Consider the following 115,343-nt stretch of genomic DNA (forward strand, 5'->3'; position numbering starts at 1 on the left):
TCCGAGGGTGTTGTCCTATAGACAACCAGTACGTTAGTCCATAAAGGCTTGAACGTTGCGTCCCAGAGGCGTACCTTCGCCCGCTTTTCTTGCCACAGTACCCCTGGAGAGCGCCATGTCCGCTGATCTCGAGCATATCCGTCAAATCATGCGCGAGGCTGACTGCCTGTACACCGAAGCACAAGTCGAAGAGGCTATCGCCAAGGTCGGCGCGCACATCACCCGTGAAATGGCTGAAACCAACCCGGTGGTGTTCTGTGTGATGAACGGTGGTCTTATTTTCGCCGGCAAATTGCTGACGCATCTGCAATTCCCGCTGGAAGCGTCCTACCTGCACGCCACGCGCTATCGTAATGAAACCAGTGGCGGCGACCTGTTCTGGAAAGCCAAGCCGGAAGTGTCGTTCATCGACCGCGACGTCTTGATCATCGACGACATCCTCGACGAAGGTCACACCCTGGGCGCGATTGTCGACTTCTGCAAACACGCCGGCGCGCGCAACGTGCACACCGCCGTGCTGATCGACAAAGACCACGACCGCAAGGCCCGCCCGGACCTGAAGGCCAATTACGTCGGCCTGCCGTGCATCGACCGCTACATCTTCGGTTACGGCATGGATTACAAAGGCTACTGGCGCAATGCCAATGGCATCTTTGCTGTGAAGGGGATGTAAGTCGTGGCGCGTTTTCTTGATCAGTCGCTGTTTGCCGAATTGGCCGAGAAAGCCGCCGCCAACCCCCGTGGCCGGCAGAACGTCAACTTCCACCAGATGGAAGAGCCGTGCCATCGCATGGCTGTCGGTTTGCAGCCACACACCTATGTGCAGCCCCATCGTCATCTCACCGCTGACAAGGCCGAGACCCTGCTGGTACTCAAGGGGCGCCTGGGTATTTTGATTTTCAGCGAGTCTGGCGCGGTTCTGGAGCGGCGCATCTTGCAGGCCGGTGGCGATTGCCAGGGCGTTGATCTGTCGCCAGGGGTTTTCCACGGTCTGGTGGTGCTTGAGCCAGACACGGTGATGTTCGAGTGCAAGGCAGGCCCTTATCGCCCGGTGGGCGAGGGCGAACTGGCGACCTGGGCACCCCGGGAAGGCGAAGCCGGCATGGCTGAGTATCATCGCTGGATGCTTGCCCAGTTCGATTGAACCTGGCAGCGGAAAAAAGGTGGGTGGGGTTTGTGTGGGAGCGGGCTTGCCCGCGATAGCGGAGTGGCAGGTTAGATATGTTCGACTGACCCACCGCCATCGCGGGCAAGCCCGCTCCCACATTAGAGCTTCGTGGCTTCCGAACCTTGTGTCCCGCAGGTAGACTTCTACCCCCGTGTACATGTCTGCAGGCTGGAGTCGGCAATGCGTAAAGATAAGAAACAAGTGATTGGTGACGAGATCGGCGACGATCAGATCAAGCTGTTCCTGGATTTTGAACCGGTCGACGCCACTTCACCGTCCCTGCACAAGCTGATCAAAGCCTATCGCGGCCTGCGCATCGACGATTTCGAGCGGTTCCTGAGCTTTTTCAAGGAAGCCGGGCTGGACCTCGACGGCAAGGACGAGCATGGCCAGACCTTCGTCGATCTGATCAAGGACCAGCGCAACGCGGACGAGTACATCGAGCTGATCAAAATCGCTCGCGGCTGAATAGCCAGGACATAAAAAAACGCCCCGTTCTCAGCACGAGAGCGGGGCGATCGTTCCCACGCTCTGCGTGGGAATGCATCCGGTGACGCTACGCGTCACGACCTCAAGCGTAGCTTTCGGCCTCGCTATCTTGCTCAACCAACTCCAGGCTGATGTTGTTCTGCACGCTGATCTTGCGATACAGCTCGGCATCGGTTTCCAGGACTTTTTCCCGGGCCGGGAAAATTTCCTGCAACTTGGCCGCCCACTCGCCGGCCGCCTGGGCCGGGAAGCAGCGTTCGATCAGTTCCAGCATGATCGAAACAGTCACCGAAGCCCCTGGGGACGCACCTAGTAGTGCCGCCAGCGAACCGTCTTTGGCCGCGACCAACTCGGTACCGAACTGCAGCACGCCGCCTTTCTTCGGGTCTTTCTTGATGATCTGCACCCGTTGACCAGCCACTTCCAGGCGCCAGTCCTCGGCTTTGGCTTCGGGATAGAAGCGGCGCAGGGATTCCAGGCGCTGCTCCATGGACTGCATCACTTCGCTGACCAGGTACTTGGTCAGGTCCATGTTGTCTCGGGCCACGGCCAGCATCGGGCCGATATTGCCGAGGCGAATCGACATGGGCAGGTCAAGGAACGAGCCGAACTTGAGGAACTTGGTGGTGAAGCCAGCGTATGGCCCGAACAGCAGGGATTTCTTGCCATCCACCACGCGGGTGTCCAGGTGCGGCACCGACATCGGCGGCGAACCCACGGCGGCCTGGCTGTAGACCTTGGCCTGGTGCAGCTTGACCACTTCCGGGTTGTCGCAACGCAGCCACTGGCCGCTGACCGGGAAGCCGCCGAAACCTTTGCTTTCTTCAATACCCGAGGCTTGCAGCAGCGGCAGGGCCGCGCCGCCGGCGCCGAGGAACACGAACTTGGCGTCGACATTGCGCGTGTTGCCGCTGTTGACGTCCTTGATGCTCACGGTCCAGCCGGCGCCATTGCGCTTGAGGCCGGTAACGCGCTTGCTGTACTTGACGTGGGCATCTGCCGAGCTGCTCAGGTGCGCGAGCAATTGGTTGGTCAGGGCGCCGAAGTTGACGTCGGTACCGTTCATTACGCGGGTCGCGGCGATTTTCTCGTCGGCCGGGCGGCCCGGCATCATCAGCGGCATCCACTCGGCCATTTCTGCACGGTCTTCGGTGTAGTGCATGTCCGAGAACGCGTGGTGCTGGCTGAGGGTTTCAAAGCGTTTCTTGAGGAACGACACGCCTTTTTCGCCCTGCACGAAGCTCAGGTGCGGCACTGGGCTGATAAAGGACTTGGACGAGCCAAAGGTGCCTTTTTTGGTCAGATACGCCCAGAACTGCTTCGACACTTCAAACTGGGTGTTGATGTGCACGGCTTTCTTGATGTCGATGGAGCCGTCACCCGCCTGCGGGGTGTAGTTCAGCTCGCACAGCCCGGCGTGACCGGTACCGGCATTGTTCCACGGGTTGGAACTCTCCGCGGCACCCGAATCCATCAGCTCAACGACTTCCAGCTTGAGGCCGGGGTCGAGCTCCTTGAGCAGTACGGCGAGGGTGGCACTCATGATGCCCGCACCTACCAGTACTACGTCGACTGCTTCGTTATGCGCCATTTAACGCGTCTCCAAAATCTGCAGCACCAAATTGACGGCATGGCTGCCAGGAGTGACGGGGCGGTTCACGTAATGCCCCAGGTTACCCATGGCCAGGATCGCCATGTCCGATTCTTCGCAATTTTTTTGCAACTTCAGCGGACGCTGCCGACCAGGCCTTATCTGCATATGAACGCATTTAAGGGCCCCTGTGGCAATTCGACTTATGGTCAAGTACGTCCGATCGTGCAACCAAATCCGTAGCGGACAGGCTTCAAGCTCCGGTTTTTGAGGAGTACTCGGTCCTGTGTGGTTGGGCAGTGCCAGACGTTGATGGTGCTTGTACAAACGCAAAACTATTCATTTGCTCGCCACACTCTTGTGAAGTTGTGAAAACCCGTTTTTTTCACGCTCTTTTGAAGACGTGAACCTCAAAAAAGGGCTGCCCCAGCCTGGCACCTGGCCCGAAATCACTGCCGACACGCGGCATAACGGGCAAACAACTCAAGTGGCCGAGCGCAATGGCAGCTCTGGCAGATTCGGTAAAGGCGCAGGTTTGCAGACAAAACAGCCAGCTCGCCAGCTTCACTCGATCTGTGTGGGCGGCTCTCTGTGGGCGGTGCGGGGGAGCTAATACCGGAGCATTAGCGATGCTGCGAGGCCCGATCAGGAGACGTCCTTATAATCGGGGGGAGATTGTAGCGAAGAACTGCAGGGAAATGGACGTGTTTTATGACTTTTATTAGCGCTTCGGTCAGGCGGTCAACGGCAGGCGGTGTGATGACCGTGCGCGGCGCGGGCTGATGCGGGCGCGGGCGGGCAGTGGCTGGTGCATCCAGCTCAAGCGGATCTCCTCGACTTCGACCCAGCCTTCACCCACCGGTGGCTGGCTGCAGTGCTTGAATGCCTGGCAACGACCTTGCGCGTCGAGCAGGGCAAAGTGTCGAAAGGCGGGCTTGCGTGCGAATAAGCGCCAGAGAAAGTCGAACATGGTGGGCCTCCTGATAATGGGGCCAAGCATGCCAGCCCAGCATGACATATCGGTGACACTGAACCGCCGCCGGCGGGCCTGTGTCTGAGGTTGTAACTGACGCTAGTTCCCGGCAGCGGCGCACCGCTATACTGCTCGGCTGTCGGTACCTGATTTCTGGAGAGAAAAGCATGTTGCAACGCCTGTTGTTCGGTTTGATCACTGTGACCAGCTTGACCCTGGTTGGCTGCGCCCACAGCCCGCAGCAACTCAGCCCGCAACCCAAGCTCACCACCCAGCTGGCGCCTGTAGGCCATGGCCAGCCGGTCTCGGTGCGGGTGGTTGACGGTCGTCCGTCGCCGACCCTGGGCACCCGCGGTGGCCTGTACCCGGAAACCAGCGCCATCACGGTGACCGGCGCCGACGTGCTGCCCAAGCTGCAAGCCCAGGCCGAAGCGGCTGTGCGCCTGCTGGGCTTCACCCCGACCAGCAACTCGCCTGGCGCGCCGCAACTGACCGTGACCCTGGCCGAGCTGAAGTATCAGTCGCCCAAGGAAGGCCTGTACGTGACCGAAGCCACCATCGGTGCGACCTTCCGCTCTGATGTGTCGGCCGGCAACCGTCGCTACAGTGGCCGTTACGGTGCGTCCCTGGACCAGCGCTTCGGCATGGCGCCGAACCAGGAAACCAACACCAAGCTGGTCAGCGACGTGTTGAGTGACGCCCTGACGCGTCTGTTCAAGGATCCAAGCATCGGCCAGATCCTCAGCTCGCAATAATCAGCTGTAAAAAAGCCGGGCCCCGTCACGGGCCCGGCTTTTTTGTGTCTGCGCTCTTCATGCCGCCGTTTCGACATAAAAGTCCAGCACACTCACGCCTGTCAGCAGGTCCATCTCCGGCAGGTCGGCATGTTGGTGCCCGCCGAGGGCGCAATACACCAGCCAGTGCCGGTCCTGGACATTGAACGCCAGGCCGCCGACCAGCGCCTCTTGCTCATCGCTGGGGGCGATCAGATACAGCCGATCCTGGTTCTGCGCGTGCAACATGACAAGCTCCCTTGTGTGCGAAGGGCAACAGAGTGGCTTGTTAAGGTGACGTTCAGGTGACGCTGTAAATTACTCGATACATTAGTCGTCAATGGGGGAGGGAGCTGTGATGCGCAGGAGGGCGCAGTTCGTTCAGGTTTGTATCTGGATGGATACCCGGTCACTGTTACACCGAGGTTTTTGATGTCGCTGCCGGCATTACTGCTAAATACCGCTGCATTGTTGATTGCCTGCCCCGGCGCCGGGCTGCTGTTTGTGACCCGCCTGCGGGAGCAGCGGGCGATGGCCCAACTTGCCGCGCAAAGTGAAGAGCGGGCGATCGACCAGCCGATGCTGTTTCTGGATGTGCGTACCGAGCGCAGTCATCGCCTGGGCTACCGCCTCGGGTTTGCCTGTATCGGGCTGGCGTTAGTGACCTCCTGGCTCAGCACTCAATTGTAAAAATACCCCAAAACCACTGTGGGAGCGGGCTTGCTCGCGATAGCGGTGTGTCAGTCAAATAGTTATCAACTGACCCACCACTATCGCGGGCAAGCCCGCTCCCACATTGTGTTGTGTGTTGTTCACGCTATTGGGTTACAGGACAATCCCTGCTTTAACCCGATACTGATTACGCACCGGCATCGCATATTGCAGCACCAGATACGGTCGGTGCTCCGCCGGGCAGGCATTCAAGCGTCGCTCCCACTCTGCTTTCGCCTTGGCCAACTCGTCCGCCGGGAACACCTCGGCAGCAGTCGGCACCTGCAATTGCGGGTCGGCGTCGCTCCATTGTGCGTAGGCCAGGTAATGCACGGGAAATAACCGGTAGCCCCCCAGAATCTGTCGGTCCATCTCGATGGCCAACTGTTTGGTGTCTTCAAAACGCTCGACAATCGGCGGCGCGAAGTTGACGTGGACCCGGCCCTTGTAGCCCGTGATGCCCAGGGCAATGCTCACGTCATCTTCACCTGGCGCTTTGGCGTAGGTGCCGGTGGTGGCGCGGATATACAGTTCGCGCGCCTTGGCCGCGTCGCACGGGTCGTATTCGTAGCTGATGGACACCGGCGTCAGGTTCAGCGACAGGATGACGTCAGCAAACGGCTCATCCTTGCGGCTCATATGGAACATCTTGAGGATCGCCGATTCAGTGCGATCATCCCCATCCTTGGCGCGGCCTTCGGCCTGGGCAATCCAGATCGACTGGCAGTCGTTGCGGATCGAATGGTTGATGTAGGCCGACAGCAGTTGGTACGCCGCCATCTTCTCGCGTCGCCCGGTAATGGAACGATGTACGATAAAACTCTTGTTCAGGCGCATCAGATCGCTGACGAACGGCTTCTGCAGCAGGTTGTCACCGATGGCAATGCGTGGTGTTGGCAGGCCGGCGTGGTACACCGCATAGTTGACGAAGGCCGGGTCCATCACGATATCGCGGTGGTTGGCCAGGAAAACATAGGCCGTACCGGACTTGAGCTGTTCGACCCCGGTGTAGGTGACGCCGTCGGTCGCCCGGTCGATGGTGTGGTCGACGTAAAACTCGACTTTGTCCTGCAAGGTGGCGACGGTGGTCACACCGGCGAACTCACGGCGCAGCTTCTGGGCGATCAGCGGCTTGAGCAGCCAGCCGAAGGCACCGGCAAAGCGCGGGAAGCGAAAGTGGGTCAGGATGTCCAGAAAGGCCTTGTCACTGAACAGCCGGGCCAGTACTGCCGGGACTTCGCTGTCGTTGTAAGGTCGGATGGTATCGAATTCGCCCATCATGCTCTCTTGTTAGAAACGGCTAGGGTAAGTAAAGGTTTGGATCGATAAGTGACAGGGCAGGTCTGAACAAATGGCATCAAACGAAAAAGCCCTGCAAATAGACCGGCGATTATACGCACAAGTCACCTGGGAGAGACCGCGATGCTAGAACCTGCGCTGTACGATTGTCCTTATTGTGGTGAAGAGGTCGAGACATCTGTGGATTTGTCCGGCGGTGACCAGAACTATATAGAGGACTGCCAGGTGTGCTGTCGGCCGATCAATTTCTACCTGCAGGTCCACGGCGAGGAATGGATGCTCGAAGTGCGCAGCGAGAATGAATAAGGGGGGGCGGCCATGCAACGAATCTACGAACCGGAAAACCTGATGGAGGGCGAGTTGCTGCAGCAAATGCTCGCCAGCGAAGGTATCGACGCCCATCTGGTGGGGCGCCATCTGCTGGGTGGTACGGGTGAACTGCCGATCTTCGGCCTGTTGGGCCTGGAAGTGGAGAACGACCAGGCTGGCGAAGCCCGCGAGTTGATTACCGCCTATATCGGCGCCCAACCGCTACCCGGCGATGAACCCGACAGCTACCCCGACGTGCTGGTCTGTTAGGCTGTCGTTCGGTTTACCCAAGAGTCGTGTTGCCCAATGTGTGGACGTTATGCCCTGTTTCGCTGGAACCCCGCCTTCGCTGCCTTGCCGGGGTTCCCGGCGGATCAACAGGCCCAGTGGAATATTTCTCCTAATGATTCGGTGCTGATCCAGCGCGCTACCGACGGCCAGCGCACCCTGGCGCGGGCCCGCTGGGGGCTGACACCACCCTGGTTGACTGACCTGTCCCGCACCCCGGCCCATGCCCGCGCTGAAACCCTGGCCGAACAACCGATGTTTCGCGAGGCCTTTCGCCTGCGCCGTTGCCTGCTGCCAGCCAATGGCTTTTATGAATGGCGTGGCACCCAGCGCAAGCGGCCGTACTGGCTCACGCCGGGGGAGGGCTCGACGCTGTTCTTTGCGGCGATCTGGGAGGCTTATCCGGTGCAGGAGCAGGTGTGGTTGAGCGCGGCAGTGGTGACCCAGGCCGCGCAGAGCCAGCGCCGGCCGCTGATTCTGGATGCGGCGGGGCAGGAAGCCTGGCTCGACCCCGAGACGCCGTTGCATGTGTTGCAGGGGTTGCTGGCCGGTGAGCCGGCGGCGTTGCGTGAGCGGGTGCTGGCTAACATGGTCAATGATCCGAAGCTCAATGGGCCGGAGTGTTTGACCCCGGGTTGAGGGTGGGGGCTGTGTGGGGGATTCGCTGGCGTCATCGCAGGCAAGCCAGCTCCCACATTTTGATGTGTGAATACCTTCAAATGTGGGCGCTGGCTTGCCTGCGATACGGCCCTGAAGGCCACTGAAACCTTTATACCTTGAACTGATTGATCAGCCGCCGCTGCTGCTCCGCCAACTGGGTCAGCCCCGCACTGGCAGCACTGGACTCATCGGCACCGCCCGCCACCTCATTGGCCACCTGGCCGATATTGATCACATTGCGGTTGATGTCCTCGGCCACCGCACTCTGTTCCTCTGCCGCACTGGCAATCTGCGTGTTCATGTCATTGATCACCGACACGGCCTGGGTGATGGTCTCCAGGGCCTGGGCCGCCTTGGCCGCGTGCTGCACGCTTTCATCGGTACGCTGCTGGCTGTCTTCCATGACCCGTACCACGTCCCGCGTGCCTTGCTGCAATTGCTGGATCATGGCCTGGATTTCTTCGGTGGCCTTCTGGGTTTTCTGCGCCAGGTTGCGCACCTCGTCGGCCACTACCGCAAAGCCCCGGCCCTGTTCGCCCGCGCGCGCGGCTTCGATGGCGGCGTTGAGGGCCAGCAGGTTGGTCTGCTCGGCAATGCCGCGGATGGCAATCAGGATGGCATTGATGTTCTCGCTGTCCTTGGCCAGGGTCTGGACCACGCCCACTGCCTTGCCGATCTCCAGGGCCAGGGCGCCGATGGACGTGGAGGTGTCGCGCACAATCTGCATGCCCTGGCTCGCAGCCTGATCGGCATGGGTGGCGGCTTGTGCGGCCTGGGTGGCATTGCGGGCCACGTCCTGGGCGGTGGCGGTCATCTCGTGCACGGCGGTGGCGACCTGGTCGATCTCGACCATTTGTTTGTGCACCCCGAGGTTGGTGCGGATGGCGATGTCGGCGGTGTGTTCCGACGAATCGCTGACTTTCTGCACCGAACTGACCACCTGGGTAATCATGCCCTGCAGCTTGATCAGGAATGTATTGAAGCCGGCGGCAATCGCGCCCAGTTCGTCGGCGCGGTCACTGGTCAAGCGGCGTGTCAGATCGCCTTCGCCCTGGGCGATGTCATTGAGCATCGCCACCATCTGCTTGAGCGGCCGGGCAATGCCATGCCCCACCAGCCAGATCACCAGCAGGCCAATGCCGGCAATCACCAGACCAACCATGGTCATGCCGAAGATATCGGTTTTGCGCTGGGCGTCCAGGTCGCCCTGCAGCGCTTGCAAGTCGGCCATCACCGTGCCCAACGGCAGTTGCAGCATCAAGGTCCAGCGCGCATCGGTCTGGCCGATGTTGAAGGGCAGGAACAACTCGATCAGCCCCTGGGCCTGGTCGACGTCGTAGCGGACTTCGCCGACGTTCGGTTGGTTGAGGTGATCGAGGGTATTTTTGTCGAACAGGTCGCTGGCTTTTTCTCCCAGCTTGCTGGCGTCCTTGGTATAGGCGACCAGGCGGCCGTTGTTGGAAATCAGTGCCATTTCGCCGGCACCGTTGTAAAGCTTCTGGTCGGCAGCGGTCAGCATTTCCTGGATGAAGTTAACCGACAGATCGGCGCCGACGATGCCCTGGAACTTTGCGTCGATCATGATCGGCTCGATAAACGAGGCCAGCATCACCGTGGTATTGCCTACGCGATAGGGCGCGGGGTCGATGACACAAGGTTTTTGGGTTTCCTTGGAGCAGAGGTAGTACTCACTGGCGCGGATGCCGGTGGAGAGAATTTTCTGGTCGGTCAGGTCGGCGAGTTTTTCCAGGCCCAGGCTGCCGTCCTGGTTGCGGAACCACCAGGGCATAAAGCGCCCGTTTGTGGGCTCTATGCCAACCACGGCGGTGTTCAGGTAGTTGGCATCGTTGTGGTCGATGGCATTGGGTTCCCAGGCGATATAGGAGCCGAGTACTTTCGGGTTGCGCACCACGGTTTCGTGCAGCAGGTTGATCAGTTGTTCGCGGCTGACCTGCAATGGGGCGCCGCCGTTTGCGTCTTTCATGCCCATCAGTGCGTTGGTGGTGGCCAGGCCTTTGGCGGTCACCAGTGGCGCTTCCAGTTCGCGCTGGATCAGTGTGGCTTGGGTGTGGGCGAGTGCCGTGAGCCGTTGCTCGATGATCTGCTCGAATTGCGCCTGGGTGCGTGCCTGCACCATGTCCTGGGTCCGTGCACCGGCGAACAGCGCGTACAGCACCAGGGCCGCCACGACGCTCAGCACAATGGCCCCGGCCAATGCCGCAACAGAAAACTGAATCGACTTGAATTTCATGAAGGCTCCGGGCGCAGGGGGGGCAGGGTCTGTTTTTTTATATCGGCCATAGGCGCGACAGACATGAGGTGCTGCCCTGCAAAAGAATCAGGCGTGTCGTTTATAGAATGGTGATGGGCGTGGGGGGTGTCTGAAATCAGCGGTTAAGCGTCAGGTGTATCTGGCGCAGATACAAGGGAGGGCCTAGGATATGCGCCATAATTTCAGGGAGAAGGCGCATGAAAAAATATTTGGCGGTAACGGCATTGAGCGCAGCCTTGCTGCTCGCCGGTTGCCAGTCGGTCAACACCACCAGTGGCGGCGCCGTGGGTGTGGAGCGCAAGCAGTACATGTTCAGCATGCTGTCGAGCCAGGAAGTCGACCAGATGTACGCGCAGTCGTACCAGCAGACCCTCGGCGAAGCCAGTGGCAAGGGCCTGCTGGACAAGACCAGCACCAACGCCAAGCGCGTGCAGGCAATCGCCCAGCGCCTGATCGCCCAGGCTCCCACCTTCCGTCCGGATGCGGCGCAGTGGAAGTGGGAAGTGAACCTGATCAAAAGCGACGAGATGAACGCCAACTGCGGGCCTGGCGGCAAGATTTTTGTCTACAGCGGGCTGATCGACACGCTCAAGTTGACCGATGACGAGCTGGCGGCGGTCATGGGCCATGAAATTGCCCACGCCCTGCGTGAACATGGCCGCGAAGCCATGTCCAAGGCCTACGGCATCGAGATGGCCAAGCAGGGCGCCGGCGCATTGTTGGGCCTGGGCCAGGACAGCATGGCGCTGGCCGATACCGTAGCCAACTACGGCATGACCTTGCCCAACAGCCGCAGCAACGAGAACGAAGCCGACCTGATCGGCCTGGAACTCTCGGCCCGCGCCGGTTACAACCCGAACGCGGCCATCACGCTCTGGAACAAAATGGCCAAGGCCTCCGAAGGCGCACCGCCTGAGTTCATGAGCACCCACCCGGCCTCCAGCAGCCGGATCGCCTCGTTGCAGGCGGCGATTCCCAAGGTGATGCCGTTGTACCAGCAGGCCAAGAAGTCCTGATAATCCAGGCCTTGTGAAGGTCCAAAGGTGGGAGCGGGCTTGCTCGCGTTAGCGGTGGTTCAGTTAATTAATCCGTGACTGATACAGCGCTATCGCAGGCAAGCCAGCTCCCACATTTGCAAAGGGTTACAACCAGCCGCTGCTTTGCATGGCCTTGTACACCGCCACCAGCGCCAGGATAAAGAACGCCGAGGCTGCCAGGCGCCGAATCAGGGTCAGCGGTAGTTTTTCCGCGGCGAAATTCCCCGCCAGAACCACCGGCACGTTGGCAATCAGCATGCCCAGGGTGGTACCGATAATCACCAGCCACAACTCCGGGTATTGCGCCGCCAGCATCACCGTGGCGATCTGCGTCTTGTCACCGATTTCTGCGATGAAGAACGCAATCAGCGTGGTCAGGAACGGCCCGAACTTGCGTGAAGTACTGGCCTCGTCATCGTCGAGCTTGTCCGGCACCAGGGTCCACAGGGCCGTGGCGCAGAAGCTCGCAGCGAGTATCCAGTGCAACACCGCATCCGAGAAGAAACTGCCGAACCAGGCACCCACGGCACCGGCGGCGGCGTGGTTGGCCAGGGTCGCGGCGATGATGCCGGCGATGATCGGCCAGGGTTTGCGAAAGCGTGCGGCGAGGATGAGCGCGAGCAATTGCGTCTTGTCGCCGATTTCGGCCAAGGCAACGATTGCGGTAGGAACGAGAAGTGAATCCAGCATCAGGTAGGTTTCCAGGGGCGGGTCGACACGGCTATGACACGTACAGCCTTCCCGCCCCGGGTAAGGTGTGCGTGTCATAGGTCTTGTCAAACCCCGGTCCGTCTGTGCGGACTCCTGGGTCGCATACGCCATGGTCTGCTGACCAAGTATGTTGACGTATGCCGGACGAGCATGTTGCTCGTGGGAGACTACTCCCCTAGGACGGAGCGGATTCTGCCTTGGCAAAATCCATTCGGCAAGCGTTCTTTTTCAAACGCCCGTCAGCCGCGCTTGGCACGGTAGATGCGAAAACCCTGGCCCTCGGCCTTGACTGCGCACACGCCCAGATGCTCTTCGATCAGTGGTTGGTACTTCAGGAAGCTGTTGGCAACTAGCCGAAGTTCGCCGCCGTTTTTCAGATGTTGGCGTGCTTTTCGCAGCAGGTTTTCCGTAGCGAAATAATCCGTATGCACCCCGACATGGAACGGCGGGTTGCTCAGAATCGCATCCAGGCCCATGGGCGCGGCGTCGATGCCATCACCGGTCAGCACTTCGCCTTCCAGGCCATTGGCCTCCAGGGTCAGGCGACTGCTGGCGGTGGCGAAGGCGTCCACGTCGAGCAGCGTCACGGTGTTGTGCGGATAGCGCCGCTTGACCGCCGCACCGAGCACGCCGGCGCCACAGCCGAAGTCCAGCAGATGACCGCTGGGCAGTTTGTCCAGGTGTTCGAGCAAAAGCGCGGTGCCGCGATCCAGGCGGCCATGGCTGAACACGCCGGGCAAGCTGACGACCTTGAGCGGCCCGTCGGTCAGTGGCACTTCAAAGACCTCGGCCAGGCTCGCCAGGTCGGGGGCTGCCGGGGCGTCGGCCACGGTGGCCAGCCACAGCTGGCAGTGCCGCGCATTGTCGAGCTTGCGTGGCTTGCCGAAGGCGTTCAGTTGTTTGGCGGCGCTTTCGATGCCGCCGCGTTTTTCGCCCACCAGGTACAACTCGGCGCCCGGCAGCCGTGCCGCCACAGCCTTGAGGATGTAGTCGGCGAGGTCCTTGGACTTGGGCAGGAACACCACGGCTGTGTCGAAGGCACGCTGCGGTACATTCACCCCGAAATGGCTGCGTTCGGCAAACCGGGCATCCAGCGCCGCCTGATCGCCCGCATGCCAGCACCAGCCATGGGCATTGGGCAGGCGGCCCAGCAGGTCGTCGGCGGGAAGGCCGGCCAGTAACACATTGCCTTGAAAAAGTTCGGCCTGACGAAGCAGTACTTCACTGCGCGGATCCATGGTCTGCTCCCTGAAAAAGGAGCGCAGTTTATCAACTGACGACGCGCTGCGGTGCTCCGCTGAAAAAGCCCCGGGCGTTTTCGGTCAATTGGCCGACGATCCGTTGCCGCGCTTCGCGACTGCCCCACGCACTGTGTGGGGTGATGATCAGCCGTGGGATGTCGCTCGCCAGCAGCGGGTTGCCGGTGGTCGGCGGTTCGACGCTCAGCACATCGGTGGCCGCGCCCCCCAGATGACCGCCACGCAGGGCGTCTGCCAAGGCATGTTCATCAATCAGGCCACCGCGTGCGGTGTTGACCACGAACGCGCCCGGCTTGAGCAGCGCCAGTTCGCGGGCGCCGATAAAGTGCCGCGTATGTTCGTTGAGCGGGCAATGCAGGGTCAGGGCGTCGATCTGCGGCAGCAGTTCGTCCAGTGGCACCCGATCTGCGCGGGGCGGGCGACCGGGAATGGCGCCCAGCACTACGCGCATGCCAAAGGCTTCGGCCAGACGCGCGACGGCGCCGCCCAGTTCGCCATGGCCCAGCAAACCCAGGGTTTTGCCTTCCAGCTCGACAATCGGGTAGTCCAGCAGGCAGAACTGCTTGGCTTGCTGCCACAGCCCGGCATCGACGTCTTTTTGATAGTCCTTCAGGCGCGTGGCAAGGTTGAGCAGCAGCATGATCGTGTGTTGCGCCACTGACGGCGTGCCGTAACCCTGGCAGTTACTCACGGTAATGCCCTGGGCGCGGGCGGCGGCCAGGTCGACGTTGTTGGTGCCGGTGGCGGCGATCAGGATCAGTTTCAGGTCAGGGCAGGCGGCCATCGTCTGGGCGTTGATCAGGATCTTGTTACTGATCGCTACCTGGGCGCCTTGCAGGCGCTCGACCACTTGATCGGCCGAGGTCTGTTCGCACAACTGCAAGTCGCTGAAGGTCTCCCGCAACCCGCTGAGGTCAAGGTCCCCCTGGTCCAGGGAAGGGTGATCAAGGAAGACGGCGCGGCGATTGTTCGTCATCAACTGTACCTTTTGCGACAGGGTTCGAAGGCGTAATCTGCCGAGCCTACCAGATGAAATAATCAGTTACTTCTTGGAGTGTGCATGTACCTCACCGAGTTTTTGACCGTGGCGTTGATTCACCTGCTGGCCGTGGCCAGCCCCGGGCCGGACTTTGCCGTGGTGGTACGCGAGAGCGTGACCCATGGCCGGCGTGCCGGCACTTGGACGGCGTTGGGCGTCGGTTCGGCGATTTTCCTTCACGTTGGCTACTCGTTGCTCGGTATCGGTTTGATCGTGTCCCAGCCCATCGTGCTGTTCAACGCCTTGAAATGGGCGGCGGCGGCCTACCTGTTGTATATCGGCTTCAAAGCCCTGCGGGCGCAGCCGGCCAAGCCTGCCAGTGAAGAAGACTTGCACCGCGAAGTGGGCGAGCGCAGTGCCCGCGGCGCCTTTACCTCGGGCTTTGTGACCAATGGCCTGAACCCCAAGGCCACGCTGTTTTTCCTGTCGCTGTTCACCGTGGTGATCAACCCCCACACGCCGCTGGCCATCCAGGCCGGTTATGGCCTGTACCTGGCCGTGGCTACCGCCCTGTGGTTCTGCATGGTGGCCATGTTGTTCAGCCAACAGCGCGTGCGCGCCGGGTTTGCGCGCATGGGCCATTGGTTTGATCGGAGCATGGGTGCGGTGCTGATTGCCATTGGTGTGAAAGTGGCCCTCACCGAGCGCTAAAGGCGCCGCTGGCTGAATGAATGCTGGCGCAAAGCTAGCATTCATCCGGCTCTGCAAATCATTCCTTCGGCTGATTTGGCCGGCGTGCAAGGTCTCTACAGTGCAAATCCTTTAGCCAAGACCGTGCAGTCATAAAAAGGGATTCGTATGTTGCAGACTCGTGTTATCCCGCCCGCCGAAGGCGCCTACCAATACCCGTTGTTGATCAAGCGCCTGTTGATGTCGGGTGCGCGCTACGAGAAAACCCGGGAAATCGTCTACCGCGACAAGCTGCGCTACACCTACCCCACCCTGATCGAACGCGTCGCCCGCCTGGCCAATGTGCTGACCGCAGCCGGGGTCAAGGCCGGTGATACCGTGGCCGTGATGGACTGGGACAGCCACCGTTACCTGGAATGCATGTTCGCCATTCCGATGATTGGTGCGGTGATTCACACCATCAACGTGCGCCTGTCGCCAGAGCAGATCCTCTACACGATGAACCACGCCGAGGACCGCTTTGTGCTGGTCAACAGCGAGTTCGTCGGCCTGTACCAGGCCATTGCCGGCCAATTGACCACCGTCGACAAGACCCTGCTGTTGACCGATGGCGACGAAAAAACCGCTGATCTGCCCAACCTGGTAGGCGAGTACGAAACGCTATTGGCCGCTGCCAGCACGCACTACACCTTCGAGGACTTCGACGAGCATTCGGTGGCCACCACCTTCTACACCACCGGTACCACCGGTAACCCCAAGGGTGTGTATTTCACCCACCGCCAACTGGTGCTGCACACCATCGGCGTGGCGACCATCATGGGCAGCGTCGACAGCGTGCGCCTGCTGGGCACCAACGATGTGTACATGCCCATCACGCCGATGTTCCACGTCCACGCCTGGGGCTTGCCGTATGTGGCGACCATGCTCGGTCTCAAGCAGGTCTACCCCGGCCGCTACGACCCGGAATACCTGGTGGAGTTGTGGCGTAAAGAGAAGGTCACGTTCTCCCACTGTGTGCCGACCATCCTGCAGATGCTGCTCAACGCCAAGGCCGCCCAGGGCGTGGATTTTGGCGGGTGGAAAATCGTGATTGGCGGCAGCGCCCTCAACCGCTCGCTGTATGAAGCAGCCAAGGCCCGTGGCATCCAGCTGACAGCGGCCTATGGGATGTCCGAGACCGGCCCGCTGGTGTCCTGTGCCCACCTCAACGAAGAACTGATGGCCGGCAGCGAAGACGAGCGCACCACCTACCGGATCAAGGCCGGTGTGCCGGGGCCGTTGGTGGAAGCCGCGATCATCGACGGGGACGGCAACTTCCTCCCGGCCGATGGCGAGTCCCAGGGCGAACTGGTGCTGCGCGCGCCATGGCTCAGCGAGGGGTATTTCAACGAGCCGCAGAAGGGCGCCGAACTCTGGGAAGGCGGCTGGATGCACACCGGCGACGTGGCCACCCTCGATGCCTTCGGTGTGATCGACATTCGCGACCGTATCAAGGACGTGATCAAGACCGGCGGCGAGTGGATTTCATCCCTGGCCCTTGAAGACTTGGTCAGCCGTCATCCGGCGGTACGCGAAGTAGCGGTGGTCGGGATTGCCGACCCGCAGTGGGGCGAGCGTCCGTTTGCCCTGTTGGTGGTCCGTGAAGGCCACGGGATTGGCGCCCGCGAACTCAAGGAACACCTCAAGCCGTATGTCGAGCAGGGCCACCTGAGCAAGTGGGCAATTCCAAGTCAGATTGCCATTGTTACGGAAATTCCCAAGACCAGCGTCGGTAAGCTGGACAAGAAACGTATCCGTATCGACATCATTGAATGGCAGGCCAATAACAGCACCTTCCTGTCCACGCTCTGACCCCTCGTGCCGTGCCCGTTCGGGCACGGCAATGCTCTATTACAAGCCTTCGCCTTGTCATTTGCCGAATTTCAGCCATCCTCTTTTGCGTCAGCCCTCGCTGACATGGCGAAAGGGCTGTCGCAGACGGGTTGGTGATGCAAATCACACTTTAGAGGGATCAAGCGATACCCCCTGCTGGCTATAGTCCCTCCCAGAGTTTTTCAAGGATGCGGCGCTGCGGTCCTGGGTGGTCCGGTGGCTGTCTGGCATTGGAATCGTTGTATTCCGGCCGTTACAAGCGTGTTTGAAAAGGCTCACTGCCATAACAATAAAATGCACATGGAGTAGCGTCGATGACCTCAGTAAATCAGTTCTGGCGCCGGGCGAGATTACCCCTGGCGGTCAGTCTTGCCTCGACCCTCGCCGGGCCCGCATTCGGCGTCAGTTTCAACATTGGTGAGGTCGAAGGCAGCTTCGACTCGTCCCTGTCGGTGGGGGCCAGCTGGAGCACGGCCAAGCCCGATCGCGACCTGATTGGTGTCAACAACGGTGGCAAGGGGCTGTCGCAAACCTCCGATGACGGTCACTTGAACTTCAAGCGTGGGGAGACGTTCTCGAAGATCTTCAAGGGCATCCATGACCTGGAACTGAAATACGGCGACACCGGCGTATTCGTGCGTGGCAAATACTGGTACGACTTCGAACTCAAGGATGAAGGCCGCGAGTTCAAGGACATCAGCGACCACAATCGCAAAGAGGGGGCCAAGTCTTCCGGCGGGCAGATTCTCGATGCGTTCATCTACCACAACTACTCCATTGCCGATGCGCCGGGTTCGGTGCGTTTTGGTAAGCAAGTAGTGAGCTGGGGTGAAAGTACTTTCATTGGCGGTGGTATCAACTCCGTCAACCCGATCGACGTGTCTGCGTTCCGTCGTCCGGGTGCCGAGATCAAGGAAGGCCTGATCCCGGTCAACATGTTCTACGTGTCGCAATCCTTGACCGATAACCTGTCGGCAGAAGCGTTCTACCAGTTGGAGTGGGATCAGACGATCACCGACAACTGCGGGACATTCTTCTCGCAGCCTGATGTGATTGCTGACGGCTGCAGCGATAACTTGCGCTTGCTCAGCAAGCGTTCAGTGATCGCGGCGGGCGGTGGTTTACCATTGATGAACGCGTTTGGCGTGAACATCAATGAGGAGGGTGTGCTGGTCAAGCGTGGCCCTGATCGCGACGCACGCGATAGCGGTCAGTTTGGCGTGGCGATGCACTACAACTTTGAGCCGTTGGACACTGAGTTCGGCGCTTATTTCATGAACTATCACAGCCGTGCGCCGATTTTCAGCGCCAGGGGCGCCTCCGCTGCGACCTACGCAGCAGCTAACGCATTGACGTTTACACCCGGCGCCAGCCAGTTGCGTCCTCTCATTGTGGCCGGTAACTCTAGCTACTTTGTCGAGTACCCGGAGGATATTCGGCTGTATGGCTTGAGCTTCTCCACCACGCTGGCGACAGGGACCGCATGGAGTGGTGAATTGAGCTATCGGCCGAATGCGCCAGTGCAACTCAATACCACCGATATTTTGTATGCGGGCGTAACGCCGCTGTTGGGCCTGGGGGCGGCTTCGCCACTTAAAGGCTCTGCTGACCAGGATCTGAACGGCTACCGGCGTAAGGAAGTTACCCAGTTCCAGACGACGTTTACGCACTTCTTCGATCAAGTGATGGGAGCAAGTCGCTTGACGTTGGTCGGTGAAGTGGGCGTGACCCACGTTGGTGGCCTGGAAAGCAGTAACAAAGCACGTTACGGGCGTGATCCGGTGTATGGCCCTGGGCGAGGCGCTCTTTGTGCAACGCTTAACGGCGGCACAATTGCCGGTGCCGGACCTGGCACCGATGCCAGCAACCTTACTGCCAATTGCAACAATGATGGCTTCACTACCGCCACTTCCTGGGGCTACCGTGGCCGGGCAATCTGGGAGTACCCGGATGTCTTCGCCGGCGTGAACCTCAAGCCTAACGTGGCGTGGTCCCATGATGTGAACGGTTACTCGCCAGGTCCTGGCGGCAACTTCGAAGAAGGTCGCAAAGCGGTGAGCCTGGGGCTGGACGCGGAATACCAGAACACCTACACGGCGAGCCTGGCCTACACCAACTTCTTTGGTGGCGACTACAACACCTCGGTTGACCGCGATTTCGTGGCCCTGAGTTTCGGCGCGAACTTCTAAGCACACTGCATTTCAGGAAGACCAGAACATGAAAATAACCAAAAGTCTGTTGCACGTGGGTGTGCTGGGACTGTCGATCATGGCCAGCAGCGTCATGGCGGCGGTCTCGGCGGATGAAGCCGCCAAGCTGGGCACCACGTTGACTCCGATGGGCGCGGAAATGGCCGGCAACGCTGCCGGCACCATTCCGGCCTGGAAAGCCCTGCCAACCAACGCCGGTGCTGTGGATGCCAAGGGCTTCCTGGCCAACCCGTATGCCAGCGAGCAGCCGCAGTTCACCATCACCGCGCAGAACGTCGAGCAGTACAAAGACAAGCTGGCGCCGGGGCAGTACGCGATGTTCAAGCGCTACCCTGAAACCTTCAAGATGCCGGTGTACACCACCCATCGCGGTGCCACCGTGCCGGCGCAAGTGTTCGCCTCCATCAAGAAAAACGCCACCAGCACCAACCTGGTAGGCGGTGGTAACGGCCTGGAAAACTTCGAAACCGCGATTCCGTTCCCAATCCCGAAAAGCGGGGTCGAGGTGATCTGGAACCACATCACCCGCTATCGCGGCGGCAGCGTGACACGCCTGGTGACCCAGGCCACGCCACAGGCCAACGGCTCGTACAGCCTGGTGTACTTCCAGGACCAGTTCGTGTTCCGCGACAAGATGAAGGATTACGATCCGGCAAATCCGGGCAATATCCTGTTCTACTTCAAGCAGAAAGTGACTGCACCTGCGCGTCTGGCCGGTGGTGTGTTGCTGGTGCACGAGACCCTGGACCAGGTAAAGGAACCGCGCGCCGCGTGGGTCTACAACGCCGGCCAGCGCCGTGTGCGCCGTGCGCCGCAAGTGTCCTATGACGGGCCGGGGACTGCCGCCGATGGCCTGCGGACTTCCGACAACCTCGACATGTACAACGGCGCCCCGGATCGCTACGACTGGAAGCTGGAAGGCAAGAAGGAAATGTACATCGCCTCCAACAGCTACAAGCTCGACGATCCGAAGCTCAAGTACGCCGACATCATCAAGGCCGGCCACATCAACCAGGACCTGGCGCGTTATGAACTGCGCCGCGTCTGGCACGTGGTCGCCACCTTGAAGGAAGGCCAGCGCCATATCTATGCCAAGCGTGACTTCTACATCGACGAAGACACCTGGCAAGCAGCGGTGATCGACCATTACGACGGTCGTGGCCAACTGTGGCGCGTAGCCGAAGCCCATGGCGAGAACTACTACGACAAGCAAGTGCCGTGGTACGCCCTCGAAACCCTCTACGACCTGCAGTCCGGCCGCTACCTGGCCCTGGGCATGAAGAACGAAGAGAAACAGGCCTATGACTTCGGCTTCACTGCCACCACCAGCGACTTCACCCCGGCGGCTTTGCGTCAGGATGGTGTTCGCTAAACAGCGCTAGACAAGTCCGCACCAGTGGGGGTGGGCTTGTGTGGGGGCGGGCAAGTCCGCTCCCACACAAGCCCATCCCCACATTTGTTTTGGGCATCCGGAAAATAGTTGGTTATTTCTTGTTGTAGTCTTTTTCAGACAAATGTTGCAAAGATCTACAAAGCGACGGCTTTTAACGCTAGTCTGCGGACATCTGCAATGCCGACCACAGCCTACTACAAGAGCCCGGCGATGACTGATCTGTCCCCAATCCAAGGGCCTGCCAGTGCGATAATCCCCACGCTGGAAGGGCGCTTCTACCGACCCCCGCTGCCCGATGGCTATGTGCTGCGCCCGCGTTTGTGCGAGCGCTTGAGCGCCGGCCTGGACGGGCGTCTATTACTGGTCAGCGCGCCGGCCGGGTTTGGCAAGAGCTCGCTGGCGGTGGAGTTCTGCCAAAGCCTGCCTGATCACTGGCAAAGCCTGTGGCTGGGTCTCAGTTCGCGGGACAGTGATCCGGGCCGCTTCCTTGAGCGCCTGCTGGAAGGTTTGCAGCAGTATTTCCCGCAAGTCGGCGCCCAGGCCCTGGGTTTGTTGAAAATGCGCCAGCGCCATCAGCCGTTTGCCTTTGAAGAGTGGCTCGATGGCCTGCTCGACGAATTGACCGTCCATCTGTCCACACGCACCCCGTTATTACTGGTACTGGATGACTACCACCTGGCCCAGGGCCCGGTGCTGGATCGTTGCCTGCAATTTTTTCTCAACCATTTGCCCGATGGCCTGTTGGTGCTGGTCACCAGCCGCCAGCGTCCCGACTGGCATTTGGCACGGTTGCGTTTGTCACGGCATCTGCTGGAGTTGCATGAACAGGACCTGCGCCTGACCAACGACGAATCCCTGGCTTTGCTCGACCGGCATAGCAGTTCATTGCGCGGTGAAGCCCTGGACAACCTGATCCGTCGCAGCGAAGGCTGGGTGGCCGGCCTGCGCTTCTGGTTGCTGGCGGCCGCCGAAGCCGGCAACGAGGCCGACTTGCCCCAAGGCCTGCATGGTGGGGAAGGGCTGATCCGTGACTATCTGCTGGAAGAGGTGATCGACTGCCTGCCGCCGGAAGTCCAGGCCTTCCTTTACGACACGGCCTCCCAGGAGCGTTTTTGCAGCGAGTTGTGCGATGCCGTGCGCGAGGCCCATGACAGCGCGGAAATCCTGCGCTACCTGCAAGCCCATCAGGTGTTCCTGGTGCCGCTGGACGAGCAGGGCCACTGGTACCGTTATCACCACCTGTTTTCCGATCTGCTGCGCACCCGGCGTTCGCCAAATGCGATGTTGCCGGCCGCCAGCCTGCACCTGCGCGCCTGCCGCTGGTTCAACGCCCAGGGCTTGCTCGATGAGGCCGTGGAGCAGGCCCTGCGTGCCGGGCATCCGGATGTGGCGGCGAATCTGGTGCAGAACCTGTCCGAAGAACAACTGTTGGCCGAGCAGAACGTCGGCATGCTCCTGCGCTGGAAGATGGACTTGCCCGACAGCCTGTTGATCAGCACGCCGCGCTTGATCGTGCTCTATAGCTGGGCGCTGGGGCTGGCCTGCCAGTTGGATGCGGCGGAAGAATTGTCCAGCCATCTCAGCCGCTTCCTGCCGGCACCGTCGGCCACTGCGCAGAAGTCGATGCTCGCCCAGTGGCTGGCCCTCAGCGGCATCATCGCCCGTGGGCGTGGCGACCGGGAACTGACCCACTTGTATTGCACAGAAGCCCTGGAAAGCTTGCCGCACAAGCGTTACGGCCAGCGCTTGATGTGCCTGTCGACCTTGTCGAACCTGGCCATCGTCGACGCCGACCTGTGGCGTGCGCGGGGCTTGAATCGAGAATCCCTGGAACTGGCGCAACGCGTCGGCAACCCGCTGTTCGAGGCCCTGGCCCATTACGACCGGGCACGGGTGCTGCAGGCGCGTGGGGAAATCCTGCGCTCCCTGGACGAGGTGCGCGAGGGCCTGCAACGCTTGCAGGGCCTGGCATCCCAGCGCCTGTATGCGGTGCGCGCACGCCTGTCGTTGTATGAAGGTTTCCTGCTGCTGATGCGTTGCCAGCCGGAGGCCGGCCTGTTGCGTTTGCGTACAGGGCTTGCCGAAGCCCGCGCCTGCCGGGATATCAGCGTATTGATCGGCCACTGTGTCATCGCCAACCTTGAGGGGCGCCGTGGCGACTTTCCCAAGGCCTTTGCCGAGCTGGCCGAGGCCGAGCGGTTGATGCATATCTGGGACGTGCCGCCGATCTACTACCTGGCCATGATCACCCTGATCAAATGCGAGCTGTGGCTGGCCCAGGGCCGTACCGACCTGGCCGATGCCTGGCTGGTGCGCCTGGGGCAAACCTATAACGGCGAGCAGGCCGCCGCCGCCCCGGAGTTTCATCCGCACCTGGCGCAACATATCGAACTGCAACAGGCGGCCCTGGACGCCATTCGCGGCCAGTGTGAAAGCGCCCGGCGGCGACTCGATGGGCTGGCGCGACAAGCCGAAGGCAAAGGCCAGCAGATGATTGCGGTGATGGCCCTGAACCAGCACGTGCTGTTGTTGCTGGATGACGGTCAGGCAGTGTCAGCCCGGCCGCTGTTTGCCCGGGCCTTGCAAATGGCTGGCGGTGGCGCGTTGCAACCCTTCCAGCGCCTGCTGGAACGTTATCCCGACTGGGTACGCGAGCAACTGGGTCAGGCGCCGAACGATTTGATGCGGCAAAGCCTCTGGGCCCTGCTGCCGGCGGTTGCCCCGCGCGAGCCGGTCGAAACCAGCCATTCCAGCGAAACCTTGAGCGCCCGTGAGCTGGCAGTGCTGCAGTTGATCGCCCAAGGGTGCTCCAACCAGGAAATCAGCAACCAGTTGTTTATCTCGCTGCACACCGTCAAGACCCACGCCAGTCATATCAACAGCAAACTGGGGGTCGAGCGCCGCACCCAGGCAGTCGCGCGGGCGCAGGAGATGGGGTTATTGGGGTAAGGGGGAGACTTGCGCCGCAAAAGCCGGATAATGGCGGCCAATTCGTTTGCTCCGCTATTCTGGTAATCCCGCATGGAAATCAAGGTCAATTTTCTCGACAATCTCCGGCTTGAAGCCAAGTTCGATGACTTCACCGTGGTGGCCGACCAGCCGATTCGCTACAAGGGCGATGGCTCGGCCCCCGGTCCGTTCGACTACTTCCTGGCTTCGTCGGCGTTGTGTGCGGCTTACTTTGTGAAGTTGTACTGCAGCACGCGCAATATCCCCACGGACAATATCCGCCTGTCGCAGAACAATATTGTCGACCCGGAAAACCGCTACAACCAGATTTTCAAGATTCAGGTCGAGTTGCCGGCGGATATTTCCGACAAGGATCGTCAGGGCATCCTGCGCTCCATTGACCGCTGCACGGTAAAGAAAGTGGTACAGGCCGGGCCCGAGTTTGTTATCGAAGAGGTGGAAAACCTCGACGCCGACGCCCAGGCGTTGCTGATGCCGGCGGCTGCGGCAGACGCGGGCACCTTCATCGCGGGCAAGGACCTGCCGCTGGAGCAGACCATCGCCAACATGTCGGCCATTCTCGCGGGCCTGGGCATGAAGATTGAAATCGCCTCGTGGCGCAATATCGTGCCCAATGTCTGGTCGTTGCATATCCGCGATGCCCATTCGCCGATGTGCTTTACCAACGGCAAGGGCGCGACCAAGGAAGGCGCACTGGCGTCGGCCCTGGGCGAGTTTATCGAGCGCCTGAACTGCAACTTCTTCTACAACGACCAGTTCTGGGGCGAAGAAATCGCCAACGCGGCGTTTGTGCATTACCCGGAGGAGCGCTGGTTCAAGCCCGGCCGTAAAGACGCGCTGCCGACGGAAATCCTCGACGAGTACTGCCTGAAGATCTACAACCGCGATGGCGAGTTGCGCGGCTCACACCTGATCGATACCAACTCCGGCAATGAAGAGCGTGGCATCGTCTCACTGCCGTTTGTGCGTCAGTCTGACGGCGAGGTGGTGTATTTCCCCTCCAACCTCATCGAGAACCTCTACCTGAGCAACGGCATGAGTGCCGGTAACACCTTGGCTGAGGCCCAGGTGCAGTGCCTGTCGGAGATTTTCGAGCGTGCGGTGAAGCGCGAAATCATTGAAGGTGAATTCGCCTTGCCGGATGTCCCGGCCGAAGTGCTGGCCAAATACCCAAGCATCCTCGCCGGTATCCAGGCCCTGGAAGAGCAGGGTTTCCCGGTGCTAGTCAAGGATGCATCCCTGGGCGGCGAGTTCCCGGTGATGTGCGTGACCCTGATGAACCCGCGCACCGGCGGCGTATTTGCCTCGTTTGGCGCCCACCCAAGCCTGGAAGTGGCGCTGGAGCGCAGCCTTACCGAGTTGCTTCAGGGCCGTAGCTTCGAAGGCCTGAACGACTTGCCGCAGCCGACCTTTGAAGGGCATGCGGTGACCGAGCCGAACAACTTTGTCGAGCACTTCATCGACTCCAGCGGCGTGGTGTCGTGGCGCTTCTTCAGTGCCAAGTCCGATTACGCGTTCGTGGAGTGGGACTTTTCCGGCCAGGGTGAGGATTCCAACGCCGAAGAGGCCGCGACTTTGTTCGGCATTCTCGAAGGCATGGGCAAGCAGGTCTACATGGCGGTGTACGAGCATATCGGCGCCAAGGCCTGCCGCATCCTGGTGCCGGACTATTCGGAAATCTATCCGGTTGACGACCTGATCTGGGATAACACCAACAAGGCGCTGTTCTTCCGCGCCGATATCCTCAACTTGCACAGCCTGGATGAAGACGGCCTGCAAGCGCTGGTCGAGCGCCTGGTGGAAAGTGAACTGGATGACTACACCGATATCACCACCCTGATCGGCATTGAATTTGACGACAACACGGCCTGGGGCCAGTTGACGATCCTTGAGTTGAAGCTGCTGATCTATCTCGCCTTGCAGCAGTATGAAGAGGCGAAGGAAGCGGTGGAGATGTTCCTGCAATACAACGACAACACCGTCGAACGCGGCCTGTTCTACCAGGCAGTGAATGCGGTGCTGGAGATGCAGTTGGACGAGGATTTGGAGCTGGAAGACTACGAGGCCAACTTCCGCCGGATGTTTGGCAACGAGCGCATGGACGCCGCCATCGGTTCGGTGGAGGGCAGCGTGCGGTTCCATGGTTTGACCCCGACCAGCATGAAGCTCGAAGGCCTGGATCGACACCTGCGGCTGATCGACAGCTACAAAAAACTGCACGCCGCACGGGCCAACAGCTAGAAGGGAGTCCTTATGCACGCCACAACCCCCCGACTGATCCGCGAAACCTTCCCCGTCGGCCCGTTGCAGTGCAACTGCACAATCATCGGCGACCCGGTCAGCAAGAAGGCCATCGTGGTCGATCCAGGTGGCAACCATGAGCTGATCCTGGCGCGGCTCGATGCGCTGGGCCTGAAGGTGGTGAGCATCATCCACACCCATGCGCACCTGGACCACTTCCTGGCTTCCGGCCAGTTGAAAGAGAAGACCGGCGCCACGCTGCACCTGCACAAGGAAGATCAGTTCCTGTGGGATAACCTGGAAATGCAGTGCCAGATGTTCGGTGTGCCCTACACCCCGGTGCCGTCACCGGATCGCTGGTTGGCCGATGATGAAGAGCTGGCCTGTGGCTGCGGGGTGGCCCTGCATACCCCTGGGCATACGCCGGGGTCGATGAGTTTCTGGTTTGCCGATGCCAAGTTGCTGATCGCCGGGGATACCTTGTTCCGGCGTGGGGTAGGGCGCACGGATTTGTGGGGTGGCGACCAGGCGACCATCGTGCGCTCGATCCAGCAGCGTCTGTACACCCTGGACGAAGAGGCGACCGTGGTGACAGGGCATGGCCCGGATACGCGCCTGGGGGATGAAATGCGCGAAAATCCGTTTGTCAGGGCCTGACAGGGCGAGGCTCTGCTAGGGTTGAGGTGAGCGTGCCGGTGTTTATCTTTTGTCACAGGTGCGCGGCGGAGCACGGAATTTTTGCCGTTTGTCGCGTTCCAAACTCGGCACAGGTCCATTGCCAATGTCCTCTGCATCACAGAATGCAAAAGTAGGAGCTTCCCTCATGTTCACTTCGCGTCGTCTGCTTGTTGTTGCTACCGCGGTAGCCCTATTGTCGGGCTGTGCTTCCCCTAACCCTTACGATGGCAGCCAGGGACAGGCGGACAACGGTTCACAAGGCATGAGCAAAACCGCCAAGTACGGCGGCCTCGGCGCGCTGGCGGGGGCCTTGGCCGGTGCAGCCATTGACCACAACAACCGTGGCAAGGGCGCGCTGATCGGCGCTGCCGTGGCCGGTATCGGCGCTGCCGGTTACGGCTATTACGCTGACCAGCAGGAAAAGAAACTGCGGGAAAGCATGGCCAACACCGGCGTCGAGGTGCAGCGCCAGGGTGACCAGATCAAGTTGATCATGCCGGGTAACATCACGTTTGCCACCAACTCCGATGCTATCGCCAGCAGCTTCTACACCCCCTTGAACAACCTGGCCGGGTCGCTCAAGCAGTTCAACCAGAACACCATCCAGATTGTCGGCTATACCGACAGCACCGGCAGCCGCCAGCTCAACATGGACCTGTCCCAGCGGCGTGCGCAAAGCGTGGCCAACTACCTGACCTCCCAAGGTGTGAGCCCGACCAACCTGACCACCCGTGGTGCCGGCCCGGATAACCCGATTGCCAGCAACGCTGATGTCAACGGTCGTGCGCAGAACCGTCGTGTCGAGGTTAACCTCGGCCCGATCCCGGGTCAGCAGTACGGCCAGCCTGCGCAGCAACAGCAGCAGAACAACCAGTTCCAGGGCAATCCGTACCAGCAGTACCAGTAACCGCCAGCCAATAAAAAGGGCGCCGTGCAGTCAATGCACGGCGCCCTTTTTTGTGGCTGGCGATTACATCAGTCGATGTATTCGAACAGCTTCACAATTTTCTGTACCCCGGACACACCCTGTACCAGGTTGGTGGCGCGGGTGGCTTCCTGCTGGGTCAGCAGGCCCATCAGGTAGACGATGCCGTTGTCAGTCACCACCTTGATCCGCGAGCCGGGGATCGCGCTGTCGGTGAGCATCTGCGCCTTGATCTTGGTGGTCAGCACAGCATCATTGCTGATTGCCAGCAGGGTGATGGGTTGTGCGACCTGCAATTCGTTATGGACTTTCTTGACCCGTTGCACGGTCGAAGCGGCTTGTTCGGCCTGGGTCTTGAGGTCGGCGCGCGGGGTTTGCCCGGCGAGGAGCACGATGCCGTTGAAGCTGGTCACGACGATGCGCGATGCGCCGTTGCCCAGGTCGGTGGCGGCCTTGGCGACGTTGACGCCGACCTTGGTCTCGATCAGCGAGTCATCGATCTTGCTGCCAAAGGTGCGCGTGCCGCGGTCGTCCTGGATAGGGGAGTCGCGGGTCGCGGTGATGGCCGAGGTGCAGCCGCTGATAGCGAGGCACAGCGTGATGGCCATAAGGCTGAGGCGGTTAACGGTCATTCTTCACTCCCGAACAGTTGGCTGTCGATCAGATCGCACAGGCAGTGGATCGTCAGCAGATGGACTTCCTGAATACGTGCAGTGACATGGGCCGGGACGCGGATCTCCACGTCTTCGGGCAGCAGCAGTGAGGCCATGCCGCCACCGTCGCGCCCGGTCAATGCTACGACAATCATTTCGCGATCATGTGCGGCCTGGATCGCTTGAATAATGTTTGCCGAGTTGCCGCTGGTGGAAATCGCCAGCAGCACATCGCCCGGTTGGCCGAGGGCACGGATTTGTTTGGAAAAGATTTCGTTGTAGCTGTAGTCGTTGGCGATCGAGGTAATCGTCGACGAATCGGTGGTCAAGGCGATAGCCGGCAGGCTCGGCCGCTCGCGCTCAAAGCGGTTGAGCAGCTCGGAGGAAAAGTGCTGGGCGTCGCCGGCCGAACCGCCGTTGCCGCACGAAAGCATTTTGCCTTCGTTGAGCAGGGCGTTGACCATGACCTGGCTGGCTTGCTCGATGTGCGGTGCAAGTACGTCCATCGCCTGTTGCTTGGTATCGATACTGGCCTGGAAAAGCTGGCGAATTCGGGATTGCATGTCCATCTGTGTGACCTTAAGTAGCGCGGCTGTATGGCACACGAATGTGCAGCCCGCAAAGCAAAGAGCAAAAGTGTGCGGTGAAGATGTCCGATCTGTGCCGGTGGCGCTCAGCCGTCGAAGGCGTTGCGCAGCCAGTTCAGACCAGCGGTTCCGTGGGGGCTGCTTTCTACGGCAACCACATCGAAACGGCAGGGGGAGTCGGCCCAGCGATGTTCACTGAGCAGGAAAAACTGCGCGGCGAGTATCAGCTTTTGACGTTTGCGCTCGTCGATACTGGCGAGCGCACCACCCCATTGTGCGTATTTTCTGTAGCGGACTTCGACAAATACTACTGTATCGCCGTCAAGCATGACCAGATCAAGCTCGCCGCGTTTACACAACCAGTTCTGCGCCAGCAGGCGCAGACCTTGTCGCTGCAAGTGTTCAAGTGCTTGTTGTTCGGCATCCTTGCCGGTTTCTACGCTGGAGCGTGGGGGCATCAGCGCGGGGTATCGGGCAAGCGTTCGATCTGACCACTGACAAACTTGGCCCACGGCATCTGGCGTTCGATCCGTTGGCTCGGGCTCATGCCCAGGTTGCCGGAAAGGCCGTCGATGCGCGTGTCGGGCAGCGCCTTGAGTTGACCCAGGCGTGGCGCCAGGCGGTAGGCGTCCACACCCATCGCATAGAGGCGGCCCAAGCTGCCATTGGCTTGTGGCCATTGTGTAGCAACCTGATTGCGCAGCGGGTCGGTGGTGTTGAGCAGCCACGGCGTTTCGCAGAACATAATGCCGTTCATGTCGTTGTACTGGTTCTTGTCGCCACTGGCACTGAACACGTGGGAAGTGGCATATACCGGCACATCGCCCGCGTATTGGAAGTTCAGCGTCGGCTTGATCTGTTGAGCCTGCTGCGGCGTCACGGCGAGGAAGATGAACTCGATATCCTGGCGACGCGATGGCTGTGCCGCGATGTCAGTGCCGACTGTGCTTTGCAGGCTCTTGGCGCGGCCTTCGCTCTGGCGCAGCTTGAACAGATCGGCGATCTGCTGGGCCAGGGCCACAGGCTGGTCGACATGTTCGACACCGATCAGGGTGCCGCCGTTGGCTTCCCAGTCCTGGCGGAAGGCCTTGAGTACACGGTCGCCCCACTCGCCTTTCGGCACCATGGCGGCTGCGCGGTGCAGGCCGTCGGCGCGGGCACGGCGCGACACTTCACGGGCTTCGTCCTCGGCAGCCAGGCCGAACTGGAACAGTTGCGCAGGGGCTTGGTCGCCCTCGCTGTAGTTCAGGGCCAGGGTGGTGATGGGCAGTTGCGGGCGGGCGCTGAGTTGTTTGACCAGCGGCTTTTCCAGCGGGCCGATCACCAGTTGCACGCCATCAGCCTGGGCTTTTTTGTAGAACTCATCGATGGAGCTGACGCGCGAGCTGTCATAGAACTCGATGACAGGTGGCTTCTGCCCGGCCTGTTGCGCCTGGTAGTGCGCGGCCATGAAGCCTTCGCGCAGGGCCTTGGCTACGCTGGCCAGCGGGCCTTGCTGCGGCAACAGCAGGGCGATTTTATTCAGCGGTTGGCTGGCCAGTTCCTTGAGCTTGGTCAGCGGCGTCGGCAGTTGCCCCGCAGCCGGGTGCGCAGGGTTCTGCACGCGCCAGGTATCGATGGCGGCTTGCTGCTGCTCCAGGGTGCCGGCGTTTTTCACGGCCTGGGCCAGGCTGATCCAGCCGTCGAGGACCGGATTGCCGCTGGCCTGCAACTGCTCGCCAGGTACGGCGGCAATCAGGCTCCAGATGGCTTCGTGGTTGCTGGCGGCAGCATCGCCTGTCAGCAACGGAGCCATGGCCACGCGTTCGCGGGCGGCGGCCAGGGTCTGACCGTCGGCTTCATAGGCGCGGGCATGCACGCTGCCAGTGCGGATTTGTTGTTCCGGCGGCAACTCCTTGAGGTTTTGCAAGCTCGGATGGCTCAGCGCGGTCAACGCAGCCTTGGGCTGGTTGCGGCCCATGGCCAGTTCTGCCGTCAAGGTGCTGGCAAAGACCTGGGCGGCCGGCTTGAGGCTGTCCAGCGGCACTTGCGCGAGGATCTGCGCGGAGCGCCCAGGATTGTTCTGGTGGAAGGCCATGTCCGCCGCGCTCAGGCGCAGCAGTGCAGCTTTTTCTGGAGTCTTGGCCGAAGTCGCCTGTTCGAGCAGTTGCTCGATGGTGGCATCCGGGGTCCGTGGGAGTTCGCCAAGGCTTGACGAGGGCGAGCTTGCGCAAGCCGCCAACAGGGCAGCCAGGCAAAGGGCAGAGAACAGCCGCAGGCAAGCGATCATGTAAGTGTTCCTGATACCGATCAAATTAGCGTGGAATTGTACCCAAGCACTGGCCCGGGCGCGATGTTAGTGGCGTGAAACCGTCTATTTAGATCGTTTAAATGTTGCAGGGCGTCAGTAACCGCCGCAAACAGACCCGATGGACACGACCCCCTTGGCGCATTTTCTTGACGTCTACGCGCTACAATATGGCTTTTGCCAATCTTTGAGGTGTGCGCTTTGACTGCTCCAGGTCCTTTGAATTCCACTGCTGGCTCGCTTTTTGTGGTGGCGACGCCCATTGGCAACCTGGACGACATCAGCGCGCGGGCGCTGAAAGTGTTGCGCGAAGCCAAGTTGATTGCGGCGGAAGACACCCGGCACTCGCTGCGCCTGATGCAGCACTTTGGTATCACCACGCCCCTGGCGGCCTGTCATGAGCATAATGAGCGTGACGAGGGCAGTCGTTTTATTACCCGTCTGCTTGCGGGCGATGACGTGGCGTTGATTTCCGATGCCGGTACGCCATTGATCTCCGACCCCGGTTACCACCTGGTCCGTCAGGCGCGGGCGGCGGGCATCAATGTAGTTCCGGTTCCCGGGGCGTGTGCGTTGATTGCCGCCTTGTCGGCGGCGGGCTTGCCGTCCGACCGCTTTATCTTCGAAGGTTTCCTGCCGGCCAAGGCCGTGGGGCGCCGGGCGCGCCTGGAACTGTTAAAGGAAGAGCCGCGCACCCTGATTTTCTACGAGGCGCCGCACCGTATCCTCGAGTGCCTGCAAGATATGGAGCTGGTTTTCGGTGGCGAACGTCTGGCCTTGCTGGCACGGGAGCTGACCAAGACTTTTGAAACCCTCAAGGGCCTGCCGCTGGAAGAGCTGCGCGCGTTTGTCGAGGGTGACAGCAATCAGCAGCGTGGCGAATGCGTCGTGCTGGTCGCGGGCTGGGCCGCGCCAGAGACTGAAGATGCCGTGGGCAGCGAAGCCATGCGCGTGCTGGACCTGCTGCTCAAGGAAATGCCACTCAAGCGAGCCGCAGCCCTGGCCGCCGAAATCACCGGTGTGCGCAAGAACGTGCTGTATCAGGCCGCGCTTGATAAGCAAAAGAGCGAATAGTTCCAGGGTTTAACGTGCACGGCGTCGGAACGTGATGGCAATGCTGTCTTTTAATACTTGTTCTAAGGCCGCCGTGCCGTTAACCTTCGCGGCGGAGAGTCGATTGGACAGTCGCTGCCCTCTATGAAAATTAGGGGGGGGAGGAAAGTCCGGGCTCCATAGGGCGAAGTGCCAGGTAATGCCTGGGGGGCGTGAGCCTACGGAAAGTGCCACAGAAAATAACCGCCTAAGCACTTCGGTGCCGGTAAGGGTGAAAAGGTGCGGTAAGAGCGCACCGCGCGACTGGCAACAGTTCGTGGCTAGGTAAACCCCACTTGGAGCAAGACCAAATAGGGTTCCAAGGCGTGGCCCGCGCTGGAACCGGGTAGGTTGCTAAAGATGTCCAGTGATGGCCATCGTAGACGAATGACTGTTCAAGACAGAACCCGGCTTATAGATCGACTCTCCACCTTTTTCCTTCTGCACGAGTCTCGGGCAGAAACCAGGTAGTAACGCAAGAATCCCTCCCTGCCAAATCATTGGCAGATGCGTCTTCGTAATACCGAAAAAATCTTACTCTTAATAAATTACTTTAAGTTCAAGCTCTAGCTCTTTGAGCTATTTGCGTTTGTTGAGTCAAAAACATCGCCGAACTCTCGTTTCTCCTCCTTTTACGCTCCTAAATCTCCGTTCTGTAAGGCTTTTCCTTTAATCCGCGCCTTGACGGTGTGGTGGGCGCATTCCTATAGTGTGCGCAAGTGGCGGAAAGTGGCACAAAGTGGGTTTTTTGAACGTAAAACGCTAAAATTTGGAGAAACGCACCTGTGTTTCGCGGAGCTAACGCTATCAGTCTCGATGCAAAAGGCCGTCTCGCCATGCCGAGCCGGTATCGTGACGAGCTCATTTCGCGAAGTTCCGGGCAGTTAATCATCACGATTGATGCCGTTGATCCTTGTTTGTGCGTTTACCCCCTCGATGAGTGGGAGTTGATTGAAACCAAGTTGCGCGCTCTGCCTTCGTTGCGTGAAGAAAACCGCCGTTTGCAACGCCTGCTGATTGGTAATGCCGTCGACCTCGAACTCGATGGCAGTGGTCGTTTCCTGGTTCCACCGCGTCTGCGCGAATACGCCAAGCTTGATAAGCGCGCGATGCTGGTAGGCCAACTGAACAAGTTCCAATTGTGGGACGAAGATGCCTGGGATGCTGTGTCTGCAGCTGACCTGGCTGCTATTCAACAACCGGGCGCCATGCCTGATGAACTGCGTGATTTGATCCTGTGACTATTGATAGCGGCTTTAACCACATCACCGTGCTGCTTGACGAAGCCGTCGAGGCTCTCGCCGTGCGCCCTGATGGCTGCTATCTGGATGGCACGTTCGGGCGCGGCGGGCATAGCCGTTTGATCCTCAGCCAGCTCGGCCCGGAGGGCAAACTCCTCGGATTCGACAAGGATCCCCAGGCGATTGCCACCGGGCAAGCGCTAGCGGCCGAAGACGGCCGCTTTGTCGTTGTGCAGCGCAGCTTTGCCGAGCTGGGCGCGGAAGTCGCCGAGCGGGGCATGGCGGGCAAGGTGGCCGGGGTTTTGCTGGACCTGGGCGTGTCGTCGCCGCAGTTGGACGACCCTGAGCGCGGTTTCAGTTTCATGAATGATGGTCCGCTGGACATGCGCATGGACCCGAGCCGTGGCATCAGCGCCGCGCAGTTCATCGCCACCGCGCCCCACGAAGAAATCACCCGCGTATTCAAGGAATACGGCGAAGAGCGTTTCGCCGGCCGCATGGCCCGTGCCGTGGTCGAGCGCCGGGAAATCCAGCCGTTCGAGCGCACCGCCGACCTGGCCGAAGTACTGAAAGTCGCCAACCCGGCATGGGAAAAGGGCAAGAACCCGGCGACCCGTGCATTCCAGGGCCTGCGCATTCACGTTAACAACGAACTGGGCGACCTGGAGGCTGGCCTTGAGGCTGCCCTGGAGTCCCTGGAAGTGGGCGGTCGCCTGGTGGTGATCAGCTTCCACTCCCTGGAAGATCGCATCGTCAAATTGTTCATGCGTCGCCTGGTCAAGGGCGAAACCGACAACCTGCCGCGCAACCTGCCGGTACGTTTCGAAGCCTTTGTGCCGAAAATCAAAATTCATGGCAAAGCGCAGTTCGCTTCCGAAGCCGAACTCAAGGCCAACCCACGTGCTCGCAGCGCCGTCATGCGTGTTGCGGAGAAGTTGCGGTGAGCAAGCTTTTCGCCAAGCCCCTGCCGGGCGGCAGCTTCTTTATGATGCTGCTGTACGTCGGCGTACTGGTGTCTGCAATTGCGGTGTCCTACAGCGCCCACTGGAACCGTCAACTGCTCAATAGCCTGTACGGCGAATTGAGTGTGCGCGACAAGGCCCAGGCGGAGTGGGGCCGGCTGATTCTTGAACAAAGCACCTGGACGGCCCATAGCCGCATCGAAGTGCTGGCCTCCGAACAGCTGAAGATGCACATTCCTGGCGCGGCGGAAGTCCGCATGGTGGCGCCATGATGAAACTCGAAGGCGCACTCTACCCGTGGCGCTTCCGCGTCGTGCTGGGCTTGCTCGCGTTGATGGTGGGCGCGATTGCCTGGCGCATCGTCGACCTGCAAGTGGTGGATCGCGACTTCCTGATCGGCCAGGGCGATGCCCGCAGCCTGCGTCATATCCCGATTCCTGCGCACCGCGGGCTGATCACCGACCGTAACGGTGAACCCCTGGCTGTCAGTACCCCGGTGACCACGCTGTGGGCCAACGCCAAGGAACTGCAAGCGGTCAAGGACAAATGGACCGAGCTGGCCCACGCCCTCGGCCAGGATCCCAAGGCCCTTAAAGAGCGTCTTGAAGCCCAGGCCAACAAAGAATTCATCTATCTGGTTCGCGGCCTGACCCCGGAACAGGGCCAAGGCGTGCTCGACCTGAAAATCCCCGGTGTCTACGGCATCGAGGAATTCCGGCGTTTCTACCCGGCCGGCGAGACCACTGCCCACATGGTCGGCTTCACCGACATTGATGACCATGGCCGCGAAGGGGTGGAACTGGCCTACGACGAGTGGCTGGCCGGGGTTCCCGGCAAGCGGCAGGTCATCAAGGATCGGCGCGGCAGACTGATCAAGGATGTCCAAGTCACCAAAAACGCCAAGGCCGGTAAGCCCTTGGCGTTGTCGATTGACTTGCGCCTGCAGTACCTGGCCAACCGCGAGCTGCGCAACGCGATCATCGAGAACGGCGCAAAAGCCGGCAGCCTGGTGATCATGGACGTGAAGACCGGCGAGATCCTCGCCATGGTCAACCAGCCGACCTACAACCCGAACAACCGTCGCAACCTGCAACCGGCGATGATGCGCAACCGCGCGATGATCGACGTGTTCGAGCCGGGTTCGACCATGAAAGCCATCTCCATGAGTGCGGCCCTGGAATCCGGGCGCTGGAAGCCGACCGACAAAGTCGAGGTCTATCCGGGCACCCTGCAACTGGGCAAGTACACCATTCGCGACGTGTCCCGCAGCGAAGGCCCGGTGCTGGACCTGACCGGCATCCTGATCAACTCCAGTAACGTCGGCATGAGTAAAGTCGCCTTCGATATCGGCGGCGAAAACATCTACCACCTGGCGCAGAGGATCGGCCTGGGCCAGCCTACCGGCCTGGACTTCCCGGGCGAGCGCGTCGGCAACCTGCCCAACTACCGTGAGTGGCGCAAGGCCGAGACCGCGACCCTGTCCTATGGCTATGGCCTGTCGGTGACCGCGATCCAGCTGGCCCACGCCTTTTCCGTGCTGGCCAACAATGGCCGCATGACGCCGTTGAGCCTGATCCACCTGGACGAAGCGCCGAAATCCGAACAGGTCATCCCGGAAAACGTCGCCAAGACCATGCAGACCATGCTGCAACAAGTGATCGAGGCACCACGCGGCGTGTTCCGTGCCCAGGTCCCGGCCTATCACGTGGCCGGCAAGTCCGGTACCGCACGGAAGACGTCGGTGGGCACCAAAGGCTATGCCGAAAACTCCTACCGCTCGCTGTTCGCTGGCTTCGGCCCGATGAGCGATCCGCGTTACGCCATCGTCGTGGTCATTGATGAACCGAGCAAGGCCGGCTACTTCGGTGGCCTGGTCTCGGCACCCGTATTCAGCAAAGTCATGTCCGGCACCCTGCGTTTGATGAACATCACGCCGGACAACCTGCCGCCGACCCAACAAGCCAACGCCGGACCACCGGCCGCTGCTGTAAAAGCCAATGGAGGGCGCGGCTGATGTCTCTTAGCCTGAACAAGATTTTCGCCCACGCTGGCCGCGATCTGTTGATTCGCGAACTGAGTCTGGACAGCCGTAACGTACGTGCTGGCGACCTGTTCCTGGCTGTGCCAGGCGGCAAGTTCGACGGTCGTGCCCATATCGCCGACGCCCTGCAGCGCGGCGCGGCGGCGGTGGCCTACGAAGTCGAAGGTGCCACTGTATTACCGATTACCGATGTGCCGTTGATTCCGGTCAAGGGCCTGGCGGCGCAGTTGTCGGATATCGCCGGGCGTTTTTATGGCGACCCGAGCCGCCAGCTCAACCTGATTGGCGTCACCGGCACCAACGGCAAGACCAGTGTCACCCAGTTGGTGGCCCAGGCGCTGGACCTGCTGGGCCAGCACTGCGGCATCGTTGGCACCCTGGGCACCGGTTTCTATGGCGCGCTGCAAAGCGGCCTGCATACCACGCCGAACCCGATTGCCGTGCAGGCGACCCTGGCCGACTTGAAAAAGGCCGGGGCCAAGGCCGTGGCCATGGAAGTGTCGTCCCATGGCCTGGATCAGGGCCGGGTCACCGCCCTGGCATTCGACGTGGCAGTGATGACCAACCTGTCCCGTGACCACCTGGACTACCACGGCAGCATGGAGGCGTATGCCGCCGCCAAGGCCAAGCTGTTCGGCTGGACCGATCTGAAGTGCCGCGTCGTGAACCTCGATGATGCATTCGGGCGCCAACTGGCCGCAGAAAAAAGCGAAGCACGCCTGATCAGCTACAGCCTGGAAGACTCCAGCGCCTACCTGTATTGCCGCGAAGCCCAGTTCAATGACGAAGGTGTACTCGCGACGCTGGTCACGCCCCAGGGCGAGCACCACTTGCGCAGTGCCTTGCTCGGTCGCTTTAACCTGAGCAACGTCCTCGCGGCCATCGGCGCCTTGCTGGGCCTGGATTACGCCCTGGACGAAATCCTGCGTGTATTGCCCAGGCTTGAAGGCCCGGCCGGGCGTATGCAGCGCCTGGGTGGCGGGACGCAGCCGCTGGTGGTGGTCGATTATGCCCACACCCCGGATGCCCTGGAAAAAGTTCTCGAAGCCCTGCGCCCTCACGCCAAGGGCAAGTTGCTGTGCCTGTTCGGCTGCGGCGGCGACCGCGATCGCGGCAAACGCCCGCTGATGGCCGAGATCGTCGAGCGCCTGGCCGATGGTGTACTGGTGACTGACGACAACCCGCGTAGCGAAGCGCCAAGCCAGATTTTCGATGATATCCGCGCAGGCTTCCAGGACGCCTCTCGGGTGAGCTTCGTCGCCGGTCGCGGCGCAGCCATTGCCCAATTGATCGCCAGCGCCAGCGCTGACGATGTGGTGGTTCTGGCCGGTAAAGGCCATGAGGACTACCAGGAAATCAACGGCGAACGCCATGCCTTCTCCGATCTGGTCGAGGCCGATCGCGCCTTGACCGCGTGGGAGGTGGCCCATGCTTAAGGCCATGCAGTTCAGCGAACTGACCCAGGCCTTGTCGGCCCGTGTGTTGTCGAGCGATTGCAGCTTCGACGGCGTCAGTATCGACAGTCGCAACATCAAGCCGGGGCAACTGTTTGTCGCCCTGGCCGGCCCGCGCTTCGACGGGCATGACTATTTGAATGAGGTGGCCGCCAAAGGCGCGGTCGGTGCCTTGGTGCAGCGTGAAGTCACTGACTCGACACTGCCGCAGTTGCTGGTGGCCGACACCCGTCTGGCCCTGGGTCAATTGGGCGCGCTGAACCGCGCGGCGTTCACCAATCCGGTGGCGGCGATCACCGGCTCCAGTGGCAAAACCACGGTCAAGGAACTGCTTGCCGGTATCCTGCGCACGCGCGGGCCAGTGCTGGCGACCCGTGGCAACCTGAACAACGATTTCGGCGCACCGCTGACCCTGCTTGAACTGGCGCCGGAACACACCGCCGCCGTGATCGAGCTGGGCGCGTCGCGCATTGGCGAAATTGCCTACACCGTGGCCATGACCCGGCCGCACGTCGCCATTATCAATAACGCGGGCACTGCCCACGTTGGCGAGTTTGGTGGCCCCGAGAAGATCGTCCAGGCCAAGGGTGAAATCCTTGAGGGGCTGGACGCTTCCGGTACCTCAGTCCTGAACCTCGATGACAAGGCCTTCGAAACCTGGCGTGTACGTGCCGCCGGGCGCAAGGTCTTGAGCTTCGCCGTGCACAACGCCGCGGCGGACTTCCATGCCTCGAACATCACGCTCGATGCCCGTGGCTGCCCGGCTTTCACCCTGCACAGTCCGCAAGGTGATGAGCACGTGCAACTGAACCTGCTGGGCAACCACAACGTTGCCAACGCCCTGGCCGCCGCCGCCGCTGCCTACGCCCTGGGCGTGTCGCTGTTCGGCATTGCCACCGGCCTGGGCGCAGTGCAACCGGTCAAGGGTCGCACCGTGGCGCAACTGGCGAGCAACGGTATGCGCGTGATTGATGACACTTACAACGCCAACCAATCCTCGATCTGCGCGGCCATTGACCTGCTCAAAGGCTTTGACGGTCGCAAGGTGCTGGTGCTGGGTGATATCGCCGAACTGGGCGACTGGGCCGAACAGTCCCACCGCGAAGTGGGTGCCTACGCCAGTGGCAAAGTCGACGCCTTCTATGCCGTCGGCCCGAACATGGCCCACGCCGCCGCCGCGTTTGGTTTGGGCGCGCGGCACTTCGCGAGCCAGGCCGAGTTGATCCAGGCGCTGGGCGTAGCCGAACAAGACAAACACACAACCATTTTGATCAAGGGATCGCGCAGCGCGGTGATGGAAAACGTCGTCGCGGCCTTGTGTGGCTCAAGTACGGAGAAACATTAATGCTGCTGCTGCTGGCTGAGTATCTGCAACAGTTCCACAAAGGCTTCGCGGTCTTTCAGTACCTGACCCTGCGCGGGATCCTGGGTGTGCTGACCGCGCTGTGTTTGTCGCTGTTTCTGGGGCCATGGATGATCCGTACTCTGCAAAACCTGCAGATCGGCCAGTCCGTGCGCAATGACGGCCCGCAGTCGCACTTGTCCAAGTCCGGCACACCGACCATGGGCGGCGCGTTGATCCTGTCGTCCATCGGCATCAGCACCTTGCTCTGGGCCGACCTGGCCAACCGCTATGTCTGGGTGGTGTTGCTGGTGACCCTGCTGTTCGGCGCCATCGGCTGGGTCGATGACTACCGCAAGGTAATCGAGAAGAATTCCAAGGGGCTGCCAAGCCGCTGGAAGTACTTCTGGCAATCAGTGTTCGGCCTGGGCGCGGCGATCTTCCTTTATATGACTGCGCCGAGCGCGGTGGAAACCACGCTGATTTTCCCGATGCTCAAGGATGCCAGCATCCCGTTGGGCATTGGCTTCGTGGTGTTGACCTATTTCGTGATTGTCGGCTCCAGCAACGCGGTCAACCTGACCGATGGCCTCGACGGCCTGGCGATCATGCCGACGGTGATGGTGGGCGGCGCCCTGGGCATCTTCTGCTACCTGTCGGGTAACGTGAAATTCGCTGAATACCTGCTGATCCCGTATGTACCGGGCGCGGGTGAATTGATTGTGTTCTGCGGCGCGCTGATCGGTGCCGGACTGGGCTTCCTGTGGTTCAACACCTATCCGGCCCAAGTGTTCATGGGCGACGTCGGCGCCCTGGCGCTGGGCGCGGCCCTGGGCACCATTGCCGTGATCGTGCGCCAGGAAATCGTCCTGTTCATCATGGGCGGCGTGTTCGTGATGGAGACCCTGTCGGTGGTGATCCAGGTTGCGTCCTTCAAGTTGACCGGTCGCCGCGTGTTTCGCATGGCGCCGATTCATCACCACTTTGAACTCAAGGGCTGGCCGGAGCCACGGGTGATTGTCCGTTTCTGGATCATCACCGTGATTCTTGTGCTGGTTGGCCTTGCCACCCTGAAACTGAGGTAGAAACGAGTGTCCCTGATCGCTTCAGACCACTTCCGCATCGTTGTCGGCCTCGGCAAGAGCGGCATGTCCCTGGTTCGCTTCCTGGCGAACCGGGGCAAGTCGTTTGCCGTGGCCGATACGCGGGAAAATCCACCGGAGCTGGTCACGCTGCGCCGTGACTACCCGCACGTGGAAGTGCGTTGTGGCGAGTTGGATGTCGAGTTTCTGTGCCGTGCCGACGAGCTCTATGTGAGCCCCGGCCTGGCCCTGGCGACTCCGGCCCTGCAAGCGGCGGCGGCGCGTGGCGTGAAGTTGTCCGGCGATATCGAGCTGTTTGCGCGTAACGCCAAGGCGCCCATCGTTGCGATCAGCGGTTCCAACGCCAAGAGCACCGTCACCACCCTGGTCGGCGAAATGGCGGCTGCGGCCGGCAAGCGCGTGGCCGTGGGCGGTAACCTCGGTACGCCGGCGCTGGATTTGCTCAGCGACGATATCGAGCTGTATGTCATGGAGCTGTCGAGCTTCCAGCTGGAGACCACCGATCAACTCGGCGCTGAAGTGGCCACTGTGTTGAACGTCAGCGAAGACCATATGGACCGCTACAGCGGCCTGCCGGCTTATCACCTGGCCAAGCACCGGATCTTCCGTGGTGCGCGGCAAGTGGTGGTCAATCGCCAGGATGCCCTGAGCCGTCCGCTGATGGGTGAGGGCCTGCCATGCTGGACCTTCGGCCTGAGCAAACCCGATTTCAAGGCCTTTGGTATCCGTGAAGAGAATGGCGAGAAATACCTGGCCTTCGAATTCCAGAACCTGATGCCGGTTCGTGAACTGAAAATCCGTGGCGCCCACAACCAGTCCAATGCCCTGGCGGCCCTGGCGTTGGGGCATGCGGTCGGCTTGCCGTTCGACGCGATGCTGTCGAGCCTGCGCACCTTTGCCGGCCTGGAGCACCGCTGCCAGTGGGTGCGCGACCTGGATGGCGTGAGCTACTACAACGATTCCAAGGCCACCAATGTCGGCGCCGCGCTGGCCGCCATCGAAGGCCTGGGAGCCGATATCGACGGCAAACTCCTGCTGATCGCCGGTGGCGATGGCAAGGGTGCCGACTTCAAGGACCTCAAGGGCCCGGTGGCTGCTCATTGCCGTGCCGTGGTGCTGATGGGCCGTGACAGCGACTTGATCGCCGCCGCCCTGGGCAACGCGGTGCCGCAAGTGCGTGCCACCTCCCTGGACGATGCCATCGCTCAATGCCGCGCCCTGGCCCAGCCCGGCGATGCCGTGCTGCTGTCGCCGGCGTGCGCCAGTTTCGACATGTTCAAGAACTACGAAGAGCGCGGCCAGTTGTTCGCCCGTGCCGTGGAGGGCTTGGCATGAGTCTGGACCTGAAGAACATTATCAAGCCGTACCCGTCGCCGATCATTACCGGGCGCGGGATCGACCTCGACTTCCCGATGCTCGCCGGTTGCCTGGCGCTGCTGGGCCTGGGCCTGGTGATGATCACCTCGGCCTCCTCGGAAGTGGCTGCCGTACAGTCGGGTAACACCCTGTACCACATGATCCGCCACCTGATTTACCTGGTGATCGGCCTCGGTGCGTGCATCGTCACTATGATGATTCCTATCGCCACCTGGCAGCGCCTGGGTTGGCTGATGCTGCTCGGTGCCTTCGGCCTGCTGGTGATGGTAATCGTCCCCGGCATCGGCCGTGAGGTGAACGGTTCGATGCGCTGGATTGGCTTCGGTGCTTTCAACGTGCAGCCTTCGGAGATCGCCAAGGTGTTCGTGGTGATTTACCTCGCGGGCTACCTGGTGCGTCGTCAGAAAGAAGTGCGGGAAAGTTGGATGGGCTTCTTCAAGCCATTCATCGTGCTGCTGCCCATGGCCGGTCTGTTGCTGATGGAGCCGGACTTCGGCGCCACCGTGGTGATGATGGGCGCCGCCGCTGCGATGCTGTTCCTCGGCGGGGTGGGCTTGTTCCGCTTTGCCCTGATGGTTGGGCTCGCCGTGGCGGCCGTGACGATCCTGGTGCAGGCGCAACCCTATCGGATGGCGCGCCTGATCACCTTTACCGACCCCTGGTCCGACCAGTTCGGCTCCGGCTACCAACTGACCCAGGCGCTGATCGCCTTCGGTCGCGGCGAGTGGCTGGGCGTGGGCCTGGGCAACAGCGTGCAGAAGCAGTTCTACCTGCCGGAAGCCCATACCGACTTCGTGTTCTCGGTACTCGCCGAAGAGCTGGGCGTGGTCGGCTCCCTGGCCACCGTCGGGCTGTTCGTGTTCGTCTGCGTGCGGGCCATGTACATCGGCTTGTGGGCCGAAAAAGCCAAACAATTCTTTGCCGCCTATGTGGCTTACGGCCTGGCCTTCCTGTGGATCGGCCAGTTCCTGATCAACATCGGTGTGAACGTCGGCCTGCTGCCGACCAAGGGCCTGACCCTGCCGTTCCTCAGTTATGGCGGCAGCTCGTTGGTGATCTGCTGTGCCTGTCTCGGCTTGTTGCTGCGTATCGAGTGGGAGAGTCGAACCCATTTGGGCAGCGAAGAGATGGAATTCAGCGAGAGCGATTTTGCCGAGGAGCCGACCCATGGGCGCTAACGTGCTGATCATGGCGGGCGGCACCGGCGGCCACGTGTTCCCGGCGCTGGCCTGTGCCCGTGAGTTCCAGGCCCGCGGCTACACCGTGCATTGGCTGGGTACGCCCCGTGGCATCGAAAATGAATTGGTTCCGGCGGCCGGCTTGCCCCTGCACCTGATCAACGTCAGCGGCCTGCGCGGCAAAAGCAAATTGTCCCTGCTCAAGGCGCCGTTCGTGTTGCTAAAGGCGGTGTGGCAGGCGCGCAAGGTTATCCGTGAGTTGAAGCCGGTGTGTGTGCTGGGCTTTGGTGGCTATGTCACCGGTCCTGGCGGTGTGGCCGCGCGATTGGCCGGTGTGCCGGTGATCGTCCACGAGCAAAACGCTGTGGCCGGTACTGCCAACCGCCTGTTGGCGCCATTGGCGGCGCGGGTCTGCGAGGCATTCCCGAATACGTTTGCAGCCATGGACAAGCGCCGCACCACCGGTAACCCGGTGCGTACCGAACTGTTTATGGACATTGCCCGTCAGGCCCTGACCGGGCGCAAGGCGCACCTGCTGATCCTCGGCGGAAGCCTGGGCGCCGAACCGCTGAACAAGCTGCTGCCGGAGGCGCTGGCGCAACTGCCTGTGGAACTGCGTCCCGAGATTTTCCATCAGGCAGGCAAGAACCACGATGAAGTGACTGCCGCCCGCTATCGCGAGGCCGGTGTCGAGGCGACTGTAGAGCCTTTTATCAAAGACATGGCCCATGCCTATGGCTGGGCCGACCTGGTGGTCTGTCGCGCAGGTGCGTTGACCGTCAGTGAACTGGCTGCTGCCGGTCTGCCGTCCTTGCTGGTGCCTTTGCCCCATGCGATCGACGATCACCAGACCCGCAACGCCGAATATTTGGCCGGGGAGGGCGCTGCCTTCCTGCTGCCGCAAAGAACGACTGGCGCCGCCGATCTGGCCGCATGCCTGACTGAGGTTTTGATGCAACCCGAACGACTGAACAGCATGGCGAGCACCGCAAGCCGCCTGGCCAAACCCGACGCCACCCGTAGCGTGGTCGATATCTGCCTGGAGGTGGCCCATGGTTGAGAATCAAAAAGCCATGCCGCAACCGGAAATGCGCCGCATCCGTCGCATCCACTTCGTCGGTATCGGCGGCGTGGGCATGTGCGGGATCGCCGAAGTGTTGCTGAACCTGGGTTACCAGGTCTCCGGCTCCGACCTCAAGACCTCGCCGGTCACCGAGCGCCTGGAATCGTTTGGCGCGCAAATCTTTATCGGTCACCGTGCCGAGAACGCCGCGCAGGCCGATGTACTGGTGGTCTCCAGTGCCGTGAACACCTCCAACCCGGAAGTGGCCACCGCCCTTGAGCGCCGTATTCCCGTGGTGCCCCGCGCCGAGATGCTGGCCGAGCTGATGCGTTACCGCCATGGCATCGCCGTCGCCGGTACCCACGGCAAGACCACCACCACCAGCCTGATCGCCTCGGTATTTGCCGCCGGCGGCCTGGACCCGACCTTCGTGATCGGTGGCCGGCTGAATGCAGCAGGTACCAATGCACAACTGGGTACCAGCCGTTATCTGATTGCCGAAGCCGATGAAAGCGATGCCAGCTTCCTGCACCTGCAGCCGCTGGTGGCCGTGGTCACCAACATCGACGCCGACCATATGGCGACCTACGACGGCGACTTCAACAAGTTGAAGAAAACCTTCGTCGAGTTCCTGCATAACCTGCCGTTCTACGGTTTGGCTGTGGTGTGCCTGGACGATCCGGTAGTGCGCGAAATCCTGCCGCTGGTCAAGCGTCCGACCGTGACCTATGGCTTCAGCGAAGACGCCGACGTGCGTGCGATCAATGTACGTCAGCAAGGCATGCAGACCTTCTTTACCGTGTTGCGCCCTGATCGCGAGCCGCTGGACGTCTCGGTGAACATGCCGGGCAACCACAATGTGCTCAATTCCCTGGCGACCATCTGCATCGCCACCGATGAGGGCGTCAGCGATGAAGCCATCGTCGAAGGCCTGTCGGGTTTTGCCGGTGTGGGCCGGCGCTTCCAGGTCTACGGCCACCTGCCGGTAGACGGCGGCGACGTGATGCTGGTGGATGACTACGGTCACCACCCGACCGAAGTCGCGGCCGTGATCAAGGCCGTGCGTGGTGGCTGGCCGGAGCGTCGCCTGGTGATGGTCTACCAGCCGCACCGCTACAGCCGCACCCGTGACCTGTACGACGATTTCGTAAATGTATTGGCCGATGCCAACGTGCTGCTGTTGATGGAAGTCTACCCGGCCGGTGAAGAACCGATCCCCGGCGCCGACAGCCGCAAGCTGTGCAACAGCATCCGTCAGCGCGGGCAACTGGACCCGATCTATATCGAGCGTGGTGTGGACCTGGCGCCGATCGTCAAGCCGCTGCTGCGTGCCGGCGACATCCTGCTGTGCCAGGGTGCCGGTGATATCGGCGGCCTTGCCCCTAAATTGCTCGCGAGCCCGCTGTTTGCTGCCGCGCCTGCCCAGGGGAAGTCGAAATGACCACCAACTACGGCTCCCTGTTCTCCACCATCGCGCCTGCCGACTTCGGCCGCGTGGCGGTACTGTTCGGCGGCAAGAGCGCTGAGCGCGAAGTGTCGCTCAAGTCCGGCAATGCTGTGCTCCAAGCGCTGCAAAGTGCCGGTGTGAACGCCTTTGGTATCGACGTGGGCGATGACTTCCTCGCTCGCCTGCAGGCCGAGAAGATCGACCGCGCCTTCATCATTCTTCACGGCCGTGGCGGTGAAGACGGCAGCATGCAGGGCCTGCTGGAGTGCGCCGGGATCCCTTACACCGGCAGCGGCATCCTTGCCTCGGCACTGGCCATGGACAAGTTGCGCACCAAGCAGGTGTGGCACAGCCTGGGCATTCCGACGCCGCGTCACAGCGTTTTGTGCAGCGAAGACGATTGTATTTCTGCGGCCAAGGAACTGGGCCTGCCTTTGATCGTCAAACCAGCCCATGAAGGCTCCAGTATCGGCATGGCCAAAGTGAACTCGGCCGCCGAATTGATCGACGCATGGAAAGCGGCAAGTACCTACGATTCGCAAGTGTTGGTGGAACAGTGGATCTCCGGTCCCGAATTCACCATCGCGACCCTCCGTGACCAGGTATTGCCGCCTATCGCGCTGGGCACCCCCCATACCTTTTACGACTACGACGCCAAGTACCTGGCCTCCGATACCCAGTACCGGATCCCATGCGGCCTCGATGCAACCAAAGAGCAGGAATTGATGGACCTCACGGCGAAAGCCTGTGAGGCGTTGGGTATCGCCGGTTGGGCGCGGGCAGACGTGATGCAGGATGACCAGGGGAACTTCTGGTTCCTTGAAGTCAACACCGCACCGGGCATGACCGACCACAGCCTGGTGCCCATGGCTGCACGCGCAGCCGGCCTGGACTTCCAGCAGTTGGTGCTGGCGATCCTGGCCGCCAGTTATGTGGCCGGTAATGTGGCCGGTAATGAAGAGGCACGAGGTTAAGACCATGCAAGGCGCATCGCTTCGCCATCAGCCACCCGCTCCCGGCCGCAAGCCGGTGCCGCGTGGTGCCAGTCGAATGGTGGCTAAAGAGCCGATGTCGGCGCGCCTGCCGAAAGCCAACTTTGGTTTTCTCAAGGCCCTGTTCTGGCCGGTGCTGTTGGTGGCGTTGGGCTTTGGCACCTATGAAGGTGCGCAGCGCCTGTTGCCGTATGCCGACCGCCCGATCACCAAGATCAGCGTGCAGGGCGACTTGAGCTACATCAGCCAGCAAGCGGTGCAGCAGCGGATCGCGCCTTTTGTCGCGGCGAGCTTCTTCACCATCGACCTGGCAGGCATGCGTGCCGAACTGGAGCAGATGCCGTGGATTGCCCACGCCGAAGTACGGCGCGTGTGGCCGGATCAAGTGACGATCCGCCTGGAAGAACAACTGCCCGTGGCCCGTTGGGGTGACGAAGCGCTGTTGAACAACCAGGGCCAGGCATTCAACCCGCGTGAGCTGGCCAACTACGAGCATTTGCCGCAGTTGTTCGGGCCGCAACGGGCGCAACAACAAGTGATGCAGCAGTACCAGGCGTTGAGCCAGATGCTGCGGCCACTGGGCTTCTCCATTGCGCGCCTGGAATTGCGCGAGCGGGGCAGCTGGTTCCTGACCACCGGGGCAGGCAGTTCCGGCCCGGGCATCGAGTTGTTGCTGGGACGCGACCACTTGGTGGAGAAGATGCGCCGCTTTATCGCCATCTACGACAAAACCCTGAAAGAACAGATTACGAACATCGCGAGCATCGACCTGCGTTACGCCAACGGCCTGGCCGTTAGCTGGCGCGAACCGGCTGCGCCCACGGCAGCGCAACCCGCTGTCGCGAAGAATTAAGAAGAGGCAGGACCCATGGCAAACGTGCAAAGCGGCAAAATGATCGTCGGTCTCGATATCGGCACCTCCAAGGTGGTGGCGCTGGTAGGCGAGGTCGCGGACGACGGCACGCTGGAAATCGTCGGAATCGGCACGCATCCGTCCCGGGGCCTGAAGAAGGGCGTGGTGGTCAACATCGAATCCACCGTGCAGTCGATCCAGCGCGCTATCGAAGAAGCGCAACTGATGGCGGGCTGCCGGATTCACTCGGCATTCGTCGGCGTGGCGGGCAATCACATCCGCAGCCTGAACTCCCACGGCATCGTGGCGATCCGCGACCGTGAAGTCAGCTCGGCCGACCTTGAGCGCGTCCTCGACGCTGCCCAGGCCGTGGCGATCCCGGCTGACCAGCGTGTGCTGCACACCCTGCCGCAGGACTACGTGATTGATAACCAGGAAGGCGTACGTGAGCCCCTGGGCATGTCGGGCGTCCGCCTGGAAGCCAAGGTCCACGTGGTGACCTGCGCCGTGAATGCCGCACAGAACATTGAAAAATGCGTGCGTCGTTGCGGCCTGGAAATCGACGACATCATTCTTGAGCAGTTGGCCTCGGCCTACTCGGTCCTGACCGACGACGAAAAAGAACTGGGCGTATGCCTGGTGGACATCGGCGGCGGCACCACCGATATCGCGATCTTTACCGAAGGTGCGATCCGTCACACCGCGGTGATCCCGATTGCCGGCGACCAGGTGACCAACGACATTGCAATGGCCCTGCGGACACCGACCCAGTACGCCGAAGAAATCAAGATCCGCTACGCCTGCGCCCTGGCCAAGCTGGCCGGTGCCGGCGAGACCATCAAGGTACCGAGCGTGGGCGACCGTCCACCGCGTGAACTGTCGCGTCAGGCCCTGGCCGAAGTGGTCGAGCCGCGCTACGACGAACTGTTCACCCTGATCCAGGCTGAACTGCGTCGCAGCGGCTACGAAGATTTGATCCCGGCCGGCATCGTGCTGACCGGTGGCACCTCGAAGATGGAAGGCGCGGTCGAACTGGCCGAGGAAATCTTCCACATGCCGGTCCGCCTGGGCGTGCCCCATGGCGTCAAGGGCCTGGGCGACGTGGTGCGCAACCCGATTTATTCCACCGGTGTGGGCTTGCTGTTGTACGGCCTGCAAAAGCAGACCGACGGCATTTCCCTGTCGGGCATTGGCAGCCGCGAAAGCTATAGCAGTGACGAGCCCAAAGCGCCGTTGCTGGAGCGCCTGCAGGCTTGGGTGAAAGGCAATTTCTAAAGATTTACCGCAACACCGTTTCAAAGTAGTAGGCGAAAAAACTAGAGAAATGAAAGGAGAGGGAAAATGTTCGAACTCGTAGACAACATCCCCGCAAGCCCGGTTATTAAAGTAATCGGTGTCGGCGGTGGCGGCGGCAACGCTGTCAATCATATGGTCAAGAGCAACATTGAAGGCGTTGAATTCATCTGCGCCAACACTGATGCCCAGGCGCTGAAGAGCATCGGCGCGCGGACCATCCTGCAATTGGGCACAGCCGTGACCAAGGGCCTGGGCGCTGGCGCCAATCCGGAAGTCGGCCGTCAAGCCGCCCTGGAAGACCGCGAGCGTATTGCCGAAGTGCTGCAAGGCACCAACATGGTGTTCATCACCACTGGCATGGGCGGCGGTACCGGTACCGGTGCGGCGCCAATCATTGCTGAAGTAGCCAAGGAAATGGGGATCCTGACGGTCGCTGTCGTGACCCGTCCGTTCCCGTTCGAAGGCCGCAAGCGCATGCAGATCGCCGACGAAGGTATCCGTCTGCTGTCTGAAAGCGTTGACTCGTTGATCACCATCCCCAACGAGAAACTGCTGACCATCCTCGGTAAAGACGCCAGCCTGCTGTCGGCTTTCGCCAAGGCCGATGACGTACTGGCCGGTGCCGTTCGCGGTATCTCCGACATCATCAAGCGTCCGGGCATGATCAACGTCGACTTTGCCGACGTACGCACGGTCATGAGCGAAATGGGCATGGCAATGATGGGCACTGGCTGCGCCAGCGGTCCTAACCGTGCACGTGAAGCGACCGAAGCGGCCATCCGCAACCCGTTGCTCGAAGACGTGAACCTGCAAGGTGCACGCGGCATCCTGGTGAACATCACCGCCGGTCCTGACCTGTCCCTGGGTGAGTACTCCGACGTGGGTAGCATCATCGAAGCCTTCGCTTCCGAGCACGCGATGGTCAAGGTCGGTACCGTTATCGATCCAGATATGCGCGACGAGCTGCATGTGACCGTGGTTGCCACGGGTCTGGGCGCTAAAATCGAGAAACCGGTGAAGGTTATCGACAATACCGTGCACACCAGCCAGGCCTCGGCCGCCGCTCCAGCACCTGCTCGTCAGGAACTGCCGTCGGTGAACTACCGTGATCTGGATCGTCCGACCGTGATGCGCAACCAGGCCCAGGCTGGTGCTGCGGCGTCCCGTAGCCCGAATCCGCAAGATGATCTGGACTATCTGGACATCCCGGCTTTCCTGCGTCGTCAGGCCGATTAATGGAATGTATCAGGGCTATGAAGGTGATTGGTGTTCAGCAAAGGTCTGGTCTGCTATTATCGCCAGCCTTTGTTGATACCAGTTCGCAATTTGCGCTGAAGCGGTCCAAGCCATGATTAAACAACGCACCCTGAAGAATATTATCCGTGCCACAGGTGTAGGTCTGCACTCCGGGGAGAAGGTATACCTGACTCTCAAGCCCGCACCTGTCGACACCGGCATCGTGTTTGTTCGTGCCGACCTGGACCCTGTGGTGCAGATTCCTGCTCGCGCGGAAAACGTTGGCGAAACCACCATGTCGACCACATTGGTCAACGGTGACGTCAAAGTGGACACGGTGGAGCACTTGCTCTCGGCCATGGCTGGCCTGGGCATCGATAACGCCTACGTCGAGCTCTCCGCGTCTGAAGTCCCGATCATGGATGGTAGCGCTGGACCTTTCGTATTCCTGATTCAATCTGCCGGCCTGGAAGAACAGGACGCAGCCAAGAAGTTCATTCGCATTCTGCGGGAAGTGACAGTAGAAGACGGCGACAAGCGCGCCACCTTCGTCCCGTTCGAAGGCTTTAAAGTGAGCTTTGAGATCGATTTCGATCACCCGGTATTCCGTGACCGCACCCAAAGTGCAAGCGTGGATTTTTCCAGCACTTCGTTCGTAAAAGAAGTCAGCCGCGCCCGTACCTTTGGTTTCATGAGTGACATCGAGTACCTGCGCAAGCACAACCTCGCACTCGGCGGCAGCGTTGAAAACGCCATCGTGGTCGACGCGGATGGTGTACTGAACGAAGACGGCCTTCGCTATGAAGACGAATTCGTGAAGCACAAGATCCTCGATGCAATTGGTGACCTCTACCTGCTGGGCAATAGCCTGATAGGCGAGTTCAAAGGCTTCAAGTCGGGCCATGCACTGAACAACCAGCTCCTGCGCAAGTTGATTGAGCAGAAAGATGCTTGGGAAGTCGTGACCTTCGAAGATGCCAGCACCGCACCGATCTCTTACATGCGTCCCGTTGCGGCGGTGTAAGTAACAACTCTCTTTCTTTAGTTTTTAAAGGCTGCCTTCGGGTGGCCTTTTTTTATGGCGGCGGTTTGTGGCTCCGCCAATGTTCAATCAAGGCGCGAGGCAGATCTGTGGTGACAAGCTCCCTCGCCACAATAGGTACGCAACCACTACCTCAACAGGGCCGCATCGACGACGCGGTTACGCCCGCTATTTTTCGCCTCATACAACGCCCGGTCAGCACTGAGCAGCAACTCCTCCAATGACGCGCTGCTGCGTTTGTCCCAGGTGCTCAGGCCGATACTCACCGTAATAGGCTCGCTATCACCCGCAACCGGCGGCAAGTGCTGGATCCCCTGGCGGATATGCTCGGCAATCGTCCTGGCACCGTTGGCATCGGTATGCGGCAGGATCACCGCAAACTCTTCGCCGCCGTAACGTGCCGCCATATCGGCTGGGCGGCGGATTTGGCGGCCGATCACCTGCGCCACGCTGCGCAAGGCTTCATCCCCCCCCTGATGGCCATGGCGGTCGTTGAAGGCCTTGAAGTGGTCGACGTCGATCATCAGCACAGACAAGGGCTCGGTCGAGCGGCGGGCGCGCTCCCATTCCAGAGCCAAGCGCTGGTCGAGGGTCCGGCGGTTGGCCAGGCCGGTCAGGGCGTCCGTGGCTGCCAGTTCTGACAGCACCTTCTCGGCGCGATATCGGCGCCGCAGTTCCAGGCGCAACATCCAGCTCAGCCACAGCAGGCCCACACACAACACCCCGGTGGCCCCTGCCGTCAGCCACGCGGCGCGCTGCCAGGCGGCGAACACATCGTCGCTGGCCAACGCCACCACCACGATCAATGGCAACCGCCCCACATTGGTAAAGGTATACAGCCGTGGCGTACCGCTGATCGCAGAGATGGCCCGGAAGCTGCCGCTGCCTTCTTGCAGCATGCGTTTGAAGTTGGGGCGTGAACTCAGGTCCTTGTCGATCATGTCCCGTTCGAGCAGGGGTTGTTGGGCCAGCAGGATGCCCTGATTATTAAGCAGGTTGATGGTGTTACCGTTGCCGATGGTCAGGCTGCTGAACAGTTGGTCGAAATACGCCAGGCGCATGGTCGCCACGGCCACCCCGGCAAACTCGCCGTCGGGCCCGGTCACGCGGCGGCTGAAGGCGATACGCCAGACCTGCTCGCACTGACAATGGATCTTGAACGGGCGGCTGATAAACAGTCCGGCCTCGGGGTTCTGTTGATGGACCTGGAAGTAGTCGCGGTTGGCGAAGTTACGTCGGGTTGGGGTCAGCGTCGACGAGTCGGCAAGCACCGCGCCCTGGGCGTCCAGCAGCAGGACTTCACCTTTATAGGGGGCTGCGGTGGACTGGTCGAATTGCAGTTGATGCCGCACATCCGCCGGCAGTCCCGACAAGTCCTTGCCGGCCGCCTCAATCAGGCCGTGCAGTGCCAAGTCATAGAGCTCGACGTTGCGCAGCACATCGGCATTGATCAGTTGGGTGATATTGCTGGTAGACCGTTGGGCGGTCTGCAGCGTGCTGGCATGTTCGCGGATCAGCAGCACGGCGACGATGATCAGGATCAGGGTGACGGTGAGGCCACTGCCCAGAATCAGCAAAAGCTCCGGGCGTGCAGGCAGGTTAAGGGCGCGGCGTTGACTCATCGGACGGACTTCGGCGGTGACGATGAGGCAGTTTAGTTCCGCGCGCCTGAAATTAGCTCATCGGCAAAAAAGATAATTGGCCGTCAGAACACATTGATCGGGTAGTCGACGATCACCCGGTACTCATCCACATCGCGGTCCACCGCCGAGTAGCCATTGCTGCCCCGGTTGGTCGCCCATTGCAGGCGCACCGCCAGGTCCTTGGCCTTGCCGCCCTGCACCACGTACTTGAGGTCGATATCCCGCTCCCAGTGCTTGGCGTTCTTGCCGTCGGCGCTGTACCAGGCCGAGTAGCCGCGGCTGTTGGGGTCGACTTTGGTCAGGTCGGTCTTGCCGCTGATGTACGACACCGCTGACGTCAGGCCAGGGACGCCGAGCCCGGCGAAGTCATAGGCGTACTTGAGCTTCCACGAGCGCTCGTTGGGGCCGTTGAAGTCCGAGTATTGCTGGGAGTTGTCCAGGTACACGCTGTCGCCCTGGGCGATGTAGTCGAACGGCGTGTTGCCGTTGACCCGCTGGTAGGCGGCCATGACGCTGTGATTGCCCACGCCCACGGTGAAATGCAGGCTGTAGGTGTTGTTGTCGATATCCCCCAGCAAGGCATTGCCGGTGTCCTGGGTATGGTAGAAGTGCAGGCCCGGGTTGAGGCTGACCAGGTCATTGACCGCGTAGGTGTAGTCCAGGTCGTAGTAGTACTGGTTCCACACGTCCTTGAGTTCGGAGGCGTACAGGTTGCTGGTCAGCCCTGGCAGACCGCTCCAGGCCACGCCTGCCCAGTTCATATGCTGGCTGTCCTGGCCCTTGGGCAGCGCGCCATAGCTGGTGCCGATGCGCCCGTGGCCGCTCTGGTTGTAGAGCTTGGCAAAGCTGGCCTGGCCGCCTTCGAACATCCAGCCGTCGAGGCTGTGGTTGGTCAGGCTGACGCCACGAAAGGTCTCGGGCAGCATGCGGGTCATGCCGCCGGCAATTACCGGGTTGTTGAGGAACAGATCGCCGGCTTTGAATTCGGTATCCAGGGCGCGGATTTTCAGGGTGCCGCCACCGGTGGAAAACGAGCCCGGCGCTTTGCCGTTGCCGCTGCCGTACGGCAGGATGCTGGAGCCGTCGGTACCGCCGCCGCCGTCCAGTTTCAGGCCGAGCATGCCATGCACATCCAGGCCGAAACCCACGGTGCCCTGGGTGTAACCGGACTCGAAGACCCCAAGGAAGCCTTGGCCCCACTCTTTGCTGTCGTCGGTGTGAATGTCGCGGCGGTCGCGATTCATGTAGTAGTTGCGGGTGTTGATATTGAGGCTGGAGCCTTCGACGAATCCGTCGGTGGGAGGGGTGTCTGCGGCATGGGCGATAGGGGAGATAGTTGCTGCAATCGCGAGGAATAACGGGGTGAATGTCAGCGCGGTTTTCACCGGGGGAGCTCCTTTGGGTCAGTCTGAACGGCCAATGTTGTGGGGTGTTCCTGGCCTTTTTTACGGCAAAAAAAAGCCGCTGAAGTCAGCGGCTTTAAGACAGATTCCCAGTGTAGAGCCCTGGAAATAAGTCGAGGGAAATGGCAGGGCGGGTCGGCTGTCTTTGCCGTCTCGCTCGTCGATGCGACATATTGGCGCAGGCGAGCGGTACGGTACAGAGTGTAACAAGATAATGACTGTTGCCCAAATCGCAACAGTCAAGACGATGAAGACCCTCTATGGGAATGGGCTTATGTCGGAGTGGTTTTGAAAATCAGATCGGCAGGGTGATACCAAAGGTGTTGCCACCGTGTTCACTGCGCACAAATACATCCCCGCCATGCATCAAGGCAATCGCCTTGACGATGGCCAACCCCAACCCATGATTGGCCCCGCTGTTGCTGCGTGAGGCGTCGACGCGGTAGAAACGCTCGAACAACCGTGGCAAATGCTCGCTGGCGATCCGTTCTCCAGGGTTGGTCACGCCAATCAGCACCTGCTGCTCGTGCGCTTCAATCCGCACCTCGATCACCTGCCCCGGCGAGGTGTGCTGCACGGCATTGTTCAGCAGGTTGATCAGGGCCCGGCGCAAATGGGCCTTTTCGATCTTCACCTGGGCATCGCCGGCCACCGTGACCTGCACCTGGGCGTCTTCAAGGATAAAGTCCAGATAGTCGAGGGTGGTCGCCACCTCATCGGCCAGGGAGCTTTCAACCAGCTTGGTGGCTTTGCTGCCCTGGTCGGCGCTGGCCAGGAACAGCATGTCATTGATGATCGAACGCAGGCGCTCCAACTCCTCCAGGTTCGATTGCAGCACTTCAAAGTAATGTTCGGCCGAGCGGCCACGGGTCAGCGCCACCTGGGTCTGGCCGATCAGGTTGGTCAGTGGCGAGCGCAGTTCGTGGGCCACGTCGGCGTTGAACGACTCCAGGCGCGAGTAGGCGGTTTCCACCCGCTCCAGGGTGGAGTTGAAGGCATTGGCGAATTGCTTGAGCTCCGGGGGCAGCGGCGACAATTGCAAGCGCCCGGACAGTTTCGGCGGGGCCAGTTTTTGCGCTTCATCCGAGAGCCTGATCAGCGGCTTGAGGCCGATGCGCGCGACCCAGAAGCCCAGCAGCGAAGCCAGCACCACGCCGATAAACGCCAGGCTGATCAACGCCATCAGCAAATGGTGCTGGGTGGCGCGGAAGTTGGCGGTGTCGATGGCGATCATAAAGCGCAGCGGCGGGCGCAGGTCCTTGGCCGGGAACTGGCTGACCAGCACCTTGAACGGGTACGCATGCCCCGGCAGGTATAAATCACGCTTGCCCGTGGGGCCGGCGGCGAACTCGCGAAGGTGCGCGTCCGGGTTGCCGTACTCATAGGCCGGGTTGCTGCTCACTACCCAGAAGCGAATACGTGCATCCTCTTCGCCCAGCAGCTTGAGTTTGTTGGTCATTTTCACCCAGTGATCCGGCGTGCCGAAACGCGTGATCGACGACTCCAGCACACTGTAGCGCGCATCCAGTTCGGCCTCCGGCAACAGGCCCAGGCCACGGTCCACCTGCTGGTACAGCGCGCCGCCGATCAGCAGGAAAATCACCAGCGCGACCAGGGTGAACATGCCGCTCAGGCGCAGGGCAATCGAGTTACTCGACACTGCGGTTCTCCAGTACATAGCCCATGCCACGGATGGTGTGCAGCAGCTTGTGCTCGAAGGGCCCGTCGAGCTTGGCCCGCAGGCGCTTGATCGCCACTTCGACCACATTGGCGTCGCTGTCGAAATTGATGTCCCAGACCATTTCCGCAATCGCCGTCTTGGACAGGATCTCGCCCTGGCGCCGCGCCAGGACGCTGAGCAGCGAGAACTCCTTGGCCGTCAGGTCCAGGCGCAGGCCGGCGCGGCTGGCCTTGCGGCTGATCAGGTCGATCCACAGGTCGGCAACGGTCACCTGCACCGGTTCATGCCCGCCGCTACGGCGGGTCAGGGCTTGCAGGCGGGCGACCAGTTCGAGAAAGGAAAACGGCTTGCCCAGGTAATCGTCGGCGCCTTCGCGCAGGCCGCGAATGCGGTCTTCCACGCGCTCGCGGGCAGTCAGCATGATCACCGGGGTTTGTTTACGCGCCCGCAATGCGCGCAGCACGCCAAACCCGTCGAGGCCGGGCAGCATCACATCGAGCACGATTACTGCGTAGTCGCTTTCCAGGGCCAGGTGCAGGCCCTCGATGCCGTCGCGGGCGACGTCCACCGTGTAGCCTTGTTCCGTCAGCCCGCGATGCAGGTAGTCGGCGGTTTTCTCTTCGTCTTCAATAATCAGGACACGCATGACCCCGCCTCAATGTGTGGTCGCCAGCCCGAGGGCCGGAGTGGGTCTGTGGAACAGCTTCTCAAGGTACAAGTATATGACCGGCGTGGTGAACAGCGTCAGCGCCTGGCTCACCAGCAACCCGCCGACCACCGCGATGCCCAGGGGCTGGCGCAGCTCCGCGCCGGGGCCTGCGCCGAGCATCAGCGGGACTGCGCCCAGCAGCGCGGCGAGGGTGGTCATGATGATCGGTCGAAAACGCGTGACACAGGCTTCATAAATCGCATCCGCCGGTGCCAGCCCACGAACCCGTTGCGCTTCGAGGGCAAAGTCGATCATCAGGATGCCGTTTTTCTTGACGATGCCGATCAACAGCACCAGGCCGATCAAGGCCATGATGGAAAAATCCTGGCCCAGCAGCCACAGCATGATCAACGCACCCAGGCCGGCCGAGGGCAGGGTCGAGATGATGGTCAGCGGATGCACGAAGCTCTCATACAGCACGCCGAGGATGATATAGACCGCCACCAGCGCCGCGAGGATCAGCCACGGCTGGCTGGCCAATGAACTCTGGAACGCCTGGGCCGCGCCCTGGAAATTGCCAATGAGGGTGCTCGGCATGCCGATCTCGTTCTTGGCCTGGTCGAGCATGATCACGGCGTCGCCCAGGGCCACGCCCGGTGCGAGGTTGAACGACAGGTTGGCCGCCGGGAACATGCCGTCGTGGCTGATGGACAACGGCCCGACCGTCGGCGGGTCGACCTTGGCCAGTGCCGACAATGGCACCATTTCACCGCTGAGGGGCGAGCGCAGGTAGAAGTAGTTCAGGCTCTCGGCCTTGCCCCGTTGCTGGCTGTCCAGTTCCAGCACCACCTGGTACTGGTTGGTCTCGGTCTGGAATTCATTGACCTGGCGCTGGCCGAACGCATCGTACAGCGCCTGGTCGACATCGGTGGCGGTCAGGCCGAAACGCGCGGCGGCCTGGCGGTCGATGCTGATGTGGGTGATGCTGCCGCCCAGTTGCAGGTCGTTGGACAGATCGCGGAAGGCCGGGTTGGTGCGCAGTTTTTCGGTCAGGCGCTGGGTCCAGGTATTCAGGGTCGCGCCGTCGTTGCTCTTGAGCACGTACTGGTACTGGCTGCGGCTGGGCCCGGAGCTGAGGTTGATGTCCTGGCCGGCGCGCAGGTACAGCACGATCCCCGGTACCCGGGCCAGTTTGGCGCGGATCCGGTCGATAAACTGGCTGGCCGACACATCGCGATCACCGCGATCTTTCAGGGCAATCCAGAAGCGGCCGTTGGCGATGGTCTGGTTACTGCCGGTCACACCCACCGAGTGGGAGAAGTTTTCCACCGCCGGGTCGGCCTTGATGATTTCGGCCAGGGCCTGGTGCTTGGCCACCATGTCCGGGTAGGACACATCGGCCGCTGCCTCGCTGGTGCCAAGAATAAAACCGGTGTCTTGTACCGGGAAAAAGCCCTTGGGGATAAACACGTAGCCGGCCACGGCCAGGCCCAGGGTCACGGTGAAGATGCCGAGCATCGTGCGCGGATGGGCCAGGGCCCGACGCAGGTTCCTCGCGTAGCCGGCCAGCAGGCGTTCGCCAAAGCCCGGTTTGTCGTGGGGAGGGTGGGTGGGGGCGCGCATAAACTGCCCGGCCAGCATCGGCGCCAGGGTCAGGGACACCACCACCGAAATCAGGATGGTCGAGGTCGCGGTCAGGGCAAATTCCTTGAACAGGCGCCCGACCACGCCGCCCATGAACAGCAGCGGGATAAACGCGGCCACCAGCGAAAAGCTGATCGACACCACGGTAAAACCTATCTCGCCGGCGCCCTTGATCGCCGCTTCGCGCTTGTCCAGGCCCGCCTCAAGGTGACGGTGGATGTTCTCCACCACCACAATCGCATCGTCCACCACAAAACCCACGGCAATCACGATGGCCACCAGGGTCAGGTTGTTCAAACTGAAGCCCATCACATACATCAGGGCAAAAGTGGCCACCAGCGACACCCCCAGCACACTGGAGACAATCAGGGTTGCCGACCACTGGCGCAGGAACAGCGCCATCACCGCCACCACCAGCAACACCGCGATCAACAGGGTGATTTCCACTTCATGCAGCGAGGCACGAATGGTCTTGGTGCGATCCGACAGCGAGCTGACCTCCACCGACGCCGGCAGCATCGCCTGCAAGCGCGGCAGTTCGGCCTGAATGCGGTCCACGGTGTCGACGATATTGGCCCCCGGCTGGCGGAAAATCACCAGGTTGACCCCCGGTGTATCACCGGACCAGGCCTGCACGTAGGCGTTTTCCGAACCGTTGATCACCCGTGCCACGTCGCGCAACTGCACCGGCGCGCCGTCCTTGTAGGAAACAATCAGCTCGCCGTATTCCTCAGGATGAAACAGCTGATCGTTGGTCGACAGCGTCGATACGCTGTCGCGCCCATACAGCGCGCCCTTGGCCAGGTTCAGGCTTGACTGCTGCAGCACCAGGCGGATATCGGCCAGGGTCAGGCCGATGGCGGCGAGTTTGTCCGGCGAGGCCTGTACCCGGATCGCCGGGCGTTGCTGGCCGGTGATGCTGATCTGGCCGACGCCGTCGATCTGGCTGATCTGCCGGGCCAGCAGGGTCTCCACGTAGTCGCTCAGTTCGGTGCCGGGCATATTGTTGGAGCTGATACTGAGGATCAGCACCGGGCTGTCCGCCGGGTTGACCTTGCGCCAGGTCGGCAGGTTGGGCATATCGCTGGGCAATTTGCCGGCCGCCGTATTGATCGCCGCCTGCACTTCCTGGGCGGCGGTGTCGATGCTCTTGTCGAGGGTGAATTGCAGGGTCAACAGGCTGGAGCCCAGGGCGCTGCTGGAGGTCATCTGGGTCATGCCGGGGATGGCACTGAATTGCACTTCCAGGGGCGTGGCCACCGACGAGGCCATGGTGTCGGGGCTGGCGCCGGGCAGTTGGGCGGTGACCTGGATCGTCGGGAACTCCGCCTCCGGCAATGGCGCGACGGGCAGGCGCGGAAAGGCGATCAACCCCAGCAGCACCAGGGCAAAGGTCAGTAGCAGGGTGGCGACCGGATGGTCGACGCACCAGGCCGATACTGAGCCACGGCCCTTCATGGCCGGGCCTGCGCTTGGGCGGTCTGGACCACTTGCGGCGGCTCCTTGAGCACCTCCACCTGGGCACCGGCCTTGAGGCGCGACTGGCCGTCGCTGACCAGCACATCACCGGCCTGCACACCGGTGACAATCGTCAGGTCGCTGTTCTGGTAGGTCACGTGCACCGGCACCACGTCCACCTTGTCGCCATTGACGCGGTACACGAAGTGCGAGTCCAGGCCGCGCTGGACCACGGTCGGCGGCACCACCAGGGCCGCCTTGTCGAGGGCGGTCTGGATCTTCACCGTGACCAGTTGCCCCGGCCACAGTGTTTGCGTGGCATTGCTGAATTCGGCCTTGGCGCGGATGGTGCCGGTGGTGGCGCTGATTTGGTTATCAATCAGGCTCAGGCGGCCTTCGCCGAGCAGGATGGCGGCCGGGCTGTCGGTGTCGGCGCCGAGGAACGCATCGACACTGGCCGGGTGTTGCGCGGCGATCAGGCCCTGCAGGGTCGGCAGCATCTGTTGCGGCAGGGAAAATTCCACGGCGATCGGGTCGATCTGCGTCACCGAGAACAGGCCCTGGGCATCGCTGGTACGCAGGAAGTTGCCTTCATCCACATTGCGAATCCCCACCCGACCGCTGACGGGGGAGCGAATCTGTGTGTAGGAAAGCTGAACCTGGGCCGCATCAATTGCCGCCTGGTTGCCCAGGGCCGTGGCCTTGAGCTGGTTGACCAGGGCTTGCTGCTGGTCGTAAGTCTGCTTCGACACGCCGTCGTCGATGCTCAGCTCTTTGTAGCGCTTGAGATTGACCTGTGCCACCTGCAACTGCGCCTGGCTTTCGCCCAACTGGGCCTTGGCCTGGTCAAGGCTGGCGCGGATCGCCCGGTCATCAATGCTCGCCAGCAGGTCGCCGGCCTTGACCCGTTGCCCCTCCTTGACCATCAACTGGGTGAGAATGCCGTCGACCTGCGGGCGGATCACCACGCTATGCAGCGACAGTACCGAGCCGATACCGCTGACGAACCGTGGGATATCCTGCTGCGCGACACTGACCACCCGTACCGGGATTGCGCTGGAAGCCGACAGCTTGGTCTTGGCCGGCCGGGTCGCCACCCAGGCCACGACCGCCAGGGCTACGACGGCGAGCACAATCACGGTGGTTTTGCGTTGAATGGGCATGGTCTCGCGGCGTCCGGACAGGGAAAGGGAGGAGCGTAGGCTCTTTATAGCCTGCAAACCCGGTCAGCAAAGTGACCGGTAACTGACAGGGCTGTCAGCAAAGGTCGACCATTCGTACGGGCAGTGGTTAAAGAACCAGGGCGCGCAGGTATACTGCGCGCCAGTGTGGCCCGCAAGTCGGGCCCGCGTCATTTTTTGCACGCTCCGGAGCTTCCATGAATTCCCCGACACAACCGCCTGTTGAAAGCGCCGAACTCGCTGATCCAGACAGCCTCGACAGTGAAGCCAAGCCGGTGATCCCGGCGTTCAAATTCCCCTTCAAGCCGGGTGAGCTGGCCGGGGCGAAAGACAGCAATCAGCCGTGGTACAAAAACGGCGCGAAGAACGGCCACACCAAGACCCCCGGCATGGCGCCGCCAGGCACCCGTCGTTCGATGGGCAAGCGCTGACTGCCTACAGCCATTGCTGACTTTTCGCCTTGTCGGCCCATGACCTTTTCTTGAAAGCTTGCTCGATACCCCTTCGCCGCGCCTGGTTGGCAGCACGGGGTGAAGGAGTGGGGTTTTCAAGAAAGGGATGTCTTCATGGCTTGGGCAAAGATCTTTGTTTTATCCATTGGGGCGCTACTGTCGGGCGCCTTTCTGATAGGGCCGGTGGCCGCCGCGGCGCCGCGCAGCGAGATCCGCTTCGCGATTTCCCCTCTGTTTCCTCCCTATGAAAGCCGCAACGCCCAAGGGCAGTTGGTCGGCTTGAACATCGAACTGGGCAATGCCTTGTGCGCGCAACTCGATGTTCGCTGCATCTGGGTCGATCAAGTCTTCACCCATAGCATCGCAGCCCTTGAAAGCCGGCGTTTCGACGCAATCATGGGCATGGCTTCTACCCCGCAACGCCGGCAGTTGATCGACTTCACCGACGATTTGTATCCCCTGACCACGCACTTGGTGGCGCGCCGTTATTCCGGGCTGATGCCCACGGTACGCGCCCTCAAGGGCAAGCGCGTGGGGGTGTTGACCGGCAGCAATCGCGAAGCGTTCGCCCTGGCGCAATGGGCGCCGGCCGGGGTGATCATCAAGAGCTTCTGGCTCAATGACCAGTTGATCCGCAGCCTGGTGGCCGGTGATATTGACGCGACCCTGCAAGGTACAGCCGAAATTCGCCAGGAGCTGCTCGACACCGAGCAGGGGCAACCTTTCGATTTCGTCGGCCCGCCGGTCACCGGCCAACAGATGGGCACTGCCGTGGCCATCGGCGTGCGCAAGTCCGATCGCGAATTGCGCAGTGACCTTAACCGGGCGCTGGAGCAGCTCAAGCAGAGCGGCGAGCACCAGCGCATTCTGCGAGGGTATCTGCAGGAGGAACTCGACATTGCAGCGGCGCAACCGGGCGATGGGCCGCGCTTTTACCCCAGCGAGCTGACGCTGCCTTTTTCCGAGGCGGTGCGGGTCGGCGACACGTTGTACATCTCCAGTATCTCGGGGTTGGATATTCGCGGTAATCCGGTGAAAGGCGGGACGGGCGCGCAGATGAAGCAGGTGATGAAGAACCTGCACGACCTGTTGGAGCGTCATCATTCGTCGTTGGATCGGGTGGTCAAGTGCACCTTGATGCTGGCTGACCTGGATGACCTGGCCCTGGTCAATGAGGTGTACCTGGGCTACTTCGCCCGTAGCCGCTTGCCCGCCCGCAGTGTACTGGCCGTGCGCAGGTTGCCGCGCAGCGCACGGGTGGCGCTGGACTGTGTCGCCCTGATTGAGGAGTACCACGAGCCGCAGGCGCTGGCGCCGGGCAACTAAATGCGTGGAACATGAGCTGGATCAGTATTTGCTCAACCGGTGCGCTTAGAGTCGGTGCCCCTGCCGACTCCCCCAATAACCCCCGAGCGCGCTTTCCATGAAGATCAATCTCCCGGTCACGGGTCGAAATGTGGACATTGCCCAAGATGCCAACATTCTCTCGACCACCGACCTCGGCAGTTCGATTACCTACGCCAACCAGGACTTTATCGACGTCAGCGGCTACAGCCGCGAGGAGCTGCTGGGTGCGCCACATAATCTGCTGCGCCATCCGGACATGCCGTCGGCGGCCTTTGCCCATATGTGGCAGACCCTCAAAAGCGGTCGCTCGTGGATGGGCATGGTGAAGAATCGCTGCAAGAACGGCGATCACTACTGGGTCAGTGCCTATGCCTCGCCGGTCACCCGCGACGGCGTGGCGGTGGAGTACCAGTCGGTGCGGACCCGGCCCGATGCGCGGCGGGTGATGGCAGCTGAGCGCGTGTATGCCCGTCTGCGCACGGGCACTCGGCGCATGCGGCCGGTGCTGAAGATGCCCTTGAAGTTGTCGCTGGTCACCGGCGCGACATGCGCCTTGACCTGGGGGGCTGGGGTCGGCTTGGCGAGCTATCCGTGGGCGGTGCAAGTGCTGGGCCTGGCGGCGGTGGGGGCGGTGGGGATATTAGGCGTCAACCTGTTGTTGCGCCCCCTGCGGCAATTGAGCGAGCGGGCGCGGCAGATCGCCGATAACCCCGTCAGCCAGGCGATCTATACCGGGCGTGCGGATGAGCTGGGGCAAATCGAATTTGCCATGCAGATGCTTGAAGCCCAGGTGGGCGCGGTGGTCGGCCGGATTGGCGATGCATCGCAGCGTTTGTCCGGGCACGCCGCTGCCCTGGTCGAGCAACTGGACAGCAGCCACAGCAGCACCCTGGGCCAGCAGAGCCAGACCGACCAGGTGGCCACCGCCATCCATGAGATGGCGGCCAGCGTGGCGCAAGTCGCCAACCATGCCCAGCAGGCTTCGAAAGCCGCCGACCAGGCCGGCAGCGAGACCCGCGAAGGTCATCAGCGAGTGGACGAAAGCCGCGATGCGGTGCTGCGTCTGTCCCAGGAACTGGCCAGGGCCACCACGGTGATCCATCAACTGGAAAGCCATAGCGGTGATATTTCCGGTGTGCTGGAGGTGATCCGGGCGATTGCCGAGCAGACCAACCTGCTGGCCCTCAACGCGGCCATCGAGGCAGCGCGAGCGGGCGAACAGGGCCGTGGTTTTGCGGTGGTGGCCGACGAAGTGCGTGGCCTGGCGCAACGTACCCAGCAATCGACCAATGAAATCCAGCGCATGATCAGCACCCTGCAGGGCGGCGCCCGGGATGCGGTGATAGCCATGGAGCAGAGCAGCCAGCATGTCGAAGCCAGCGTCGATCACGCCCAGCGCGCCGCATCGGCCCTGGATGGCATCAGCCAGCGGGTCAACCAGATCACCGCCATGAGTGTGCAGATTGCCACTGCAGTGGAAGAACAGAGCGCGGTCAGCGAAGACATCAATCGCAATATTGTCGGCATCCGTAATGCCGGCGAAGCCACCGTCACTGCCGGCCAGCAGAGCCAGCTCAGCTCGGGCGACGTGGCGGCCCTGGCGGAAGATCTGCGGCGGCTGGCAGAAGAGTTCTGGGGCAAACGCCACTAGGTTGTGGCTGTGGCAAGCCCTGATGCCCTTCAGTTCAGAGAGGGTGCAGGGCAATCAATAACCTGTGGCGAGGGAGCTTGCTCCCGTTGGGGCGCGAAGCGGCCCTAAAATGGGACTGCTACGCAGTCCAACGGGAGCAAGCTCCCTCGCCACAGTACAGCCCCAACCCATTTGACGCGCCTCAGGCAGCGCGCAGCGAGATAAACGCATAGTTGGCCGGCACCTCGGTGGCGATCTGTGCCCCGGCATCCAGTAACTGTTCGGCGATGTCCATGCCGGACACATGAAACACCCACTCATTGGCCATGGCCGGTTGTTCCACCGCCAATTCAATGGCCTGGGCAAACGCGCCCATATCCGGCAGGTACGCGGTAAAGCCATCGCCCTTGAGCGCCGTGGTGCGAATCCCCAGCAGGGCGCACACCGCTTCCTTGGTCTGCACGTCGTCACGGTCGGCCTGGCGTGAGCGGCGGATCAGCTCCGCCAGTTCAGGGTCCACCAGTTCACCCCCGACGATCAGCGCCGGGCCCTGTTCCCAGGAGTGCGGCGGGCAATCCTTGGCGGCCGGGTTCAGTGGGATATGCGGGTTGATCTCCATCGGGTAGATACGACAGACCAGTGGCCGCCGCTCATAGATGCCGCAGCGGTTGTCTTCGTCAAGATTCCGGCAGGGCCCCGCGTTGTAGGCGGCAAAAGTAATGGCCACAAACGCCTCGGTCGTGCCGCTGGGCACCACCACCGAACGCCGTTCGGCATGCTCGCGTTGTTGCAGCGGCAGGCCCAGGCCATTGCCCAGGAAGCCTTCCACCAGGACGATGACATTGCCGCCGTCCGCCGCCCACTGGCGGGCTTCGTCGAGTGTCAGGGGGACATGATGGTCGGTGCAGCATTTGCCGCAACCAACGCAGGAAAAATGGGTATTCATGGAAGATCTGCTACCAGGCCAGGTCAGAGGGCGCTCTTGGACGGTGACGGGTTTTTACCTCTATCCGCCGTTCAGAGACTCTGGAAGCAAGTTATGCGCCAGTGCCGGTCAGTCGTCGCTGACCACGTCGCGCAGCACAAACACCATGCCCGCACTTTCATACAGCTGGCGTGCGCGCAGATTGCTCTCCAGCACCTTGAGGTCCACATAGGGCTCGCCGCGTTGCTTGAACACCTGGAAGCTGTGCAGCAACAAGGCGCGACCCAGCCCCTGGCCCTGGGTACAGGGGTGGATGGCGAGATTCTTGATAAAGGCACTGGTCCAGCATTGGGCCACGCCAAGTATGCCTTCGGCGTTGCTGACCACCAGGCACAGCCTGGGGTCGAACTCTGCGTTGCTGATGAACTGCTGCTGCCAGGTGTCCAGGTTGGCGACATGGCCGCCGCCCTGTTCCTGGGTCATGCGTAACACCGCATGAATCGCCGGGGCCAGTTCGTCGCGGTAATGGTCCAGGCGGATGCCGCCCGGCCATTGCGGCGCGGGCAGGCTGGTGGTGAGGTCGCGGCGCAGCAGTTGGTAATACGCTGTCAATGTTTACAGGCCTTTTTGCGCCACGGTCTGGGCCGCGACCACCAGGCATTTGGTCAGCTCGGGTGACGAAAACTTGGTCAGCACCGAGTCGGCACCGGCCAGGCGGGCTTTTTCGCTGTTCATCGCGCTGTCCAGGGAGGTGTGCAGCAGCACGTACAAATCCTGGAAATCCGGGGTTTCGCGCAGGGTGCGGGTGAGGGCGTAGCCGTCCATTTCCGACATTTCGATGTCAGACACCACCACATTGATCTGCCCGGCGCTGCCTTGCAGTTCCAGCAGCACGTCGATGGCCTCTTTGGCACTGCGAGCGGTGTGGCAGGTCAGGCCGAGGTTGCGCAGGGTGTGCACCGATTGCTGCAGGGCCACCTGGCTGTCGTCCACCACCAGGATGCGCGCATGGCCGAGCACTTCGGCTTCTTCCATGGTCAGGTCGGTCGGTGCCACTTCGATCTGCGCGGGGGCGATGGCGTGGATGACTTTTTCGATGTCCAGCACCTGCACCAGCACCCCGTCGACCTGGGTCACGCCGGTGATAAACGAGCGTGTGCCGCCGGAACCAAAGGGCGGCGGACGGATATCGGTGGTCAGGCAATGCACGATCCGGCTCACCGCCTGCACATGCAGGCCCTGCTTGGAGCGGCTGACATCAGTGACGATCAGGCAACCGCCGTCGGGGTCTTGCAGGGGCATTTCGCCCAGCGCCCGGCTGAGGTCGATCACTGACAAGGCCGCGCCACGCAGGGTGGCGATGCCTTTGACGTGCGGGTGGGACTCCGGCAGCTTGGTCAGCGGCGGGCAGGGAATGATTTCGCTGACTTTCAGCAGGTTGATGGCCATCAGCTTGCCGCTGCGCAAGGTAAAGAGCAGAAGCGAGAGTGAATCTGCGCGGGCTTTGGTGGTGGACATAAAAACCTTCTGTGGATCAGCGATAACAATCTATAGCGGGTTATCGACGTTCGCGCCAAAAACTGTAGGGGCTGGCTTGCCAGCTCCTACAATGCCGATCAGCCTTTCCACACCTGCGGGTTCACCAGATCCTGCGGGCACTGGCCCAGCAGGGCGCTGCGCAGGTTGTCCAGGGCACGGTTGGCCATGGCTTCACGGGTTTCATGGGTGGCCGACCCGATATGCGGCAAGGTCACTGCATTGCTCAGTTGGAACAGCGGCGACTCGGCCAGGGGCTCGCGCTCATACACATCCAGCCCGGCGCCGCGAATGCGCTGGGTTTGCAGGGCTTCGATCAGTGCAGGCTCGTCCACCACCGGGCCTCGGGAAATATTCACCAGGATTGCGCTGGATTTCATCAGGCCCAACTCGCGATGGCTGATCAGGTGCTGGGTCTTTTCACTCAACGGCACCACCAGGCATACAAAATCCGCCTCGGCCAGCAACTGGTCCAGGCTGCGCATCTGCGCGCCCAGTTCCTGTTCCAGTGCGGTCTTGCGGCTGTTGCCGCTGTAGATAATCGGCATATTGAAGCCCAGGCGCCCACGGCGGGCGATGGCCGCGCCGATATTGCCCATGCCGACGATACCCAGGGTCTTGCCGTGTACATCGCAGCCAAACAACGGCGCGCCGACGCTGGCTTTCCACTGCCCGGCCTTGGTCCAGGCGTCCAGCTCGGCCACGCGGCGGGCGCTGCTCATCAGCAGGGCGAAGGCCAGGTCGGCGGTGCTTTCGGTCAGCACATCGGGGGTGTTGGTGAGCATGATCCCGCGTTCGTTGAAGTAGTCCACGTCGTAGTTGTCGTAACCCACGGAGACACTGGACACCACTTCCAGCTTGCTCGCCCCTTCGAGCTGCGCCCGCCCGAGCTTGCGGCCGACGCCGATCAGGCCGTGGGCGTGGGGCAGGGCTTCAGTGAACTGCGCGTTGATATCACCCTGCTTGGGGTTGGGGACGATGACCTCGAAGTCCTGTTGTAGGCGTTCGATCATCGCGGGGGTGACACGGCTGAAGGCGAGGACAGTCTTTTTCATCGCAAGTGAGGCTCATCGACAGGGAAGAATGCCAAGCACGCTAACATTCCTCGCTGCGAATGTCAGGACACCGCTAGACCTCTGTGGGCACAGGGCAAAATGTGGGCGCTGGCTTGCCTGCGATGACGGCAGGTCAGCTACCCAGCCGCACCCCACCCAAACTGCCACTCAGTTCATACGCAACCAGTTCCGCCTGGTGCGCCGCGAGGATCTCCGGCAGCGAGCCGCGCAGGTATTCCACCCAGGTCTTGATCTTCGCATCCAGGTACTGGCGCGACGGGTAGATGGCGTACAGGTTCAGTTCCTGAGAGCGGTAATTCGGCATCATCCGTACCAGGGTGCCGTTACGCAGGCCTTCGATGGCCGCGTACACCGGCAGCAGGCCGACGCCCATGCCGCTGATGATCGCGGTCTTCATCGCGTCGGCGGAGTTCACCAGGAACGGCGAGCTGTTGATGCTCACGCTTTCCTGGCCGTCCGGGCCGTTGAAGGCCCATTTGTCCAACTGGATCACCGGGCTGACCAGGCGCAGGCAGGCATGGTTGAGCAGGTCACTGGGCCGCTGCGCGCAGCCGTTGGCTTTGACGTAGGCCGGCGAGGCACAGACGATGCTGTAGGTGATCCCCAGGCGTTGGGAGACAAACCCCGAGTCCGGCAGCTCGCTGGCGAGCACGATGGACACGTCGTAGCCCTCGTCCAGCAGGTCGGGCACGCGGTTGGCCAGGGTCAGGTCGAAGGTCACGTCGGGGTGGGTGCGGCGGTAGCGGGCAATCGCGTCGATCACGAAATGCTGGCCGATGCCGGTCATGGTGTGCACTTTGAGCTGCCCGGCGGGGCGTGCATGGGCGTCGCTGGCTTCGGCCTCGGCCTCCTCGACATAGGCGAGAATTTGCTCACAGCGCAATAAATAGCGCTTGCCGGCTTCGGTCAGGGCGATGCGGCGGGTGGTGCGGTTGAGCAAGCGGGTTTGCAGATGGGCCTCCAGATTGGAGACCGCGCGCGAGACGTTGGCCGTGGTGGTGTCCAGTTGTACGGCGGCGGCGGTGAAGCTGCCGGCCTCGGCGACACAACTGAAGGCGCGCATGTTTTGCAAAGTGTCCATGGGGTGCTCTCAAGGGAGATGGCAAATTGTGACACGAAGTTACGGGGGCGAGTGAGCCCGACCAATGGATTATCGCCTGAACGGTAATAAAGATTCACAGGAATCCCACCTTATCGCCATTCCCCGTGCCCCCTAGAATTGCCGCACCGTCCCCGCAACACCACCTCAGGAATTCGCAGCAGTGCCGCGTCGCATCAGCAGAGAGCTGAAGACTCTCAGTGTTTGGGCTTTATCGTTAGCAATCAGCGGCTGCATCGGAACCGGAGGAATTGCCCCCCAAGGCAAGCACCTCGCCGCCAATACCCTGGCCACCGACGACGCGATACAGAGCGCCGCCCGGGATGCCCACTGGCCGACCAGCCAGTGGTGGCAGGCCTATGGCGACCCGCAACTCAATCGGTGGATCGACCTCGCCGTACAAGGCAGCCCGAGCATGGCCGAAGCCGCCGCCCGGGTGCGTGAAGCGCGGGCCATGGCCGGGTTGGCCGAGTCGGCCGAGGCCGTGCAGATCAACGGGGATGCCACCCTCAAGCGCCACAACTGGCCCAGCGATCAGTTCTACGGCCCCGGCAAGCTGGACAATTCCACCACCTGGGACAACAACGCTGCCCTGGGCCTGAGCTACGCCCTCGACCTGTGGGGCCGCGAGCGCAATGCCAGCGAGCGCGCCGTCGACCTGGCGCATAGGCGTGTCGCCCAGGCACGCCAGGCCCAGTTGGAATTGCAGAACAATGTGGTGCGCGCCTATATCCAGCTGTCGCTGCATTACGCCCAGCGCGATATCGTCGCCGCCACCCTGGCCCAGCAACAGCAGATCCTCGACCTGGCGCAAAAGCGCCTGGATGGCGGGATCGGCACGCACTTTGAAGTCAGCCAGGCCCAGACGCCGTTGCCGGAAACCCATCGGCAGCTGGACGCCCTCGACGAAGAGATCGCCCTGACCCGCAACCAGCTGGCGGCTTTGGCCGGCAAGGGGCCGGGGGAGGGTGCAACCTTGCAGCGGCCGACCCTGGCCCTCGGTGCGCCGCTGAAATTGCCCTCGGCACTGCCCGCGCAATTGCTCGGCCAGCGCCCGGACGTGGTCGCCAGCCGCTGGCAAGTCGCGGCCCAGGCCCGGGGGATTGACGTGGCCCACGCCGGTTTCTACCCCAACGTCGACCTGGTGGGCAGCCTCGGCTACGTCGCCACCGGCGGCGGCATGCTGGAGTTCCTCACCGGCAAGAAACTCAACTACAGCGTCGGCCCGGCGATCACCCTGCCGATCTTCGACGGTGGCCGCCTGCGTGCGCAATTGGGCGAGGCCAGCGCCGGCTACGACATTGCCGTGGCCCGCTACAACCAGACCCTGGTCAATGCACTCAAGGGCATCAGCGACCAACTGATCCGCCGCGAATCCATGGCCAAGCAGCAAACCTTCGCCGCCGAATCGGTGGCCTCGGCGCAGAAAACCTATGACCTCGCGATGATCGCCTATCAGCGCGGGCTGACCGATTACCTCAATGTACTCAATGCCCAGACCCTGCTGTTTCGCCAGCAGCAGGTCGAGCAACAGGTCCAGGCCGCGCGCTTGAGCGCCCATGCCGAACTGGTGACAGCCCTGGGCGGTGGCCTGGGTGCTGGCAGCGATGCACCGGCACCCGATAAGACACTCCCGAGCAAGACCCCGGCGGCTTTGGCCGTGTTCGATCACTGATCAGGTTCCCCATGACTCCCTTGCCTGCACCGCTGCGTTGGCTGCATTCCCTGGAATGGCGCCGTGGCTTTTTCGACTGGGCGCGCAGTGATGGCGTGACCTGGGTGTATATCTTCAAAGTACTGATCGCCGCGTTTCTCACCCTGTGGCTGGCCATGCGCCTGGAACTGCCGCAACCGCGTACCGCGATGATCACCGTGTTTATCGTGATGCAACCGCAAAGCGGCCAGGTGTTTGCCAAGAGCTTCTACCGCTTCCTCGGCACCCTGGCGGGGTCGGCGGTGATGGTGTTGTTGATCGCCTTGTTTGCGCAAAACACCGAGCTGTTTCTTGGCGCGCTGGCGATCTGGGTCGGCGTGTGCACGGCCGGTGCCACCCGTAACCGTAACTTTCGCGCCTATGGTTTTGTGCTGGCCGGGTATACGGCGGCGATGGTCGGCCTGCCGGCGCTCGCCCACCCGGACGGCGCCTTTATGGCGGCGGTCTGGCGGGTGCTGGAAATCTCCCTGGGGATTTTGTGTGCGACCCTGGTCAGTGCCGCGATCCTGCCGCAAACCAGCAGTGCGGCCATGCGCAACGCCTTGTACCAGCGTTTCGGCACCTTCGCGCTGTTCGTCACCGATGGCCTGCGCGGGCGCAGCCAGCGTGAAGGTTTTGAAAGCAGCAACGTGCGCTTTATCGCCGAAGCCGTGGGCCTGGAAGGGCTGCGCAGCGTCACCGTATTCGAAGACCCCCATATGCGCCGGCGCAATGGTCGCTTGAGTCGCTTGAACAGTGAGTTCATGGGCATCACCACGCGCTTCAACGCCCTGCACCAGTTGCTCGAGCGCCTGCGCAGCGATGCCGCCGACCATGTGGTGGTCGCGATCAAGCCCGGCCTGCAGGATTTGGCCGAACTGCTCGATGGTTTCAGTGGGCGCGCCCTGACCAGCCCCGATGCTGCGCGCCTGGTGAGCCAACTGACGGCCTACAAGGAGAGCCTGCCGGCCAAGGTCCGCAGCCTGCGGGCGATGTTCCAGGAGAGCAGCCCGAGCGATGCCGAGCAGTTGGATTTCCACACTGCCTATGAGCTGCTGTACCGCTTTGTCGATGACCTGCACAACTATGCGCAGACCCATGCTTCCCTGGCCGAGCACAGCCACGCACGGGAGCACTGGGACGAGTCCTACACGCCGAAAACCAACTGGCTGGCCTGTGCCGCGTCGGGAATTCGCGCGTCATTCATTCTGCTGGTGCTGGGCAGCTACTGGGTGGCCACCGCCTGGCCCAGCGGCGCGACCATGACCCTGATCGCGGCAGCCACCGTGGGCCTGTCGGCCGCCACGCCGAACCCCAAGCGCATGGCTTTTCAAATGGCCTGCGGGACGCTGATCGGCGCCGTGGTGGGCTTTGTCGAAATGTTCTTCGTGTTTCCCTGGATCGACGGCTTTCCCTTGCTCTGCGTGATGCTCGCCCCGGTGATCGTGCTCGGCGCGTTCCTCTCGTCGCGCCCGCAATACGCCGGGGTCGGCCTGGGCCTGCTGATCTTTTTCAGTACCGGTTCGGTGCCGGACAACTTGACGATCTACAACCCCTACACCTTTATCAACGACTACATCGCCATGATCATCGGCATGCTGGTGTGCGCCGCGGCGGGGGCGATTATCCTGCCGCCCAACAGCCCATGGCTGTGGCGCCGCCTGGAGCGCGACCTGCGTGAGCAAGTGGTGTATGCCATCAGCGGCAAGCTCAAGGGCCTGGCCTCGGGTTTTGAAAGCCGCACCCGCGACCTGCTGCACCAGGCCTATGGCCTGGCTGCCGGCCAGCCACAGGTGCAACGCAACCTGTTGCGCTGGATGTTTGTGGTGCTTGAAGTCGGTCACGCGATCATTGAGTTGCGCAAGGAACAGGCGATCCTGCCGGTGCACCCGGCGTACGCTCAATCCCAGCCCTGGCGCCAGGCCATCCGGGTCATGGGGCGTTCGCTGGTGCGGCTGTTTTTGCAACCGAGCCAGAGCAACCTGGAGCGCGCCCTGGTGGCGGTCGATCACGCCATCAGCCGCGTGCAGGCCACCGATGAACCCTTCGCCCCGCACTTCGACACCTCGGCCCTGCGCCGGGTGAAAAGCTACCTGCACTTTATCCGCACCTCCCTGCTGGACCCGCAATCGCCCCTGGCTGCCTTCAAGCCTTCCGGAGTCGCCCATGCCTCGTGAAATCGCGTTCCACGGCATCTACATGCCGACCATGACCCTGATGTTTTTTATCGCCGCCGCACTGGCCTGGGCCCTGGATCGCTTCCTGGCGGGCTTTGATTTGTACCGTTTTTTCTGGCACCCGGCGCTGCTGCGCCTGAGCCTGTTCACCTGTCTTTTCGGCGCCATGGCGCTGACTGTCTACCGTTGAGAATGCCCCGATGAAAAAGTTTTTCAGCCTGCTCGCAACCCTGCTGGTTCTGGCCCTGGCGATCTGGATTGGCCGCACCTTGTGGGTCCATTACATGCAGACCCCATGGACTCGCGATGGCCGGGTGCGCGCCGACATCATCAACGTGGCCGCCGACGTCACCGGCGAAGTGGTGGATGTGCCGGTGCGTGACAACCAGTTGGTGAAAAAGGGCGACCTGCTGATGCAGATCGACCCCGAGCACTACCGCATCGCGGTCAAGCAGGCGCAATCTTTGGTCGCCTCACGCAAAGCCACCTGGGAGATGCGCAAGGTCAACGCCCACCGCCGCGCCGACCTCGACGCCCTGGTGATCTCCAAAGAGAACCGCGACGACGCCAGCAACATCGCCGACTCGGCCCTGGCCGACTACCAACATGCCCTGGCGCAACTGGAGGCCGCCGAACTGAACTTGAAACGCACGCAAGTCGTGTCAGCGGTCGACGGCTATGTCACCAACCTCAACGTGCATCGCGGCGACTATGCGCGCATTGGCGAAGCCAAGATGGCCGTAGTCGATATGAACTCGTTCTGGGTCTACGGCTTCTTCGAAGAAACCAAGCTGCCCCATGTGAAAGTCGGTGATAAAGCCGATATGCAACTGATGAGCGGCGAGACCCTCAAGGGCCATGTGGAAAGCATCTCCCGCGGCATCTACGACCGCGACAACCCCGAGAGCCGCGAACTGATCGCCGACGTGAACCCGACCTTCAACTGGGTACGCCTGGCCCAACGGGTACCGGTGCGGATTCATATTGATGAAGTGCCGGAGGGGGTGTTGCTGGCGGCGGGGATTACTTGCACGGTGATCGTCAACCAGGCACAAAATTAAACAGAGGGCATCAGGCACGTCGCCTGCCGGCTCCTGCAGGGGAGGGTTATTGGCCCTGGATATAGGTCTCATGCAGGTGCCGCCACAGCAGTGCGCCGCTGGCCTGTTTCTCGAACACCACGGTGGCCCGGCGATCCGTCTGGCTGGCGCTGTGATCAACCTGATGCTCACGGTAGGTCACCGTGGCACCCCGCGCATGGCGGTCGATGCCGGTCAGTTCACTCAAGGTGATTTTCAATCCGGGCCGCATGCCGCCCAGGCGAGTGAACAGGGCCTGGACCCCGGCGGCATTCACCCGTGCGCCGGTGGCGGGGGCGATCATGCTGAACTCGGGGGAGAAGCGCGCCAGCAGGTTCTGCAGGGTGCCTTCGGGGGCTGTGCCGGCAAACCATTGCTCGATCTCGATGTGGGTCTGGATCACTTCTTCAAAAAAGTCGCTGTAATCAATCATCATTGAGGCTCGCTGGCTGGGTGAAGCAGTGCGCGAACCCTGGAGGTATCCAGGCTCAGCACTGCGAAGAACGGCAGCAATGTCAGGGCTGCCGCGATCAAGAAAGTCATGGTGAAGGAATCCGAGGCCGATAGCACGGCGCTGAGTGCCGCTGCACCGAGGCAAAAGCTCACTTGCCGATTGATATTCCACAGCGCGCTGGCGTGGCCCATGCGTTCGGCAGGAATATCCAGAAAGGCCAGGGTCTGCGCGGTGCTGCTGCACAGGCTGCCACCCAGGCCCATCAGGGCATAGGCGCCCACCAGCAGGGCGGGCTGGGCAGCATTGAGCAGCAGGATGCCGGCGCATTGCAAGGCCATGCCGGCCAGCAGCAATGGCTTGGGCCCGCACCGGCTGAACAACTGCTTGCTCAGGTAGATGGCCAGGGCCGAGGCCAGTGCCCACGGCAGCATCAAGGCCCCGGTGCGTGTCGCGTCGTATCCAAGGCCTCGCAGGTAGAGGATGGCGACCAGGCTGGTGCCGATAAAGACGCCGGGGATAAACAGATACACCAGCATCGCCACTCGCAGCATCGGGTGGCGGATCTGCTTGAACAGACTCCCCAAGGCCAGTGCCGGTCGCGAGGTTGCGGGCACATCGGGTTTTATCCACAGCAGTGCCAGCAGCAGGGTCAGGAGGGCCAATGGCAGGTTGGCGTAGAAAATCCAGCGCCACGACACCGTGTCCACCAGCAAGCCGCCCAGCGCTGGGGAGAGTGCTGGCACCAGCAGCGCCACCGACATCACTCGGGCTGTCAGTTGGTGACGCTGCCCAGGGGCAAAGTGTCGGTACGCCAAGGCCTGGCCCACCGGTATCAGCAACCCGCCCCCCAAGCCTTGCAACAGCCGCCAGCCGATCAGGGCCTGAATCGACTCGGCCTGGCCCACCAGCACCGATGCCATGCCAAACAGCCCAAGGCTCGCGGCGATCAAGCGCCGCTCGCCCAACACTGCGGCGAGCCAGACGCTCAGCGGAATAATCAGGGTCAGGCCGAGCAGGTATGCGTTGCTGATCCACGCCAATTGCGTGACCGAAGCCTGCAGTTCATGGGCGATATCCGGGTAGGCGACGGTGGCGACAAACATGTTCACCAGGTCCAGGGCGAAGCCCAGTAAAAAGATCCAGGCGACTTTCGAGCGGTAGGTCATAGGGGCGATCCAGCGTTTGAGGCTGGCAGGGTAGGCCGGTTGCAGAGCTTGGGATACACGGGTTTGCCTGTTAGTTTGTCAAAAATATTTTGACAAAGGGGGGCTGTGGCCATGGTCAGTCTGGACCGATTCGACACTTTCAAAGCCGTGGTCGAGGCCGGCTCGCTGACGGCCGCCGCCGATCTGCTGGGCCAGACCCGCGCGGTGGTCAGCTTCAATCTCAAACGTCTGGAAGCCGAACTGGGCGTCACCCTGCTCACCCGCAGTACCCGCCAACTGGCGCTCACCGATGCCGGCGAACGTTTCTACCTGCGCTGTACACGCATGCTCGAAGAAGCACGGCTGGCAGTGGAAGAGGCCCGTTCTGAACACGCCCAGCTCAAAGGCACCCTGCGCATCACCACGACTGTTGAATATGCGTTGGCGGTGGTCGCGCCGGCTGTGGAAGGTTTTCGCCGTCTGCACCCGGACCTCAACATCCACTTATCCACATCCTCGACCCATGCCGACCTGATCTCCGAGCGGTTTGACGTGGCGATCCGGCTGGGGCGCATGGTGGACTCCAATCATCGTGCGGTGCAGTTATCCACCTATCAGGTATTGGCCGTCGCGGCGCCTGGTTTGGGTAGCGCCCATACGCTGGATGAACTAGAACGACTGCCCAAGCTGGGGCATGGCCGCCTGACTGAGTTGAGCGTGACCGACCCGGCAGGTGGCGAACATCAGTATCGCTCTGGCCCCAGTGCGCTGGTGGTCGACAGTGCCGCCGTGCTGCAAGCATTTGCCGTGCGCGGGCATGGCGTGGCGGTCCTGCCGCAGTGGCTGGTGCAGGAGGACCTGGACGCGGGGCGGCTGGTACGCCTGTTGCCGGATCATCGTTTCGCGCCTCAGGGGGTGTATGCGCTGTATCCGGACACGCGGCATTTACCGCTGAAGGTGCGGGCGTTTATTGACTTCATGAAATAGCGAAGACCCTGTGCAGAGGGCAAGCCCGCTCGCCACGGTGATCAAAGTGCTCCACCCAGCCCAAATCGCTTCTTCAACACCGTCTCCAACAGCCCCTTGGGCAGCAGCGCCGCCATCAACGGCAGCGCCCGGCTGCCATTCCCCGAACGCAGCAGGCGCGGTGGTTCACTCTGTTGCACGGCCTTGAGCACGTCCGCCGCAAAGGTGCTGGCCGGGGTCGGTTTGTCCTGGGAGGCCTGGGAGCGGGCACGGATGCTTTCGCGCAGTGGCCACCACGGCGATTGTTCATTGATCAGCAATTCGGCCTGGGTGCCGGCGTTCTTGGCAAAGTGGGTGTTGATCGCCCCCGGCTGCACTTCCATGACTCGCACGCCAAACGGTGCGAGTTCCATGCGCAACGCGTCGCTCAAGGCATGCACGGCGGCCTTGGAGGCGCAGTAGGCGCCGGCAAACGGCGTGACCAGCACTCCGGAAACGCTGCCGATATTCACCACCAGCCCTTTGCGCGCGCGCAGGGCGGGGAACAGCGCCTGGGTCACGCCGACGATCGCGAACACGTTGGTCTCGAACTGGCGCTGCAGGGCCTCGGTGCCACCATCGAGCAGCGGGCCCATGGCGCCGTAGCCGGCGTTGTTGATCAACACATCCAGCTCGCCCACCTGTCCGGCCAATTGCGCCAGGGCCGCGCCATCGTTGACGTCCAGTTGCACGGCCTTGAAACCGGCAGATGCGAGGGCCGCGACGTCTTCGGGACGGCGGGCGCTGGCCCATACGTCATAGCCGGCGACTTTGAAGGCATCGGCCAGGGCACGGCCGATGCCGCTGGAGCAACCGGTGATAAGCACGTTAGGCATGGGGCAATCCTTGGTAGTGGTTAGTCGGAGAAGCTGCCTTGCAGGTGTTCGGCGCGAAACTCCAGGGTTTGCGGGCGGTAGCCGGGGCGCAGGGGCGGCACCGGCAGACAGTCTTCCCAGGTGGCGCCGGCCTGCAGTTCGCCGGGGCCGCGATAACGCGGGGCAGCATAGACGTTGTCCGCCAGGTTCACCGTATCACCTGGTGCGTAGGCGGCGACGCGCCAGCGCAGTTCGGTCAGGGGGACGTCGTTGCCGTTGTTGAGCTTGAGCTGCAAGGGGCGGTCGGCGGGGCACTGATCGGGGGCATAGTGGATGCGCAGTTCCAGGCGCGCCAGTTGCGAGGCTTCGCGGTTGTCCAGCCAGACCACCCATATCGCCACGAAGCCCAAACCCACTGCTGCGGCGAGGGAAACCGGCAATGCCTTGGCCGGGTAGCGCAGGAGTAGGACCAGCCAGGTGATGATGAGCAGAACGCCGAAGAACATGGGGGCAGCCTCGTGGGTAGATGAACCATCGTACCGTTGACAGCATGCGGTTGCCTATCGGGTTGCGGTCACCCCCGAACGGACACTCCACGTAACCTTCGCGCTGGAATCAAGGGGGTTGTTCGCTTCACACACCTATATACAGCCACAGACTGACGGTCGTTGTTCTGTGAGCTTTTTTTATACGTGCCGAGAACAACGCCATGACCTTATCCGTACAAAATTTTGCTGTTCCAGCCTACCGCTCCTTCGCTTCTGACGATGAGAGCAGCCCAATGAAGTCCGCCTCCAATACCCAAGCCACCACCGTTGCCGGCAACAGTGCCCTGGACAACCGTAACGCGCTGATACTGACCCTGGCAGGCCTGGAGCAAGGCCTTGCAACGGGCCGTATATCCAATGAGCATATTCTTCCGGCCTTGCAAGCCGCCAAAATACAATTGGCTCCCGATGCGCAACACCCAGGCCCGACCATGGAAGTCAGCCTTGCGCAATACATCACCGCCAATGGCTGGAGCATTCCGCAAAACCGAGAGGGGCTCATCCAACTCAGGCAGACCGTGTCTGCCCTGGCACCGACAAGTCCCTCGAATGCCTACGCAGTCATTACCGAGCGAGCCGCCAAGGCCAATGTCGAAAAAACCAAATTCAAAAAGATTGTGTTGGACACGGCCGTCGCGTTTCCAGATGTGCGCAAAGAAGCCAAAAAGCGTGCAGAAGAAATTGTGTTCGGGTTGACCGGAATCCATGTAGACGCCGACAAGACTTATTTGAATCGGTTTAACAGTTCGCAATCAGGGCAAACCGCTACCGGTTGGGAACACATGAAGGAAGAACCCTCGTCATCCATCAGTTTGACTGACGCCGTGTTGAAGAACTTTTCCGAGTACGACGGGATTCCCGGCACTCTGGACTCGGAAGCGGGCTTGTATAAAGACGGCCCCGGACAAAGCGCCAAAGCAGGCTATGGCGCCCACAACGAAATCCCCCTGGCGCCTTCGGCCTTTATGAAGGCCCTTTGGAAATCCGATTTCCAGACGACCATGTCGGCAAAAATCGACAGCTTCTGGAAAGACCACGCCGATGGCTACCGCACAGTCCAGAAAGGCATATTCATCTATAGGGCAGGCGAGCAACTCAAGGCCCAGGAGGCGAAGTTACCGGCCGAACGAGCGCTGCAGCCGCCCGAGCATCAGCTCACCAGGAGTGACTATAAACGGCTGATGAAGGCGGTTACCGGTGCAGAAATAGCCGAAGACCAGCCCATGACCGTGGAGAAACTGCAGGCAACCTCCCCGGTAACCGGCGATGTCCAGGTTCATGCATTTGATATCAATGGCTTTCAGTCCAGTGATATTTTGCGTTTTACCCTGCCCGCAGAGGGGCTCCAGAAGGATGCCAGCGGGCGCCTGGACGGCGTGCAAATTCTCTATATTCCTGACGCCAAGCCGGCCTTTCTGAAATTCGCCTCACTGGAAAAAATGGATCAATGGGTCAGCGATCAAGGCAAGACGCCCCAGACGCGTAAAGCCCTGGAGTCGCACTTCTCGTTGGCTGATCGGCAGAACAGTGAGTCCGGTGGTTTTGGGACCGCATTCTTTAATGCAATCGTGCCGCTGGGTTCCCTGATCTCTGAGATACGGCCAAAAAACGGCGTCGATTCATCCCTGGAATACCTCAGTACGGATAGCGTCAGCAACCAGGAGGGCAACGTCATTGACCGCAGCAATATCGCGATCAAGGGCGATGTGTTCAGTCACATGGCGGACAGTGGCCAGCAGCGTATGAGGAACGACGCAGACACCGCGATCAAATCCAACAGCGAGGTCACCCGTGACACCTGGCTCAACGACATTTCGGTCGGCGCAGAACTGCTGGTCAAACTGGCCCCGCTGGCTGCTCCGGTCGCCGCCGCTGCCGTCATCACAAGTCTCACGGAAGTGGTATTGGGCACCGAAAAAGAGATTTCGGGCGACACCCAGGCTGAACGTCATGACGGGGCGTCGAAGTCATTCGATGGCATGATCAACACCTTGTTCTCCTCTGCCGGTCTCAGCTCAAATGCCGCGGACCCCTTTGCCCTGCCCAAAGAAGAACCGCTAGCCCCTGAACCCTCCGGGGAGTCCGCGTCCGAACCGGCGCCTGACTCTCCAGGCGTTGAAGCCGATGTGCCCAATCGCCTGCAACCGTCACAAACGGACAACATCAGCGCCTACGCCATTGCCGATGGCGAATCGTTACTGGCCAAGAGCACAGTCAATGCTAGAGGGATTTATCAGTACAAGAACGAGGCGGGGCTAGATCGTTGGTTTATCCTTTACACCGATCAGTCCGGTATCGCCAAGACGTATGAGATTAAAGGTGATTTCAAACTCAGTGACGGCTATGTCCAGATTATTGATCCCCAGACCGGTAAACCCGTACTGACCGTTGAAACAGGTGCCGATAACCAATGGCGCGCGAGCAAGATGCTCGGGGGCAATAGAAAAGGCAAGGGGGTCAACGCTGCCCGCGAGCAGCCTGCCGGGCAAGGCCCGCTGGCATCAAGCTCAGCAACCAATCAACCCTTGGCCAATCATCAGGATTGGCAGTCGATAGTGGATTCGGGCACTTACAACGGCAAGCCGGTTTACATTCACTACACCAGCAAGGCCGGCGCAGAAGCGATCGCTCGCGAGCGAAGCATCAATGATCTGGCGCGTGGTGAAAGGCGTGCGGGTTCAAAGGGCGGTGTGTACGTTAACCCCCCAGGCCAGCAATTTAACAGCGAGAACGTTGAGAACCTGTTGTTTTTAGGGAATGAACGCTATGTGGGCAGTGGCGACTATATGGTGATCTTCAGCTCTGACCAGGTGCCCACGGATTTAGGCCCGGTCACGGCCGGCAGCCAGTTCGTCGAGCTCAAGATGGCCAAAGAAATCAAGCTGACGCCGTCGAACTTTCTGTATTTGGGGCCGAACAATTTCAAGGACTATTTCGAGTGAAGGGAACAACGCTGTGTGGGTGATCGCTGCCAATCTGCAAAGTGGCCCGATCAGAAAAAGCCCCCGCCCAGCCCACTGCGGATAGGGGACGCAACGGGCTGGGCGAGGGCTTTTTGTTTTGCGGTGTTACTGGGCGATGGTTTTCACTGACACACCACGCTCGACGGGAGTCGAGCGCCCGTAGATGTCTTCAAACCGCTCGATATCGTCTTCGCCCAGGTAGCTGCCCGATTGCACTTCGATGATCTCCAACGGGATCTTGCCCGGGTTGCGCAGGCGGTGCACCGAGGCAATCGGGATGTAGGTGGACTGGTTCTCGCAGAGCAGGAACACATTCTCGTCGCACGTCACTTCGGCGGTGCCGCTGACCACGATCCAGTGTTCGGCGCGGTGGTGGTGCATCTGCAGCGACAGGCACGCGCCCGGCTTGACCGAGATGTGCTTGACCTGGAAACGCCCGCCCATGTCCACCGAGTCGTATGAGCCCCACGGACGGTAGACCTCGCAGTGGTTCTGGGTCTCGCTGCGCCCCTGTTCGTTCAGGGTGTTGACCATCTGCTTGACGCCCTGGACCTTGTCCTTGTGGGCAATCATCATCGCGTCCTTGGTTTCCACGACCACGATGTTTTCCAGGCCGATCACCGACACCAGCTTGCCGTTGCCGTGGATCATGCAGTTCTTGCTGTCCTGGATCACCACGTCGCCCTTGGTCACGTTGCCGTTGGCGTCTTTGTCATTGACCGCCCACAACGAGGCCCAGCAACCCACGTCGCTCCAGCCGGCACTCAGCGGCACCACGCAGGCGCGCTGGGTTTTTTCCATCACCGCGTAGTCGATGGAATTGTCCGGGCAGCAGGCGAAGGTGGCTTCGTCGAAGGTCACGGTGTCGGCGGTGTGTTCGCTACGTTCCAGGGTCAGCACGCAGGTGTCGTAGATGTCCGGATCGTGCTTTTTCAGCTCTTCAAGGAAGCGGCTGGCGCGGAACAGGAACATCCCACTGTTCCAGAAATAGCCGCCGCTTTTGACGAACTCGACGGCGCGTTTTTCATCCGGCTTCTCGACGAACTGCTGCACCCGGCTGACACCTTCGGGCAGCAGCGAATCGTTGGTGGACTTGATATAGCCGTAGCCGGTTTCCGGACGGGTGGCCGGTACACCGAACAGCACCATCTCGCCACGCTCGGCCGCCACGGTGGCCAGGGCCAGGGCGCGTTGCAGGGCTTTCTGGTCATCCAGCACATGGTCGGCCGGCAAGACCAGCATCAGTTCATCGCGGCCTTCATTGACCAGCATCATCGCGGTCAAGGCCACGGCCGGCGCGGTGTTGCGGCCAAACGGTTCCATCAGGATGCGCTGACTGTCGAGCTTGCGAGTGCTCAGTTGCTCATTGACGATAAAACGGTGGTCTTTGTTGCAGACGATGATCGGTGCGTCCATGCCTTCGAACACCAGGCGCTCGAGGGTTTGCTGGAACAGCGTGTGCTCGCCGGTCAGGGCCAGGAACTGTTTAGGAAACTGTTTACGGGAAAGCGGCCAAAGACGTGAGCCGCTACCACCGGAAAGGATTACTGGGATCATGTGTTTCTCCTTGAATCGATTTGGGTCAGAGCTACGAAGGTTTGTCGTTTCACTCTTGTTTTTGTCTCGGTCCTGAGTCGACACGCGGACGTTGTGGGTGCAGGCAAACCAGCTCCCACAAGGGGGCGTCTCAACTCAGGGAAATCATCAGCGGGTCGACACGGGGCGCTTGACCCACACTGGCGACAGGTTGCTGCCGGAGCCGGTGACATACAGCACCGCCGCCTCACCACGTTCCAGGGCCACCGGCTTCACATCGCCAACCTTCTTGTCGCCGTCGTACAGCGCCAGGCTGACCTTCACCGGGTTGATCTCGCGCTCGCCACGGCCCTTGGCGGCCACGGCCTTGACCACATCGGTCTTGCCGTCGGCGGTTTTCAGGGTCAGGGCCTTGTCGCTGAGGTTCTGCACGCGCACCAGGGATTTCTGCTTGTTCTTGAACGGCGGTTCTTCGATCAGTTGCGGCTGGCCGCTGGCGCTGTTGACCAGGGTGTAATAATGATCGGCGGCCAGTTTGACCGTGACGTTCTGGCTACCGACCTTGGCGCTGTAGTCACCGCCCGGCAGGAAGCTGAAGTCACTGCTGGCCAGCGGTGCCACATCGCTCAACGCCGTGTTGCCGACGCTGGCGCTGACTTCCTGGTTGCTGGCGTTGAACAGGCGCACGAAGCTCGAGCCTTTCGGTGCGACGGGGCCATAGAGGGCGGCGTCGCCTGCGAACGCGGACATGGATACGAAGCTCATGCCGGCGGCCAGGGCCAGAGTCTTGGCGAGACGACGCGGAGTAGTAGTGAAAGTCATGTGAGTTACCTCTCTTTCAGTTTTGCGCCCGGTCGGGCGTCTCGGATTTTTCGGTTTTAACTGGGGTGTTGCTTGCCATGTTCTGTTGGCGCGTACCGGCTTGTTTGAGCTGCGCGACCCACTCGGGGTCGGCCTCGCCGATTTCGTTGTTCACCGGCAGATAGCGTTCCGGAAACTCCCAGATCAGCACTTGCGGCGGGCTGTTCTTGAAGTCATCGCTTTTCAGGTAGCTGAGCATCGGCAGGATCGGGCCGTGGCCGTCTTCGGAGTAGTTCACCACTTCGCTGCCCAGGGCTTGCTTCAGGGCGCCGACGAAGTTCCAGTTGGGGTTGGCGCTGTAGCTGGTGCCCACCAGGGCCACCGGCATCTCGCTGTCGGCAAACAGCGCGTCGTCGCCTGCGGCCTGGGCCTGCACTGCGTGGGTCACGCGTTTTTGCAGGGGCTCCTTGGGCGGCATCAGGTTTTCGAACAATGGGTCCAGGGGCAGGAACAGGCGCAAGTCACCGCTGTGGGGGGCGATGCCCTCGGCGTCGGTGACAAAGCGCTGGGGCTCGCCGCTGAGCAGGGTCTTGGCGTTGATGGTCCTGGCCAGCTGCTTGGCGGCGACTTCGGCGCCATCCGGGGTCCAGTGGGTGTCGGTGCGCAGGAACACCTGCTGGCCGTGGAGCTTGGCCTGTTGCAGCGGGCCCAGCAGGTCGGGGGCGAGGATCTTGTCAGCGGCAACCCGCGCATGGAAGTCCTGATAAAGCCCGGCATGAATGCTCGCCGGTTGCACTTCACCCAGATGCTCCGGGTACAGGCGCACCTTGGCCGGGACAATCGCCATCACCAACTGCACGCCCTTGGCCTTGAGGGTCTGGCGCACGCCTTCGACCAGGGCGTAGTTGTCTTGCAGGTTCTGCTCTTCGTTGACGGCGGGGTTGAACTCCTCGTCGCTGTACAACCAGTGATCGCGACCCAGCACCACGCCGGGACGGCCTTCGTTGAACAGCTTGTAGTCCAGGGCGGCCCAGAGGTTGGTGCCCAGGCGCTTGATCGGGAACTCGTCGTCGTAATGGGTCTCGACGGCCTTGGCCCAGCGCCCGTTGAGCACGGTGGCTTCGGCGTTGGTATTGAAACCGAAGAAACTGCGCACCGACCACGCGCCCAGGGCCATAAGCAGGGCCATGAACAGCGCGGCGTAGAGGATGCGGAATGAACGGGTCATGGTCGGCTCCCTCAGAACTGGAAGTAAAGGAACGGCGAGAAGCTTTGCGCCGAGAGTTTCAGAATCGAAGCCACAAACAGCAGCAGGATCACCGCGCGCATGGCATAGCGGGGCCAGTCGGCGGTCCAGTAGGCCGGTTGCACGGCGGCGTTGCTGCCGACGCTGAAACCGGGCTCCTGGATGCTGCCGGGGGTGTCGCCAGGCACTGCCTTGATCAGGCTCGGATCAGCCGGCTTGGCCTTGTCGGCCGGGCGATTGTTGTAGAAGTCGCGCAGGCCGAAGAACGCCAGCGTGGCGTAGGCCACCACCATGGTTGCCACTTGCAGGCCCGTCAGGTTGGCGCGGTTGAGTTCCGACAGCGACCACTCGCCAAAGCTGAACATCGCGCCGTACATGCGCCCGGCGACGTGCAGGTTTTCGGCACGGAAGATCACCCAGCCCATCACCACCAGCAGGAAGGTGAAGGCCCAGCGCACCGGGTTGAAGCTGCGTGGCGAGGTGTTGAGGCCGATGGCTTTTTCAATCGCCAGCCACATGCCGTGCCAGGCGCCCCAGACGATGTAGGTGATGTTCGCGCCGTGCCACAGGCCACCGAGCAGCATGGTCAGGAACAGGTTGCGATAAGTGGTCAGCGTGCCTTTGCGGTTGCCGCCCAGGGTGATGTACAGGTAGTCACGCAGCCAGGTGGACAGGCTGATATGCCAGCGCCGCCAGAACTCGGTGATCGACTGGCTGATATACGGCTGCTTGAAGTTTTCCATAAAGCGGAAGCCCATCATCAAGCCCAGGCCGATCGCCATGTCGCTGTAGCCGGAGAAGTCGAAATACAGCTGCGCGGTATACGCCAGCGCGCCGAGCCAGGCGTCGCCGGTGGTTGGGTTTTGCAGGGCAAAGCAATGGTCGGCCACCACCGCCAGGGTGTCGGCGATAAACACCTTCTTGATAAAACCCTGCATGAACCGCGTGCAGCCCTCGGAGAATTTATCCAGGGTGTGGGTGCGGTTGTTGAACTGGTCGGCCAGGTCGCGAAAACGCAGCACCGGGCCGGCAATCAAGTGCGGGAAGATCGCCACGAACGCCGCAAAGTCGATGAGGTTACGGGTGGCCGGGGTGTCGCCGCGGTACACGTCGATGATGTAGCTGATGGACTCGAAGATGTAGAACGAGATCCCGATCGGCAACAGCACGTGGGTCAGGATAAACGGCTCCAGGCCCGCCGATTTCATCATCAGGTTGATGCTGTCGACGCCGAAGTTGGCGTACTTGAAGTAGCCGAGGATGCACAGGTCGACCGCCACGCCGAGCAGCAGCCAGCGCTGGGCCGGCTTGGTGCGCACGCCTGCGGCACCGACCTTGAGGCCGATCCAGTAGTTCCACAGGGTCACGGCGGCGAACAGCGCCAGGAAGTCCACTCGCCACCAGGCGTAGAACACATAACTGGCAATCAGCAGCAGCAGATTGCGATAGCGTTGCCCGCTCAAATAGTACAAGCCGAGAAAGATCGGCAAGAACAGAAACAGGAACACATTGGACGAGAAAACCATCCCGATCTCTCCATGTTTAACCAACAGTCAAGGGCCAACGGCCCCCCCAAACCCCCCACGAAAAACGGGGAGGGCTGTATTGCAATTTTCTTGAAGGAACCGGGTCAGTGTGGGAGCGGGCTTGCTCGCGATTGCGGTCTGACATTCAGCATTGATGTCGTCTGACACTGCGCTTTCGCGAGCAAGCCCGCTCCCACATTTGGACCGAGTACGGTCAGGAACCTTTGTTGCCTTTTTCATGCGCCGGGTCGTAGACCTTGGTCAGGTCGCCACCCAGGCGGAAGGTCTTGAACGGCTGCATCTCGTGCTTGCGCTCCAGTACCTCCGGGGCGCAGGTGTAGAGGGTGCAGAAGGGCTCCAGCCAGGCGAATTTCGAGTCCTGCTCCAGATCCTGCATGTCCTGCTCTTTGCCGTTCTTCTGCTCGAAGAGTTCCGGATCCTTGACCCCGGCCAGCACCTTGTCGCCCAGGCGCTTGAGCGCGCCGTTGTTTTCCGGGCGTACATCCACGCCGTTGACCAGGGCGAAACTGGCGATCATCGCCAGCGGTGGCAGCGCATAGTTGTGGTAGGCCAAGGCCCGTTGCTGGCGCTTGAGTTCGTTGGGCAGGTAGCCCTGGGCGTCGACCTGATTGGCGCCGACCTTGTATTCCTTCACCGCCCAATCGAACAGGTCGCGACGGTTGGTGGCGACGGATGTGGCCATCACCGACCAGGCGGCCCAGTACGAATGGTTGTTGGTTTTTTCCAGGGGCAGGTTGTCCCAGTCGCTGACCACTTGCTCGGCCAGTTTGTTGAACCAGGCTTCGATCAACTGCGATTCCTGTGGGTACCTGGCCAGCGGTTGCGACTCGGAGAACTTCAGGCGCACATAGGCCGACGCCATGCTGCCCAACGCCCATTTGCGCATCGACTTGCCGGTGTGGTTGAAGTCCTTGGACATCAACGCATCGGCCTTGGCCCAGCTCACCAGCCAGTTCAGCGTGCACTGCAATTGCTCCGGGCGACCGTCGCGCATGAACTGCATCACTCGCTTGCTGGTGTCTTTTTCCAGTTTGGTGATGTCGGCGGTGCTGTCGCGAAAGGCTTTTTCCGACTGCACATTCAGGGTCGAGCGGGCTTTGTCGGAGCCTTCGTATTTGCTGCGAAACTGCAGCGAGCCGGTGTAGGGCGTCGGCATGGCGTCGCAGTCATTCTTGAAGTCGCCGGTCTTGAACGCTTCAATCGGCGCGAAGTAGCCCTGGGGCGGACGCAGCGGCGCGGCGGCGTTGGCGTGGCCGGCAAACATCGCCAGGCCGAGCAACGTTGGAATCAATAACTTCTGCATAGGTAACCTCATTGCCCGGCGGAAGCAGTCTGCTGACCACTCGCCGGGAATACGTTGCGTGTGCAAATTTTCGCTTCGACTTTCTGCGCCGCAGCGCCCGCTTCGGGGCCCTGCACTTCCACGGCCAGCAGGTTCTGCGAGGCCCAGTCTTCATCGGTGCGCAGTTCAAAGGCGAAACGCCCGTCTGTCTCGGATGTTTCGGGTTTGTCGATCTTGATGTCCTCGTGGCGCCCGTTCATGTACCAGAGGGTGGCTTGCAGGGTTTTCACCGAGGGATCGGCGAAGCGAATGTCGACCTGATGACGGCTGTTGCGCAGGTCCATGTTCTTGCTGTTAACCATCAACTCGTTCTTGCCCGGCTTGAGGGTGGCGCTGGCGCTCATCTGCGCCGGCTTGCCCTCACAGCCGTTGTCGAGCAGGGCCATCATCTGGCGGTAGGTGGTTTCCTGGTCGAGGCGATACAGCGGTGAGAATTCCCAGATCAGAATCTTCGGTGGGGTCTTCTGGAATTCTTCGCTGCCCAGGTACTGGATCATCGAGCCTTCCAGGCCACCGCCGGGGAAGGCGACGTTAAGGATGTCGGCGCCGATTTCCTGTTCCAGGAAGCCGGCGAAGTTGTAGTTCTTGCCACTGTGGCTGGTGCCCACCAGGGTGATCTGCGGGTTGCCGGAGTCGCCGAACAGGTCGCCGTCCGCCGCTTCGCCCTTGGGCTCGGTGCTGAACTGGTCCATGTACTGGATCGCGTAGCTGGTGCCGCACAGCTGTCCGGCCATGTTGTGCAGGGTGCCGGTCTTGCCCATGCGCCCGGACTTCTTGGTCTCGAATTCACGCTGGGGGATCCCGGCGAACTCGGGCATGGCGCGCACCTTGGCCCCGACGATCTTTGCGGTGCGCTGGGCGCCATACGGGGTCCAGTGCTGGTCGCCACGGAAGTAGAAGTCGTGGGCCGGCTGTTCGTCCGGCAATTGCTCGTTGGTCAGCGGCGACAGGTCCGGCACCACATAGCCCATCTTGGCAAAACGCCCGAGCATGCTTTTGTAGTTGCCCAGGGCCTTGTCGAAATCGAAGCTGGCTTTCTCCTGCGGGTTGAGCTTGTTGCGGTTCACCAGGCCACGGGTCGGCTGGTAGACCACCACCAGTTCCACGCCCTTGCTCTTGAACGCATCGCGCAGTTGCTGCATGCGCTTGTAGCCGGCCGGGGTGGTGTCGAATTCGGTGCGCAGGTCTTCCTGGGTACGGAACAGCCAGTCGCCCTGGGCCTGTACCAGGGTGGTGAAGTTCTGCTGGTAGCGGGTGGTGTAGTTCTTTGCATCGTGGGCCTCGGGGCACAGGTTGCAGCACGGCTCGGCGGTAAAGCTCGGCGCCTGGGCTTCATCGGCGCGCACGCCGCTGCTGGCGGCCAGGATGCCGAGGGTCAAACCCGAGAGGCTGAGTAGCTTGATCATGTGTGGGTGCATAAAGGTCATCCTCAGTCCTGCAATGGGGTCTGGCGTTCGACAGGGTCGATCAGCACGGCTTTTTTCTGGCGTACCAGCAAGTCGAGAATCTCTTCCTGGCGCTCACCTAGAACGCCGGAGAAGCTGATGCCACTGGATTTGGTCGGCGCGAGCATCGACACGCGGTACAGCTCGATGCTCAACGGCGAGTCGATGGACAGCGGCCCGCTGCCATTGGCCGCCAGCTCGCCGCCAACCACGATCAGCGAGACCTTGGTGTCGAACGGGTCGAGCGCGATGTCGCGGTCGGTGTCGGTCAGGTCCTTGATATGGCCGTAGACCCCGGTCAGGCCGTTGGCCATGGCGAGGTTCTCGTACAGGCGGATGTTCACGCTGTTACGGATACGGATGCCGTGGCGACGGTTGCTGATCACCTTGTTGCCCCACAACAGGTTATCGCCGCTCTCATAGAGGGTGATGCCGTCGGTGTGGTTGCGGTAGATCTCGTTGTCGGCGATCAGGTTGTTCACGCTGTTACGGTCGATCACCAGGCCCGACAGCTTGTTGTCGTAGCTGCGGTTGTTGAAGATGAAGCTGTCGTTGACCTCACGGGAAATAATGATGCCGTGCTTCTTCTTGGTGCCGTACACGGTGTTGTCGGCAATGATCAGGCCGTGGGAGCGGTCGTGGGGGTCGATGCCGTAGACGATGTTGTCTTTGTAGGTGCTGCCCTTGATCACAAAACCGGTGGTTTCGTAGCAGTAGAAGCCGTACCACATGTCCGAGAATTCGGAATCGACAATCCAGCCGGTCGGCTCCGGGCGCTTGAGGACCTTGGCCATGTTCGGCGTGTACTGGGAAATACTCACGCCGTAGGACTTACTGTTGGCATAGCCGAAGCTGGCCATCTTGCTGTTGACGATATAGGTCTGGGTACCGCCCCAGGCCAGCAGGAACGGGCGGAATTCCGTGGGCGAGCGGAAGGTCGCCGGGCCGTTGGTTTTCTCGCGCCAGCCGGTGATCCTGGTGTCGCGCACAAACAACTGGCCGTCGTTGACCAGGAACGAGCCGGCTTCCTGGGACAGGCGCAATTCCTGGGTCTGCCCGTCGATTTCGAGGATGCCTTTTTCGCCGACCACAATCGGCAGCCTGGCCAGGAACACGCCGGGCGAGGTTTCGCTCAGGTATTGCTTGGGCACCTTCTTGAGCAGGTCCTTGAGGTTCATGTAGCCGTCGTCGATAAAGATCGCCTGGGGAATGCCGTGCTGGCGCACCACCCATTCGGCCATCTTGTTGTCGCCGCCGATAAAGTCCTTGAGGGCGTTTTCCTGCATCATCCGGCGCACGCTGACCTTGCCGGCCTTGCTGCGCACGATTTTTTTCGCCACGGCTTCGGCGGTGTAGCCCGAGAGGTCCGGCAGCGGCGGCTTGGCCATCTCCAGCGGCGCCGTAGGCGGGCTGGTGATGGTGTAGGTCTTGGCCTGTTGCAGTTCCTTGGCGAGGGTGGGCGCCTTGACCTGCGGCTCGACATTGGCAAAGGCCGGGGCGCACGCCAGCAGCATTGCCGCAGCGAGCAGGGCCGAGCCTTTGAGGGCGTGAGGATTCATTGCGCAGGCTCCCATCAGAAACGCCAGATCACATCGACAAAGGCGCGGTGCATGTACGAGTCGACTTGCTTGCCATAGGCGTCGCCCGGTTTGAACACACCGCCACGAAAGCGCACCAGGGCCGACGGTTCGTCGATCGACTGGCTGAGGGCGGCGGGCAGCAGGCCCTTCTTGAAGTACTTGGTGACCACCAGGTCCATCTCCTGGCCAAGGTCTTTCTTACCGTCTTCCAGGGGCAGGGAGGCGCTGGACAGCACGGCGCCGGTGACGTCGTCGTAGTTGTTCTGCACCGCGTCGATGCCATTGCTGCCCACTGGCTTGTTGCCGTCCACACGCCAGAACTTGTGGTAGACCAGGCTGGCGTCGTAGTCATCGCGCAACTGCCAGGAACCGAACAGGCTCATGGACTGCATATTGTTCATCTCGCCGCGAAACGCCTCGCCAAAACGATGCATCCGCGATTGGGTGCCGGTGAAGTTCGAGCGGTTGCTTTGCAGGCCGTTCTGCTCGTAGTCGGCACTGGCGCGGGCATAGGCCGCACCCACTTGCCACTGCGGGTCGAGGCGCAGGCGCACACCCAGGTCGGTGGCCCAGCCATCCACATCGGTATTGCGCTTGGCGTTGGCCGGGCGGCTACCGTCGGCGTTCAGCGCGTTGACGTTGCTACGGTCGCCCTGCATGCCGGTGACGCTGGCCCAGTAGTTGACGGTGTTGGTGTTGCGCCAGTTATAAGCGTCGCTGTTGGCCTCAATGCCGAGCCAGGTCAGGTCGCCGTTCTGGCGCTTGTCCAGCGAATCGGCGGCCACGCCCGGTTGCGGGTAGTCGAGCTTGCCGTCGTCATGGCTGTGATGACCGCGCACGCCAACCCAATGGCCCGGGGTCCACTGGTAGGCCGCGTCGGCGTAGAAGTGCTGGCGGTCCTTGTCTTCGGGGGACAGTTCCTTGAGGTCGGTGCGGTACTCGCTGAAGCGTTCGGCGGCGCCGACATTGGCCTTGAGCAGGGTGGTGTCGAAGGTCCAGTTCAGCGCTTCGATGTTGGTGTCGCGCCATTGCCCGTCATCATTGCGCAGGCGCTGGCGGCCCAGCTTGAGGATCTCGCCGGGGTAGGGGGTGAAGCCGCTGTAGCCGACCCAGAACTCACGCAGGGCCAGGTAGTTTTTCTTGGTCTTGCGGTCGTTGTTGCTCGATTGCTCGGTGGTGTCGCCATCGGACTGTTGCAGGGTGTCGGTCTCGATGATGTCGCTGGACGCCACCGCCTGGCCCATGGCGTAGGCGCTCCAGGCGCCGCTTTCACCGTAGATCCACGGGCGCACATCCAGGCCGATGCCGTTGACGTCGCCGCCTTTTTGCGTGCCCAGGTCGCGGTCGTCTTCGGACTGGCCGGTGACTTTCACGTCCAGGCCGAAGTTCTTGTCTTCGGTCAGCGCGGCCAGGGTCGGGCACGACCACAGCAGGGCGAAGGTCAGGCCAATACCGGCCTTGACGAATGGATTGAGTTTCATAGGGATTCCTCGCCGTCTTCTTCTTGCAGGGCGTGCAGTTGCAGCGTGCTTTGGCTCAAGGCACCACGGGCGGCCAGCTCTTGTTGCAGCAGGCGCTGGCCCTCGGCGCGCTGGGCGGGCGGCAGTTGTTGTTCGAGTTGCGCGGCCAGTTCATTGGCCTGCGGCGTGTCCTGGCGCTTCGCCAATTGGCTGAACACATAGGCGTTGAGCGGGTCGGGCTGGGTGCCCTTGCCTTGGGAAAACAGCTGGGCGATAGCGAAGTCGGCGCTGTTCTGGCCGTTGCGCGCCGCCGTCAGCAAGTGATCCAGGGCTTTTTGCGGGTAGACCTGGCCCAGGTAGCCACGGCGGTAGATCTGGCCGAGGTAGTAATCGGCGGCCACTTCCCGGCCCTGGGCATTTTGGAAGTGGGCTTCGGCGGCCTTGGCATCGGCCGGCACCCACTTGCCTTCGTAGTAGAGCTTGCCCAGCAGCAACTCGGCGCGGGGCTGGTCGGCAGCGCGGCCGTTGTCGAGGTACTTCATCATCTGCTCGACGTCGCCCAGTTCCGGGAAGTCGTAGAGCAGTTGCGCGAGGCTGACCCAGGACGCCGGGTAGCCAGGGGCGATTTTTTCCAGCAGGGCCTGGGCGCTTTTTTCATCGGTCTTGCCCAATGAGGCATCGCCCAGCACACGGGCCACACTGTCGACCCGCTGGGCGCTGACGGTGCCACGGCTGTAGCCGGCTTCCATCTGCTTGAGCAGTTCGGCCTGTTGCTCCGGTTGCTCGCGCTTCTGGTAGATAGTGGTCAGTTCGACGTAGCAGATATCGGTGCTGTTCAGCGCGGCCTTGCAGATTTTTTCGATGTCATCCAGGTGCTGATCGTAGGTGCCCTGGGTGCGGTACAGCAGCACCTGTGCCAGGCCGGCTTCCGGGTAGCCGGCGGAGCGCCAGGTATCAATCTGCTGCTGCGCGTTGACGCTGGGGAAATCGTGGGGGTATTGCAGGTACAGCATGGCCAGCGGGATCAGGGTGTTGCCTTCGCCATTGGCAAAGGCTTTTTTCAGCAGGCCTTCGGCTTCGCGGTGCTCGGCTTCGGTGGCGCCGGGCTTGGCCACCAGCAGACGACCGAGACGGGCCTGGGCGCGGGGCGAAATATCGGCGGCCGCACGGTAGGTGGCTTCGGCTTGCTTGATCTGCGCCGGGTCACGGCTGCCGACCTGGATATCGGCCAGGCCGACCTGGGCTTCGCTGTAGCCCAGCTCTGCCAGTTGTTGGTAGTTCTGCGCGGCGGTGGCGGTGTCGCCACGCTTGAGGGCTTCATTGGCCAGGCGCTGGTCGGGCAGGCCGGCGCAACCGGCCAGTGTGACGGCCAATGCCAGCAGCGCCACAGGTCGCAAGGGGGAGCGAGCTTTTGTGGGAGCTGGCTTGCCTGCGATGGCATCGCCGCGGTGTATCTGCTGCACCGAGTCGATGCTATCGCGGGCAAGCCCGGCTCCCACAGAAGTGGGCTCCCACAAGGATTGTGTTGTTCTTGAAATAGGGTTCACAGGCAAATCCTCGCTTACAAACCAGCAGCCATGGCTTTATCAATCAGCCAGTTCAGGGACGGACCACGGTCGCTGGTCACTTCCACGGGGCGGCCGGCATAGGCGCTGTCCAGCGGGGCATCGGGCTTGATCTGCACGCGGATATCCGAGGACAGGTCGGCGCTGTTGAGGCTGGTGCTGCTGACGATGGTGCCGGTGCGGGTCTGTTCTTCATCGGCGACCTGGAAGCTCACCGGGGTGCCTGGGCGCACGTCGCCGAACTGGCGATAGGAGAAGCGCGCCTCGACATTCGCCTGGCTGCCGCGCGGCACCAGTTGGAAGATCACATCACCCTTGCTCGCGTATTGACCATCGGCCACCAGTTGCTGGGCGACGATGCAGTCGCAAGGGGAGGTCAGGGTGCCGGTCATTTGCTTGCCGAACAGCTCTTCGACCTTGGCCGGTTGCAGCTGGTCTTCGTCCAGGTGGCCCTTGAGCACATCCAGCATGCTGGTGCTGAAGGTCGCCAGTGGCGCGCCTTTGGCGGCAACGCCGTTGTCTTTGATCAGGCTTTGCACGGTGCCGTCGCGGGGCATCGTGACGTTCATCCCCGGCACGCTGACCAGGCCGGCCTGGGCATGACTGACGAAGTACATGCCATACACCGACTTGAACACAAACCCGAATGCCGCCAGGCCCACCAGGAAGATCGCCAGGCTGAACGTCACGGCGCGCAGGCGACCAAAGGCGCTCATGCCGCTGCCGCTGTCCTTGACCTTGCGTGCCTTGGTGAAGTTGTCGCGCTGCAGGGTCGCCAGTACATCGCCCATGGTCACGATATCGCCGGACAGGTGCGAAGTGATCAGGTGCCGCAGGGTGGAAATATCCTGGGCATCCAGGTTCTGGAACTGGCAGCCGGTGCGGCCGGTCTGGCGGTCGTGGGAACGGATCAACAGCTCCACGTCCATCGCCAGGCCGAGGTTGTCGATGACAAACTGCAGGCGCGCTTTATGCACATCGCCGACCTTCAGCGGTTGCTGGGCGGCATTGAAGGCCAGGCCGCCGGCGGACAGGTCGATGACCCGCACTTCCATGGGCGTGCGGTCGGCACCGAAGAAGCGCAGCTTGGCCGGGATTTTCACCCGGGCGTGTTGGCGCTGGGCTTCGGATTCGTGGACAACGTTGGCGTTTACTTGACTGTTCATCAGGGCATTTCCTTAAGTTAATTCAGGCTTGGCAGGGTCAGACCATCATCAGCAACACGGCGACGAAAATGCTGCCGGCGGAGAAGGTCATGGTCCGAGACGACCAGGTGTTGAACCAACGTTGAAAGCTGGCCAAATCGCGGGTCAGTTTGGTGTCCTGGCGGGTCCAGGACTGTTGATCGAGGCGGAAGAACACGTAGATCTTCACCAGCGCGCCCATGATCTGGTTGTAATAGAGAATCACCGGGTAGGCGGGGCCGATCTTGTGTCCCGAGCACGACAGCAACAGGGTCAGGATCAGGCGGGTGATGCCGATCCACAAAAGGTAAGCGAGGATGAACGCACCGCCGTACTTGAAGGTGGCGATGATCGCCACGGTCAGGCCGAGCAGGGAGGTCCACATCGACACGCGCTGGTCGAACAGCACCACGCTGGTGAACAGACCCAGGCGGCCCATGCCCAGGCCCAGGGCCCGGGAGTTCTGGCGCAGGTTGTTGCCGTACCAGCGGAACATCAGCTTGCGGCTGGCCTTGATAAAGCTCTTTTCCGGCGGGTGTTCCACGGTGTTGATCGCCGCATCGGGCACGTAGAAGGTGTCGTAACCCAGGCGCATCAGGCTGAACCAGCTGGACTTGTCATCGCCGGTCAGGAATTTGAAACGGCCCAGGCGCCAGTGTTGCAGCGAGTCGCTTTCCACGTCGGCGATAAAACCGGGGTCGGTGACGACGCTGGCACGGAACACCGACATGCGTCCGGTCATGGTCAGCACGCGCTTGGACAGGGCCATGGAGCACATGTTGATGTGGCGTTGGGCGAAGCGCAGTTTGTGCCACTCGCTCATGATGTAGCCGCCGCGCACTTCGCAGAACTCGTTGGTGGTCAGGCCGCCGACATTGCCGAACAGCTGGAACCACGGCACGGTCTTGCGCACTACGCCTTCGGCGAGCACGGTGTCGCCGTCGATCACCGCCACCACGGCGCGGTCGTCCGGCAGGTGGCGGGAGATCGCCCGAAAACCGAAGGCTAGGCCGTCGCGCTTGCCGGTACCGGCGATACGTACGAAGTCGAGCTTGACGTGAGCCGGTGGGTTCATCTTTTCCCAGAGGCTCTTGACCAGCAGCTCATCGGACATTTCCACCAGGGAGCAGACCACAGTGGTGGGGAAACCGCACTCGATGGCCTCGCGGATCACCGAGCTGTAGACCTGGGCCGTGGTCAATGCGTCGATACGAAAGCTGGTAACCATCAGGAACACATGGGACGGGTCCGCCGCCTTGCCCAGCTTGCGCACTTTGCGCCGCAGGTGCGGGTAGACCACGTACAGGAACAGCATGCCGCGAAAGAAATGCGTAGCACCCATCGAGTAGCGCCAGATACCCACGGCGCCAATCAGGAAAATAAAATTCTTCGACTCGGAGTCGAACGTACTCGCCGGCAGCAGCAGGGCGAGTCCCATCAGCAGGCTCAGAAAGACCAGCCAGCCGGCGGATTGGAGCAGTACGTGTTTTAACTTGGACATAAGCGTCATCCGAAGGTGAAGAAGGCTTCAAGCTGCAAGCGCTGGGGATCAGGACACTTGCAGCTTGAAACTTGCCGTTGCTGTTACCAGCAAATGCCTTCGGTACGGCCACTGACGCTGGTGGCCTGGGACATAAAGCCCACCAGGTCGACCACTTGCTTGCCGTGCGGGGCTTGCTGGGCCAGGGCGCGGAATTTCTCGTCGCGGTTGCCGAGGATGATCACGTCGCTGTTGTTGATCACATCGTCGAAGTCTGAGTTGAGCAGGGACGACACGTGGGGAATCTTGCCTTCGATGTAGTCCTTGTTGGCCCCATGCACACGGGCGTATTCGACGTTGCTGTCGTAGATGCTCAGGTCGAAGCCCTTGCCGATAAGCATTTCCGCCAGTTCCACCAGTGGGCTTTCACGCAGGTCATCGGTGCCGGCCTTGAAGCTCAGGCCCAGCAGGGCGACCTTGCGCTTGTCGTGGCTGGAGACGATGTCGAAAGCGTTCTGCACCTGGGATTCGTTGCTGCGCATCAGCGAGTTGAGCAGCGGCGCCTCCACGTCCAGGGTGCTGGCGCGGTAGGTCAGGGCGCGCACATCTTTTGGCAGGCACGAGCCGCCGAAGGCAAAGCCGGGGCGCATGTAGTACTGGGACAGGTTGAGGGTCTTGTCCTGGCAGACCACTTCCATCACTTCGCGACCATCGACGCCTACGGCCTTGGCGATGTTGCCGATTTCGTTGGCGAAGGTGACTTTGGTGGCGTGCCACACGTTGCAGGTGTACTTGATCATCTCGGCAACGGCGATGTCCTTGCGGATGATCGGCGCATCGAGTTCTTCGTACAGCGATTGCAGGACATCACCGGAGGCTTTGTCCAGTTCACCGATCACGGTCATCGGTGGCAGGTCGTAGTCGGCGATGGCCGTGGATTCGCGCAGGAACTCCGGGTTGACCGCGACACCGAAGTCGACGCCGGCTTTTTTGCCGGAGCAGTCTTCGAGGATCGGGATCACCACGTTGGCCACGGTGCCGGGCAACACGGTGCTGCGCACCACGATGGTGTGGCGGGTGGTCTTGTCACGCAGGACAAAACCGATCTCGCGGCATACCGCCTCGATGTAGTTGAGTTCCAGGTCGCCGTTTTTCTTGCTCGGCGTGCCGACACAGATCATCGACAGGTCGGTATCGCGGATGGCGTCGGCGAAGTTGGTGGTACCGCGCAAGCGGCCGGTGGCAATGCCCTGGCTCAACAGTTCGCCCAGGCCGGGTTCAACGATGGGGGATTTGCCCGCGTTGATCAGGTCGATCTTATCCTTGGAAATGTCTACGCCGACCACTTCGTGGCCCCGTGCAGACAGGCAACCGGCACATACTGCGCCCACGTAACCCAAACCAAATATGCTGATGCGCATCGCATTTACCTCTATCTTTATCACGCCATTAGATGGCTGGAGTTCATGTTTTCAAGCGTCACTCATGCACTAGGTAATGCGGTGAATAGACACAGCATTGCCATGTACAGGCATGTTAAAAGTCGAGTGACTAACTAATGCACTCAAGTTGTGCGCAACTTGGCCTTATTGTTGGGGCTTGCCCTGAAATGCAGCCAGCCTTCGGTGAGAAGGGTCTGGCGTCAGTGCCGCAACGCCTTGATATGGACATAAAGCCCTTATCTATCAACGCATCGGGTTGTCTCACTGACCCATTTGGGTAGGCTCAGCCTTGGCCTTGTAGGGGATGGTCATGCAACCTTATCGCCCGCCCTCAACTAAACAGTTGTTAATTAGACCGAAGGGTCAAAGTTGAATATGACAACTTTGCTACTTCCGTTGGTCGCTGTGTAAGTCATATCGCACAAGAACAGAGATAATCGTTACCGGTGGTATGAGCGGCACTGAAGGACATAGTTCCTGGCCGCTCATCCTGTTTCTGGAAATTTCTTGAAATATTAGGAAAGATGGCACTAGTACTATATTGATAGCACTTGCGGATTGGGCTAGTGGTTATAGGGAGTTGACGCGGGGATATAGTTTTGTGCCACTACTGTTTGAAAAAAGTGGTGCCACTACGAAAAATTCTGACGAATGTCGAGTGAAAGAAACGTTAGGAAATCTGAAGAAATATTTTTGACGTCAAAGTAATGACGATTCCGCATTTGAAATACGGAAAAAATGTGGGAGCAGGCTTGCCAGCTCCCACATCGGATTTGCGCTGTACTGGCGACCTACTCCGGTGCGTGATCGCGCAAAAATACCAGGTTATCCGGCTTGGACTGCTCGGCACTGAAGCGATAACCCTGGACATCAAACTGCTTGAGCTGCGCCGGGTCGTTGATGCGCTCTTCGATGACAAAGCGGCTCATCATGCCCCGGGCCTTCTTGGCGTAGAAGCTGATGATCTTGTATTGGCCGTTCTTCAGGTCCTTGAACTCGGTATTGATGATCCGCGCGTTCAAGGCTGGGCGCTTGACCGCCGAGAAGTATTCGTTGGAGGCCAGGTTCAGCAGCACATCATCGCCCTGCTCAGCCAGGGCCTCGTTGAGCCATTCGCTGATCCGCGTGCCCCAGAAGGCGTACAGGTCCTTGCCACGGGCGTTGCCCAGCTTGGTGCCCATCTCCAGGCGGTACGGCATCATCAGGTCCAGGGGACGCAGCAGGCCGTACAGGCCCGAGAGCATGCGCAGGTGGTCCTGGGCGTAAGCGAAGTCGGCGTCGTTGAAGGTCTGGGCATTGAGGCCGGTGTAGACGTCGCCCTTGAAGGCCAGCAGCGCCTGCTTGGCATTGGCCGGGGTGAAGGCCGGGGTCCAGCTGCCGAAACGTGCGGCGTTGAGGCCGCCGATCTTGTCGGAAACATGCATCAGTTCGCTGATCTGCGCCGGGCTCAGCTCGCGCAACTGCTCGATCAACTCCTGGGAGTGGTCGAGGTATTGCGGCTGGGTAAAGCGCTGGGTTACCGGCGGGGTCTCGAAATCGAGGGTTTTGGCGGGGGAAATCACCGTCAGCATGAAGTCGTCTCCTGTAATCGTCGGGGGATTCTAGGGGGTTGGGGCGTTGGACTCCACCTATCACGCCAATAGCTGCCATACGGTTATCCCTGTGGGAGGATAGTGATCGGCTATAGTGGCCGACGAATCAGGAGGGGGAGACCTGTTGTGCGAATTGCGCTTTTAGTGTGCGCCTGGCTGACGTGCCTGGGCGCCCAGGCGGCCAGTGTGGATGTCGCGACCCTGGACCGTGGCACCTGGCCGGAAAAACTCAGCAGCCCGGCGCTGTTTGATGTGGCATCACGCGCCGAAATCCTCATGTTCGCCAACGCGCTGCTGGCCAGCGAGGCCCTGGATGAACCGGCCCTCAAGCAGCGCCTGGGGCTGAAGATCGTCAACCAGGGCGCTATCGACGACCTGCGCCGCCACCTCTGGCAGCGGTTGTTGGAGAACTACATGTTCGCCCAGCAAAGCTGCGAACAGGACGCCTCGTTCTGCTATCTGGTGGACAACCTCGACGACCTGCGCGATCAAGCCGGCAAGTTCGAGGTGAGCGAGCAATCTTTCTATATAGGCTGGGCCGGTCCCAGTCGCGCGTTTCACCAGCGCTACCTGGATGAGCTGCTGCGCAAGGCCGCGCTGTTCCCGCAGATCGGCAGCGAAGTGGCGCGTTTTGGGGATTTCGAGCGCAATGGCGATGAACTCAACGACCGCCTGTTTTTACTGACCTTCGATGGCGGCCCGTCACCGCTGGGCGGTCAGACCGACTGGCTGGCCGACTACCTGCGCAAGCAGAAAATGACAGCCACCTTCTTTGTCCTGGGCAACAGCCTGCAAACCCGCCTGGAAAAGACCTCGGCCGTCGATGTGCAGGGTTTGTACCAGGGCCAGTGCGTGGGTATCCAGGGCTGGCAATACCGTTCCCACAGCCATTGGGTCGACTGGCAAAGCTCGATCACCCGCAGTGCGTCGCTGACCCAGAACCTGCTGCCGGAAAACTACGTGCCGCTGTTCCGCCCACCCTATGGCCAGCGCCGGGCTGACAGCCAGGGCTTTTTCCAGGCCCAGGGCCTGCAAGTGGCATTGTGGGATATCGACTCCCAGGATGAACCGGGCCTGCTCAAGGCCGACGAGTCGGCCCAGCGGATGCTGACGCTGATGTTGTTGTGGCGTAAAGGGGTGATTGTGTTCCACGACACCCAGGACAAGGCGCGGGTCGCATTGCCGCTGTTGCTACAGGCAACGGCGCAAAGTGGGCTGGGTTGGCAGGATTGTCGGGAAGCGTTTCGCTGAAAAGGGCAAAAGCCCGGCCCTGTTGGGGATGAGGGTTTTTTGGGGTGATTTGCTGCGACATTTCGATGCAGGCGGACTTCCGACTTTAGCGGGGTGCGTGGCGGCCCGCCAGTGCTATTCGTCATCCTGAAAAATAAACTTCAAAAAAGCGTCAAAGTGCTTTTTCCTGTCATGGGTTTTGCGGTATTACGAAGTCAGATCGCCGAAACCTGCACCACAGGTGGCGTCTTCCCAGACTCCCTTTGCGGTGTATTCGGCGCTCGAATCGAGGCGCAGCACTGTTGTGGTATTGCGTCGACTGGCTCCCACAAAGGTGACCGAGTATGGATGATCATGGACGTAACCCTTCTTCCGACCAGCCAATCCTTTATGTGCTTGATACCAATGTATTGATTCACGATCCAAACGCGTTGCTCAATTTCGAAGAACACCACGTCGCCATCCCGATGATCGTGCTTGAAGAGCTCGATAAACTCAAAAGCGGGCACCACAGCGTTGCCGCCGAATGCCGCCAGGCGATCCGCCTGATTGACAAGACCCTGGGCGAGGCCTCGCCCGATGATGTGGAAGTCGGCGTCCCGATCCAGCGTGGCAAGAGCGGGCCCAAGGGCTTGCTGTCGATCCTGATGAGCAAGCGCAGCGAGCCCAACAGCCTGCTGCCGGAAAACCTCAACGACAACAAGATCATCAACCAACTGATCGACCTGCACGCGCGCGACAAGGACCTGCGCCTGGTGCTGGTGACCAAAGACATCAACATGCGCCTCAAGGCACGAGCGTGTGGGATCGCTGCCGAGGACTACAGTACCGATCAACTGGTCGACGATGTGTCGATGCTGTCCCGTGGTTATCACACCATGACCGGCTCGTTCTGGGACCGCGTGAGCAAGGTCGAGACCCGCCAGGACCATGGCCGCACCTGGCACCAGGTGCAACTGACCGACAACCTGCCGGCGGTGCATATCAATGAATTCATCATCGACGAACAGGGCTTCGTGGGCTGGATCAAAGAGATCCAGGTCGACAAGCTGCTGATCCTCGATCTGCATCAGGAGCCCCTGTTGCACCAGGAAGCCTGGGGCCTGAAACCGCGTGATATCTACCAGAGCCTGGCGCTGTACGCGCTGCTCGACCCGGACATTCACCTGGTAAACCTGACCGGCGCGGCGGGTTCGGGCAAGACCATCCTCGCCCTGGCGGCTGCCATCGAGCAGACCATGGTCACCAAGCGTTATCGGCGCATCATCGCCACCCGTAGCGTGCAGGGCCTGGACCAGGAGATCGGCTTTTTGCCCGGCACCGAGGCAGAAAAAATGGAGCCGTGGCTGGGGGCGATCACCGACAACCTCGAAGCCTTGCACATGGATGACGAAAACACCCATGGCAGCGTCGACTACATCCTCAGCAAAGTGCCGTTGCAGTTCAAATCCCTCAACTACATTCGAGGTCGCAGCTTCCAGCAGAGCCTGATTCTGATTGACGAATGCCAGAACCTCACGCCGCACCAGATGAAAACCATCATCACCCGTGCCGGCGCCGGTTCCAAAGTGGTGTGCCTGGGCAACCTGGCACAGATCGACACCCCCTACCTGTCCGCGACCAGCTCCGGGCTGACCTACCTGACGGAACGCTTCAAGGATTTCCCGAACGGCGTGCACATCGCCTTGCAGGGTGTCCCTCGCTCGATTCTGGCCGAATACGCCGAATCCCACCTGTAATCCGAAACCGGGCGATGCCTCCATCGCCCGGTTCACCTCAGTTCCTGTGGGAGCCGGGCTTGCCCGCGATGGCGTTGGTGACTGACACTGCGCTATCGCAGGCAAGCCTGCTCCCACCTTTTGATCTGCGTTGGGTTTACAATCGGGGCTTCTGATCAGGAGTATCCCCGTGCTGACTCATCTCGATTCCCAGGGCCGTGCCCACATGGTCGACGTCACCGATAAAACCGTGACGTTCCGCGAAGCCGTGGCCGAGGCGCGGGTGCGCATGCTGCCCCAGACCCTGCAAATGATTGTCGACGGCGCCCATCCCAAGGGCGACGTGTTCGCCGTGGCGCGCATCGCCGGGATCCAGGCGGCGAAAAAGACCAGCGACCTGATCCCCCTGTGCCATCCGCTGATGTTGACGGGCGTCAAGGTTGAGCTGGCAGCCGAAGGGGAAAATACCGTGCACATCATCGCCCGCTGCAAGCTGTCCGGGCAGACCGGCGTGGAAATGGAAGCACTGACTGCCGCCAGTGTTGCCGCGTTGACGATCTACGACATGTGCAAGGCGGTGGACCGTGGCATGACCATCGAGAACATCCGCCTGCTGGAAAAGCTCGGCGGCAAAAGCGGGCATTTCAAGGCGGACCAGGCATGAGCATCAACGTACTGTTTTTTGCACGCTACAGCGAGGCGATAGGCCTGGACTCCCTGGAGGTCGAAGGCGACTTCGCTACGGTCGATGCCGTGCGCCTGGCACTGGCGGCTGATGCGGGCTTCGAGGTGCTCAACGAGACCAGCCTGATGTGTGCGCGCAACCAGGAACTGTGCTCCCTCGACGAGCCTTTGCAGGCCGGTGACGAAGTCGCCTTCTTCCCGCCCGTGACCGGAGGCTGACCATGGCCATTCGTGTGCAAGCCCAGCCCTTTGACCCCGGCGCCGAAGTCAACGGCATGCACGCGGCCAACGTGGGTGTGGGTGCGGTGGTGAGCTTTGTCGGCTATGTACGCGATTTCAACGATGGCCTCGATGTGGCGGGGATGTTCCTTGAACACTACCCCGGCATGACCGAAAAAGCCCTGGCCAAGATCGCCGTCGAAGCCGAGCAGCGCTGGCCGCTGCTCAAGCTCGAAGTGCTGCACCGCATCGGCGCCCTGGAGCCCGGCGAACCCATCGTGTTCGTCGCGGCCGCCAGTGCCCACCGCCAGGCGGCGTTTGATGCCTGTGCGTTTGTGATGGACTACCTCAAGACCCGGGCGCCGTTCTGGAAGAAGGAGAACACCAGTGAGGGGGCGCGGTGGGTTGAGGGGCGAGAGAGTGATCATGCGGCGGCGGGTCGCTGGAAAGCCTGATTGTTTATCATTGGGTGGCGCTTGCAAGAACACGCAGTCATGGCTGTGGTTTATAGTTATAAAGGTTCATTAAGTTATTTCTATTTCAGCTAATTAACTGTCATTTTTAACAGTTACTTTCTCTTTTTTCCTGGTCTCTAATCTCCCTAAGTGTTCGATATCTAAGTTCGTGGAATTTCAGCTCGAATTTGGTTTCGAGAAAGTTCGCGCTACGGCGATGGATGTGGTTTTTGGAGAACGAGATGATCAGGCAATCACATAATATGCGGCTTGTGCATTTTAAGGTCAGGTTTGCTGATGGCACTGACTATACGGATGCACTTTATGCCAATGGGCATCATCAAGTTGAAGTTGTAGTTGAGGTTTTAAAGCAGGTTTTGGGGAAAAAAGGTGTCTGGAGTCAAGCCTCCTTAACCGATAGTGAGCGAGCGAGTGTAAAAATCGTACCTGTTTCTATCGCGGATAATGCCAGTGTAGGCAGCGGGTGGAGTTGCGATACGCAGAAGAACGAATATGATCCAGGACTCTGGAATCGTACTGGGGAAGAACTCGGCGAGAGTCTGCCAAACAATACGGTTGTTGACGCGGGGGTAGAGATTGTCAGGCGTTATATGCGCGTTGAGGAAAATGTCTCTCTCAAGGCTGTACAGTTCATGGCGACTATTGTGTTGGACGGAGAGACGGTTACTAACAGCTATTCCGAATATCCGACTGATTTTAAGTCGTCGGTATTTATCAAGCCCACGGTGCCCCCAGTATTGCTTTCTACAGAGCTTGATTTGATTGTTGATTATGATGCTTTAAATATTACAGGGCTTCTTGATATTGATGTGTACTATTGGGAAGGTGTTAGTGGTTTGTGGTTTGTTCATAATTATGGGTTGAATGAGTCAGTGGAGGTGCCAAATGAAGGGACCTCCTTTCAGACGTCTTATGGACTTTCGGGTAATTATAAAGGAGGAGTTTTCTCTGGGTCTTCGAGCAGTACTTTACGGTTGAGTATGGTTCACCAGTATCTTCCAGTTGTAAATCCAGGTGAGGATCCAGTGATTCATCGGATAAGTAATCGTGTTATGTGCGCGGTTAAACTTACTACACAGATTCCGGACCTTCCGCATGAGGTTTTGAATAGCAAGTGGCGGTTGCGGGATAACTATGGGAATCTTCATGTATTTAAAATAGTTCCCTATGAAAGTGGCAATCGTCTGACGGTGGAGCCCGTTAAGTTAGCAAGGCGACCTCAGCACTTCCACATCGTCCTTGCTAATGGTCAGGATTCTACTGACGCGCTGTATGCCAATGGCCGGCATCAGTGCAAAGTTCTTATTGAAGTCACTATGGTGCAGGAAGGGATTAATGGTAATTGGGAGAGCACGCTCCTGCGGGAGGATGAAAAAGCCAGTGTAGCGGTCACATTATATTCTCCAAATGTGAACCAGCCTCTACCGGGGGGGTGGTCCTGCGATACCGTGAAAAATATATATGATACCGGACTTTGGATTCGAGAGATACAAGACGCAGAGGGGGGCGGAATTGGGGAGAACACTACGCAACAAAAGAGTGGGGCGCTGGATACTATAGAGATAGTTGAGCGATTTATGCGTTTGGAAACCGGCGCTTCAATGGAGAGTCGGAGGCTTATGGCTAAGATAATTATAGATGGTAAAGTTTATACCACGAATTTTAACGAAGGGGATTCAAAGTTTAATGCTTGGGTGAATATCTCGCCTCGGCAGCCTTATCGAGTGAGAGTTCGTGATCTTATACTTACTGTGGATCACGCTTATTGGAATCACAATACGAAGACCGATATTGATGTTTGGTATTGGTTGCCCCCGCCTGGGGTGAGGTTTATCTCCCAAATGGGGTTAGACGCACCCATGTGGGTCCCTTGGGAGGGGCGTTACTTTCAGACGTCTTTTGTTAATGGGTCCGGTGGAGTTGATAGAAAAGGCGGAGTTGTAGTGGGCCACGATAAGCCTGGGTCAAGCCCCTCTCTTGATGAGATACATGAAAACTTGTCAGATAATTATCATATTCTGAGATTTAATCGAGTAAATACGATTATGCGTGCGTTATGGGTTTCCATTGAGCTCCCCATGTTTGAAGGGGAGGGCAACACACCTTGGCGACTAGTCGATAATTATGGCTGCATGCATGTATATACTATGCGTGGAAGTAGGCAAAATATTGAGTTGTTGGATTATGAGAGCTGATTAGATTTGTGCGTCTCGTCTTCAGAACAGGTGCTTACCATGAATGTCTATTCCAACGCATTTAATTTTTCCTCGTACTTGAACGGTTCCGTCGATCCACGAACAGGTCAGTATGGTGCCCAAATCAATTTGGCTCAATTATCTCCTGAGGGGCCTCTCGAGGTCAGTCGCAGTATTGTTTTGTTATTTTCAATGTTTGAGCCTGGCCGTGTACCTTATGGGTTGGGGTGGCGCCTGAGTAATACGGAATTTGACCTTTCCAGTGCGCAACTCACGTTGATTAGCGGCGAGCGATTTAAGACGCAAGGTATGCCTTCTGTTGGCGGAACGATGGTTTTCAAGGATCGAAAACTTAAAGATCTAGTGGTAAGGCGAACGAATGAAACCACGCTGCATGTGATTTGTCGGGATGGCACGATTGAAGTTTTGGAGCGTACCAGTAGTACGCTCCCTTATAGAATTACTTCCATAAGATTTGAAAATGGTGAGGTCTTCAGATTCGGCTATGCCCCAGGTGGTTCTCTTGAGCGTATCCTCAATCACAAACAGGAAGAGTTGCTGCTACTGACCTACGCGAGTGGGCGCCTGCAAACGGCTGATAGACGTGTCGAGGGGGGGCGTTATGCGCGTACGCGATTTACACAGATCAATGATCGCCTTACAGGTGTCACTGCGCCTTACGATCGTAGTGGTGCGCCGGGGGTTGCTGCCTATACGTTTGTATACAGGACGCCGTTTCGTAATGGCTTGGTTGCGATTGAGCGGGTGCAAACGCCGATGGGCGGAACTGAGCAGATCAACTATACCGAAAACGGTCATCAATATGGCAACAACCAATTCATCCCCCGTGTGTCCAGTTGGACGCAGACTCCAGGTGCCAATCAACCTCCAATGATCCGGACTTATGATTACAGTCCAGGGCAGAACTTCACGGGGTTCCCTTATGCGGGTGGTTTCAAAGAGGGTGAGGACAACCTGTATCTGATTAGCGGCGCCTATGACTATTGGACTGAGGAGAAAAGCATTGACGCGGCCAATAACAATACGGTCTTGAGCGTCACTCGTACCACCTACAATAAGTTTCACCTGTTGACCGAAAAGCAGGTCCTACGCGAGGGAACGCGCAGTAAAGTAAATATCACCTATAACACGCTCCCCGGTCTATTTCCCAGCCAGCCCGCGAACTTCCAACTGCCCAAAACCGTTACCAATCGCTATGAACTCGTAGCTGGTGGCACCTCGAGGGAAGAGATCCAGCAGATCGAAACCGATGATTATGGCAACGAACTCAGCCGCACCGAACCCTCTGGCATTCGCACCGAATACAGTTATTACCCGATTGCCGGCGAAAGCGGCAAATGCCCGGCGGACCCCCACAAATTGTTCCAGCGCTACCTCAAACAAGAGCGACTCGTACCTGTAGGAGGCACGCCTACCGCGCGACTCACGGAATATACCCATACGCGCGTCCCCCAGACGGGCAGTAGTTATTTTGTGCTACAGCAATCGAGCAGCCAGGCTGGTGTGCTAGTGATGCAGCAGACTTACTACGAAACCCCTGTGGCGCTGGCTGGCCGGTTGAAGAGCAGCACCAGTACGGTCGGCGGGCAGCTGTTGACCAGTGATTTCAGTTACGTCATTGAAGGCGATAACCTGATCGAAACCCGACGGTTGAAAGGGCGCGAAGAACAAGGAAATCAATGGCTTGAGGCAAAACGCACGCTTTCGATGGTCAGTCGACGCCTGTTGTCGTTAACGCGAGATGGCGGCAGCACGATGGGCCTGGCGTACGACGTCAATGGCCGGCTGACCGCAGAAACCGTAGCTCTTGGAGCGCCGCAGAAAGCGACCCGGCAATACGCTTACCATTTTGCCGAAGAGAATAAGCGTGCCCATCTGATTACCGCGGACGCGCAAGGTAACAAGACGATTACCTACTACGACGGTGCCGGACGCCAGGTGTCCGAAGCACAATTGATCGGCTCGAGCCAGGAGCGAGTCGCCTGCACTTGGCGTTATGACGCGCTTGGGCAAACTGTGGAAGTGGTCAAGAGCGACTACGTGACCAACGGGCAACGCTCGTTGCGCAGCGTCCACTCCTACAGTAAGTGGGGCAACGCCAGCCGCGTCACCCACGCCGATGGCCGTGTTGTCATCAACGAGTATGACCCGCGGCTCAATCTTACCGAGGAGGGCGTGGTTGGCGGTGAACGGCTGTTGACCTATTTCAATACGCATAACCAGCCAATGAAGGTGGAGCGCCTGGATGCCAACAATAATAAAGTGGAGCTGGCGTCGTATACCTACGATGGCCTGGGGCGCTGCGTGACGGCAGTGGATGTCAATAAAACGTCCACTGAGCTGACCTATGACGTGTTCGACCGGGTGCTGACGACCCTTCAAAAACCAATAGATGGCACTCCTCATCGGCTGCGTAAAACGGATTACGCCCCCGGCACCAGCAGTGAATTGGCCAGTGCTTTTACGGTCGACAACAAGCGGCTGGGGGCCCGTACCTACGATAGCCTCGGCAGAATGACCAGCCAGACGCGTGGGGCATTGGGGCAGGCCACGACCTGGGAGTACAAGGCCGGAGAGATGGAACCGTTCACCATGGTTTCCTCCCGTGGGGTTCGCCAGACCCTGACTTATGACACAGAGTTGGATGTGCCGACTCGGATTGAGATGTCGGGCCATCCGGCGAGCACCTACCGGCATGACCCGGTTACCGGTGCTATGACACGTTCCGAGACCAATGGCTTGATCCATGAGTTCGTTATGGATGCCAACGGCCGTCCTGAAAAGGATATCCAAACCGCCAACGGCAACGTCCTGACCTCGCAGTATGGCTATTCCCCTGGCGGGCGCCTGCTGCAGCAAACTTCCGCCGACGGCCAGTCCAGCCAGCTTGAGTACGATGTGTTCGGGCGGTTCTCCAAGATGACCACTGGCGCCATGGTCATCGAGCAAACCTACGATACATTGGGCCGGCCGCATGTCCTGAGCACCGCCTATGAAAGCACGCGAGTCGTTACCAAGCTGTCCTATGACTCGCTGGGTCGGGAAGCCGAGCGCCGCTTCGAGCAGAACGGTGCGCTGTTCCAGGTCATGACCAGCACGTATCACCTCAACAGTATGTTGGCGACACGGGAACTCAAGGACGCCGGCTCACGCCTGGTGATCGGCGAGACCTTCACCTACGATGCCTTTCTGCGGCTCAAGACCTATCGCTGCACGGGGCCCGAACACCCCAAGGATCATCTGGGGCGTGGCATTGTCGGGCAGGATTTCAGCTTTGACAGCCTCAATAACATTACTCGGGTTGTCACGACGTTTGCCGACAGCACGCAAGACACCTGCGAGCGTTATTTTACCGGTGCCGATCCCACTCAACTGACCCGGCTGACCCACACACGCCCGGCGCAGGATGTCACCCTGACGTATGACGCGGCGGGCAACTTGCAGGCACACCCGGCGGGCCAGGCCTATACCTACAATGGTTTTGAGCAGTTGACCACAGTGCAGGCCGGTCCCCTCAAGTACAGCTACCAATACGATGCCGAGGCCCGTCAGGTACTGGCGTCCCGGGGCAGTGAGCCGCCGGTGATGCTGGCATACGCCGGCGACCGGCTGGAGACTCTGGTTGAAGGCAATAAAAAGATCCGCTACGCCGACGGCGGGGATGAGGTGATGGCACGCAGCGGGGGCGTCGACGGGCTGCAACTGCATATGAACGATGCCAGCGGTAGCGTGCGCGGCGTATCGGCCCCAGGCCAGGCCCATGTGCGGCGACACTACACGCCCTACGGCGATACGAAAATCCCGCTGGATGACGGCAAGGTCCGTAGCATGGCTGATCTGCAACTGCCGGCGTTGAATGGTCAACGGCTGGATGCGGCGATCAACCTCTACTTTCTCGGCAACGGTCAACGGGTCTACGATCCTCACCTGATGATGTTCTTGCAGCCTGATCCGCTGAGCCCTTTTGACGAGGGGGGGATCAACAGCTATGCCTACTGTGCTGGTAATCCGGTCAACCTAATGGACCCCAGCGGGTTGTTGCCGAACTGGTTGAAGTGGGTATTGACCGGAGTTGCGCTGGTGTTGTCGATAGTGACGGTAGGTTTTGCGGCTCCCGGATTTGTTACCGCGGTAGCGGCATATGCGGCGGCAGCTGGAACGGCGGCGGCATCTGCGGCGGGGATGGTTGTTGCTTCCAAGGCGGCGCTGCTGGGGGCTGCATCGTTGGGGGTGGTTGGGGGAACGCTTAGTGTCGCAGCCTTGAGTATCGCTGAGGTCGACAGGGCGATGGGTTGGGACCGTTCGCACCACATCCAAAACCTGGGGTGGGCATCTTTCGGGTTCTCTGTGGCGTCATGGGTAGTTAGCTTTGCGGGGGCCTACACGTCGGCAAGTATGGCCTACACTGCGGCTCTCAAGGCCAGCACGGCCAAGGACTTTGTCAAGTACAGCAGCTTTTTTGACGCCCCACTGGGGGCCAGCTTTCTGGCGGCTGGCAAGCGGATGCTGGGCTTGAGCTATAAGTTCACCGATAAACAGGGAATCACTAGCTTCAGCAAGGTTTACGGGGTCACCCGTTTCGTATTGAGAAGTACCAACTTTGGTCGCTCGGTAGAGGCCAGAACCACATCGGCAGGCTCGGGTGGTGGCGATCCTGCCCAACCCGTGCCAGGTGCTCCCGGTTCGGCCCATCCCCAGCCGCAAGCCACGGGCAGTCGCCTGGTGGATATGCCGGCCAGCAGTGCAGGCTATTACCAGGCATTCAGAGACGAGGCGTCGCGCATTCGCCAGCCCATCATTGCGCAGTTGTATCAAGGATGATCCAGCAGGGCACCGTGCCTGCAATCAACCCAGGCGCCGGGGCGATAACATCGCCTCCGTCAGGCCGGCACGCTGCAACGCCTCGGGTAACGCCAGGTGGCGAACCAATGCCGCACTGGCCTGGCCCATCGCCGGTGAGGTCTGGATGCCATAACCGCCCTGGGCCGCGACCCAGAATAAACCCTCGACCTGTGGATCGAACCCGCACACCAGGTCGCCATCGCTGACAAAGCTGCGCAACCCTGCCCAGGTGCGGGTCGGGCGGCGGATGCTCAGGGTGGTGGCTTGTTCGATGTGATAGATGCCCGTGGCAATGTCCAGCTCTTCGGGTTGCACGTCGTGGGGCGCCACCGGGTCGGCATTGGCCGGTGAGCCGAGGAACATGCCGGCGTCGGGCTTCATGTAGAACGAGCCGTCGAGGGCCGCCAGTTCCGGCCAGGTGTGGCTATTCACCTCGGCGGGTGGCGCGAAGATAAAGGCGCTGCGCCGCTTGGGTTGCAGGCCGATCTTCCGCGCTCCGGCCAGCTCGCCAATGGTGTCGGCCCAGGCGCCGGCGGCATTGAGGATCACCGGGGCGCTGAAGCGTTGTTGCGAAGTGCGCACGTGCCACTGGCCCTCGCCGTCGCGGGTCAGTTTCTGCACTTCATTGTCGGTGTGGATTTCTCCGCCATTGCGCCGGATACCACGTAGATAGCCTTGGTACAGCGCGTCGGTGTCGATGTCGCAGACCGTCGGGTCGTAGATCGCCCCGTGGACTTTTTCCGGGCGCAGGATCGGCAGCCTGTGCAGCGCCTCCTCGGCACTCAGCAGCTGCGTCTCGGGTACCAGGGCCTTGGCACTCAGGTATTGGCGCTGCAGTTCGTCAGGATCGCCCAGCAGGTCCACCAGCAGTTCGCCACGGGGCGTGAGCAACGGATGCTCGCTGAAACCAGCGGGCGGGTGATCGAAGAAGTCGCGGCTGCCCAGGGTCAAGGCGCGCACTTGCGGGGTACCGTAGGCGGCGATATACAGCGCGGCCGAGCGGCCAGTGGAGTGATAGCCCGGCATGGACTCACGCTCCAGCACGATGACGCGGGCGTGTCGGGACAGCCAGTAACCGGCGGAGGCACCGGCAATACCGCCGCCGATGATGATGTAGTCGGCCTGGTTCATGTGTTCCTCCTTGAATGTGAAAGCGCTGAAAGCAAATGTGGGAGCGGGCTTGCTCGCGAATGCGGTGTGTCAGTCTCTGGACATATTGACTGATTCACTGCGTTCGCGAGCAATCCCGCTCCCACATCTTTTACCGCATTCCAGCTTAAGGGCGTTTACGCTCTACGGGACGCAGCAAGTGCGTCGGCGGCGTTTCGCAGCTGATCTTGCGGCCCAGCAAGGTTTCGATCGACGGCAATTGATACGAGTCGTCTTCCCCGGCAAAGCTGATCGACACACCGGCAGCGCCTGCACGCCCGGTACGGCCGATACGGTGTACGTAGTCGTCCGGCACTTCCGGCAGGGTGAAGTTGATCACGTGGCTGATGCCGTCGATATGAATCCCGCGGCCTGCCACATCGGTGGCCACCAGCACGCGGATCTTGCCTTCGCGAAAGCCTTCCAGGGTCTTGATGCGTTTGTGCTGCGGCACGTCGCCGGACAGTTGCGCGGCATTGACGCCGTCGCGAACCAGGCGTTCTTCAATGCGCCGCACTTCGTCCTTGCGGTTGGCAAATACCATGACCCGCTCCCAACCGTTGTCGTTGACCAGGTTGTAGAGCAGCTTGTATTTGTCGGCACCGGCCACCGCATAGATATGCTGTTCGACGTTTTCGCTGGCGACGTTCAGCGCCTCGATCTCGACGATGGACGGGTCGGTGGTCCACTGCTTGGCGAGGTTCATCACGTCTTCGGTGAAGGTCGCGGAGAACAGCAGGGTCTGGCGTTCGTTTTTCGGTGGGGTCTGGCGAATGATCTGACGCACTTGTGGGATAAACCCCATGTCGAGCATCCGGTCGGCTTCGTCCAGCACCATCACTTCAACCATGTCCAGGTGCACGTCACCACGCTGGTTGAAGTCCAGCAAACGGCCCGGGGTGGCGACCAGGATGTCGCAGTGCCGCGCTTCCAGGTGCTTGAGCTGTTTGTCGAAGTCCATGCCGCCCACAAACGTCATGACGTTGAGGCCGGTGTACTTGGTCAGGTCGGCGGCATCCTTGGCGATCTGCACCACCAGCTCCCGGGTCGGGGCGATGATCAGTGCCCGTGGCTCGCCCATGTAGCGCTCTTTGGGCGGCGGGGTTTGCAGCAGCTGGGTAATGATCGAGATCAGGAACGCTGCGGTCTTGCCGGTACCGGTCTGGGCGCGGCCAATGGCGTCTTTGCCGGCCAGGGTGAAGCCTAGTACCTGGGCCTGGATCGGCGTGCAGTATGGAAAGCCCAGGTCCTGGATGGCATGCATCAGTTCCGGGGCCAGCTTGAAGTCGTGAAAGCGGGTCTTGCCCTCTTGGGGCTCAACCACGAAGTCTTCCAGTTTCCACGGCTTTACCACCGGTTTTGGCGCACGTTCGCGGCGCGGTTTTTCTACGCGCGGTGGTTCTTCTACGGGCTGGGCGGCTGGAGCCGGGGCGGCAGGCGTGGCAGGCGCTGGTTTTGGCGAGGCAACGGGCGCGGTTCGGCCAGGCTGTTTACCGTCATTGCGGCTGCCGGAAGTTTGGGCCGGGGCGCTGGGAACAGGGGCGAGTGGTTCAGCCTCGCTTTTACCGAACATCTTCTTGAGTGCTTTGAGCACGGTCATCTCATCAATTGGTTAAGGAATGTACGCCGGCCAGTGTAATGCAAGAATCGGGCGCGGCGTAGTGCGTTGGACACGCGGCTACACAATGGCGGTCTTTTAGCCAAGGCGTTGGCTTAGCCATTGACCGATATCGCGGATCTCTTCGGGTAACACTTCGTGACCCATTGGGTATTCTTGCCATGTCACGGTGACACCCTGCTGCTTTAAATGCTCATAGGCGCTGCGGCCCATGGCGTTCTGCACCACTTCATCGTACTGGCCGTGCAGGCACAGGGCCGGAATGCGCTGCTGGCTGGCGGACAGTTCCAGTTCATCGCTGAACGTCGGTGCATAAGTGGAGAGGGCAAGCACGCCACCCAAGGCCCCCTGCCATTTCATAAAGGCGGCGTGCAGGACCACCGCGCCGCCTTGGGAGAAGCCGGCAAGGAAAATGCGCGAGGCGTCTATTCCGCTGGCTTTTTGTTGGTCGATCAAATCAATGACCATTTTTGCCGACTCATCCAGCTGTTCACGGCTGATGGCCCGTGCCGGGGTCATGGCCAATATGTCGTACCAGCTTGGCATCTCGTAGCCGCCATTGATGCTCACCGCACGGGTCGGAGCCTGGGGCAATACAAAGCGCGTGGACAGCAAGGTTTCCTGCAACGCCTCCGCCACTGGCAAGAAGTCGTAGCGATCGGCACCCAGGCCATGCAACCAGATTACGCAGGCGTCTGCGGGCTTGGCGGGCTGAAGAATCAAGGGGTCGGTCATGTTTGCTCCATAAATGTGCGTGCGCGCCGAAGAGATGCGACAAGGCAGTTCGTGCAAGGCGGCTCAGTTAACAAGATGTCGCATGGTTGACTGTTTTGCGATTGATCCTGGGCTGAAACGACTCAGCTGACACTCTGGTACGGCGCTTGCTATGTGTAGGTCGATGTCAGAACTATCCGGGGACGGTAACACTATCAGTGACTACCGCCTCTGGGATAGCCGCTGCAATGACAGCGACAGCCTCTTGCTGCTTGACCCCAAAAAAAGCCAACACGGGTCGATATCGCCTCATAAGGGTGCGCAGAGGTTCGAGCTCCGACACAACAAGAGCAACTGGAGGTTTGAATGAAGGTATTGAAGTCCACCCTGGCCATCGTGACTGCGGCGACCGTATTGGGGATCAGTGGTCTGGCCCAGGCCGGTGCCACCCTGGATGCAGTGCAGAAGAAAGGGTTTGTGCAATGTGGCGTCAGCGACGGCCTGCCGGGTTTCTCGGTGCCGGATGCCAGCGGCAAGATCCTCGGGATTGACGCTGACTACTGCCGCGCTGTGGCCGCTGCGGTGTTCGGCGACGCGACCAAGGTCAAGTTCAGCCAATTGAATGCCAAGGAGCGTTTCACCGCGCTGCAGTCTGGCGAAGTCGATATCCTCTCGCGCAATACCACCATGACCAGCTCCCGCGATGCGGGCATGGGCCTGAAATTCCCGGGGTTCATCACCTACTACGACGGCATCGGCTTTTTGGTCAACAACAAGCTGGGCGTGAAAAGTGCCAAGGAACTGGACGGTGCAACCATCTGCATCCAGGCCGGTACCACCACCGAGCTGAACGTTTCCGACTACTTCCGTGGTAACAACCTCAAGTACACCCCGATCACCTTCGACACCTCCGATGAAAGCGCCAAGTCCCTGGAGTCCGGGCGCTGCGACGTGCTGACCTCCGACAAGTCGCAACTGTTCGCCCAGCGCAGCAAGCTGGCCGCGCCGAAAGACTACGTGGTCCTCCCGGAAACCATTTCCAAGGAGCCCCTGGGCCCGGTCGTGCGTAATGGCGACGACGAGTGGCTGGCCATCGTGCGCTGGGTGGGCTACGCCATGCTCAACGCTGAAGAAGCCGGTATCACCTCGAAAAACGTCGAGGCTGAAGCCAAGGCCACCAAGAACCCGGACGTTGCCCGTTTGCTGGGCGCTGACGGCGAATACGGCAAAGACTTGAAAGTGAAGAAGGACTGGGTGGTCCAGATCGTCAAGCAGGTCGGTAACTACGGTGAAGTGTTCGAGCGCAACCTGGGCAAGAGCACCCCGCTGGAAATCGACCGTGGCCTGAACGCGCTGTGGAACAACGGTGGCATTCAATACGCACCTCCTGTGCGCTGATCGCTGATGGTTCTATCACCCGGTGGGCCAACCGCCGGGTGATGTTCTGTTCCATTTTTTGCGGGGCACTTAATGCAAACTCAAATCGGCGCACCAAAACAGAAGCTCAGCTTCAGTGATCCAAAAGTGCGTGCGTGGCTGTTCCAGATCATCACCATCGTGGCGGTGGTCGCGTTGGGCTGGTACCTGTTCAACAACACGCAAACCAATCTTCAGCACCGGGGCATTACCTCCGGCTTCGACTTCCTCGAGCGCAGCGCCGGTTTCGGCATCGCTCAACATTTGATCGACTACACCGAATCGGACAGCTATGCCCGGGTCTTTGTGATCGGTCTGCTCAACACCTTGCTGGTCACTGTAATCGGTGTGGTCCTGGCCACCATCCTCGGGTTTATCATCGGCGTGGCCCGGCTGTCACCGAACTGGATCATCAGCAAACTGGCGACGGTGTATGTGGAGGTGTTTCGCAATATTCCGCCGCTGCTGCAAATCCTGTTCTGGTATTTCGCGGT

General features: G+C 60.8%; 95 protein-coding genes, 1 other RNA gene and 1 riboswitch (1 of these 97 cut by a window edge). Of the genes, 53 read left to right on the forward strand and 43 right to left on the reverse strand.

Features of this window, described 5'->3' with window-relative positions; genetic code table 11:
* Positions 1–115 precede the first annotated feature (115 nt).
* The 3 genes from HBR94_RS01930 (at position 116) to HBR94_RS01940 (ending at position 1,636) form a co-directional block, all read left to right on the forward strand.
* The gene (locus HBR94_RS01930) at positions 116–673 is read left to right on the forward strand and encodes a hypoxanthine-guanine phosphoribosyltransferase (RefSeq protein WP_057438125.1); all 558 of its coding nucleotides are present in this window, start codon (positions 116–118) and stop codon (positions 671–673) included.
* A gap of 3 nt (positions 674–676) precedes the next feature.
* Positions 677–1,144: a WbuC family cupin fold metalloprotein gene (locus HBR94_RS01935; protein ID WP_057438127.1), complete on the forward strand. Its 468-nt coding sequence runs from the start codon at positions 677–679 to the stop codon at positions 1,142–1,144.
* A gap of 204 nt (positions 1,145–1,348) precedes the next feature.
* Complete coding sequence (locus tag HBR94_RS01940) at positions 1,349–1,636, forward strand: PA4642 family protein (protein ID WP_057438129.1); 288 nt, start codon at positions 1,349–1,351, stop codon at positions 1,634–1,636.
* Positions 1,637–1,739: 103 nt separating this feature from the next.
* On the opposite strand, the gene mqo is transcribed toward HBR94_RS01940, so the two are convergent.
* Both mqo and HBR94_RS01950 read right to left on the reverse strand, forming a co-directional pair.
* Positions 1,740–3,248: a malate dehydrogenase (quinone) gene (mqo, locus tag HBR94_RS01945; protein WP_170044057.1), complete on the reverse strand. Its 1,509-nt coding sequence runs from the start codon at positions 3,246–3,248 to the stop codon at positions 1,740–1,742.
* 733 nt (positions 3,249–3,981) lie between these two features.
* Positions 3,982–4,218 (reverse strand): hypothetical protein, encoded by a 237-nt coding sequence (locus HBR94_RS01950; RefSeq protein ID WP_057438133.1) that lies wholly within the window; start codon positions 4,216–4,218, stop codon positions 3,982–3,984.
* A 170-nt stretch (positions 4,219–4,388) separates the two neighbouring features.
* On the opposite strand from HBR94_RS01950, the gene HBR94_RS01955 reads away from it, so the two are divergent.
* The gene (locus HBR94_RS01955; RefSeq protein WP_029291738.1) at positions 4,389–4,976 is read left to right on the forward strand and encodes a YajG family lipoprotein; all 588 of its coding nucleotides are present in this window, start codon (positions 4,389–4,391) and stop codon (positions 4,974–4,976) included.
* Positions 4,977–5,033: 57 nt separating this feature from the next.
* Here HBR94_RS01955 and HBR94_RS01960 read toward each other — a convergent pair whose 3' ends face one another.
* Positions 5,034–5,243, reverse strand: coding sequence for a hypothetical protein (locus HBR94_RS01960; protein ID WP_170044058.1), 210 nt, complete (start codon positions 5,241–5,243; stop codon positions 5,034–5,036).
* A 183-nt stretch (positions 5,244–5,426) separates the two neighbouring features.
* Between HBR94_RS01960 and HBR94_RS01965 the strand changes: the two genes are divergently transcribed.
* Positions 5,427–5,684, forward strand: coding sequence for a hypothetical protein (locus HBR94_RS01965; protein WP_170044059.1), 258 nt, complete (start codon positions 5,427–5,429; stop codon positions 5,682–5,684).
* Positions 5,685–5,819: 135 nt separating this feature from the next.
* On the opposite strand, the gene HBR94_RS01970 is transcribed toward HBR94_RS01965, so the two are convergent.
* On the reverse strand, positions 5,820–6,983 hold the full coding sequence (locus tag HBR94_RS01970) for a 1-acyl-sn-glycerol-3-phosphate acyltransferase (protein WP_169959755.1): 1,164 nt from the start codon (positions 6,981–6,983) through the stop codon (positions 5,820–5,822).
* 144 nt (positions 6,984–7,127) lie between these two features.
* On the opposite strand from HBR94_RS01970, the gene HBR94_RS01975 reads away from it, so the two are divergent.
* The 3 genes from HBR94_RS01975 to HBR94_RS01985 are packed head-to-tail and all read left to right on the forward strand — an operon-like array spanning position 7,128 to position 8,240.
* Positions 7,128–7,310 carry a CPXCG motif-containing cysteine-rich protein gene (locus HBR94_RS01975; protein ID WP_057438139.1) on the forward strand — a complete coding sequence of 61 codons (183 nt, stop codon included), beginning with the start codon at positions 7,128–7,130 and terminating at the stop codon, positions 7,308–7,310.
* Positions 7,311–7,322: 12 nt separating this feature from the next.
* Positions 7,323–7,583 carry a DUF2007 domain-containing protein gene (locus HBR94_RS01980; RefSeq protein ID WP_057444473.1) on the forward strand — a complete coding sequence of 87 codons (261 nt, stop codon included), beginning with the start codon at positions 7,323–7,325 and terminating at the stop codon, positions 7,581–7,583.
* Between the two features lie 36 nt (positions 7,584–7,619).
* Entirely contained in the window at positions 7,620–8,240 is a 621-nt protein-coding gene (locus HBR94_RS01985) for an SOS response-associated peptidase (protein WP_057438144.1), read from the forward strand.
* A gap of 130 nt (positions 8,241–8,370) precedes the next feature.
* Here the strand turns inward: HBR94_RS01985 and HBR94_RS01990 are convergent, their stop codons facing one another.
* Positions 8,371–10,512 carry a methyl-accepting chemotaxis protein gene (locus tag HBR94_RS01990; protein WP_057438146.1) on the reverse strand — a complete coding sequence of 714 codons (2,142 nt, stop codon included), beginning with the start codon at positions 10,510–10,512 and terminating at the stop codon, positions 8,371–8,373.
* 218 nt (positions 10,513–10,730) lie between these two features.
* On the opposite strand from HBR94_RS01990, the gene HBR94_RS01995 reads away from it, so the two are divergent.
* Positions 10,731–11,549, forward strand: a complete 819-nt coding sequence (locus HBR94_RS01995; RefSeq protein ID WP_057438149.1) for a M48 family metallopeptidase — start codon at positions 10,731–10,733, stop codon at positions 11,547–11,549.
* Positions 11,550–11,675: 126 nt separating this feature from the next.
* Here HBR94_RS01995 and HBR94_RS02000 read toward each other — a convergent pair whose 3' ends face one another.
* The 3 genes from HBR94_RS02000 to HBR94_RS02010 form a co-directional block, all read right to left on the reverse strand.
* A complete protein-coding gene (locus HBR94_RS02000) occupies positions 11,676–12,260 on the reverse strand; it encodes a TMEM165/GDT1 family protein (protein WP_057438151.1) in 585 nt (194 codons plus the stop codon).
* Between the two features lie 89 nt (positions 12,261–12,349).
* Positions 12,350–12,469, reverse strand: a riboswitch (yybP-ykoY riboswitch).
* Positions 12,470–12,520: 51 nt separating this feature from the next.
* Entirely contained in the window at positions 12,521–13,519 is a 999-nt protein-coding gene (locus tag HBR94_RS02005; RefSeq protein ID WP_120734137.1) for a class I SAM-dependent methyltransferase, read from the reverse strand.
* Between the two features lie 31 nt (positions 13,520–13,550).
* Positions 13,551–14,516: a 2-hydroxyacid dehydrogenase gene (locus tag HBR94_RS02010; RefSeq protein WP_170044060.1), complete on the reverse strand. Its 966-nt coding sequence runs from the start codon at positions 14,514–14,516 to the stop codon at positions 13,551–13,553.
* A gap of 84 nt (positions 14,517–14,600) precedes the next feature.
* Here HBR94_RS02010 and HBR94_RS02015 point away from each other — a divergent pair, with 84 nt between their 5' ends.
* The 8 genes from HBR94_RS02015 to HBR94_RS02050 all read left to right on the forward strand — a co-directional run bounded on the left by HBR94_RS02015 (position 14,601) and on the right by HBR94_RS02050 (position 27,480).
* Positions 14,601–15,230, forward strand: coding sequence for a LysE family transporter (locus tag HBR94_RS02015; RefSeq protein WP_170044061.1), 630 nt, complete (start codon positions 14,601–14,603; stop codon positions 15,228–15,230).
* A 147-nt stretch (positions 15,231–15,377) separates the two neighbouring features.
* Positions 15,378–17,060, forward strand: coding sequence for a fatty acid--CoA ligase (locus HBR94_RS02020; protein WP_057438159.1), 1,683 nt, complete (start codon positions 15,378–15,380; stop codon positions 17,058–17,060).
* A 335-nt stretch (positions 17,061–17,395) separates the two neighbouring features.
* On the forward strand, positions 17,396–19,270 hold the full coding sequence (locus HBR94_RS02025) for a DUF1302 domain-containing protein (RefSeq protein WP_169959752.1): 1,875 nt from the start codon (positions 17,396–17,398) through the stop codon (positions 19,268–19,270).
* 28 nt (positions 19,271–19,298) lie between these two features.
* Entirely contained in the window at positions 19,299–20,663 is a 1,365-nt protein-coding gene (locus HBR94_RS02030; protein WP_057438161.1) for a DUF1329 domain-containing protein, read from the forward strand.
* Positions 20,664–20,894: 231 nt separating this feature from the next.
* Entirely contained in the window at positions 20,895–23,633 is a 2,739-nt protein-coding gene (locus HBR94_RS02035) for a LuxR C-terminal-related transcriptional regulator (RefSeq protein WP_170044062.1), read from the forward strand.
* A gap of 72 nt (positions 23,634–23,705) precedes the next feature.
* Complete coding sequence (locus tag HBR94_RS02040; RefSeq protein ID WP_170044063.1) at positions 23,706–25,895, forward strand: OsmC domain/YcaO domain-containing protein; 2,190 nt, start codon at positions 23,706–23,708, stop codon at positions 25,893–25,895.
* Positions 25,896–25,907: 12 nt separating this feature from the next.
* Positions 25,908–26,552, forward strand: coding sequence for an MBL fold metallo-hydrolase (locus tag HBR94_RS02045; protein WP_115128977.1), 645 nt, complete (start codon positions 25,908–25,910; stop codon positions 26,550–26,552).
* A 166-nt stretch (positions 26,553–26,718) separates the two neighbouring features.
* Positions 26,719–27,480 carry an OmpA family protein gene (locus tag HBR94_RS02050; protein ID WP_029297808.1) on the forward strand — a complete coding sequence of 254 codons (762 nt, stop codon included), beginning with the start codon at positions 26,719–26,721 and terminating at the stop codon, positions 27,478–27,480.
* Positions 27,481–27,548: 68 nt separating this feature from the next.
* On the opposite strand, the gene HBR94_RS02055 is transcribed toward HBR94_RS02050, so the two are convergent.
* The 4 genes from HBR94_RS02055 to HBR94_RS02070 form a co-directional block, all read right to left on the reverse strand.
* Positions 27,549–28,130, reverse strand: a complete 582-nt coding sequence (locus tag HBR94_RS02055; protein ID WP_057958495.1) for a BON domain-containing protein — start codon at positions 28,128–28,130, stop codon at positions 27,549–27,551.
* Entirely contained in the window at positions 28,127–28,720 is a 594-nt protein-coding gene (locus HBR94_RS02060) for a phosphoheptose isomerase (protein WP_057438165.1), read from the reverse strand. Before HBR94_RS02060 ends, HBR94_RS02055 begins: the two co-directional genes overlap by 4 nt.
* A 104-nt stretch (positions 28,721–28,824) precedes the next feature.
* The gene (locus tag HBR94_RS02065; RefSeq protein WP_170044064.1) at positions 28,825–29,196 is read right to left on the reverse strand and encodes a YraN family protein; all 372 of its coding nucleotides are present in this window, start codon (positions 29,194–29,196) and stop codon (positions 28,825–28,827) included.
* Positions 29,196–31,007 (reverse strand): penicillin-binding protein activator, encoded by a 1,812-nt coding sequence (locus HBR94_RS02070; RefSeq protein WP_170044065.1) that lies wholly within the window; start codon positions 31,005–31,007, stop codon positions 29,196–29,198. The genes HBR94_RS02065 and HBR94_RS02070 overlap by 1 nt, the downstream gene beginning before the upstream one ends.
* A gap of 219 nt (positions 31,008–31,226) precedes the next feature.
* On the opposite strand from HBR94_RS02070, the gene rsmI reads away from it, so the two are divergent.
* The 18 genes from rsmI (at position 31,227) to lpxC (ending at position 50,726) form a co-directional block, all read left to right on the forward strand.
* Positions 31,227–32,099 (forward strand): 16S rRNA (cytidine(1402)-2'-O)-methyltransferase, encoded by an 873-nt coding sequence (rsmI, locus tag HBR94_RS02075; protein ID WP_115128973.1) that lies wholly within the window; start codon positions 31,227–31,229, stop codon positions 32,097–32,099.
* Between the two features lie 95 nt (positions 32,100–32,194).
* Positions 32,195–32,548: RNase P RNA component class A (gene rnpB / locus HBR94_RS02080), an RNA gene on the forward strand.
* Positions 32,549–32,902: 354 nt separating this feature from the next.
* Positions 32,903–33,358: a division/cell wall cluster transcriptional repressor MraZ gene (gene mraZ, locus HBR94_RS02085; protein WP_003171868.1), complete on the forward strand. Its 456-nt coding sequence runs from the start codon at positions 32,903–32,905 to the stop codon at positions 33,356–33,358.
* Positions 33,359–33,360: 2 nt separating this feature from the next.
* Complete coding sequence (rsmH, locus tag HBR94_RS02090; RefSeq protein WP_092238453.1) at positions 33,361–34,302, forward strand: 16S rRNA (cytosine(1402)-N(4))-methyltransferase RsmH; 942 nt, start codon at positions 33,361–33,363, stop codon at positions 34,300–34,302.
* Positions 34,299–34,592, forward strand: coding sequence for a cell division protein FtsL (ftsL, locus tag HBR94_RS02095; protein ID WP_057438173.1), 294 nt, complete (start codon positions 34,299–34,301; stop codon positions 34,590–34,592). Before rsmH ends, ftsL begins: the two co-directional genes overlap by 4 nt.
* Positions 34,592–36,334 (forward strand): penicillin-binding protein 2, encoded by a 1,743-nt coding sequence (locus HBR94_RS02100; RefSeq protein ID WP_169959848.1) that lies wholly within the window; start codon positions 34,592–34,594, stop codon positions 36,332–36,334. The genes ftsL and HBR94_RS02100 overlap by 1 nt, the downstream gene beginning before the upstream one ends.
* Positions 36,334–37,797 (forward strand): UDP-N-acetylmuramoyl-L-alanyl-D-glutamate--2,6-diaminopimelate ligase, encoded by a 1,464-nt coding sequence (locus HBR94_RS02105; protein ID WP_169959748.1) that lies wholly within the window; start codon positions 36,334–36,336, stop codon positions 37,795–37,797. Before HBR94_RS02100 ends, HBR94_RS02105 begins: the two co-directional genes overlap by 1 nt.
* The gene (murF, locus tag HBR94_RS02110) at positions 37,790–39,160 is read left to right on the forward strand and encodes a UDP-N-acetylmuramoyl-tripeptide--D-alanyl-D-alanine ligase (protein WP_170044066.1); all 1,371 of its coding nucleotides are present in this window, start codon (positions 37,790–37,792) and stop codon (positions 39,158–39,160) included. The genes HBR94_RS02105 and murF overlap by 8 nt, the downstream gene beginning before the upstream one ends.
* Positions 39,160–40,242: a phospho-N-acetylmuramoyl-pentapeptide-transferase gene (gene mraY, locus HBR94_RS02115; protein WP_029297824.1), complete on the forward strand. Its 1,083-nt coding sequence runs from the start codon at positions 39,160–39,162 to the stop codon at positions 40,240–40,242. The genes murF and mraY overlap by 1 nt, the downstream gene beginning before the upstream one ends.
* A 6-nt stretch (positions 40,243–40,248) precedes the next feature.
* The gene (murD, locus tag HBR94_RS02120; protein WP_169959746.1) at positions 40,249–41,595 is read left to right on the forward strand and encodes a UDP-N-acetylmuramoyl-L-alanine--D-glutamate ligase; all 1,347 of its coding nucleotides are present in this window, start codon (positions 40,249–40,251) and stop codon (positions 41,593–41,595) included.
* A gap of 8 nt (positions 41,596–41,603) precedes the next feature.
* On the forward strand, positions 41,604–42,815 hold the full coding sequence (gene ftsW / locus HBR94_RS02125; protein ID WP_162493911.1) for a putative lipid II flippase FtsW: 1,212 nt from the start codon (positions 41,604–41,606) through the stop codon (positions 42,813–42,815).
* Positions 42,805–43,875, forward strand: a complete 1,071-nt coding sequence (murG, locus tag HBR94_RS02130) for an undecaprenyldiphospho-muramoylpentapeptide beta-N-acetylglucosaminyltransferase (RefSeq protein ID WP_169959745.1) — start codon at positions 42,805–42,807, stop codon at positions 43,873–43,875. Before ftsW ends, murG begins: the two co-directional genes overlap by 11 nt.
* Positions 43,868–45,319, forward strand: coding sequence for a UDP-N-acetylmuramate--L-alanine ligase (murC, locus tag HBR94_RS02135; protein WP_115128968.1), 1,452 nt, complete (start codon positions 43,868–43,870; stop codon positions 45,317–45,319). Before murG ends, murC begins: the two co-directional genes overlap by 8 nt.
* Positions 45,316–46,299: a D-alanine--D-alanine ligase gene (locus HBR94_RS02140; protein ID WP_057958506.1), complete on the forward strand. Its 984-nt coding sequence runs from the start codon at positions 45,316–45,318 to the stop codon at positions 46,297–46,299. The genes murC and HBR94_RS02140 overlap by 4 nt, the downstream gene beginning before the upstream one ends.
* Before the next feature lie 4 nt (positions 46,300–46,303).
* The gene (locus HBR94_RS02145; protein WP_115128967.1) at positions 46,304–47,170 is read left to right on the forward strand and encodes a cell division protein FtsQ/DivIB; all 867 of its coding nucleotides are present in this window, start codon (positions 46,304–46,306) and stop codon (positions 47,168–47,170) included.
* 15 nt (positions 47,171–47,185) lie between these two features.
* Entirely contained in the window at positions 47,186–48,445 is a 1,260-nt protein-coding gene (ftsA, locus tag HBR94_RS02150; RefSeq protein WP_029297837.1) for a cell division protein FtsA, read from the forward strand.
* 66 nt (positions 48,446–48,511) lie between these two features.
* Positions 48,512–49,702, forward strand: coding sequence for a cell division protein FtsZ (gene ftsZ, locus HBR94_RS02155; protein ID WP_057444456.1), 1,191 nt, complete (start codon positions 48,512–48,514; stop codon positions 49,700–49,702).
* A gap of 112 nt (positions 49,703–49,814) precedes the next feature.
* Complete coding sequence (gene lpxC / locus HBR94_RS02160) at positions 49,815–50,726, forward strand: UDP-3-O-acyl-N-acetylglucosamine deacetylase (protein ID WP_029297841.1); 912 nt, start codon at positions 49,815–49,817, stop codon at positions 50,724–50,726.
* A 146-nt stretch (positions 50,727–50,872) separates the two neighbouring features.
* On the opposite strand, the gene HBR94_RS02165 is transcribed toward lpxC, so the two are convergent.
* From HBR94_RS02165 to HBR94_RS02190, 6 genes are all read right to left on the reverse strand, one after another.
* The gene (locus tag HBR94_RS02165; protein WP_170044067.1) at positions 50,873–52,366 is read right to left on the reverse strand and encodes a sensor domain-containing diguanylate cyclase; all 1,494 of its coding nucleotides are present in this window, start codon (positions 52,364–52,366) and stop codon (positions 50,873–50,875) included.
* Positions 52,367–52,449: 83 nt separating this feature from the next.
* Complete coding sequence (locus tag HBR94_RS02170; protein ID WP_057958508.1) at positions 52,450–53,772, reverse strand: OprD family porin; 1,323 nt, start codon at positions 53,770–53,772, stop codon at positions 52,450–52,452.
* A 313-nt stretch (positions 53,773–54,085) separates the two neighbouring features.
* Complete coding sequence (locus tag HBR94_RS02175) at positions 54,086–55,450, reverse strand: heavy metal sensor histidine kinase (RefSeq protein WP_169959743.1); 1,365 nt, start codon at positions 55,448–55,450, stop codon at positions 54,086–54,088.
* Positions 55,440–56,117 carry a heavy metal response regulator transcription factor gene (locus tag HBR94_RS02180; protein WP_057958510.1) on the reverse strand — a complete coding sequence of 226 codons (678 nt, stop codon included), beginning with the start codon at positions 56,115–56,117 and terminating at the stop codon, positions 55,440–55,442. The genes HBR94_RS02175 and HBR94_RS02180 overlap by 11 nt, the downstream gene beginning before the upstream one ends.
* A 9-nt stretch (positions 56,118–56,126) precedes the next feature.
* Entirely contained in the window at positions 56,127–59,222 is a 3,096-nt protein-coding gene (locus HBR94_RS02185; protein WP_170044068.1) for a multidrug efflux RND transporter permease subunit, read from the reverse strand.
* Positions 59,219–60,385, reverse strand: a complete 1,167-nt coding sequence (locus HBR94_RS02190) for an efflux RND transporter periplasmic adaptor subunit (RefSeq protein ID WP_170044069.1) — start codon at positions 60,383–60,385, stop codon at positions 59,219–59,221. Before HBR94_RS02190 ends, HBR94_RS02185 begins: the two co-directional genes overlap by 4 nt.
* 215 nt (positions 60,386–60,600) lie before the next feature.
* On the opposite strand from HBR94_RS02190, the gene HBR94_RS02195 reads away from it, so the two are divergent.
* The 3 genes from HBR94_RS02195 to HBR94_RS02205 all read left to right on the forward strand — a co-directional run bounded on the left by HBR94_RS02195 (position 60,601) and on the right by HBR94_RS02205 (position 63,853).
* Positions 60,601–60,834 carry a hypothetical protein gene (locus HBR94_RS02195; protein WP_057438192.1) on the forward strand — a complete coding sequence of 78 codons (234 nt, stop codon included), beginning with the start codon at positions 60,601–60,603 and terminating at the stop codon, positions 60,832–60,834.
* Between the two features lie 135 nt (positions 60,835–60,969).
* Positions 60,970–62,181, forward strand: coding sequence for a transporter substrate-binding domain-containing protein (locus HBR94_RS02200; protein WP_170044070.1), 1,212 nt, complete (start codon positions 60,970–60,972; stop codon positions 62,179–62,181).
* Between the two features lie 97 nt (positions 62,182–62,278).
* Positions 62,279–63,853: a PAS domain-containing methyl-accepting chemotaxis protein gene (locus HBR94_RS02205; RefSeq protein ID WP_170044071.1), complete on the forward strand. Its 1,575-nt coding sequence runs from the start codon at positions 62,279–62,281 to the stop codon at positions 63,851–63,853.
* 181 nt (positions 63,854–64,034) lie between these two features.
* On the opposite strand, the gene HBR94_RS02210 is transcribed toward HBR94_RS02205, so the two are convergent.
* The 5 genes from HBR94_RS02210 to HBR94_RS02230 all read right to left on the reverse strand — a co-directional run bounded on the left by HBR94_RS02210 (position 64,035) and on the right by HBR94_RS02230 (position 68,450).
* Positions 64,035–64,778: a YkgJ family cysteine cluster protein gene (locus HBR94_RS02210; protein WP_057958515.1), complete on the reverse strand. Its 744-nt coding sequence runs from the start codon at positions 64,776–64,778 to the stop codon at positions 64,035–64,037.
* A gap of 108 nt (positions 64,779–64,886) precedes the next feature.
* Positions 64,887–65,369 (reverse strand): GNAT family N-acetyltransferase, encoded by a 483-nt coding sequence (locus HBR94_RS02215; protein ID WP_170044072.1) that lies wholly within the window; start codon positions 65,367–65,369, stop codon positions 64,887–64,889.
* 3 nt (positions 65,370–65,372) lie between these two features.
* Positions 65,373–66,275: a chemotaxis protein gene (locus tag HBR94_RS02220; protein ID WP_057438202.1), complete on the reverse strand. Its 903-nt coding sequence runs from the start codon at positions 66,273–66,275 to the stop codon at positions 65,373–65,375.
* A 98-nt stretch (positions 66,276–66,373) separates the two neighbouring features.
* Positions 66,374–67,348 carry a D-glycerate dehydrogenase gene (locus HBR94_RS02225; protein ID WP_170044073.1) on the reverse strand — a complete coding sequence of 325 codons (975 nt, stop codon included), beginning with the start codon at positions 67,346–67,348 and terminating at the stop codon, positions 66,374–66,376.
* Positions 67,349–67,481: 133 nt separating this feature from the next.
* On the reverse strand, positions 67,482–68,450 hold the full coding sequence (locus tag HBR94_RS02230; RefSeq protein WP_057958518.1) for a LysR family transcriptional regulator: 969 nt from the start codon (positions 68,448–68,450) through the stop codon (positions 67,482–67,484).
* Positions 68,451–68,631: 181 nt separating this feature from the next.
* Between HBR94_RS02230 and HBR94_RS02235 the strand changes: the two genes are divergently transcribed.
* From HBR94_RS02235 to HBR94_RS02250, 4 genes are read left to right on the forward strand one after another with little or no spacing between them, the layout of a single operon-like run.
* On the forward strand, positions 68,632–70,143 hold the full coding sequence (locus tag HBR94_RS02235) for an efflux transporter outer membrane subunit (protein ID WP_170044074.1): 1,512 nt from the start codon (positions 68,632–68,634) through the stop codon (positions 70,141–70,143).
* 11 nt (positions 70,144–70,154) lie between these two features.
* A complete protein-coding gene (locus HBR94_RS02240; protein WP_170044075.1) occupies positions 70,155–72,338 on the forward strand; it encodes an FUSC family protein in 2,184 nt (727 codons plus the stop codon).
* Entirely contained in the window at positions 72,328–72,528 is a 201-nt protein-coding gene (locus HBR94_RS02245) for a DUF1656 domain-containing protein (protein ID WP_057438206.1), read from the forward strand. The genes HBR94_RS02240 and HBR94_RS02245 overlap by 11 nt, the downstream gene beginning before the upstream one ends.
* Before the next feature lie 10 nt (positions 72,529–72,538).
* On the forward strand, positions 72,539–73,399 hold the full coding sequence (locus tag HBR94_RS02250) for an HlyD family secretion protein (protein ID WP_057438208.1): 861 nt from the start codon (positions 72,539–72,541) through the stop codon (positions 73,397–73,399).
* Between the two features lie 46 nt (positions 73,400–73,445).
* On the opposite strand, the gene HBR94_RS02255 is transcribed toward HBR94_RS02250, so the two are convergent.
* Together HBR94_RS02255 and HBR94_RS02260 are read right to left on the reverse strand one after the other, a co-directional pair.
* Positions 73,446–73,850: a hypothetical protein gene (locus HBR94_RS02255; RefSeq protein WP_057438390.1), complete on the reverse strand. Its 405-nt coding sequence runs from the start codon at positions 73,848–73,850 to the stop codon at positions 73,446–73,448.
* Positions 73,850–75,037, reverse strand: coding sequence for an MFS transporter (locus tag HBR94_RS02260; protein WP_169959736.1), 1,188 nt, complete (start codon positions 75,035–75,037; stop codon positions 73,850–73,852). The genes HBR94_RS02255 and HBR94_RS02260 overlap by 1 nt, the downstream gene beginning before the upstream one ends.
* Before the next feature lie 111 nt (positions 75,038–75,148).
* Here HBR94_RS02260 and HBR94_RS02265 point away from each other — a divergent pair, with 111 nt between their 5' ends.
* Positions 75,149–76,003, forward strand: a complete 855-nt coding sequence (locus HBR94_RS02265) for a LysR family transcriptional regulator (RefSeq protein ID WP_170044076.1) — start codon at positions 75,149–75,151, stop codon at positions 76,001–76,003.
* 41 nt (positions 76,004–76,044) lie between these two features.
* Here HBR94_RS02265 and HBR94_RS02270 read toward each other — a convergent pair whose 3' ends face one another.
* Both HBR94_RS02270 and HBR94_RS02275 read right to left on the reverse strand, forming a co-directional pair.
* Positions 76,045–76,857: an SDR family oxidoreductase gene (locus tag HBR94_RS02270; RefSeq protein ID WP_057438210.1), complete on the reverse strand. Its 813-nt coding sequence runs from the start codon at positions 76,855–76,857 to the stop codon at positions 76,045–76,047.
* A gap of 20 nt (positions 76,858–76,877) precedes the next feature.
* Positions 76,878–77,342 carry a hypothetical protein gene (locus tag HBR94_RS02275; protein WP_057438212.1) on the reverse strand — a complete coding sequence of 155 codons (465 nt, stop codon included), beginning with the start codon at positions 77,340–77,342 and terminating at the stop codon, positions 76,878–76,880.
* 203 nt (positions 77,343–77,545) lie between these two features.
* On the opposite strand from HBR94_RS02275, the gene HBR94_RS02280 reads away from it, so the two are divergent.
* Entirely contained in the window at positions 77,546–80,326 is a 2,781-nt protein-coding gene (locus tag HBR94_RS02280) for a DUF6543 domain-containing protein (protein WP_170044077.1), read from the forward strand.
* 126 nt (positions 80,327–80,452) lie between these two features.
* Here the strand turns inward: HBR94_RS02280 and HBR94_RS02285 are convergent, their stop codons facing one another.
* From HBR94_RS02285 to yaaA, 13 genes are all read right to left on the reverse strand, one after another.
* Positions 80,453–81,904: a mannose-1-phosphate guanylyltransferase/mannose-6-phosphate isomerase gene (locus HBR94_RS02285; protein ID WP_057438216.1), complete on the reverse strand. Its 1,452-nt coding sequence runs from the start codon at positions 81,902–81,904 to the stop codon at positions 80,453–80,455.
* A 147-nt stretch (positions 81,905–82,051) separates the two neighbouring features.
* On the reverse strand, positions 82,052–82,705 hold the full coding sequence (locus tag HBR94_RS02290) for an alginate O-acetyltransferase AlgF (protein WP_057438217.1): 654 nt from the start codon (positions 82,703–82,705) through the stop codon (positions 82,052–82,054).
* Between the two features lie 16 nt (positions 82,706–82,721).
* Positions 82,722–83,912, reverse strand: a complete 1,191-nt coding sequence (locus tag HBR94_RS02295; RefSeq protein WP_057958524.1) for an alginate O-acetyltransferase — start codon at positions 83,910–83,912, stop codon at positions 82,722–82,724.
* Positions 83,913–83,923: 11 nt separating this feature from the next.
* Positions 83,924–85,456 (reverse strand): MBOAT family protein, encoded by a 1,533-nt coding sequence (locus HBR94_RS02300; protein ID WP_057438220.1) that lies wholly within the window; start codon positions 85,454–85,456, stop codon positions 83,924–83,926.
* A 214-nt stretch (positions 85,457–85,670) separates the two neighbouring features.
* Positions 85,671–86,780: a mannuronate-specific alginate lyase gene (locus tag HBR94_RS02305; protein ID WP_170044078.1), complete on the reverse strand. Its 1,110-nt coding sequence runs from the start codon at positions 86,778–86,780 to the stop codon at positions 85,671–85,673.
* 8 nt (positions 86,781–86,788) lie between these two features.
* Positions 86,789–88,237, reverse strand: coding sequence for an alginate O-acetyltransferase (locus tag HBR94_RS02310; protein ID WP_169959732.1), 1,449 nt, complete (start codon positions 88,235–88,237; stop codon positions 86,789–86,791).
* An 11-nt stretch (positions 88,238–88,248) separates the two neighbouring features.
* Positions 88,249–89,838 (reverse strand): mannuronan 5-epimerase AlgG, encoded by a 1,590-nt coding sequence (gene algG / locus HBR94_RS02315; RefSeq protein WP_115128949.1) that lies wholly within the window; start codon positions 89,836–89,838, stop codon positions 88,249–88,251.
* Entirely contained in the window at positions 89,838–91,325 is a 1,488-nt protein-coding gene (locus HBR94_RS02320) for an alginate export family protein (RefSeq protein WP_057438224.1), read from the reverse strand. Before HBR94_RS02320 ends, algG begins: the two co-directional genes overlap by 1 nt.
* The gene (gene algK / locus HBR94_RS02325; protein ID WP_170044122.1) at positions 91,322–92,701 is read right to left on the reverse strand and encodes an alginate biosynthesis TPR repeat lipoprotein AlgK; all 1,380 of its coding nucleotides are present in this window, start codon (positions 92,699–92,701) and stop codon (positions 91,322–91,324) included. Before algK ends, HBR94_RS02320 begins: the two co-directional genes overlap by 4 nt.
* 164 nt (positions 92,702–92,865) lie before the next feature.
* On the reverse strand, positions 92,866–94,035 hold the full coding sequence (locus tag HBR94_RS02330) for an alginate biosynthesis protein Alg44 (RefSeq protein WP_029297907.1): 1,170 nt from the start codon (positions 94,033–94,035) through the stop codon (positions 92,866–92,868).
* A 37-nt stretch (positions 94,036–94,072) separates the two neighbouring features.
* Positions 94,073–95,554 carry a mannuronan synthase gene (gene alg8, locus HBR94_RS02335; RefSeq protein ID WP_162947770.1) on the reverse strand — a complete coding sequence of 494 codons (1,482 nt, stop codon included), beginning with the start codon at positions 95,552–95,554 and terminating at the stop codon, positions 94,073–94,075.
* Between the two features lie 83 nt (positions 95,555–95,637).
* Complete coding sequence (locus HBR94_RS02340) at positions 95,638–96,954, reverse strand: nucleotide sugar dehydrogenase (RefSeq protein ID WP_057438225.1); 1,317 nt, start codon at positions 96,952–96,954, stop codon at positions 95,638–95,640.
* Between the two features lie 812 nt (positions 96,955–97,766).
* Positions 97,767–98,546, reverse strand: a complete 780-nt coding sequence (gene yaaA / locus HBR94_RS02345; RefSeq protein ID WP_057438227.1) for a peroxide stress protein YaaA — start codon at positions 98,544–98,546, stop codon at positions 97,767–97,769.
* 147 nt (positions 98,547–98,693) lie between these two features.
* Between yaaA and HBR94_RS02350 the strand changes: the two genes are divergently transcribed.
* The 7 genes from HBR94_RS02350 to HBR94_RS02380 all read left to right on the forward strand — a co-directional run bounded on the left by HBR94_RS02350 (position 98,694) and on the right by HBR94_RS02380 (position 109,931).
* On the forward strand, positions 98,694–99,818 hold the full coding sequence (locus HBR94_RS02350) for a polysaccharide deacetylase family protein (protein ID WP_115128947.1): 1,125 nt from the start codon (positions 98,694–98,696) through the stop codon (positions 99,816–99,818).
* Between the two features lie 323 nt (positions 99,819–100,141).
* Positions 100,142–101,536: a PhoH family protein gene (locus HBR94_RS02355; RefSeq protein WP_057438231.1), complete on the forward strand. Its 1,395-nt coding sequence runs from the start codon at positions 100,142–100,144 to the stop codon at positions 101,534–101,536.
* 169 nt (positions 101,537–101,705) lie between these two features.
* A complete protein-coding gene (gene moaC / locus HBR94_RS02360; RefSeq protein WP_057438233.1) occupies positions 101,706–102,179 on the forward strand; it encodes a cyclic pyranopterin monophosphate synthase MoaC in 474 nt (157 codons plus the stop codon).
* Complete coding sequence (gene moaD / locus HBR94_RS02365; RefSeq protein WP_115128946.1) at positions 102,176–102,418, forward strand: molybdopterin converting factor subunit 1; 243 nt, start codon at positions 102,176–102,178, stop codon at positions 102,416–102,418. Before moaC ends, moaD begins: the two co-directional genes overlap by 4 nt.
* A gap of 2 nt (positions 102,419–102,420) precedes the next feature.
* The gene (gene moaE, locus HBR94_RS02370; protein WP_170044079.1) at positions 102,421–102,873 is read left to right on the forward strand and encodes a molybdopterin synthase catalytic subunit MoaE; all 453 of its coding nucleotides are present in this window, start codon (positions 102,421–102,423) and stop codon (positions 102,871–102,873) included.
* A 230-nt stretch (positions 102,874–103,103) separates the two neighbouring features.
* Complete coding sequence (locus tag HBR94_RS02375) at positions 103,104–105,089, forward strand: hypothetical protein (protein ID WP_170044080.1); 1,986 nt, start codon at positions 103,104–103,106, stop codon at positions 105,087–105,089.
* Positions 105,090–105,128: 39 nt separating this feature from the next.
* The gene (locus HBR94_RS02380) at positions 105,129–109,931 is read left to right on the forward strand and encodes an RHS repeat-associated core domain-containing protein (RefSeq protein WP_170044081.1); all 4,803 of its coding nucleotides are present in this window, start codon (positions 105,129–105,131) and stop codon (positions 109,929–109,931) included.
* A 24-nt stretch (positions 109,932–109,955) separates the two neighbouring features.
* Here HBR94_RS02380 and HBR94_RS02385 read toward each other — a convergent pair whose 3' ends face one another.
* The 3 genes from HBR94_RS02385 to HBR94_RS02395 form a co-directional block, all read right to left on the reverse strand.
* Positions 109,956–111,083, reverse strand: a complete 1,128-nt coding sequence (locus HBR94_RS02385) for an FAD-binding oxidoreductase (RefSeq protein WP_057958534.1) — start codon at positions 111,081–111,083, stop codon at positions 109,956–109,958.
* 145 nt (positions 111,084–111,228) lie between these two features.
* A complete protein-coding gene (gene rhlB, locus HBR94_RS02390; protein ID WP_115128943.1) occupies positions 111,229–112,701 on the reverse strand; it encodes an ATP-dependent RNA helicase RhlB in 1,473 nt (490 codons plus the stop codon).
* A 96-nt stretch (positions 112,702–112,797) separates the two neighbouring features.
* Entirely contained in the window at positions 112,798–113,454 is a 657-nt protein-coding gene (locus tag HBR94_RS02395; protein ID WP_057958536.1) for an alpha/beta fold hydrolase, read from the reverse strand.
* A 345-nt stretch (positions 113,455–113,799) separates the two neighbouring features.
* Between HBR94_RS02395 and HBR94_RS02400 the strand changes: the two genes are divergently transcribed.
* Both HBR94_RS02400 and HBR94_RS02405 read left to right on the forward strand, forming a co-directional pair.
* Complete coding sequence (locus tag HBR94_RS02400) at positions 113,800–114,831, forward strand: amino acid ABC transporter substrate-binding protein (protein ID WP_057438245.1); 1,032 nt, start codon at positions 113,800–113,802, stop codon at positions 114,829–114,831.
* Positions 114,832–114,903: 72 nt separating this feature from the next.
* On the forward strand, positions 114,904–115,343 hold the start of the coding sequence (locus tag HBR94_RS02405) for an amino acid ABC transporter permease (RefSeq protein ID WP_170044082.1). It continues 742 nt past the right edge of the window; the window shows 440 of its 1,182 coding nt (coding positions 1–440); the start codon lies at positions 114,904–114,906; its stop codon lies beyond the right edge, outside the window.

Source organism: Pseudomonas sp. WS 5412 (assembly GCF_012985615.1).
GTDB classification, from domain to species: domain Bacteria; phylum Pseudomonadota; class Gammaproteobacteria; order Pseudomonadales; family Pseudomonadaceae; genus Aquipseudomonas; species Aquipseudomonas shahriarae.

Bases quoted from the DNA above. Each gene is read 5' to 3' on its own strand.
- HBR94_RS01930 (WP_057438125.1), top strand. From the start codon at position 116: ATGTCCGCTGATCTCGAGCATATCCGTCAAATCATGCGCGAGGCTGAC.
- HBR94_RS01940 (WP_057438129.1), top strand. From the start codon at position 1,349: ATGCGTAAAGATAAGAAACAAGTGATTGGTGACGAGATCGGCGACGAT.
- mqo (WP_170044057.1), bottom strand. From the start codon at position 3,248: ATGGCGCATAACGAAGCAGTCGACGTAGTACTGGTAGGTGCGGGCATC.
- HBR94_RS01950 (WP_057438133.1), bottom strand. From the start codon at position 4,218: ATGTTCGACTTTCTCTGGCGCTTATTCGCACGCAAGCCCGCCTTTCGA.
- HBR94_RS01955 (WP_029291738.1), top strand. From the start codon at position 4,389: ATGTTGCAACGCCTGTTGTTCGGTTTGATCACTGTGACCAGCTTGACC.
- HBR94_RS01960 (WP_170044058.1), bottom strand. From the start codon at position 5,243: ATGTTGCACGCGCAGAACCAGGATCGGCTGTATCTGATCGCCCCCAGC.
- HBR94_RS01965 (WP_170044059.1), top strand. From the start codon at position 5,427: ATGTCGCTGCCGGCATTACTGCTAAATACCGCTGCATTGTTGATTGCC.
- HBR94_RS01970 (WP_169959755.1), bottom strand. From the start codon at position 6,983: ATGGGCGAATTCGATACCATCCGACCTTACAACGACAGCGAAGTCCCG.
- HBR94_RS01975 (WP_057438139.1), top strand. From the start codon at position 7,128: ATGCTAGAACCTGCGCTGTACGATTGTCCTTATTGTGGTGAAGAGGTC.
- HBR94_RS01980 (WP_057444473.1), top strand. From the start codon at position 7,323: ATGCAACGAATCTACGAACCGGAAAACCTGATGGAGGGCGAGTTGCTG.
- HBR94_RS01985 (WP_057438144.1), top strand. From the start codon at position 7,620: ATGTGTGGACGTTATGCCCTGTTTCGCTGGAACCCCGCCTTCGCTGCC.
- HBR94_RS01990 (WP_057438146.1), bottom strand. From the start codon at position 10,512: ATGAAATTCAAGTCGATTCAGTTTTCTGTTGCGGCATTGGCCGGGGCC.
- HBR94_RS01995 (WP_057438149.1), top strand. From the start codon at position 10,731: ATGAAAAAATATTTGGCGGTAACGGCATTGAGCGCAGCCTTGCTGCTC.
- HBR94_RS02000 (WP_057438151.1), bottom strand. From the start codon at position 12,260: ATGCTGGATTCACTTCTCGTTCCTACCGCAATCGTTGCCTTGGCCGAA.
- HBR94_RS02005 (WP_120734137.1), bottom strand. From the start codon at position 13,519: ATGGATCCGCGCAGTGAAGTACTGCTTCGTCAGGCCGAACTTTTTCAA.
- HBR94_RS02010 (WP_170044060.1), bottom strand. From the start codon at position 14,516: ATGACGAACAATCGCCGCGCCGTCTTCCTTGATCACCCTTCCCTGGAC.
- HBR94_RS02015 (WP_170044061.1), top strand. From the start codon at position 14,601: ATGTACCTCACCGAGTTTTTGACCGTGGCGTTGATTCACCTGCTGGCC.
- HBR94_RS02020 (WP_057438159.1), top strand. From the start codon at position 15,378: ATGTTGCAGACTCGTGTTATCCCGCCCGCCGAAGGCGCCTACCAATAC.
- HBR94_RS02025 (WP_169959752.1), top strand. From the start codon at position 17,396: ATGACCTCAGTAAATCAGTTCTGGCGCCGGGCGAGATTACCCCTGGCG.
- HBR94_RS02030 (WP_057438161.1), top strand. From the start codon at position 19,299: ATGAAAATAACCAAAAGTCTGTTGCACGTGGGTGTGCTGGGACTGTCG.
- HBR94_RS02035 (WP_170044062.1), top strand. From the start codon at position 20,895: ATGACTGATCTGTCCCCAATCCAAGGGCCTGCCAGTGCGATAATCCCC.
- HBR94_RS02040 (WP_170044063.1), top strand. From the start codon at position 23,706: ATGGAAATCAAGGTCAATTTTCTCGACAATCTCCGGCTTGAAGCCAAG.
- HBR94_RS02045 (WP_115128977.1), top strand. From the start codon at position 25,908: ATGCACGCCACAACCCCCCGACTGATCCGCGAAACCTTCCCCGTCGGC.
- HBR94_RS02050 (WP_029297808.1), top strand. From the start codon at position 26,719: ATGTTCACTTCGCGTCGTCTGCTTGTTGTTGCTACCGCGGTAGCCCTA.
- HBR94_RS02055 (WP_057958495.1), bottom strand. From the start codon at position 28,130: ATGACCGTTAACCGCCTCAGCCTTATGGCCATCACGCTGTGCCTCGCT.
- HBR94_RS02060 (WP_057438165.1), bottom strand. From the start codon at position 28,720: ATGGACATGCAATCCCGAATTCGCCAGCTTTTCCAGGCCAGTATCGAT.
- HBR94_RS02065 (WP_170044064.1), bottom strand. From the start codon at position 29,196: ATGCCCCCACGCTCCAGCGTAGAAACCGGCAAGGATGCCGAACAACAA.
- HBR94_RS02070 (WP_170044065.1), bottom strand. From the start codon at position 31,007: ATGATCGCTTGCCTGCGGCTGTTCTCTGCCCTTTGCCTGGCTGCCCTG.
- HBR94_RS02100 (WP_169959848.1), top strand. From the start codon at position 34,592: ATGAAACTCGAAGGCGCACTCTACCCGTGGCGCTTCCGCGTCGTGCTG.
- HBR94_RS02105 (WP_169959748.1), top strand. From the start codon at position 36,334: ATGTCTCTTAGCCTGAACAAGATTTTCGCCCACGCTGGCCGCGATCTG.
- murF (WP_170044066.1), top strand. From the start codon at position 37,790: ATGCTTAAGGCCATGCAGTTCAGCGAACTGACCCAGGCCTTGTCGGCC.
- mraY (WP_029297824.1), top strand. From the start codon at position 39,160: ATGCTGCTGCTGCTGGCTGAGTATCTGCAACAGTTCCACAAAGGCTTC.
- murG (WP_169959745.1), top strand. From the start codon at position 42,805: ATGGGCGCTAACGTGCTGATCATGGCGGGCGGCACCGGCGGCCACGTG.
- murC (WP_115128968.1), top strand. From the start codon at position 43,868: ATGGTTGAGAATCAAAAAGCCATGCCGCAACCGGAAATGCGCCGCATC.
- HBR94_RS02140 (WP_057958506.1), top strand. From the start codon at position 45,316: ATGACCACCAACTACGGCTCCCTGTTCTCCACCATCGCGCCTGCCGAC.
- HBR94_RS02145 (WP_115128967.1), top strand. From the start codon at position 46,304: ATGCAAGGCGCATCGCTTCGCCATCAGCCACCCGCTCCCGGCCGCAAG.
- ftsA (WP_029297837.1), top strand. From the start codon at position 47,186: ATGGCAAACGTGCAAAGCGGCAAAATGATCGTCGGTCTCGATATCGGC.
- ftsZ (WP_057444456.1), top strand. From the start codon at position 48,512: ATGTTCGAACTCGTAGACAACATCCCCGCAAGCCCGGTTATTAAAGTA.
- lpxC (WP_029297841.1), top strand. From the start codon at position 49,815: ATGATTAAACAACGCACCCTGAAGAATATTATCCGTGCCACAGGTGTA.
- HBR94_RS02165 (WP_170044067.1), bottom strand. From the start codon at position 52,366: ATGAGTCAACGCCGCGCCCTTAACCTGCCTGCACGCCCGGAGCTTTTG.
- HBR94_RS02180 (WP_057958510.1), bottom strand. From the start codon at position 56,117: ATGCGTGTCCTGATTATTGAAGACGAAGAGAAAACCGCCGACTACCTG.
- HBR94_RS02185 (WP_170044068.1), bottom strand. From the start codon at position 59,222: ATGAAGGGCCGTGGCTCAGTATCGGCCTGGTGCGTCGACCATCCGGTC.
- HBR94_RS02190 (WP_170044069.1), bottom strand. From the start codon at position 60,385: ATGCCCATTCAACGCAAAACCACCGTGATTGTGCTCGCCGTCGTAGCC.
- HBR94_RS02195 (WP_057438192.1), top strand. From the start codon at position 60,601: ATGAATTCCCCGACACAACCGCCTGTTGAAAGCGCCGAACTCGCTGAT.
- HBR94_RS02200 (WP_170044070.1), top strand. From the start codon at position 60,970: ATGGCTTGGGCAAAGATCTTTGTTTTATCCATTGGGGCGCTACTGTCG.
- HBR94_RS02205 (WP_170044071.1), top strand. From the start codon at position 62,279: ATGAAGATCAATCTCCCGGTCACGGGTCGAAATGTGGACATTGCCCAA.
- HBR94_RS02210 (WP_057958515.1), bottom strand. From the start codon at position 64,778: ATGAATACCCATTTTTCCTGCGTTGGTTGCGGCAAATGCTGCACCGAC.
- HBR94_RS02220 (WP_057438202.1), bottom strand. From the start codon at position 66,275: ATGTCCACCACCAAAGCCCGCGCAGATTCACTCTCGCTTCTGCTCTTT.
- HBR94_RS02225 (WP_170044073.1), bottom strand. From the start codon at position 67,348: ATGAAAAAGACTGTCCTCGCCTTCAGCCGTGTCACCCCCGCGATGATC.
- HBR94_RS02230 (WP_057958518.1), bottom strand. From the start codon at position 68,450: ATGGACACTTTGCAAAACATGCGCGCCTTCAGTTGTGTCGCCGAGGCC.
- HBR94_RS02240 (WP_170044075.1), top strand. From the start codon at position 70,155: ATGACTCCCTTGCCTGCACCGCTGCGTTGGCTGCATTCCCTGGAATGG.
- HBR94_RS02245 (WP_057438206.1), top strand. From the start codon at position 72,328: ATGCCTCGTGAAATCGCGTTCCACGGCATCTACATGCCGACCATGACC.
- HBR94_RS02250 (WP_057438208.1), top strand. From the start codon at position 72,539: ATGAAAAAGTTTTTCAGCCTGCTCGCAACCCTGCTGGTTCTGGCCCTG.
- HBR94_RS02255 (WP_057438390.1), bottom strand. From the start codon at position 73,850: ATGATTGATTACAGCGACTTTTTTGAAGAAGTGATCCAGACCCACATC.
- HBR94_RS02260 (WP_169959736.1), bottom strand. From the start codon at position 75,037: ATGACCTACCGCTCGAAAGTCGCCTGGATCTTTTTACTGGGCTTCGCC.
- HBR94_RS02265 (WP_170044076.1), top strand. From the start codon at position 75,149: ATGGTCAGTCTGGACCGATTCGACACTTTCAAAGCCGTGGTCGAGGCC.
- HBR94_RS02270 (WP_057438210.1), bottom strand. From the start codon at position 76,857: ATGCCTAACGTGCTTATCACCGGTTGCTCCAGCGGCATCGGCCGTGCC.
- HBR94_RS02275 (WP_057438212.1), bottom strand. From the start codon at position 77,342: ATGTTCTTCGGCGTTCTGCTCATCATCACCTGGCTGGTCCTACTCCTG.
- HBR94_RS02280 (WP_170044077.1), top strand. From the start codon at position 77,546: ATGACCTTATCCGTACAAAATTTTGCTGTTCCAGCCTACCGCTCCTTC.
- HBR94_RS02285 (WP_057438216.1), bottom strand. From the start codon at position 81,904: ATGATCCCAGTAATCCTTTCCGGTGGTAGCGGCTCACGTCTTTGGCCG.
- HBR94_RS02290 (WP_057438217.1), bottom strand. From the start codon at position 82,705: ATGACTTTCACTACTACTCCGCGTCGTCTCGCCAAGACTCTGGCCCTG.
- HBR94_RS02295 (WP_057958524.1), bottom strand. From the start codon at position 83,912: ATGACCCGTTCATTCCGCATCCTCTACGCCGCGCTGTTCATGGCCCTG.
- HBR94_RS02300 (WP_057438220.1), bottom strand. From the start codon at position 85,456: ATGGTTTTCTCGTCCAATGTGTTCCTGTTTCTGTTCTTGCCGATCTTT.
- HBR94_RS02305 (WP_170044078.1), bottom strand. From the start codon at position 86,780: ATGCAGAAGTTATTGATTCCAACGTTGCTCGGCCTGGCGATGTTTGCC.
- HBR94_RS02310 (WP_169959732.1), bottom strand. From the start codon at position 88,237: ATGCACCCACACATGATCAAGCTACTCAGCCTCTCGGGTTTGACCCTC.
- algG (WP_115128949.1), bottom strand. From the start codon at position 89,838: ATGGGAGCCTGCGCAATGAATCCTCACGCCCTCAAAGGCTCGGCCCTG.
- HBR94_RS02320 (WP_057438224.1), bottom strand. From the start codon at position 91,325: ATGAAACTCAATCCATTCGTCAAGGCCGGTATTGGCCTGACCTTCGCC.
- HBR94_RS02330 (WP_029297907.1), bottom strand. From the start codon at position 94,035: ATGAACAGTCAAGTAAACGCCAACGTTGTCCACGAATCCGAAGCCCAG.
- alg8 (WP_162947770.1), bottom strand. From the start codon at position 95,554: ATGTCCAAGTTAAAACACGTACTGCTCCAATCCGCCGGCTGGCTGGTC.
- HBR94_RS02340 (WP_057438225.1), bottom strand. From the start codon at position 96,954: ATGCGCATCAGCATATTTGGTTTGGGTTACGTGGGCGCAGTATGTGCC.
- yaaA (WP_057438227.1), bottom strand. From the start codon at position 98,546: ATGCTGACGGTGATTTCCCCCGCCAAAACCCTCGATTTCGAGACCCCG.
- HBR94_RS02355 (WP_057438231.1), top strand. From the start codon at position 100,142: ATGGATGATCATGGACGTAACCCTTCTTCCGACCAGCCAATCCTTTAT.
- moaD (WP_115128946.1), top strand. From the start codon at position 102,176: ATGAGCATCAACGTACTGTTTTTTGCACGCTACAGCGAGGCGATAGGC.
- moaE (WP_170044079.1), top strand. From the start codon at position 102,421: ATGGCCATTCGTGTGCAAGCCCAGCCCTTTGACCCCGGCGCCGAAGTC.
- HBR94_RS02380 (WP_170044081.1), top strand. From the start codon at position 105,129: ATGAATGTCTATTCCAACGCATTTAATTTTTCCTCGTACTTGAACGGT.
- HBR94_RS02385 (WP_057958534.1), bottom strand. From the start codon at position 111,083: ATGAACCAGGCCGACTACATCATCATCGGCGGCGGTATTGCCGGTGCC.
- rhlB (WP_115128943.1), bottom strand. From the start codon at position 112,701: ATGACCGTGCTCAAAGCACTCAAGAAGATGTTCGGTAAAAGCGAGGCT.
- HBR94_RS02395 (WP_057958536.1), bottom strand. From the start codon at position 113,454: ATGACCGACCCCTTGATTCTTCAGCCCGCCAAGCCCGCAGACGCCTGC.
- HBR94_RS02400 (WP_057438245.1), top strand. From the start codon at position 113,800: ATGAAGGTATTGAAGTCCACCCTGGCCATCGTGACTGCGGCGACCGTA.